Raw genomic sequence first — 115,343 nt, 5'->3', positions numbered from 1 at the left:
ATATGCGCGTGGACGATGTCGCAATCGTCGATCAGCGCGCGCGTGTTTGCGGCCATCGCCTCGTCCTCGGTCGGGAAGCCGGCGATCAGGTCGGCGCCGATCGCGATGTCCGGCCGCGCCGCCTTCAGCCGCGCGACGATCGCCACCGCCTGGGCGCGGCTGTGGCGGCGCTTCATCCGCTTGAGGATCAGGTCGTCGCCCGCCTGGAGCGAGAGATGGACATGGGGCAGCATGCGCGCCTCGCCGGTCAGCAGGTCGAACAGCCGGCCGTCGATCTCGATCGAATCGAGCGACGACAGCCGCAGCCGTTCGACCCGCGTGTGCGTCAGGACGCGCTCGACCAGCGCCCCCAGCGTCGGCCGGCCCGGCAGGTCCGCGCCATAGCTCGTCAGGTCGACGCCGGTCAGCACGACCTCGCGGCGCCCGCCCGCCACCAGGTCGGCGATGCGATCGACCACCGCCCCCGCCGGCACGGAACGGCTGTTGCCGCGCCCGAACGGGATCGCGCAGAAGGTGCAGCGATGGTCGCAGCCATTCTGCACCTCGACGAACGCCCGCACATGCTCGGAAAAGCTGGCGGCAAGGTGCGGCGCGGTGTCGCGCACGGCCATGATGTCGCTGACCATGACCGGTGTCGTGCTGGCCCAGGCGGCGGCGGTCAGCTTGTCGCGATTGCCGATCACGCGCGTGACTTCGGGCATCGCCGCGAAGCTCGCCGCGTCGATCTGCGCCGCGCAGCCGGTGACGATCAGCTCGGCATCGGGTCGTGCGCGGCGGGCGCGACGGATGGCCTGGCGCGTCTGTTTCACCGCTTCGTTGGTCACCGCGCAGCTGTTGACGACGATCGTGTCGCGCTCGCCCAGCAGCGCACGGATCGTCTCGCTCTCCGCAATGTTGAGGCGGCAGCCGAGGCTGATGATGTCGGGGCCGGCGGGCATGGCGGCCGATCTAGGCGCGGGGCGGTCGAAAGTCCACGCAGCCGATCGCTGACGCCGGCGCGATTCACCAAGGTTTCATTTGTTACGGTTAGCTATGGAAATGAACGACCAGGACTTTCGACGGCAATGTTCGATCAAACCCGTCAGGCATCTTTGTGGAAAGCGGTGAATCGATCGCAACTCGTCGCGGAGTTCACGCCGACGGGAACCCTGTCCTGGGCCAATGAAAAGTTCCTGTCGACCTTCGGCTATCGGATCGAGGAGATTGCGGGTCGCCATCACAGTCAGTTCTGCGACCCGGTCTACGCGGCATCGCCAGGCTATGCGGCGTTTTGGCAAATGCTTGCCACCGAAGCCGATCACTCGGGCGAGGTGCTTCGCGTCGCGCGCGGTGGACGGCATATCTGGCTTCAGGCGACCTATTCCAGCCTGATTTCGGACGATGGCCAGCCGAAGATTCTGAAGGTCGCAAGCGACGTGACCGCGGCCAAGCTGCGCATGGCGGAGGATGCCGCAAAGCTGGACGCGCTCGACCGCTGGTTGATGATCGCAGAGTTCGATGCTGGCGGCAGGATGGTTCGCGCCAACCGGCAAATGATCGAGACGCTCGGCCACGGCCGTGACGGCGAAACCATGCCGCACGTCCGCGAGCTCTGGGCCGCTGATATCCATCCGCACCGCGGCGAGGATATATGGCCGCAATTGAATGCGGGGACCACGGTTTCAGGCCGCTATGCGAAACTGGGCCGAGGCGGGGCGACGCACTGGCTGCAGGTTACCTACGCGCCGATTCTCGACGGGCGTGGGCAGCCGTCGCGCGTGATCCTGTTTGCGCACGACGTTTCGCGTGAAGTCGCCCTGAAGGCCGAGCTGGAAGCCAAGCTGACGGAAACGCAGTTTTTCCAGCGCGAGGCCGAACGGCGCGAGGCCGAGCTGGGGCAGATACTCGGCGCGCTCGGCACTGTCGTCGCACAGATCGAGCAGATCGCCGAGCAGACCAATTTGCTCGCGCTAAATGCCGCCATCGAAGCCGCGCGTTCGGGGGACGCCGGCCGCGGATTCGGCGTCGTCGCCAACGAGGTCAAACGGCTCGCAGGCGAGACACGCGCGGCCACCGGCGCAGCACAGCGGTTGATGCCCCACAGGTGATCGTCAGCCGCGCATCCGGATCAGCCCCTCCTGCGTCGTGCTGGCGACGAGGCGGCCGTGCCGGTCGAAGAACTTGCCGCGGTTGAATCCGCGCGCATGGCCGGCCCAGGGACTGTCGCAGGTGTAGAGCAGCCAGTCGTCGAAGCGGAACGGCTCGTGCAGCCACACGGCATGGTCGAGGCTTGCGGTCTGCACCGGATGGGTCAGCCAGTTGACCCCGTGCGGCAACAGGCAGGTGCCGAGCAGCGACATGTCGGACGCATAGCTCAGCATCGCGCGGTGCAGCGCGGGATCGTCGGGCAGCGGCGCGGCGACGCGGAACCAGCCATGCTGGACCGGCGGCAGCTTTTCGGGCGCGAACCAGTCGCGCACCGCAACCGGCCGGATCTCGATCGGGCGGGCGCGCAGGAAGAATTTGCGAAACTTCTCCGGAATACGATCGCCCATCTCCGCGCGCAGCACGGCTTCCGACTTCAGCGCCTCGGGCGGGGGCACGTCGGGCATCGCATCCTGATGCGCCATGCCAGGTTCGGGCAGCTGGAACGACGCGGTCATGTTGAGGATCGGCTGACCCTGCTGCATCGCGATGATGCGGCGATTGGCGAAGCTCTTGCCGTCGAAATCGCGCACGACGCGATAGATGATCGGAAAATCCTCGTTGCCCGCGCGCATGAAATAGGCGTGAAGCGAGTGCGCTTCCTTGCCCCCGTCGACCGATCGTTGCGCGGCCTGGAGCGCCTGCGCGATCACCTGGCCGCCAAAGACGCGTCCGACGCCGCCCGGCTGGCGCGCACCGCGATACAGGTCGGTGTCGAGGCGTTCGACATCGAGCAAGTCGATCAACTGGGCGACGAGTGCTTCAGGGGTTTCGGCGCGGGCTTGGTCGGTCATGGCAGGGTGCTCTTCAACGAGGTTTCCGTTCGTGTCGAGCCCTTCGACTGGCTGGCAAGCCAGCCGCTCAGGATAAGCTTCAGCACTGCGTGCTAAAGTCGAGACACGTTTCGCCGGGTGCGCGTTTCTCGACTTCGCTCGAAACGAACGGCCTTTGGGTCAATCGGTATCGCTCAATATCCCGCCTTCTCCGCCAGCGCGTTGGCGAAGAAATTGCTGTCGCCGAACATTTCGGCCAGCACGCGCGCGCGCTTCATGTAGAAGCCGATGTCATATTCGTCGGTCATGCCGATGCCGCCGTGCATCTGGATGCCTTCCTGAACGCTCAGCGTCGTGGCGATCCCCGTCATCGCCTTGGCGACCGCGACCGCTTCGTCGGCGCGGTCTTGGCCGGCGTCGAGCATCTGCTGGGCGCGCAGCACGGCGGCGCGGGCGACTTCCATCTCCGAATAGAGGTGCGCGGCGCGGTGCTGGAGCGCCTGGAAGCTGCCGATCGCGACGCCGAACTGCTTGCGCTGCTTGAGGTAATCGATCGTCATGTCCATCGCGCCCGCGCCGACGCCCAGCATTTCCGCGGCCGCCCCGGTGCGCCCGGCGGCAAGCAGGCGCGCGAGCGGTGCATCGTCATCGACTTCGCCGACCACCGCATCGGCATCGACCTGCACCCCGTCGAGGGTCAGGCGCGAGGCGAGGCTGGAATCGGCCAGCCGCTGGGGGTCGATCGTCAGCCCCGCCGCCTTGGGATCGACCGCGAACAGGGTCGGCGGCGCGCCGTCCGCCGTGGTCGCCGCGACCAGGATCACGTCGGCGACGTGGGCGTGGGTGACGAACTGCTTGGCGCCCGACAGCTTGAAGCCGTTGCCCGACCGCTCGGCCTTCATCGCGACCTTGCCGGTGAACTTTGCCGACTCGTCGATCGCCAGCGCCGCGACTGTCTCGCCCGCCACGATGCCGGGGAACCAGCGTTCGGCGTGCGGCGTCCCCCTGAGCGCCGCGACCGCCGCGACCGCGGTCGACAGGAAGGGGGAGGGCGAGAGGTTGCGCCCGATTTCCTCCAGCACCACGCCGGCCTCGACATGGCCCATGCCGACGCCGCCCTGATCCTCGTCGATCAGGATGCCGGTGAAGCCCATTTCTGCGAATTGCTTCCACAAGTCGCGGCTGAACCCGGTCGCATCGTTGCTGTCGCGCAGCTGGCGCAGGTGGCGGACGGGTGCCTGTTCGGCAACGAACTGGCGCGCGGTGTCGCGCAGGAGGGTCTGATCTTCGTTGAGGTAGAGCGGCATTACTTTCTCCCTAGCCCTCTCCCCTTTTGGGGAGAGGCGCGAGACTTGGCGGCTTGCCCGCCTAGTCGCAGCGGAGAGGGGTGCGCCCGGCTTGCCCCTCTCCCAACCCTCCCCCCAAAGGGGAGAGGGCTTTGGTGGCCTTAGGCCCCCGGCAATTCCAGGATGCGCTTGGCGATGATGTTGAGCTGGACCTCGCTCGTCCCGCCCTCGATCGAATTGGCCTTGGTGCGCAGCCAGGCGCGCGGGGCGGCGCCCTTGTTCGATCGCTCGCTTTCCCATTCGAGCGCGTCCGATCCGCCCGCCGCCATCGCCAGCTCGTGGCGGGCCTTGTTCAGCTCGGTGCCGTAATATTTCATCATGCTCGGCTGGGCGGGGTGGGCGCGTCCGGCCTTCAGCTCGTCGATGAAGCGTTCGGACATGGCGGAGAACGCCTTAGCGCGCACCTCGAACAGCGCGATCTGGCCGCGCAGGATCGGGTCGGCGAGCCGCCCGTCATGGTCGAGGCCGACGGTGGCAATCGCGCTTTCGATCATCGGGTTACCGCCGGTCTGGCCCAGTCCCATGCCCGAAATCATCTCGCGCTCATGGCCGAGCAGATATTTGGCGACGTCCCAGCCCTTGTTGAGCTGATGCACCAGATTCTTCTTCGGCACCTTCACATTGTCGAAAAAGGTCTCGCAGAAGGGCGAATAGCCGCTGATCAGCAGGATCGGCTTGGTCGAAACGCCCGGCGTCTCCATGTCGAACAGCACGAAGCTGATCCCGCCCTGCTTGGTCGATTTGTCGGTGCGGACCAGGCAGAAGATCCAGTCGGCCTCATCGGCATAGCTGGTCCACACCTTTTGCCCGTTGACGATGAAATGGTCGCCCGCATCCTCCGCCGACGTGGCGAGGCCAGCGAGGTCGGAGCCCGCGTTCGGCTCCGAATAGCCCTGGCACCAGCGGATTTCGCCGCGCGCGATCCTGGGCAGATGCTCGAGCTTCTGTTCCTCGGTGCCGTATTTCAGCAGCGCCGGGCCGAGCATGGAGATGCCGAAGCTGTTCAAGGGATTGCGTGCGCGGATCGCCGCCATCTCCTCGCGCAGAATTTTGGTCTCGGCCGGCGACAGCCCGCCGCCGCCATATTGCGTCGGCCAGTCGGGCACCGTCCAGCCGCGCGAAGCCATCGCGTCGAGCCATTCCTTCTGCCCCGGCTTGTAGGTCGCGCGGCGGCCGCCCCAGCACACGTCCTTGTCGGACCGGACCGGCTCGCGCATCTCCGGCGGGCAATTCGCCGCAAGCCAGGCGCGAGTTTCGGCGCGGAAGCTGTCGAGACTGTCGGTCATGTGCTCTCTCCTATTTCTTTAGCCCTCTCCCTTTGGGGAGAGGGTTGGGAGAGGGGGTGGCAGGGCTGGCCCCTCTCCAAAATCCTGTCCGCGTCATGCCAGCGAAGGCTGGCATCTCGAGCCGATCCGCGCACGCTCGCGGCACGAGGCCCCGGCCTTCGCCGGGGCGACGCCCTTACAAACTCAATTGAACCGTTCGCCCTTTTCGGCCTTGTCGCGCAGCAGCTTGGCGACCTCGAAGCCGTGGCGATCCAATCCCTCGACGATCTTCTTCAGCCCTTCGGTATCCGCCCAGAACATCGGGCCGCCGCGATAGACCGGCCAGCCATAGCCATAGATCCACACGACATCGATGTCGGACGCGCGTTGCGCCATCCCTTCCTCCAGGATCAGCGCGCCTTCATTGACCATCGTGTAGAGCGTGCGCTCGACGATCTCCTGGTCGGTCACCTCGTGCTGCGCGGTGCCGGTCTTGGTCCGCCACTCCTCGATGATCTCGGCAACGCGCGGCGACGGCGACGGATTGCGCTTCTCGTCATAGTCATAGAAGCCCGCGCCCTTTTTCTGGCCCCAGCGTTCCTCGGCGCAAAGCTGGTCACGGATATTCTCGATCCGGCTGGGATCGCGGTGCCAGCCGATGTCGACGCCGGCCAGGTCGGCCATCTGGAACGGCCCCATCGGCATCCCGAACTCGACATGGACGCGGTCGATCTGCTCGGGCGTTGCGCCTTCGAGCAGCAGCTTGTTGGCCTCGACCTGGCGCGGCATCAGCATGCGGTTGCCGATAAAGCCGTAGCAGACGCCGGCGACCACCGCGACCTTGCGGATCTTCTTGGCCACCGCCATCGCTGTCGCCAGCACGTCGGGCGCGGTCTTGGCCCCGCGCACGACCTCGAGCAGCTTCATGACATTGGCGGGCGAAAAGAAGTGCATGCCCAGCACGTCCTGCGGCCGCGAGGTGGCCGCCGCAATCTCGTCGATGTTCAGATAGCTGGTGTTGGACGCCAGGATCGCGCCGGGCTTGGCGATCGTGTCGAGCTTGCCGAAAATGTCCTTCTTGACGTCCATATTCTCATAGACCGCCTCGATGATCAGGTCGCAGTCGGCCAGCGCCTCGAGCCCGAGCGTCGGGGTGAGCAGCCCCATCGCCTTTTCGACCTGCTCCGGCGTCATCCGGCCCTTGGCGGCGGTCGCTTCGTAATTCTTGCGCATCACGCCGGTGCCGCGATCCAGCGCCTCCTGCTGCATCTCGACGATCGTCACCGGGACGCCCGCCGACAGGAAGTTCATGCTGATCCCGCCGCCCATCGTGCCCGCGCCGATCACGCCGACGCGCTTGATCTCGCGCAGCTGGATGTCGGCCGAAATGCCGTCGATCTTCGATGCCTTGCGCTCGGCGAAGAAGATGTGGCGCTGCGCGGCCGACTGGACGCCGAACATCAGCTTCATGAACTGTTCGCGCTCGAACTGGACGCCTTGCGGATAGGGCACCTGCGTCGCCTTTTCGACACAGGCGATGTTGGCGGCGGGCGCGTCGAAGCCGCGGAAGCGGCGCGCATTTGTTTTCCGGAACGTCTCGAATACCGCCGGGTCGGCGCTCAGCGGCTTTTCGCTGACGCGCGGGATCGGGCGGACGGCGGCGACCTCATTGGCGAACGCGAGCGCGTCGGCGAGCAGATTGCCCTCGCTCGCCAGCCGGTCGACCAGCCCCGCTTCCTTGGCCTGGCTGGCGGAGATCGGATCGCCCTTCGACGTCATTTCCAGCGCCAGCTCGACGCCGGCCGCGCGCGGCAGCCGCTGGGTGCCGCCCGCACCGGGCAGCAGGCCCAGCTTGACCTCGGGCACGCCGAACTTGGCCGACGGCACCGCGATCCGGTAATGCGCAGACAGCGCGACCTCGCACCCGCCGCCGAGCGCGGTGCCGTGGACTGCGGCGATCACCGGCTTGTCGAGCGCTTCGATCGCGTCGACCAGCTGCGGCAGCAGCGGCTCCGCCATCGCCTTGCCGAATTCGGTGATGTCGGCGCCGGCGAAGAAGGTCTGGCCTTCGCAGATGATGACCACCGCCTTGACCGCATCGTCGCCCGCCGCTTCCTTGATCCCGGCGTCGAGGCCCTGGCGCACCGCTCCGCCCAGCGCGTTCACGGGCGGGTTGTTGGAGGTGATGACGAGCACGTCGCCATGGCGCGCGGTGGAGATGGGGGAAGTCATGCGTTCAGGCTCCTGAAGGAAAGTGTCTCTTGTGATCTGCGGTTCTCGACTTCGCTCGAACCGAACGGGAAAGGGTTTGAGTTGCGCCCCGAACATGAGGTTGTCGCCCCGGCGCAGGGGCCCCCGCAAAGTAGTACTTTGCGGGGAACCCCGAAGGCCGGGGCCGCTATCAGATGCTGGCACATCATCGGCCAGCGGCCCCGGCCTCCGCCGGGGCGACGGGAGAGGCGCGAGCTCATGTCAGCGCCGCATAGATCATCGTCTTGAGCTCGCGACGGATCGGGTAGCTGCTCGACGGCGACAGCTGGGTCATGAAGACCATGTGGATGCGCTCCACCGGATCGATGAAGAAGGCAGTGGAGAACATGCCGCCCCAGTAATATTCGCCGACCGACCCCGGCATCATCGATTTGGCGACGTCCTGCGTCACCGCGAAGCCGAGACCGAAGCCGGTGCCGGCATTGGTCGTCTCGCTGAACAGCGATCGCGACATCCCCGCAAGATCGCCCCCGCCCGGCAAGTGGTTCATCGTCATCAGGTCGATCGTCTTGCGCGACACGATGCGCACGCCGTCCAGCTCGCCGCCATTGAGGCACATCGAACAGAAGCGGTGATAGTCGAGCGCGGTCGACACCAGCCCGCCGCCGCCCGACACCAGCTTCGGCATCCGCGACCACGCCGATTTCACGCCGGGGTCGTACAGCGCGCGGCCCTCGCCGGGCTTCAACGTGTAGCAATCGACCAGCCGGTCGATCTTGTCCGCCGGCACCATGAAGCCGGTATCGACCATGCCGAGCGGCGCAAAGATGTGGCGTTCGAAGAACCGATCGAGCGGCTCGCCCGCCACGCGCTGGACGACCGCGCCCAGCACATCGGTCGCGACCGAATAATTCCACGCCTCCCCCGGCGAAAACTCCAGCGGCAGCGCGCCGAGCGCGGCGACGAAGCCGTCGAGGTCGAGATTGCCGTGCCAGCTTTCGATTCGTTGCTCGCGATAGGCCGCGTCGATGTTGCTGCGGTTCTGAAAGCTGTAGGTCAGCCCGGCGGTGTGGCGGAGCAGGTCGACCATGCGCATCGGCGCGGCGGTCGGCTTGGTGGCAAAGGGCACCCCGGCACCCCCGCCATCATAGACGCCCAGCCCCTTGAATTCGGGCAGCACGTGGTGAACCGGCGTGTCGAGTGCGACCTTGCCCTGTTCGACCAGCATCATGAAGGCGATCGACGTAACGGGCTTGGTCATGCTGGCGATGCGGAAGATCGAGCGATCGTCGATCGGTGTCGGCGAATCACCGCGCGCGGCGCCCTGGTGCGAAAAATGCACCATCCGCCCCTCGCGCGCGACGAGCAGCTGGACGTGCGGAAAACGCCCGCTGGCGAGATATTTGTCCGCCAGGAACGCGTCGATCCGCGCCAGTCGATCGGCATCGAAGCCCAGCTGTCGCGGATCGTGCAAGCTCATGCGGCCTTCCATACCCTTGTTTCGAATCCGGGGCAAAGGCGCTCGCCGCGGACCTGCGTTCCCTATTGCCTTGAGCGGACGACGAATCAACACTAACGTCTCAGCAAAGCGCAAGAGCGCCAAACCCGATCTTCAACTGGAGAGTTTTGCCGTGGCCACCGAACCGTTCATCGCGCTCCCGGCCGGGTGGCCCAAATATTCGCTCGACGAGATCAGGGCGATGCTGACTGCCCCCGGCCAGCGTTTCGAGATGGACGAGGCGGATATCCGCGGCGTGCGCACGCGGGTGTGGAAGAACGCGCCGCCGTCGCTCGCCATGCTGATCGCCTTTTCCAAGTCGCACGGCGACCGCGAGTTCATCGTCTATGAAGGCGAGCGCGTGACCTATGACGCGCATTTCCGCGCGGTGATGCTATTGGCGCAGAAGCTCGCCGACATGGGCGTGGGCAAGGGCGACCGGGTCGCGTTCGCGATGCGCAACCTGCCCGAATGGACGCTGATCTTCTTTGCGGTCACCACATTGGGCGCGATCGCGGTGCCGCTCAATGCCTGGTGGACGGGCGTGGAGCTCGAATATGGCGTCAACGATTCGGGGTCGAAGCTGCTCATTCTCGATGGCGAACGGCATGAGCGGCTGAAGGCGCATTATGCCAACATGCCCGGGGTTGAGCATTTCCTGGTCACCCGCGCGGTTGCGCCGCTGGAAGCCCCCGCCGCGCCGTTCGAGCCGCTGGTCGGCCCGACGAGCGGCTGGGCCCAGCTGCCCGACGCGACGCTGCCGCCGGTGGCATTGTCGATCCAGCCCGACGACGAGGTCGCGATCTTCTATACCAGCGGCACCACCGGCAAGCCCAAGGGCGCGCTCGGCACGCATCGCAACATGATTTCCAACATCTTCTCGACCGGCTACGGCGCGGCGCGGATGCTGCTGCGCCGGGGCGAAATTCCGCCCGCCGCGCCTGAGCCCAAGGTCAACCTGATCGTCATTCCGTTCTTCCACGTGACCGCGTGCAGCGCCTTCCTGATGGGCAATGTCGTTGCCGGCGGCACCATCGTGCTGATGCGCAAATGGGACGCGACCGAGGCCCTGAAGCTGATCGAACGCGAGCGGATCAACGCGACCGGCGGCGTGCCGACGATTGCCTGGCAACTGCTCGAACATCCCGACCGCGCGAGTTACGATCTCTCCAGCCTGGAAACCATTTCCTATGGCGGCGCGCCGTCGGCACCCGAGCTGGTCAAGCGCATCTATGAGGAGTTCGGCGCGCTGCCCGGCAATGGCTGGGGCATGACCGAGACGATGGCGACGGTGACCAGCCATCAGGGCGAGGATTATCTCAACCGTCCCGACAGCTGTGGTCCCGCCGTGCCGGTCGCCGAGCTCAAGATCATGTCGCCCGACGGCACGACCGAGTTGCCGGTGGGCGAGATCGGCGAAATCTGGGCCAAGGGGCCGATGGTGGTGAAGGGCTATTGGAACAAGCCCGAGGCGACCGCGGAGACCTTCATCGACGGCTGGGTGCGCACCGGCGACCTGGGGCGCATCGACGAGGAAGGCTTTTGCTACATCGTCGACCGCGCCAAGGATATCATCATCCGCGGCGGCGAGAACATCTACTCGATCGAGGTCGAGAACGTCCTTTACGCGCATCCCGCCGTCACCGACGCGGCGCTGGTCGGCATCCCACACCGCACGCTGGGTGAGGAGCCCGCCGCGGTCGTCCACCTGTGCGCCGGCTGCACGGCGACCGAGCAGGAGCTGAAGGCCTGGGTCGGTCAGCACCTCGCCGCGTTCAAGGTGCCGGTGACGATCCGGTTCAGCGACACCGTGCTGCCGCGCAACGCCAATGGCAAGATTCTGAAAAAGGATCTCCGCGCGCTTTTCGTGCGCGAGGCAGTGGCCTGAAAGCGGCAGCTTTCTGCTTCGTGCCAGCCGCAGGGCCCAACGCGTTGGATCGGGCGGTTTTCTGATCCTGCGATAATGCGGACAATGCGCCGCGCGAGGCGCTTGAGGTCGCCGCTCCAATGCGCGACCGTGACGCGGGCTCGACACGCGATCGAGCGTTTGGCGCGCGCAGACGGCGGATCTACGCGCGGGAGGGCGGGATGGCCGAGCAGAGCATCGCAGCATATCAAGCGCACACCGGCTTCGATCCGATCGATGCGGTCCGTTATCTGCGCGAGCCGAAGATCGATCCCCATCGCCATTCGGAAACCGACATCCTGCTGTACCGCATGCACCGATATGGGCGCACGGGGGAGATGACCACTGCCGTGCGCGACGGCGACGCGCCCGACCTCATCTTCATGTCGCGCGGTGCCGGCGTACCGGCATTCGGACGCATGGCGGGGACCGCGTTCAAGCTCGAGCCCAATCGGTCGCTGCGGGTCACCTTCGTGCCCCAGGGTGCCGACAGCGAAGTGATTTTCGGCACCAGCGCCCGGTCCACCAACCTCATGTTTCCGCGCGGCTACCTCAATAAGCTGATCGAGGAGCAGCCGAACCATGGCTTTGGCCCGCTGCTGTTCCGTGACGATGCGCGGTTGATCGAACTGATCCGGATGCTTGACGTCGAAATTGCATCGCCGGGCATGGCGTCGCGAATGGTGGTCGAGGGATTGAGCCGGGCGATCGCGTCGCTGCTGGCGCGGATCGACCTTGCCGCGATTCGCGCCGACGCCGATCGCATCCACCTGCCCGCGTGGAAGGTGCGGCGCGTCACCGACTATATCGATGCCAATCTTGCCCGGCCAATCGGTGTGCACGACCTGGCCCGAGTGGCCGGCCTGTCGCCCTTTCACTTTTCACGCGTGTTCAAGCTGGCGACCGGTCAGACGCCCTATCATTTCGTCTGCGAACGGCGCCTGCGCCTGGCGTGCGAGTTGCTGGCAAAGGACGACCTTGAACTCGCCCAGCTGGCCCTGGCATGCGGCTTCGCAAACCAGTCCCATTTCACCACCGCCTTTACCCGCGCCATGGGCATGCCGCCCGGGAAGTATCGCAAGCGACCCGGCACGCATTGACCTTGCCGCGTCAGCCGCGCCGGCGCTGGTTCAGCACCTCGTACGCCATCACCGCGGTGGCGACCGCGGCGTTCAGGCTGTCGGCCTTGCCGAGCATCGGAATCTTCACCCGCAGGTCGCACTGCGCGGCATAGTCGGCGGGCATCCCCTGCGCCTCGTTGCCTGTCAGCAGAAAGGTCGGGGCGGCATAGCGCGGCTGCTGATAATCGACCGCGCCGTCCAGACTCAGCCCGACGAGCTCGCCCGGCCCAGCGCGGAGCCAGCGCAGAAATTCGTCCCACTCCGCGCGCGCGAGCCGCACGGTGAACAGCGCCCCCATGCTGGCGCGCACCGCCTCGACCGAAAACGGATCGACACAGTCGCCGACCAGGATCAGCCCGCCCGCACCGACCGCGTCGGCGGTGCGCAGGATGGTGCCGAGATTGCCGGGATCACGCAGCCGCTCCGCCACCAGCCAGATCGGCGCTGCGCTGCGGTCGATCCGCGCCAGATCGACCGGCAACTCGGCAAAGACGCCGATCACCGCGCCCGGATTGTCCTTGCCCGACAGCTTGGACAGGATGTCGGCGCTCGTCTCGATCGCCTCGCCACCGGCCGCCTCGACATCGGCGACCAGTGCCTCGACCAGCGGGTGTCGCGCGCTCGCGTTCGCGAAGAACAGCCATTGCGGGATATGCCCCGCCTCGCGCGCCTCGGTCAGGATGCGCAGCCCTTCGGCCAGGAACAGCCGCTCGTCGCGGCGGTGCTTCTTGTCGCGGAGCAGCCGCATCCGCTTGATCAGCGGGTTGGAAAAGGCGGTGATGGCGCGTGGCATGGAGACAAATGGCGGTGAGGGGGCTCACTCCTCGCCGAATCGGTCCTCGACCAGCGCGGCCATGGTGGCCACGACCGTGTCGGCATCGGGGCCTTCGGCGCTGATCGTGATCTCGTCACCCATTGCGGCGCCCAACATCATCAGCCCCATGATCGACGTGCCGGTGACGCTGGACCCGTCCTTTTCGACGATCACCTCGCCCGACTGGGTGGAGGCGAGCGTCACGAACTTGGCGCTGGCGCGCGCGTGCAGCCCGCGGCGGTTGCTGATCCGTACGGTGCGGCTGACGCGGTTCAAGCAGCCGCCTCGCCGAGCACCTCGGAGGCGACCGAGATATATTTGCGCCCGGCCTCGCGCGCGGCGGCGACAGCTTCGGCGACCTTCATCGTCTTGCGCGCGCCGCCCAGGCGGATCAGCATGGGCAGGTTGATCCCGGCGATCACCTCGATCCGTCCGGGTTCCATCAGCGAAATCGCAAGGTTGGACGGCGTGCCGCCGAACAGGTCGGTCAGCACGATGACGCCGCGCTGATCGTCGACCGCCTCGATCGCGCGCGCGATGTCCAGCCGGCGCTCCTCCATGTCGTCCTCGGGCCCGATCGAGATCGGGACGATCCGCTCCTGGCGCCCGACGACATGCTCCATCGCGACCACGAACTCTTCGGCAAGCCGACCGTGCGTCACCAATACCAAGCCGATCATGCGCGCAATTTCCCGTGTGGTTCCATTTGTCCCGGCGCGCCTTCCATCATGTCCTGCGGCGCGGTCCCAAGGTCGCGATGGGTCAAGGTGGGCGAAAAGCCCGCGTTGCGCAACCTTGCTGCGAGCCGTTCGGCGACATGAACCGACCGATGTCTCCCCCCGGTACATCCGATCGCGATGGTGACATAGGACTTGCCCTCCGCCGCATAGCGGGGAAGCAGCATGAGCAACAGCGATTCGATGGCGGCGACCGCCTCCGGATAGGCCGGGTCGCCCGCGACATATTCGGCAACCGCGGGATCGCGACCGGTGCCGGGGCGCAGATCGGCCACCCAGTGCGGATTGCGCAGGAAGCGCATGTCGAACACGAGGTCGGCATTGCGCGGCAGGCCGCGCGCGAAGCCGAACGACACGACCGACACGACCGGGCCGCCCTGGTCGGTCAACCCCAGCGTCTGGCGGATGTCCTGGGCCAGCTGATTCGAGGTCAGCTGGGTCGTGTCGATCAGCCGGTTGGCCCAGCGGCGCAGCGGCCCGAGCAACTCGCGCTCACGCTCGATGCCGTCGCTCGCCGGCCGGTCGGGCGCCAGCGGGTGGCGGCGGCGCGTTTCGGAATAGCGCCGTTCGAGTTCGGGGCCTTCGCAATCGAGGAACAGCGTCCCGATGTCGTGACCATGGTCCTCGCGCAGCCGCTTGATCCGCCGGACGATGCTTTCAGCGTCGAAGCCGCGGGTGCGCGCGCCGATGCCGATGGCGAGCGGGCGGTCATCGCCCCAGCTGTCGACCGGTTCGGCCTGGGCAAGCAGCCGGTCGAGCAGCCTGAGCGGCAGGTTGTCGACCACCTCCCAGCCCAGATCCTCCAGCGTCTTGAGCACGGTCGACTTGCCGGCGCCCGACATGCCGGTGACCAGAAGGATGTGCTTGCCCGCCATCGCGGATCAGGCCGCGTCCGGATCGATCAGGCGCAGCGCCATCTCGACCTTGATCGGCGAGGACGGTTCGAGCGCGGGCAGCGGCATGACGCGAATCGCGATGCCCGCCAGCCGCCGCTGCTCAATCTCGTCGGGCAGGCGATCGGGATGATCGTCGACGCGGACGATCATCGCGACGGGCACGTCGCGGACGAAGGGCAGGGGGACGATGCCGACACCGCGCACCTCGATCTTGCCGGCGATCGGTTCGGGCGGCGAGGCGACGAGCTGGCGTCCGCGCCGCTGCACCACGGTATAGTCGTCGCTGATCAGCTGCGCGCCGCGATCGATCAGGCGCAGCGCCAGGTCGGACTTGCCGACGCCGGACCGGCCCTCGATCAGTACCGCGCGGCCCTCGATCGCGACCGCGGAGGCGTGCACCGTTTCGGCGGACAGTTCGGTGGTCACGGCCGCGCCGCCAGCGGCAGCCGCACGACAAAGCGTGCGCCGGTGGTTCGATCCGCCCGTGATTCGACCGCGATCATGCCCTGATGTCCTTCGACAATCGTGCGCGCGATGGCAAGCCCCAGCCCCGAATGCTGGCCGAACGCCTCGCCCTGCGGGCGTACCGAATGAAAGCGGTGGAACACCGCCTCGCGCGCGTCCTCCGGCACGCCGGGGCCCTCGTCCTCCACGGCGACCTGGGCGATGTCGCCGACATGGGTGGCGATCACGCGGATGCTCCCGCGATCGGGCGAAAAGGACAGCGCATTGTCCAGCAGGTTGGCGAAGACGCGCTCCAGCCGCGATCCCTCGCCCATCACGATCAGCGGATCGTCGATCCGCGCGTCGAAGGCGAGCGTGATATCGCGGCTGATCCCCCGGTCGATGCGCGCGCGGACCAGCGCGTCGAGCATGGCGGTCAGCGACACCGGCTCGAACTGCGCGCGGCTCAGCTGCGCGTCGAGCCGCGAGGCATCGGAGATGTCGGTGATCAGCCGGTCGAGCCGCAGCACGTCGTCGCGCACGATCGCCAGCAGCCGCGCCTGCAGCTCCGGGTCGCGGACATTGCCCAGGCTCTCCACCGCCGAGCGCAGCGACGCCAGCGGATTCTTGAGCTCGTGCGTCACATCGGCGGCGAAGGCCTCGGTCGCGTCGATCCGCGCGGTGAGCGCCTGGCTCATGTCGGAGAGGGCGCGGGCCAGCATCCCGATCTCGTCACGGCGCGACGGGAGGCGCGGCACCACCACTTCGCGCGCACGCCCCAGCCGCACGCGCACGGCGGCGCGGGCCAGCCGGCGCAGCGGCCGCACGATCGTGCGCGCCAGGAACAGCGACAGCAGCACCGACACCAGCGTGACGATGCCCATGACCACGCTCAGCCGGTAGCGTTCGAGCCGGACCGTCTGGGTGATGTCGAGCGCGTTGACCACCGACATCGCGACTTCGCCGCTGGGCAGGGGTGAGGCGGCGGTGATCACCGTCGTGCGATCCGGCGCGCGCCATACCGACGCTGCGGCCGACCCGGTGGTGCGCGCCGCCTGGACATCGGGCCAGACATCGCCACGATCGTCGGCGGGCTCGCGATAGAGCGGCGCGCGCGCGGTGCGCACGACCGTGTCGATCACCGCGTCCAGGAACCGCGCGGCGTCCTGTTGCCACGGGTCGCGATCGGGATCGCGCAGCCGGAAATTGCGCAGCCCGAGCGCGCGCGTGTCGAGTTCGAGGCGACCGTCCGTATCGTACAGCCGCAGCCGCGATCCGGTCGATTCCGCGAGGCTGAGGAACAGTGCGCGGCGCTCCGGCCTGGGTGCCGCGGCCATCGCCGCCGCGATCAGCCGCGCCTCCAGCGTCGCGCGCGCGACGCGGCTGTCGATGATCCGCGCGCGATAGGTGTCGAGGTAGAAAAAGCCGCCGGCCAGCAGCGCCAGCGCGAAGATGTTGACGAACAGGATGCGCGGCGTGAGGCTGACGCGGCCCGACCAGCGCAGCGACAGCTCGCGCTCGTCACTCGTCGACGAAGCGATAGCCCGCGCCATACAATGTCTTGATTGCGTCGAAGGTGGCGTCGACCTGGCGGAACTTGCGGCGCACGCGCTTGATGTGGCTGTCGATGGTGCGGTCGTCGACATAGATGTCGTCGTGATAGGCCGCATCCATCAACTGGTTGCGCGTCTTCACAATACCGGGCCGCTGCGCCAGCGTTTCCAGGATCATGAATTCGGTGACGGTCAGCGTGACCGGCTGTCCGGCCCAGGTAACGCCGTGGCGCGACGGGTCCATCGTCAGCCGCCCGCGCACGATGCGCGGCGCGCTTTCATCCTCGGCATCGTCGGCGGCGGCCAGCACCTCTGCCCGGCGGAGCAGCGCGCGGATGCGGGCGATCAGCAGGCGCTGGGAAAAAGGCTTGGCGATGTAGTCGTCGGCGCCCATCGCGAGACCCAGCGCCTCGTCGAGCTCGTCATCCTTGCTGGTCAGGAAGATGACGGGAATGTTTGACCGCTCGCGCAGCCGGCGCAGCAGCTCCAGTCCGTCCATGCGCGGCATCTTGATGTCGAGCACCGCAAGGTCGGGCGGATTGTCGATCAGCGCCTTCAATGCCGCTTCGCCGTCCGAATAGACGCGCGTCGCGAATCCCTCCGCCTGCAGCGCGATCGACACCGAAGTCAGGATGTTGCGGTCGTCGTCGACCAGCGCAATCGAAGCGGTCATCCGGGCCCTGCAGGTTGCGACTGGGCATGGGCCTAGTCCAGTTCGGCGCCGCGCTCAACCGCCTGATCCCGCGACAGCAAGGATGCAGGTGCGGCGGTTTGACGCTGTGCGATTCGCTCATTATGCGCGCTGCATACGTATGCGACGGCACCAAGTGCCGCGATTGCCAAAAAGAACGCCGCGCGCAGTTCGACGCAGCGGCGGAAAAGGAGAGATGCCGGTGATTCAAACGCTGCTTCGGGTGGGCGACGATGTCGTGCCGTTGCCCGCCGACGCGCTGGTGCATGCCAATCTGGAAACCGCCCGGCTGGTCGAGCACGCCATCCTGCGCGGCGAGGGACAGCTGGCGCGCCACGGCCCGCTGGTCGTCGCGACGGGGCGGCATACCGGCCGCTCGGCGAATGACCGGTTCATCGTCCGCGACGCGCAGACCGACCAGACCGTGTGGTGGGGCAAGTCGAACCGCGACATGACGCCCGCTCATTTCGCCGCGCTGAAGACGGATTTTCTGGCGGCGCTGGGCCGGCTGAACCAGCTGTATGTCCAGGACCTGTTCGGCGGATCGCAGCCCGAACATCGCGTCCGCGTGCGCGTCATCACGCAGCTGGCCTGGCACAGCCTGTTCATCCGCACGATGCTCGTCCGCCCGCAGCCGCACGAGCTCGCCGGCTTCGCGGCGGATTACACGATCATCGACCTGCCCGATTTCCGCGCCGATCCCGCGCGCCATGGTTGCCGCAGCGAGACGGTGATCGCGGTCAACTTCACCGAGCGGCTGATCCTGATCGGCGGCACCGCCTATGCGGGCGAGATGAAGAAGAGCGTGTTCGGTCTGCTCAACTATCTGTTGCCCGAACAGGGCATCATGCCGATGCACTGTTCGGCGAACATCGGCCCGGACGGCGACACGGCGATCTTCTTCGGCCTGTCGGGCACCGGCAAGACGACGCTGAGCGCGGACGCGTCGCGCACGCTGATCGGTGACGACGAACATGGCTGGTCCGACACCGCGGTCTTCAACTTCGAAGGCGGCTGCTATGCCAAGATGATCCGCCTGTCCGCCGACGCCGAGCCCGAGATCTTCGCGACCACGCGGCGTTTCGGCACCGTGCTGGAGAATGTCGTGATGGACGAGGTCACGCGCGAGCTCGACCTCGACGACAATCGCCTCGCGGAAAATACCCGCGGTGCCTATCCGATCGACTTCATCCCCAATGCCAGCGCGCGGAATATGGGGCCGGTGCCGCGCAACATCGTGATGCTGACCGCGGACGCGTTCGGTGTGCTTCCGCCGATCGCGCGGCTGACGCCGGACCAGGCGATGTACCATTTCCTGTCGGGCTATACCGCCAAGGTGGCGGGCACCGAGATCGGCGTGACCGAGCCGGAGGCGACGTTTTCGACGTGCTTCGGCGCGCCGTTCATGCCGCGCCATCCGTCGGTCTATGGCAACCTGCTCAAGCAGCGCATCGCCAGCGGCAATGTCGACTGCTGGCTGGTCAATACCGGCTGGACCGGCGGGAAGTACGGCGTCGGCAACCGGATGCCGATCAAGGTCACGCGCGCGCTGCTCAACGCGGCGCTCGACGGCAGCCTGAACGATGCCGAGTTCCGCACCGATCCGAATTTCGGTTTCGCCGTGCCGGTCAGCGTGCCGGGGGTCGATCCTGCGATCCTCGATCCGCGCATGACCTGGACCGACCCGGCCGACTATGACGCGACCGCAGCCCGGCTGGTCGACCTGTTCAACGCCAATTTCGCGCCGTTTGCGGATCATGTCGATGCAGGCGTGCGGGCGGCGGCACCCCGGGTGCGACAACGCGAGGCCGAACCCGCCTGACCGGCCCGACCTGATCGGGCCACCCTTTCAATAAGGAACGTCCGATCATGTCCGAAGACAACGAAGCCCGCCTGTTTCCCGACGATGCCGCGATCGCGGCGGTCGGCAATGGCTTGCTCGACCGCGATCTGCCGCGTCCCGCGTGGACGCACGAGGCGCATCTCGCCGCCTGCGCGTGGCTGATCCGTATGCGCCCCGACATCGATCTGGAGCACGAGCTTCCCGCCATCATCCGCGGCTACAATGCCGCGGTCGGCGGGGTGAACGACGATCACCAGGGCTATCACGAGACGATCACCCAGTTCATGCTGGCGACCGTGCGCGCATTCCTGGCGCGGGCGGAGATGGCGATCCCCCTGGTCGACGCGGTCAACGCGCTGCTCGTCGCGCCGGAGGGGCACCGCGAATGGCCGTTGCGCTTCTATTCGCGCGAACGCCTGTTCTCGGTCGAGGCGCGACGCGGATGGGTTGACCCGGACCTGATCGGGACTGTTCCACGACAGCCGACGATCTGACATCCTGCATGTGTCACGTTTCTCGGCTATGGCCGCATCGATCGGCACAGGGGATGCGCCTGGCCGGGATGGACGGGAGGACCACATGAACATCGCTGCCATGCTTGCGCAACTCGGGGACCATGTCGAACTCGCCAACATGGCGACCAAGCTGGGCCTGCCCGCCGACCAGGTCGAAGCTGCCGTCGCGTCGCTGGCAAAGGCGCATGTCGCGCCGACCGACACGCTGCAGACCGCAGCCGCCGACACGGGGCTGGGCGTCGACCAGCTGCGCCAGATCGTCGAGCATATCGGCGGCGAGGGGTCGCTGACGCGCTTCGTCCAACTGCTCAACGACGAATCGGGCGGCGGCGGCGGGCTGCTGGGCCAGATCGGGTCGATCGCGGGCGGGTTCCTCAACAACAAGGGCTGATCCGCCGCACGTCCGGGAACCCTTGCCCCGGTCATGCGCTTGACGGCCATGCCGACCCTCGACCTGTTTGGCTGGGCCGTGCCGGTCCTGGTCGTCGACCTGAGCACCGTCGCCATCGCCGTCGTCGCGGCGCTGGCGCTTCACTGGCTCGTCTTTCGTATTGCCGGCCGGATCGCGGCGCGGACCCCCGACAGCGGCGACGACATTCTGGTCGCCCATGCCCGGCGCCCGTCGCGGTGGATTCTGGTCGCGATCGCGCTCGCGGCGGTACGCGGTGTCATCCACCTTCCCGATGGCGCCAACCGGCTGTGGACGCTGCTCGCGGGCCTGATCGTGCCGGCGCTGATCGGCTGGCTGGCGATCGCGCTGATCCGCGGCGTCAACGACGTGATCGCGGTCCATGCCGACATTTCCATCGAGGACAATCTGAACGCGCGTCGCAAACGCACGCGCAGCGCGATCCTGGGGCGGATCGCGGTGTTCGTCGTCGGGTTCGTGACCGTGTGCGTCATGCTGCTCAGCATTCCCAGCGTGCGCAATGTCGGCGTGACGCTGATGGCGTCGGCGGGGCTGGCGGGGCTGGCGGTCGGCGCGGCGGCGCAGCCCGCGCTCAAGAACCTGATCGCCGGCATCCAGATGGCGTTTACCGAGCCGATCCGCATCGACGATGTCGTCATCATCGAGGGCGAATGGGGGCGGATCGAGGAGATCCGGCTGACCTATGTGATCGTGCGCATCTGGGACGACCGGCGGCTGGTCGTGCCGGTCAGCAAGTTCCTGGAGGACAGTTTCCAGAACTGGACGCGCACGTCGAGCGCGCTGATGGGCACGGTATTCCTTCACCTCGACCCGCGCGCCGATGTCGCGCGGATCCGCGCGAAGGCGGAGGAACTGGTGGCCGCGCACCCCAAATGGGACCGCCGCGTCATCGGCACCCAAGTCACCGAACAGCGCCGCGACGCGATCGAGGTCCGCGTCCTCGTCAGCGCCGCCGATGCCGGCCGTGCGTTCGATCTGCGCTGCGACCTGCGCGAGGGGTTGATGCGCTACATCGCCGACGAGATGCCCGAGGCGTTGCCGCGCGAGCGCCTGGCGGTCGAGCCGATTACGGCCTGACCAAGCGTCGTCACCCCGGCCTCGTGCCGCTCGCCAAGCGGGCGGACTCTTGCGCGCAAGCGGTGCCGGTGGGGTGTCGCGCAACGTTCGAGACGAGTGCGGGTGGCGAAGTGGACCCCGGCACGAGGCCGGGGTGACGGTCGGCCGGGTATGGCGCCTGAGCCGTCACGCCTGCCGGCTTGCGATGAACGCATCGACGTCGCGCTCGACGACCAGCAGCGGGCGGCCGCCGCCGGCGACCACCAAATCGTTGAAGTCGCGGACGTCGAAGCGCGTGCCGAGCGCGGCTTGGGCCTTGCGGCGCTGGCGATTGATCTCGGTATGGCCGATCTTGTAGCCGCACGCCTGGCCCGGCCACACGCAATAGCGGTCGATCTCGCTGGTCACGCCGTCGATCGTGTCGCCGGTCGCCTCCGCGAACCAGGCGCGCGCCTTGTCGCGGTCCCAGCGCTTCGCGTGGATGCCGGTGTCGACCACCATGCGCGCGGCGCGGAACGCCATCGAGGCGAGATAGCCGAGCCGCCCGACCTGGTCGCCGTCATAGACGCCCAGCTCGCCGGCGATCTGTTCGGCATAGAGTGCCCAGCCTTCCGAATAGGCGCTGAAGCCCATCAGCGTGCGGAGCAGCGGCAGGCGGTTGGCATATTCGCCCTGCCAGACATGGCCGGGGATCGCTTCATGATAGGTCAGCGTCGGCAGGCTGAAGCGGGTATGCATGTCGGTCGAGCGCAGGTTGATCCAGAAGCGCCCGGGCACCGTGCCGTCAATCGACCCCGCGCCGCCATAGGCCCCCGGGGCGCCGATTTCTTCGGCCGGCGCGATCCGCTTAACCTCGACATTGCCCCGGACCAGCGTGCGGAATGCGCCCGGCAGGCGGGGACGCAGATCATCGATGCGCTGGCGGATGAACGCCATGATCTCCGCGCGCCCCGGATCGCCCTCGGCAAAGGTGAAACGCGGGTCCTTGGCGAGCGCGAGCATCCGCGCGCCGACCGAACCGTCGGCATAGCCCAGCCCCTTCAGGATCGCGTCCATCTCGCCATGCAGTTCGGTGAGCTGGCGATTGCCCTCGTCATGCACCTCGTCGGGCGTCATGCGGGTGGTGGAGGCGGCGCGCAACGCCCAGGCATAATAGGCGTCGCCCTGGGGCCGCGCCCACATGCCGGCGTCGGACTTGGCGATCGCGGCATGGCGCTCAAGCTCGGCGAGCTGGCGGTCGAGTGCGGGTTGGATGTCGGCAGTGACGATCCGCTCGGCGCGCGCGGCCCAGTCGCCGGACAGCGACCGGGTGCGATCGCGCAGCGAGGTGACGAGCAGCGACTGGCCGGCGGCTTCGCCCCGGGTCAATCGCATCGCGGTCAGCGTCTTGGCGAGGATGAAGTCGGGGGCGACCACGCCCATGCCGCGCGCGGCGCGCAGGCGTTCGGTTTCGCCGTCGAGCTGCGCGGGAATCGCGGACAGGCGCGCCAGATAGGCGTCGGCGTCGGCCGCATTTTCGATGACGTGGCTGGCGTCGAGGAATTTGGGTGCGTCGAGATAGGCACCCATATTCTGCGCGACAGGATAGGGGCCGTTGCGCCAACCGCCGATCGCGACATCGCCATAACCGAAGCCATAGCCTTCCAGCGCGGTGGCATAGGCGGTCTGCGCGATGTCGAGTGTCTTGGCCGTCTCGCCCCGCGCCTGCGGCAGCACGGCGTCGATGCGGCCGAGCGCATCCTTCAGCCAGGCGCGTTCGGCGGCGACGCCGGCAAACGACCTGTCCTCCATCCGCGACTTGAGCGCGGCACGCGCGCCCCGGTCGATGCCGAGCCCGGTCGCCGATCCGGGCGACAGGCGCAGATAGGATTCGGCGAGATCGTCGGCGAGGGCGGCCGCACGATCGGTGCGGGCCAGTGCCAGATCGGGAAAGGCCGCGACAAAGGCGGCGGAGCCGGCACCGGCGAGCAACTGGCGGCGGGAAAGGGCGGGCATCATCGTCTCCGGTAGGTGTGGTGGTGTGGGTTTAAGTTTGGCCGATTTCTTGACCGGCCGTCACCCCGGCCTCGTGCCGGGGTCCATCGTGCAAGACGCACGGACGTCTGACCTTGGCGTCGCGCCACGCCCTGCGGCACCGTCTGAGCCCACCACTACGCGCATTCCGCTGAGCGTCACGGTGGACCCCGGCACGGGGCCGGGGCGACGATCGGGGTGGAAGGGAAGCGAGCAGGGCAATTTCGGTCTGATTCTCAGGAAAGGGCCGGGGGTTCAGGCTCGACCCGGGCGACACCTTGTTCGATCGCGATCACCCGCATCCGTGTGCCGACCGGGGCGTCGGGGCCGCGCGCCGGCCATTCGCCGTCGCCGATCCGCACCCGGCCTTCGCCCGCGACGATCGCTTCGGCGACGATGGCGCTCGCGCCCGCCAGCCGGGCGGCGCGGTCATTGAGCAGCGGGTCCGTCGTGGCGACCGGATAGTCGCGATACCAGCGTCGGCCGATCAGCACCGTTACGGCTGTCCAGGCCCCGAAGCTGAGCAGCTGTCCGCCCAGCCCGAGCCCGGGCAGCACCCCGGCCAGGATCGCGGTGATCGCCGCAGCGAGCGCGGCAAAGGCGAGGAACACGCCGGGCAGCAGCAATTCGGTCGCGCCGAGCACGACCGCGACGATCGCCCAGACGATCCATGGTTCGCTCATTCAGGCGCGTCCTCCGCCCCCGGCATCGCAAAGGGACCGACACGCCGGGGCGGCCTGGGTGCGGGCGGCGGGGCGGGCGGGGTACCGAGCGCGTCGCGGGCGATCTCGCCGATGCCGCCAAGCGTGCCGATCAGCTGCGTCGCCTCGACCGGGAACAGGATCGTCTTGGCGTTGGGCGAGGTGGCGAACTTGCCGACCGCGTCGACATATTTCTGGGCGATGAAGTAATTGATCGCCTGGGCTGAGCCCTGCTCGATCGCCTCGGACACCAGCCGGGTCGCTTTCGCTTCGGCCTCGGCGGCGCGCTCGCGCGCTTCGGCGTCGCGGAAGGCCGACTCCTTGCGCCCTTCGGATTCGAGGATGCGCGCCTGCTTCTGCCCCTCGGCGCGCAGAATTTCCGACGCGCGCGTGCCTTCCGCCTCCAGGATGTTGGCGCGCTTTTCGCGCTCGGCCTTCATCTGGCGGCCCATCGCGTTGACGATGTCGGCGGGCGGCCGGATGTCCTTGATCTCGACGCGGGTGATCTTGACCCCCCAGGGCGTGGTCGCGTGATCGACGACGGAGAGCAGCCGCGCGTTGATCTCGTCGCGCTTCGACAGCGTTTCGTCGAGGTCCATCGAGCCCATGACGGTGCGCAGGTTGGTGGTGGTCAGCTGCATCAGCGCGACATAGAGGTCGGAGACTTCGTACGCTGCCTTGGGCGCATCCAGCACCTGGAAGAAGACGACGCCGTCGGTCGAGATCATCGCATTGTCGCGGGTGATGATCTCCTGCCCAGGAATGTCGATCACCTGCTCCATCATGTTCACCTTGCGCCCGACGCGGTAGAAAAAGGCGGGGTAGAAGTTGAACCCCGGCTGGGCGACGCCGGTGAAGCGGCCGAAATGTTCGATGGTATAGTGATAGCCCTGGCGGACGATCTTGATGCTGGCGAACAGATAGCCGAGCACCAGCAGCACCACCAAACCGAGCAAAGTTTCAAGCATCCCGCATTCCCCCGATCGTCGCACTTGGCATCCGGGTGCCGTGCTAGCATGGGGAAAGGATGAACGCACCCATACTCGCCCCGCGCACCGCGCTGTTTCTGCCCGCGTCCAATCCGCGCGCGATCGCCAAGGCGGCGACGCTGCGCCCCGACCTCATCATCCTCGATCTGGAGGATGCGGTGGCGGAGGCGGACAAGGACCGCGCGCGCGACGCCGCCGTGACGGCGGTGGCGGGAGAACTGGCCGGCAAGCGGGTGGCGATCCGGGTCAACGGCACCGGCCATCCGGCCTGGTCGGCGGATGTCGATGCGGTCATGGCCTCGCCCGCGGCGTTCATCGTCCTGCCCAAGGTCGAGGGCGACGTGGTCGTGCCGTTCGGCGACAAGCCGGTGCTGGCGATGATCGAGACGCCGCGCGGCGTGCTCGACGCGCCGGCGATCGCCGCGATGCCCGCCGTCGCCGGGCTGATCGCGGGGACCAACGACCTGATGGCGACGCTCGGGATGCCGCTCGGGGGGATGCCGCCGGGCAGCGGGCGCGCGGGGCTGACGCTGGCGCTCCAGGCGATCGTGCTGGCGGCGCGCGCGAGCGGCGTGTGGGCGCTGGACGGCGTGTTCAATGCGCTCGACGATCCCGAAGGGCTGGCCGCCGAATGCCGCGAGGGGCGCAGCTTCGGCTTTGACGGCAAGACGCTGATCCATCCCGGCCAGATCGACGTGGCGGCGGCGGCGTTCGGGCCGACCGAGGCCGAGCTGGCCGATGCGCGGGCACTCGTGGCGGCGGCAAGCGGCGGCGCGCAACGCTTTCGCGACCGGATGATCGAGGCGATGCATGTCGAACAAGCGCGCGCGCTGATCGCGCGGGCGGACGGTTGAAGCGTCCCGGCGCGGGGCGAAGTTGCGGAAGTTGCGGGCTGTGCGAGGTTTACGTCCTGGGGGTGCGGCGGCCCGATCGTTGAAGCGAGGGGCAGGGCGCGAAAGGGCCATGACCGGAGCGTGGCAGGCAGCGGGCTTGTAGGACAGCGTGGCGCTCCCCTTCCGTTTTGAGGGCGGGGAGCTTCCCAACGAGAAGCCGTTCGTCTCGAGCGAAGTCGAGAGACGTGTCGCACCCGCCACGCCGGCATCGCGTTTCTCGACTTCGCTCGAAACGAGCGGTGGTGGGGGGTGACTCGTTCGCCCCATCACCGACCGCGTTCGATCCTCCGCCCCACTGGCGCATCCGGGCGGGTGCGGTTACATGGGCCGCCAATCCTCGACTCAGGCGATACGGCACCTTCATGGACATTCCCCTCGGCCTCACTTTCGACGACGTGCTGCTGTACCCGGCGGAATCGGAGGTGCTGCCGAGCCAGGCGGACACGCGCACCTTCGTGACGCGCGACCTGGCGCTCAATATCCCGGTGCTGTCGTCGGCGATGGACACGGTGACCGAGGCCGACATGGCGATCGTGATGGCGCAACTGGGCGGCATCGGCGTGCTCCACCGCAATCTGTCGATCGAGGAACAGGTGGCCGCCGTCCGCCAGGTCAAGCGCTTCGAAAGCGGCATGGTGGTCAACCCGATCACGATCGAACCACAGGCGACGCTGGCGCAGGCGCAGGAGCTGATGCAGCGCCACCGGATCAGCGGCATCCCGGTGGTCGAGGCGGGCGGCAAGCTGGTCGGCATCCTGACGCACCGCGACGTGCGTTTTGCCGAAAACCCGGCCCAGCCGGTCAGCGAGCTGATGACGCACCATAACCTGGCGACTGTGTCGGCGGGCGTGACGCAGGACGAGGCGCGCCGGCTGCTCCATCAGCGCCGGATCGAAAAGCTGCTGGTCGTCGACGACGCCTATCGCTGCATCGGCCTGATCACCGTCAAGGACATCGAGAAGGCGGTGCTCTATCCCGAAGCGACCAAGGACGGCGCGGGGCGGCTGTGCGTCGCGGCCGCGACGACGGTGGGCGACAAGGGGTTCGAGCGCACCGAGGCGCTGGTCGACGCGCAGGTCGACCTGATCGTCATCGACACCGCGCACGGCCACAACCGCGACGTCGCGCGCGCGGTCGAGCGGGTGAAGACGCTGTCCAATTCGGTGCAGGTGATCGCGGGCAATGTCGCGACGGGTGCGGCGACCCGCGCGCTGATCGACGCGGGCGCGGACGGGATCAAGGTCGGCATCGGCCCCGGTTCGATCTGCACCACGCGCGTCGTCGCGGGCGTCGGCGTGCCACAGCTGACCGCGGTGATGGATGCGGCCAATGAAGCCGCCAAGTCGGGCGTGCCGGTGATCGCCGATGGCGGCATTCGCACATCGGGCGACGTCGCCAAGGCACTGGCGGCGGGTGCGGGATCGGTGATGATCGGATCGCTGCTGGCCGGGACCGAGGAAGCGCCGGGCGAGACGTTCCTGTACCAGGGCCGCGCCTACAAGAGCTATCGCGGCATGGGATCGGTCGGCGCGATGGCGCGCGGATCGGCCGACCGCTATTTCCAGCAGGACATCAAGGACCAGTTGAAGCTGGTGCCCGAAGGGATCGAGGGGCAGGTGCCGTACAAGGGCCCGGCGCGCGACGTCATCCATCAGCTGGTGGGCGGGGTGAAGGCGGCGATGGGCTATACCGGCGCGCGCACCCTGACCGAGCTGCGCGACAAGGCGCGCTTCGTGCGGATCACCGGCGCGGGCCTGCGCGAAAGCCACGTCCATGACGTGACGATCACGCGCGAGGCGCCCAATTATCCGACGCGTTAGGCCGATGGCTTGACCGATACCCAGAAAATCGGGCTGATCGTCGCGCTCGCCAGCCTCTATATCCTGTTCCGCATCCGCCTGTTTCGCGTGCGTTATCGCAACGCGCGGGCGAAGCTTGAGGAAGGACGCGCGCTGGAACGCGAGCGGGACGGCGAGCCATGACGCCACAGGCGCGCACCCAGGCCGCAATCGAGCTGCTCGACGCGATCATCGCCGCCGCGCGCGATCAGGGCGCGGCGGCCGACACGCTGATCGCGCGCTATTTCGCCGAGCGCCGCTATGCCGGGTCGAAGGACCGTCGCGCGGTACGCGAGCTGGTCTATCGTGCGATCCGGCTGCTGGGCGCGCGGCCGGCGAGCGGGCGCGCGGCGATGCTCGCGCTGGCGGCGGATGACGCGGAGTTGCGCAGGCATTTCGGCGCGGAGGGCCATGCCCCCGCAGCGATCGAAGCGGGCGAAGAGGCGGCAGTGGCGGGCGTCGCACCCGCCTGGCTGGTCAAACGGCTGGCCGCGTCGGGGCTGGACAAGGCCGCACAGACGGCGCTGCTCGACCGCGCCCCGCTCGACATTCGCGTCAATGCGCTGCGGGGCAAGGTGGCGGCGGTGCTGGCCGAGCTTCCGGGCGCGGTGCCGATCGAGGGGCTGGCGCACGGCCTGCGCCTGCCGCCCGACAGCCGGGTCGAGGATCATCCCGGCTGGGCGCAGGGCGCGTTCGAGGTGCAGGATGCGGGATCGCAGCACGTCGCGCTCGGCTGTGGCGCCGCGCCGGGAATGACGGTGGTCGACCTGTGCGCGGGCGCGGGCGGCAAGACGCTGGCGCTTGCGGCGGCGATGGCGAATGCGGGGCGGATCATCGCCAGCGACACCGATCGCGGGCGGTTGGGCCGGCTGGCCCCGCGTGCGGTGCGCGCGGGCGTGACGATCGCCGAGCCGCGGCTGCTCGATCCCGGGCGCGAGGCGGCGGCGCTGGACGACCTGACCGGCGGGGCCGACCTGGTGCTGGTCGACGCGCCATGTTCAGGCACCGGGACGTGGCGGCGCAACCCAGAGGCACGCTGGCGGCTGACACCCGACCGGCTGGCGCGGCTGGTCGAGGTGCAGGCGCGCTTGCTTGATCTTGCCGCGACGTTGGTGCGGCCGGGCGGGGCGGTGATCCACGTCGTCTGCTCGGTGCTCGATGCCGAAGGCGCGGATCAGGCCGATGCGTTCCTGGCGCGGCACGAGGGCTGGCGCGCCGAGCGCCCCGACATGGCGGTGGGTGACGCGAGGGGGACTGGACTTCGCCTGTCGCCGAACGCACATTCGACAGACGGCTTTTTTGTGGCCAGATTGATCGCGCCATGACTGCCGCACGCCCGAGTTCGTTGCTGGAGACGATAATGCGTTTGATTTCGGTTTCCGCCGCCGCTGCCCTGACCCTGTTGTGCGTATCGACGTCGCTGAGCGGCCAGCGCCCCGACGACCAGATCGACGCGCGGTCGGTGGCGCTGCTCGAACAGGGCAAGCAAGCGAAGGCGGCGGGGAATCTGGACGGGGCGACCGATTTCCTGGAGACCGCGCTGGTCGTCGACCCGCGCAACCGCCAGGCCTATGTCGCGCTGGCCGAGATCGCGCAGGCACGCGGTCTGCCGGGCAAGGCGATCCGCTTCTATCGCGAGGCGCTGCTGCTCGAGCCCAACGATATCGCCGCGCTGGCCGGGCAGGGCGAGGCGATGGTCGCCAAGGGCGCTCTGGCGCGGGCGCGCGAGAACCTGGCCAAGGTCAAGGCGCTCTGCGCGGCCGAATGCCCGCAGGCGACCGGCCTCGCCGCCGCGATCGCCAAGGGACCGGCCACGACCCAGACGGCGGATGCGGTGAAGCCGCCGGTGGTGCCGGCGCCGGCGAAGAACTGAGCAGACTAGGTCGTGAACCCCTAAACGACCGCTTTCGGCGTAAGTGCTAGGCGGCCGGAACTGGGTGGTTAGCTGACGCTTAGCTCACAGAATACGCAAGACTTTTAGTCGCCATCCTGCAAGAGCAATCGGGCCGTCTGCAAGCCTCTGGTCTGGCGATGGGGTTTCCGCGCGCATTATTTGTGCCTCGACACACCCGGAAGGCGATTTGATCGGACGATCTAACCAAATTACAGTTGGGCTACGTCCCATGTTTCCGACCATTACTGTTTGTCCGTCAATGGGATGACGACTGCAAATGGACACGACCTTGTTCTCGAAGGCCTGCGGGGACGCAAAAATCTCGGCGAGTAAGGCCTTATCCATCGCGTCAACTTGGTGAGCGCCAAGCGACGCGAGAGCAATGATCCAAACGCGCATTCCGCTTAACTCCACGCGGCTTGGGGAAGTGTAGGCGCGACTCTCCTGACCAATTATGAACGTCCGCCTTGGGGTCGGTAGCCGACAGACCGCATTATGAGCTTACGGCCTGGTCCCGGTCTGGCCAATGGCGAGGGTGGGAGAAAGGGTCCGTGTTAGACCTGCTTCGCGAGCGCTCGTGCGATTTTAACGAACTCCGTCACGCCGACCGTCTCCGCCCGTCGCGTCGGATCGATGCCGAGCGCGTCGAGTGCTGCGAGCGCGCCGGGAACCGGTTTCAGGCTCTGGCGGAGCATCTTGCGGCGCTGGCCGAAGGCGGCGGCGGTGAGGCGTTCCAGGTCGGCGAGCGCAACACCAGCCGGCGCGTCGGTGGGTGCGAGATGGACGACTGCCGACATCACCTTGGGCGGCGGGGTGAAGGCGGAGCGGTGGACGGGCATCGCGATACGCGCGGTGCTGCGCCACTGGGACAGGACCGCCAGCCGGCCATAGGCGTCGCCACCCACCGGCGCGACGATGCGGTCGGCGACCTCGCGCTGGAACATGAGCGTCAGCGTCTGCCACCACGGGCGCCACGGTGCCGACAACCAGCCGACCAGCAGGGCGGTGCCGATATTATAGGGCAGGTTGGCGACGATGTGCGGCGGGGCGTCGAACAGCCCGGCATGGTCGATCGCCAGGGCATCCCCCTCGATCACCCGCAACTGGCCGGGATAGGCGGCGGCGAGTTCGGCCAGCGCGGGAATGCAGCGCGAATCGCGCTCGATCGCAGTGACCTGTGCGCCGGCCGCCAGCAGCGCGCGGGTGAGGCCGCCGGGACCGGGGCCGACCTCCAGCACCGGCTGGCCGGCCAGATCGCCCGGGATGGCGGCGATGCGCGCGAGCAGCTGGGCATCGAACAGGAAATTCTGGCCGAGCGCGCGGCTGGCCTGAAGCCCGTGCGCGCGGATGACATCGCGCAAGGGTGGCAATGTCGGCGGCGACATGGTCAGGCGGCGGCTTCGGCGCGGTGCGCGGCCGCTTCGGCGGCCAGCCGGATTGCGGCGATCATCGCACCGGGTTCGGCACGGTCGGTGCCGGCCAGGTCGAACGCGGTGCCGTGATCGGGCGAGGTGCGGACGATCGGCAGCCCGAGGGTCATGTTGACGCCCTCGTCGAAATGCAGCGTCTTGAGCGGGATCAGCGCCTGATCGTGATAGCAGCAGATCGCGACGTCATACCCACCGCGCGCGCGGCCGTGGAACATGGTGTCGGCGGCGAACGGACCGACCGCATCGATCCCGTCGGCCTGGAGCGCGTGGATGGCGGGCATCAGGATCTCGATCTCCTCGCGCCCGAGCGCACCGGCTTCGCCCGCATGCGGATTGAAGCCGGCAAAGGCGAGGCGCGGCCGTTCGATCGCGAAATTGCGCGTCAGGCCGCGCGCGGCGGCGCGGGCCTTGTTGACGACCAGATCGATGGTCAGCAGATCGCGCACCGCGGCCAGCGGCACATGGGTGGTGACCGGCACGACGCGCAGCGTCGGACCGGCGAGCATCATCACCGCATTCTCCGCCGCGACGCCGCAGCGTTCGGCGACGAATTCGGTCTGGCCGGGATGGGTGAAGCCGATCGCGTAGAGCTGCGCCTTGGCGACCGGGCCGGTGACGACCGCGGCCGCCGCGCCCGAGCGGGTCAGCCCGACCGCCATTTCGAGCGACTGCAGCGCGCAGATCGCACCGGCGGGATCGGGATGGCCGGGGGTAATGTCGCCCGCGTCGGTCACCGCCATGACCGGCAGCGCGCCGTCGAAGATGGCGGCCGCTTCGCCCGGCGTGTCGATCCGCGCGATCGGGCCGCGCCACACGCGTTCGATCGCGCGCGGATCGCCCACCGCCACGAAGGGCGGGAGGCGTTCGGTTTCACGCCGAGCCCAGGCCTTGGCGATCACCTCCGGGCCGATGCCCGCCGGATCGCCCATCGAGATCGCCAGCGGCGGGGTCACCGTCGACGGCCCCCGGCCATCGTCAGCGATACTCGACGATCGCGTCGCGGCGCAGGTCGCGCAGCTTGCGCTGGGCGACCAGATTGACGCGTTCCTGCTCCATCGACGCCTGCATCTGCTCCATCGACGGCAGGCCGGCGCTGCGCGGATCGTCGCGGCCGCACAGCACGAGTACGCGCACGCCCTCGTCCGGGGTGCCGAAGGGCGGCGTTGCCTGGCCGACCTGAAGCTGGAGCATGATCTCCTGAAGCGCGGGCGGCAGATCGCGCACGCGCACCGAATCATTGTCGACAACCTCGGCACCGAGGTCCTGGGCCACCGCGCCGACATTGCCGCAACCGCGGATCTGCTGCGTCGCCTGGGCAAAGGCGGCCGCGCGATCGGTCGCCTGCGCCTGGGTGGTGCCGGCGGGGAAGCGGATGGTCATCTGGCGCAGGCTCAGCCGCGCGTCGCGCGGGTCCGCGGTCAGCACCTTGCGCTTGTCGACGAGGTAAAGCAGCGAGAAGCCGCCCGGCACCTCGATCGGGCCGGCGACCTGGCCGATCTGCATCCGCTGCGCCGCGTCGGACAGCTGCGACGGGAGCATGCCGGGGCGCACCCAGCCGAGATCGCCGTTCACCGCCTTGGTCGACGCCTCCGAATAGGTGCGCGCGAAATATTCAAAGGGCGCGCCGCCGCGCATCTGTTCGAGCATCTGCTGGACTGCGGCGTAGACCTCGTCCGCGCGCTCGGGCGTGGCGGAGAGATAGACTTCCTTGAGGTGGAACTCCTCAGAGCCCTTGGAGGCTTCGAGGCGTTCGAGCACCGACTTCACTTCCTCCTCGCCGACATTGACGAAGGGCTGGACCTGGCGGCCGAGCAGGCGGTTCCACGCCAGCTCGCCCTCGATCTGGCGGACCATCGAGCGTTCGGAGGAGCCGACGCTGCGCAGATATTCGCGCATCTGATCGGGCGAGCGGCCAAAGTTGCGCGAGATGCGGGCAAAGCCCTGCGCGATTTCCGTCGGCGTGATCGTGATCTCGTTGGCGGCGGCTTCCTGAATCTGCAGCGTCTCGTCGATCAGGCTGCGCAGCACCTGAAGGCGAAGCTGGTCGCGCTCCTGCGCCGACAGATTGATCTGGTTCAGCGCGACGATCATGTTGACGCGGTGGTCGACATCGGTCCCGGTGATGACCGCGCGATTGACGATCGCGGTCGGCTTGCGGATGTTGGGATCCTGCTTGCCGAAGATCTGGAGCCCCTCCGGGATGTTCAGCCCGGCGGCGCTGTCGCTGCCATCCTGGGTGGCGAGTGCGGCCGCGCCGGTCGTGGCGAGCGCTGCGGTCATGGCGAAGCGCACAAGGCCGCGCTTCCAAACGTCGATGTTCATCTTCACCCGATCAATCTTTCTCTCCGGCGTCACGGGCGCCGGCCACTGCGTGCCGCATATCTTTCACAATTGCGGCTGAACCGGGGCTTACCGCCCGAGATTCTTCAATTCCAGCGTCAGCAGATAGCTGTTGCCGCGCCGCGCGTCACCCAAATCCTGATAGTCGCGACGCCAGGTCAGGCCAAGTTTGAGGCAGTCATCCTCATAGGCGAAGCCGAGCCGGTGCCGCACCGGCTGGAATCCGTCCGACGACGACAGCGTGTCCTCGTTGCGGTCGGTCAGGTCGACCGTCGCCGATCCGAACAGCGACCAGAAGCCGGCAAAGGCGACGCGCGCGCCGACCCGGGCTTCCTCGCGATCCTGAAGATCCTCACCCGTCGTCGCGATGTCGCGGTTGAGCCGGAGATAGCCGAGCAGCACATAGGTCTTGCGCGAGCCGACGGTCGCGTCGACCTCGTTGCGGCGCACGGCCAGATTGTCTTTGTCGAGCCGATAGCGGTGGGTCAGCGACACGAAGTCGCGGAAGCGGACGTCGGTGCGCCCGACGATGTCCGACAATCGGTCGCTGAGCCCGGTGCCCTCGGGCAGGATCGCGGTGCGGTTGTTCAGCCGGTAGCTCTGTCCGACATTGGCGTCGATCGCCACGCCGGGCAGGCTGAGCGCATATTCGACGCCATAGGTGACGCGCGACGAATCCTCGAACCGGTCATAGCCGGGGAAGCGGTTGAGCGAGAACAGGTTGACGTCCTCAAGGTCGATGGCGCGTGAATCCTCGTTCGGGATCTGGAAATTGCGGATGCGCGGCGCGACGACCAGCTGGACGCGCGGCGTGATCCGCTGGGTCCCGCCCAGCGCCGCGCCGATGAACGGCCATTTGACGTCGAGCGCGGCGAGCGCGATCCCGCGTGCCTGGAAACCGTCGCGACCGCGATAGCTTTCGACCAACGTCGTCAGCACGTCGTCGCTGTTGTAGAGGTCGCCGCGCACCAGGCCGGTGAGCGTGATGTCGTGCCCCCAGTTGCTGACCCGGCGCAGGTCCCATTGCGCGGACGCGAAGGCGCGCTGGGTATCCTGCCCATCGGCGCGGGCAAGCGCGAGCGTGTTGGCGTTGATGCGGATGACGCCGCCCAGCAGCGGGTCGGCGATGCGGCGCCGATACTCGATTTCCGGCAGCGCGATCGGCTGGAGCGACTGGGTATCGCCGAGGCGCAGCGTCTGGACCGCCCAGCCGTTGATCGCGAAATAGCTGTCGCGATCGATCCGCTCGACATTGAAGAAGCTGCGCAGCCGGTCGTCGCGCGAAATGTCGTAACGGCGCAGGAAGGTGCGGTCGGTCGCGACGCGCAGCGTGCCGGCGATGCTCCAGCGCGGGTCGAGCTGAAACCGCCCATTGCCGTCGATATAGCCGCGGAACTGCTGATCGCTGTCGACCAGCCCGCCGCCGGGGCCACGATCGTCGCTCTGCCGGCTGTAGGTTGCGTAACCGCGCACGCGATAGGCGCCCCGGTCGGTCAGCGCGCGATATTCGCCCTCCAGCAGCGGCAGCGAGTCGGTGAACAGGTGGGGCGTGAGCGTCAGGTCGCGGTTGGGCGACAGGTTGAAATAGTAGGGCACCGCGATTTCGAGGCCGTTGACGCGATCGAGCCGGATCTGGGGCGCGAGCACGCCATTGTCGCTGAAATCGCCGACCGGATGCGAGAAGGCCGGCAGCGGTAGCGTGGCGAAGCCGAAGATCGACAGGCGCGCGCCATAATAGCGGATGCGGTGGCGCGCGGGATCATAGACGACGCGGACCGCCGTGATCTTCCACGACGGCTCCTTCGGGCAATTCTCGTTAGACGTTACCGCGCACGGGGTATAGGCCGCGCGCTCGACCGTCACGACGCCGCCGTCCGAGCGCGTGCCGCGTTCCGCCGCGATCCGCCCGCCCTGATCGAGCACGACAAGCATGTTTTCGACCATGCCGTCGCGCAGCGTGTCGGTCAGTTCGATGCGGTCGCCATAGGCCACGTCGCCTTCGGGATTGGTGACCGCGATGTTGCCGTCGGCGACGACCTGACCCGATTTGCGGTCCCAGCGCACCCGGTCGGCGCGCAGCCGGTTGCCGGCGCGGCTGAGCCGCACGTCGCCGCGCGCGACGACGATGTCGCCTTCGCTGTCATATTCGAGCTCGTCGGCGGAGAACAGGATCTCCTCCTCCGCATCCGACTGGGCGATGTCGGCGGCGGTCGGCGGCGCGATCGGGCGGTCGGACAGGTCCTGGGCGGCGGCACCGCCGGTGGCGAACAGCGAAAACGCGCCGAACAGGATCAGGGCGTTACGCTTCACCTCGACCAACCTCTTCCATGCGCTCGGGTGGAGGAGCGCGCCAGTGACGGTCGCGTCCTATCGCACCGGTCATCGCATTCCGCAATCGCAAGCGGTCGCGGCGTTGCGCCCCGGGCGGTCGGGGCCTAGATGCCGTGATCTGCCGGACGACGCCGCGCGGCACGCCGCGGTGCCGCCCATGGACCGAACGATAACAGAAAGATCGCGCATGAATATCGAACTGGCCACCGTCATCCCCGCCGCCGCGGTGGTGGTCGTCCCCGTCCTGAAGGCGCGCGCCGCCGAGCTCGCGCTCCGCGCAGTCGCCGCCGCCAATCACAAGCTGGTGAACGCCGCGCTGGAGGGCGCGCGCTTCGACGGCGATCCGGGCAGCCTGGTCGAGCTGGTGCTGCCGGACGGCGAGGCGGTACAGCGGCTGGTGATCCTGGGCATCGGCGAGGGGCAGGAGGGCGAACTGGAGCGCGCGGCCGGCGCGCTGGTCGGTCGCTATCTGGTGTCGGGCCATACCGCACTGGCGGTCGACTGGTCGGGCGTCGCGTCGATGCTCAGCGCGGCGGGCGTCGCGCGCTTCGCCGCTGCCGCAGTCCAGCGCGGCTGGCGCTACGATGTCTATCGCACCACGCTGAGCGAGCGTCAGCGCCCGACGCTGGCGACGGTGACGATGGTCGGCACGCCCGACGGGACGGCGGCCGAATGGGCGCATCGCGACGCGGTGACCCAGGGGCTGCTGTTCACCCGCGCGCTGGTGACGGAGCCCGCCAACATCCTGTATCCCGAAAGCTTCGTCGAACGGTGCAGCGGCCTGGCCGAGCTGGGCGTGACGCTGACCGCGCTCGACGATGCGGCGATGCGCGAGCTGGGCATGGGTGCGCTGCTGGGCGTGGCGCAGGGATCGGTGCGCGGCGCACGGCTGCTGGCGATGCACTGGGATGGACGCGGCGACGGCGGCAACCCCGACCTGGCGCTGGTCGGCAAGGGCGTGACCTTCGACACCGGCGGCATCTCGATCAAGCCGGCCGCGGGCATGGAGGACATGAAGTGGGACATGGGCGGCGCGGGCGCGGTGGCAGGCGCGATGCGCGCGCTGGCACTGCGCAAGGCACGCGCGAACGTGATCGGCGTCGTCGGCCTCGTTGAGAACATGCCCGACGGCAATGCGCAGCGCCCCGGCGATGTCGTGACGTCGATGTCGGGCCAGACGATCGAAGTCATCAACACCGATGCCGAAGGGCGCCTGGTGCTGTGCGATGTGCTGACCTGGGTTCAGCGCAATTACCGGCCCGGCACCATCGTCGATCTCGCCACCCTGACCGGCGCGATGATCGTGTCGCTGGGACATGAGCATGGCGGCCTGTTCGCCAATGATGATTCGCTGGCCGATCAGTTGCTGGCGGCGGGCAAGGCGACCGGTGACCTGTTGTGGCGATTCCCGCTGGGTGACGCGTACAACAAGCTGCTCGATTCGCCGATCGCCGACATGAAGAATGTGGGGCCGCGCGGTGCCGGCTCGATCACCGCGGCACAGTTCATCCAGCGCTTCGTCGACCCGGGCGTGCGCTGGGCGCATCTCGACATTGCCGGCATGGTGTGGGCGGACAAGCCGGGTGCGACGCATGACAAGGGTGCGACCGGATATGGCGTGCGCCTGCTCGACCGGTTCGTCGCCGATCATTTCGAGCGTTGAGCGTTTGCCCGGAATGCGCGCTTGATCGATGTGAGACCCGGATTACCCGTCTCCCCGGGCTTGACCCGGGGCCCCGCTGTTTCTTGCGGCGGATAAGATAGCGGGACCCCGGCTCAGGGCCGGGGTGACGGGGAAAAATGGGCTGTGTCTCGCGACAATTGCCATTATTCGTCACCGTCTAAGGTTCGGCGGGTGGTGTGGGACATGGCGGCGTGAAGGTCGATTTCTACCATCTGACCCGCCAACCGCTCGACGCGGTGCTGCCGCGCATCGCCGAGAAGGTGCTGGCCGATGGCGGCCGGCTGGAGATCGTGGCGGGCGACGCGGAGCAGCGCGCCGCGATCGACCGGTTCCTGTGGACCTGGTCGGCGGAAAGCTTCCTGCCCCATGCGATCGCCGGCGCGATGGACGACGCCCGCCAGCCGATCCTGATCCGCGCGGCGATTGCGGCGCCCGATCCGGCGGGGCATGTCGCGATCGCCGACGGGCACTGGCGCGACGAGGCGCTGGGGTTCGCGCGCGCGTTCCACTTCTTCGACGACGCGACCATCGCCGAATCGCGCGCGGCGTGGAAGGCGCTGGCGACGCGCGACGGCGTCGAGCGGCGTTACTGGAAGCAGAACGCGAACGGACGCTGGGAGCAGGCGGCTTGAGCGGGGACAGCAATTTCAGCCCCGAACTCAATCTCGCAAAGTCAACCTCGTCACCCCGGCCTTGAGCCGGGGTCCCGCTACCTGGTCCGGCGCGCGAAAAAGCGGGACCCCGGCTCAAGGCCGGGGTGACGATCGTTCGGTGTGGATTGCTCCACCGCTCATGCCGGCGGTGCTTGCATCTTTGCCGGCCCGCGACTAGGGAGCCGCGACTTTCCCATTCCCCATCAAGACAGGAGCCCGAACGGCCATGGCCGCCACCCGGACCTTTTCGATCATCAAGCCCGATGCCACCCGCCGCAACCTGACCGGTGCGATCACCAAGCTGCTGGAGGATGCGGGCCTGCGGGTCGTCGCGTCGCGCCGCATCCGCATGAGCCGCGCGCAGGCCGAGAAATTCTATGGCGTGCACAAGGAACGGCCGTTCTTTGCCGACCTGGTCGCGTTCATGACCTCGGGCCCGGTCGTCGTCCAGGTGCTGGAAGGCGAGAATGCGGTCGCGCGCAACCGCGAGGTGATGGGCGCGACCAACCCGGAGAACGCGGCCGAAGGCACGATCCGCAAGCTCTATGCCGAGTCGATCGAGGCCAACAGCGTCCATGGTTCGGATTCGGACGAGAACGCCGCGATGGAAATCGCGCAGTTCTTCAAGCCGGAAGACATTGTCGGCTGATTCCGCGTATCGCCGCGCCGGCTCGCTGCCGGCGCGGTCGTGTCGGGGACCCGGCATCGAAAGTCACCGATTTTCGGCATCGTGGCGGCTTGCCAGGATTGGCCGCCCGGGCCTAGCATCGCAGGACCATCAAGCGTTACGCGTTAGGTCCGGCGATGCCCTTCAACGATCCTTGGGAGCCCTATCGACCGGGCGACTTTATCTTCGGCATCAACGAGGCGATCGCCGCCTTTCAGAAGGCGAAGTCGGTGGCGAAAGCGACGACCGCGGACAGCGTCGTGACGGTCCGTCAACTTACGGACCAGCGATCCGGCCTGGCGACCTTTTCCGACGCCCGGCTGGCACAGAACACCGCATATCTCGACAGCCTGGAGCGGCATCCCAAATATCATGCCGTCTATTCCGGCGGGTCGGCGAGCCCGGGCACGCCCAAGTCGAACGCCCAGTTTCGCCTGAAATCGAAAAACGCGCTCAATCACTATGTCGAGGCCGGGATCGGTGTTCACTTCATCCTGGACGGGCTGAACCTCGACGAAGTCGTCAACAAGAACTTCAAGGTTCCGGGTAAGCCGCAAAGCCCGAACAACGAATTCAAGCATTCGGCGACCGACAAGATCCGGACGGTCACCGGAGCCGAGTTGCGCTGGATCTACCGAAATCGCGACCGCCCCGACGTGCAGAAATTCGTGCAGTTCTGGTTCAAGGGCAATCCGTGTCCGCCGCCATGGACGCTTCTGTTCAAGGCGCTCGATTCCACGGCCCCGGACTGGCAGATTTACGAGGACAGCCGCCACGGCGGCGTGGCCGCATCGTTGTCGGCGACGACGGTCTAGAATGCGTCGGCGACATCCATCAGCCGGGTGAGCCGTTTCGGCGCGGCCAGCCGCCAGCTGCGCGCCAGCCATTCGCCGACATGCGCCCAGTCGGTGTCGCCGGTGTCGAGCCGCACGCCGATCCAGCCCGACGGCCCCAGATAGGGCGGGCGATAATAGAGCGCGGGGTCGCGTTCGATCAGCATCGCCTGTTCCTCGACCCCGCTGGTGCGCACCAGCACCGCGGTGATGCCGTTGCCGTGATGGTCGGCGGAGAAATAGGCGAAGAATTTCCCGCCTTCGACGAAGAAGCCCGGCGCGCCGTGCGACAGCTTCTCGCGCGCCTCTGGCAGCGCCAGCGACAGCTCGCGTACACGGCTCAGCGGATCGTCGGCAGGCTGCCCGGCGCGCACCCAATCGGCGAGGATGCGCGGATATAGCTGATGCTCGGCGATTAGCACGCGCGCTGCCAGGGTTTCGGCAGTGTCACCCGGCAGGATCGCGACGGGCGTCTGGCCCAACACCGGGCCGTCATCCAGTTCGGCAGTGACGAGGTGAACCGAACAGCCGCCATGGCTGTCGCCCGCCGCCAGTGCGCGTTCGTGCGTGTGCAGCCCCTTGTAAGCAGGGAGCAAAGACGGGTGGATGTTGACCATCCGTCCGGCCCAGCGTTCGACAAATTCGGGCGACAGCAGCCGCATATAGCCGGCGAGCGCGACATGGGTGACGCCGGCTTCGCGCAGCGCCGCGTCGATCCGCGCGTCGAAATCGGCGCGCGCCATCCCCCTGTGGCTGAGCGCGAAGGTGGCGATGCCCTCTGCCGCCGCGAGCGTCAGGCCGGCTGCGTCGGGGTCGTTGCTGGCGACCAGCGCGAGGGCAAAGGGGCAATCGGCCGCGCGCGAGGCGTAGAGCAGCGCCGCCATGTTCGACCCGCGTCCCGAGATCAGGACGCCCAGACGCGCACGATCAGCCATGCACGTGCGTCGCGGTCCAGGGCGCGCGCGCGCTCCACGTCTCCGCGCTGCCCGTGACCGTACAGCCGCGCTCGCCGGCCGCCACCTCGCCGAGCGTGAACACCGTCTCGCCCGCAGCGGCGAGGTCGGCGGCGATCGCGTCGGCCGTGTCGACGGTGACGATCGCAACCATGCCGATCCCGCAGTTGAAGGTGCGCGCCATCTCCTCCGGCTCGATCCGCCCCTGCGCCTGCAGGAAAGCCATCAGGCGCGGCAGCGGCCAGCGATCGGCGTCGATGCGGGCGTGACAGCCGGCGGGGAGGACGCGCGGCACATTTTCGAGCAGCCCGCCGCCGGTGATGTGCGCGAGGCCGTTGATCCGCCCCGCGCGCACCAGCGGCAACAGGCTGCGCACGTAGATGCGCGTCGGCGCCATCAGCGCGTCGATCAGCAGCACGTCCTGATCGAACAGCGCGGGGCGATCGAGCTTCCAGCCGCGATCGGCGGCGAGGCGGCGGACGAGCGAGAAGCCGTTGGAATGGACCCCGGTCGAGGCGAGGCCCAGGATGACGTCGCCCGGCGCGATCCGTCGCCCGTCGAGCAGCCGGCCCCGCTCGACCGCGCCGACGCAGAAGCCGGCGAGGTCATAGTCGCCATCGGCATACATGCCGGGCATCTCGGCCGTCTCACCGCCGATCAGCGCGCATCCGGCCTGACGGCACCCCTCCGCGATGCCCGCGATCACGCGTTCGGCGACTGCATTGTCGAGTTTGCCGCTGGCGTAGTAGTCGAGAAAGAACAGCGGCTCCGCCCCCTGGACGATCAGGTCGTTGGCGCACATCGCGACGAGATCGATGCCGACGCCGTCGTGGCGGCCGCTGTCGATCGCGAGCTTGAGCTTGGTGCCGACCCCGTCATTGGCGGCGACCAGGAGCGGATCGGTGAACCCGCACGCCTTGAGATCGAAAATCCCGCCGAAACCGCCCAGATCGGCGTCCGCGCCGGCGCGGCGGGTCGCGCGGGCCAGCGGCGCGATGGCGCGGACCAGCGCGTTGCCGGCGGCGATCGAGACGCCAGCCTGGGCATAGGTATAGGGGGTGTCAGCGGGATCGGGATCGGTCATTGCGACCGAGTAGCCAGTTCGGGCTTGGATTTCCACGCCCGCTTCGCCAAAAGACCCCCGAAATGGTTCGCGTCGGTTCCCACCGCCTGTTGATCGCCGCGCTGGCGGCCTGTGCCATGGCCGGCGGCGGGATCGTCGCCGCGCAGCAGGGTGCGGCGCCGGCGGCCGCGCCGGTATCGGCATCGGGCAGTTTCGAGGTGGGCGGGGTGCGCGTCGACGTCGCCGGCCCGAATGCGGAGGCCGCGCGGCTGGCGGGGTGGAAGCTGGCGGAGCGCCGCGCCTGGACCCAATTGTCGCGCCGGCTGCGTGGCAGCGAGGTCGCGCTGCCCGAGGGCGCCATCGACGGCCTGGTCAGCGGCATCATCATCGAGAACGAACAGATCGGACCCAACCGCTATATCGCGCGGCTGGGCGTCCTGTTCGACCGCAACCGCGCCGCCGCGATCCTGGGTGTCGCGGCACGCTTTGCGCGGTCGGCCCCGCTGGTGCTGATGCCGGTCGAATGGTCGGGCGGCACCGGCACCGTGTTCGAGCGCGAAACCGAATGGACGCGCGCCTGGGCCCGGTTCCGCACGAGCAACAGCGCGATCGACTATGTGCGGCTGACCGGCACGGGCCCCGACCCGTTGCTGTTCGATGCGGGACAGATCGGCCGGCGCGGCCGGGGGTGGTGGCGCACGATCCTGGACCAATATGGCGCGGACGATGTGCTGATCCCGCAGGTCCACCTCTATCGCCAATGGCCCGGCGGGCCGGTGGTCGGCGAGTTCATCGCGGGTTTCGGTCCCGACAACCGCATCCTCACCCGCTTCACGCTGCGCGTCGACAATGCCGATGCGCTGCCCGCGCTGCTCGACGAGGGGGTGCGGCGCATCGATGCGGCCTATCAGGACGCGCTGCGCCGCGGCCGGCTGCGCCCCGACGCGCTGCTCGCGGTGCGGCCGCCATCGCCGGAGGACGAGGTCGATCCCGCCGCGATCGAGGTCGACGACCTGCCGGTGGTGTCGACCGTCACGACCGGCGGCGCGATCATCAACGTTCAGTTCGATTCGCCCAGCGCCGGCGCGGTCACCGGCACCGAATCCGCGCTGGCGGCAGTGCCGGGGGTCCGGTCCGCGTTGACGTCCAGCCTGGCGCTCGGCGGGATTTCGGTGATGCGCGTCACCTATGACGGGTCGATCGCCGCCCTGCGCACGGCGTTGGAAGCGCGCGGCTGGCAGGTGCAGGAAGGGCCGGGGACGCTGCGGATCCGGCGTGGCGCCGCGCCCGCACCCGCCGCACCGGCCGCAGGCGCGGGGGACGCCCCGCAAAACGCGACGAACGAATGAACCAGCTCAACCTGCCGCTCGGCCCCGTGGCTGGCGCGCAAGAGGGCCAGTTCATCGTCAGCGAAGCCAATGCGCGCGCGGTGCACCACATCGAACATTGGGGCGCGTGGCCGGTGGCGGCGGCGCTGCTGACCGGGCCGCGCAAGTCGGGCCGCAGCCTGCTGGGGCGCATCTTTGCCGCGCGATCGGGCGGGCGGGTGATCGACGATGCCGAGCGCCAGGACGAGGAAACGCTGTTCCACGCATGGAACCACGCCCAGGCCGAGCGCCGGCCGCTGCTGATCATCGCCGACGTGCCGCCGCCCGAATGGCCCATCGCGCTGCCCGACCTGCGTTCGCGCATCGCGGCGACCCCGGTCGAGCGGATCGCGCCACCCGATGATGCGTTGATCGTCCAGCTGATCCAGCGCGGGCTGGACGCGCGTGCGCTCTATTCGCGGCCCGACGTCGCGGCGTGGCTCGCCGGGCGCATCGAACGCAGCTATGTCGCCATAGAGCGAGTCGTCGACCTGCTCGAAACCGAGGCGCGCAGTCGTGACCGCCGTCGCCTGTCGGTTCAGCGGGCACGCGAATGGCTCGACGCCGCCGGGCTGCTGATCGACGAACCGACCATGGAGGAAACGGAGAAATTGTGACCGACCGCGCCGCCAAGTCCGCGACCCCGTCGGTGCTGTCGCCGATCGCCGCGCCCGACACGCGTTATTTCAACCGCGAGCTGTCGTGGCTGGCGTTCAACCGCCGCGTGCTGGAGGAGGCGTCCAACCTGGCGCATCCATTGCTCGAACGGCTGCGCTTCCTGTCGATTTCGGCATCCAATCTGGACGAGTTCTTCATGGTCCGTGTCGCGGGCCTGAAGGGCCAGCAGCTGCAGAATGTCGAACAGAAATCGGTCGACGGGCTGACGCCCACCCAGCAGCTCAACGCGATCGTCGAGGATGCCGGCGAGCTGGTCGACGCGCAGCAGGAATTGTGGCGCGACCTGCGCGTCCAGCTGGCGGCGAACGGCATTGCCGTGCTCGACCGCCACGAGATCGACGACGAGACCGCGGTATGGCTGCAAACCCATTTCCGCGAGCAGATCTTTCCGATCCTGACCCCGCAGGCGCTCGATCCGGCGCACCCGTTCCCGTTCATCCCCAACAAGGGGTCGAGCGTGATCTTCGACCTGGTGCGGCGAAGCGACCGTGAGCCGGTGCGCGAGCTGGTGCTGTTGCCGCCGACCATGCCGCGCTTCGTTCGCCTGCCCGGCGCGGCGGCGCGCTATGTCACCGTCGAGACGCTGATCAAGCATTTTTCCAGCCTGCTGTTCCCCGGTTACGACGTCCAGGGCGCGGCGACGTTCCGCGTGCTGCGCGACAGCGACATCGAGGTCGAGGAAGAGGCCGAAGACCTCGTCCTCTATTTCCGCACCGCGATCAAAAGGCGACGGCGCGGGCGCGTCATCCGGCTGGAGATGGAAACCGGGATCAGCGCGGAGCTCGAGGCGATCCTGCTCGAGGAATTGGGCGGGAGCGAGGCGCTGCTGACCGAAACGGGCGGGTTCCTGGGCATCGGAGACCTGAGCATGCTGGTCGACGAGGATCGCCCCGACCTGAAGTTCACGCCGTTCAGCCCGCGCTTTCCCGAGCGCATCCGCGAATATGGCGGCGACTGCTTCGCCGCGATCCGCGCCAAGGACATCATCGTCCACCACCCCTATGAGAGTTTCGACGTCGTCCTGGCGTTCCTGAAACAGGCCGCGAACGACCCCGACGTGGTCGCGATCAAGCAGACGCTGTATCGCGCGGGCAAGCAGTCTGCGGTCATCCAGGCGCTGATCGCCGCCGCCGAGAACGGCAAGTCGGTCACCGCGGTCGTCGAGTTGAAGGCGCGGTTCGACGAGGAGCAGAATCTGTTGTGGGCCGACGCGCTGGAGCGCGCGGGCGTCCAGGTCGTTTATGGCTTCATCGACTGGAAGACGCATGCCAAGGTGTCGATGGTCGTGCGGCGCGAAGAGAATTGCTATCGCACCTACTGTCATTTCGGGACGGGCAATTATCATCCCGTCACCGCGCGCATCTATACCGACCTCAGCTTCTTCACCGCCAATCCGTGCCTGGGGCGCGACGCAGCGCAACTGTTCAACTACATCACCGGCTATGTCGAACCGACGCGGCTGGAGCTGCTGTCGATCTCGCCCGGCGGCCTGCGCCAGCGGCTCGTCGAGCTGATCGACGCCGAAATCGCGCATGCCCGCGCCGGCCGCCCGGCGGAAATCTGGGCCAAGATGAACTCGCTGGTCGATCCCGCGATCATCGAGAAGCTGTACGAGGCAAGCAGCGCGGGGGTGGAGATCGACCTGATCGTGCGGGGCATCTGCTGCCTGCGCCCCGGGGTCGCCGGCCTGTCCGACCATATCCGCGTCAAGTCGGTGGTCGGCCGTTTCCTGGAACACAGCCGCATCTGGTGCTTCGCCGACGGCAAGGCGCTGCCCCACAATGCTGCGCGGGTCTACATTTCGTCCGCCGACTGGATGCAGCGCAATTTCGACCGGCGCGTCGAATATATGCTGCCCATCACGACGCCGACGGTCCACGACCAGGTGCTCGACCAGGTGATGGTCGCCAATCTGATCGACACCGAACAGAGCTGGGTGCTGCACCCGGACGGCGAGTATGAGCGGCTGGAAGCCGGCGCGCGGCCGTTCAACCTGCATCGCTATTTCATGACCAACCCGTCGTTGTCGGGACGCGGCGCGGCGCTGGCGAGCGCCGAATCGATGCCGAAAAAGCTGTCGCTGCGCCGGCGCGGCGGCGCGGGCGCGAGCGAAGCGGCGGAATGACCTCGCTATTGCTCAGCCGCGGTCGCCAGGCGGCGCGGCTCCGGGGTGGGGACCGCGCGAGCGAGCGCGTCGCGATCATCGACATCGGGTCGAACTCGATCCGCCTCGTCGTCTATCAGGGGCCGGCGCGGCTGCCCGCGATTCTCTTCAATGAAAAGGTGATGGCGGGGCTGGGCCGCAGCCTGAATGCCACCGGCGCGATCGATGCGGATGCGCTGGCGGCGGCGGAGGTCGCGCTTGCCCGGTTCGCGTGGGTCGCCCGCGAAATGGAGGTGTCGCGGCTGCGCACCGTCGCCACTGCCGCAGTGCGCGACGCGAGCAACGGCGCCGAACTCATTGCGGCGGCGGCGCGACTGGGGCTGAAGGTCGAATTGCTGTCGGGCGAGGCCGAGGCGATTGGCGCGGGGCTGGGGCTGTTGTCGGCGGTGCCCGACGCCGACGGGATCGTGGGCGACCTGGGCGGCGGCAGTTTGGAATTGGTGCGGGTCCGCGACGGCGAGTTGCACGAACGCGCGTCGTTTCCGCTCGGCGTGCTGCGGGTCAGCGGGATCCGCGCGACGGGCAAGGGCGCGCTCGACCGGCGGGTGCGCGAGCTGATCGGCGAAACCGGCTGGGCGGGCAAGGGCGCGGGCCTTCCGCTCTATCTGGTCGGGGGGTCGTGGCGGGCGCTGGCGCGGCTCGACATGCACCTGACCGGCTATCCGCTGCCCGTGATGCACCAGTATGAGATGCCGCCGGCGACGATCGCGCGGCTGATCCGCACGCTCGGCCATCTGTCCAAGGGCAAGTTGAAGGCGGTGCCCAACCTGTCGGGCGGGCGCATCCCGACGCTGAGCGACGCCGCGTCGCTGCTGGCGAAGCTGATCCGCCACCTCCAGTCGCAGACGACGATCGTCTCAGCCTTCGGGCTGCGCGAGGGGCTGCTTTATGAGCAACTGAGCGGGGTCGAGCGGGCGCAGGACCCGTTGATCGTCGCGGCGCGCGACGAGGGCGCGCGGCTGGGCCGCTTTGCCGAGCATGGCGACCTGCTCGACCAGTGGATTGCGCCGCTGTTTGCCGACGAGGCGCCCGAGCTGGCGCGGCTGCGCCATGCCGCGTGCCTGCTCGCCGATGTCGGCTGGCGCGCCAATCCCGAGTTCCGCGCCGAGCGCGGTGTCGAGATCGCGCTACATGGCAACTGGGTGGCGATCGACGGCTTCGGCCGCGCAATGATCGCGCAGGCGCTGTTCACCTGTCTGGGCGGCGGCATCGCGTCGCCCGATCCGCTGATGCGGCTTGCCGACTATGAATCGCTCGAGCTGGCGTGTCGCTGGGGGCTTGCGATGCGGCTGGGCCAGCGGCTGTCGGGCGGGGTGGCCGGGCCGCTCCAGCGCACGCGGCTGGCGGTGGAGGACAGCCGGCTGCTGCTGCGCACCGAGCCTGCCGACGCGATTCTCTATGGCGAAGCGGTCGAACGCCGCCATCGCGCACTGGCGGCGCTGTGCGGGCTGGAGGCGCGGCTGGGTTGAAGCTCCGGGCGCGGTGGTGCGCGTTCGTTGCGGCCGTCGTTGCGTGTGGATGCCCGATCAAGTTCGGCATGACGGGTTGGGGGGACGCGTAGCCCTTTTCCCGATCTTCACCCCGGCCTCGTGCCGGGGTGGCGGCGAAGATCGTAACGGTGGGGCTAGACGTGCCGTTCCTGCTCACCCGCAGGCGAGGCGGGTCACGACATTCTTTTCGTCGACGTCGATGTTGAGCCGATCCTGACGATAGTCCATCGTCACTGCCATTCCGGGCTGGATCCAGCGCAGCGTGCGCGCACCGCTGCGGTCGCGGGCGTCGAGCCCGAGCGCGGCGGTGGCGGGCCGCCCGATCAGGTCCTGCACCGGCGCCGCGTCGCACTCGCCCGCGTCGGCGACGGGCGGCGGGGGCGCGGTATCGCCGGGGGCGGCGCATCCGGCCATCATCAGGGCAAGCAGCAGGGGCGGCTTCGCGATCATGCCTTTTCCTCCGTTCGCGTCATCTTGAGCTTGCCATTGCGCACCGCGAAGGCGAGCTGACCCTCGACCAGCGCGAGCGCGTCGCGGCCGAACTGCTCGAAGCGCCAGCCCTCCAGGATCGACAGGCCCTGGCGCTGGCCCGCCGCCAGCGCCTCCAGATCGTCGGAGCGGGCGAGCAGCCGCGCGGCGACGTCCAGCTCGCGCGCGCGAATCTTGAGCAGCAGCTTGAGCAGGTCGGCGACCAGCGATCCTTCGCGCCCGAGCGAGGGCTTGCGGTCGTCGCGCGCGGGCAGTTCGTCGGCGCGCATCGGCGTCGCGGCGGCGAGCGCCGCCATCAGCCGCGCGCCGATGTCGTTCGACCCCCAGCTGGCCGACAACCCGCGCACCCGCGTCAGGTCGCTTTGGCTGCGCGGCGGATTGCCCGCCAGGTCGGCGATCGTCTCGTCCTTCACGATGCGGCCGCGCGGCAGGTTCTTGCCCCGCGCTTCGACCTCGCGCCAGCGGGCCAGCGCCTTCAGCCGCCCGAGCACGTCGGGCTTGCGGCTGTTGATGCGGATGCGCTGCCACGCGTCGTCGGGGTCGGTCACGTAATTGGCGGGATCGGCGGTGCGCTCCATCTCCTCGTCCAGCCAGTTGCCGCGCCCGGTCTTGCGCAGCCGTTCGAGCATCTTGGGGAAGATGGCGGACAGATGCGTGACGTCGGCGATCGCATAGTCGATCTGGCGCTTGTCGAGCGGACGTCGGCTCCAGTCGGTGAAGCGCGCGCCCTTGTCGATCGAAACGCCCAGCCAGGCATCGACCAGGTTGGAATAGCCGACCTGCTCGCCTTGCCCCAGCGCCATCGCCGCGATCTGGGTGTCGAACACCGGATGGGGCGTCTTGCCGGTCAGGTTCACGACGATTTCGATGTCCTGGCCGCCGGCGTGAAAGACCTTCAGCACGTCCTCATTGTCGGTCAGCAGCTCGAGCAGCGGGGTCAGATCGATGCCCGGTGCCATCGGGTCGATCGCCGCGGCCTCATTGGCGTCGGCGACCTGGATCAGGCACAGCTCGGGCCAATAGGTGTTTTCGCGCATGAACTCCGTATCGACCGTGATGAAGGGCGATTGGGCAAGCCGGGTGCAGAGATTGGCGAGGGTTGCGCTGTCCTCGATCAGGCCGTGAATATGCATCTTCCTTCCATAGCCATGTCGCGCCGCTTGACAAAGGGTGGCGCGGCGCGGATTCGCGCGGCTCGCATTTTCACCGGCGGCGCGGGGCCGCGCCGCGAAACTAGAGACCGCAACGTCATGCACGCCTATCGCACCCATCACTGCGCCCAGCTGACCGCCGCCCAGGTCGGCGAGACCGTCCGACTGTCGGGCTGGGTCCACCGCAAGCGCGACCATGGCGGCGTGCTGTTCATCGACCTGCGCGATCATTACGGCATTACCCAGATCGTCGCGGACAGCGATTCACCAGCATTGCCTATGCTGGAGTCGGTACGCACGGAGTCGGTCGTCACCATCGACGGCGTGGTCAAAAAGCGGTCGGACGCGACGATCAACGCCAATCTGCCGACCGGCGAGATCGAGGTGTTCGCGCGCGGCGTGACCGTCCAGTCGGCGGCGCAGGAGCTGCCGATGCCGGTGGCGGGCGAGGCGGAATATCCCGAGGATATCCGTTTGCGCTATCGCTATCTCGACCTGCGGCGCGAGAAGGTCCACGCCAACATCATGCTGCGCGCGCAGGTGATCGCTTCGCTGCGCCGGCGGATGATCGACCAGGGCTTTACCGAGTTCCAGACGCCGATCCTGACCGCGTCGTCGCCCGAGGGCGCGCGCGACTATCTGGTCCCCAGCCGCGTCCATCCCGGCAAGTTCTATGCGCTGCCCCAGGCGCCGCAGATGTTCAAGCAGCTGCTGATGGTCGCCGGCTTCGACCGCTATTTCCAGATCGCGCCGTGCTTCCGCGACGAGGATGCGCGCGCCGACCGGTCGCCCGGCGAGTTCTATCAGCTCGATTTCGAAATGAGCTTCGTTACGCAAGACGATGTTTTTGCAGCGATCGAGCCGGTGCTGCACGGCGTGTTCGAGGAATTTGCCGACTGGCAGGGCAAGGGCCGCACCGTGTCGTCGCTGCCGTTCCGCCGCATCCCGTACCGCGAATCGATGCTGAAATATGGCAACGACAAGCCTGACCTGCGCAATCCGATCGAGATCGTCGACGTGACCGATCATTTCCGGGGTTCGGGCTTCGGTATCTTCGCGTCGCTGGTCGACAGCGGCAGCGTGATCCGAGCGATCCCGGCGCCCGGTGCGGGCGCGGGCAGCCGGAAGTTCTTCGACGACATGAACAACTGGGCCAAGTCCGAGGGCTTTTCGGGGCTGGGCTATATTAACATCAAGGGCGGCGAGCCCGGCGGGCCGATCGCCAAGAACCACGGGGCGGACGCGACGGCGAAGCTTGTCGAGGCGCTGGGGCTCGGCCCCGATGACGGCGTGTTCTTCGCCGCCGGCAAGGAGGCACAGGCGGCGAAGCTGGCGGGTCTGGCGCGCACGCGCGTGGCCGAGGAGCTGAAGCTGATCGACGACAGCCGATTCGAATTCTGCTGGATCGTCGACTTCCCGATGTTCGAATATGACGAGGACGCGAAGAAGGTCGATTTCAGCCACAACCCGTTCTCGATGCCGCAGGGTGAGCTGGAGGCGCTGGAGACCAAGGATCCGCTCGAGGTGCTGGCGTATCAGTATGACATCGTCTGCAACGGCGTGGAGCTGTCGTCGGGCGCGATCCGGAACCATCGGCCGGAGATCATGTACAAGGCGTTCGAGATCGCCGGCTATACCCGCGAGGACGTCGACACGAATTTTGCGGGCATGATCAACGCGTTCAAGTTCGGCGCGCCGCCGCACGGCGGGTCCGCGCCGGGCGTCGACCGCATCGTCATGCTGCTGGCGGACGAGCCGAACATCCGCGAAGTCATCACCTTCCCGATGACCCAGAAGGCCGAGGATCTGATGATGGGCGCGCCGGGCCCGGTCAGCGCCAAGCAGCTGCGCGAGCTGAACATCCGGCTGGTGGAAGCGGCGAAGGGGTAAAGGGCGCTCGGACGCTAGTTCGGAGCCACCGCTCGCTCATTCGTCGTGCCGGCCTCGTGCCGGCATCCACGGTGCCGTGCTGAGCGAACGTTGGTGCAATGGGCGCGGTGGACCCCGGCACGAGGCCGGGGTAACGAAGGGCAGGGGCGGGGTCGCGCTCGTCCTGGCCCTCCAAACCTGCCCCGCTCCTCCACATTGTTACCACTCTCGGATCGTCACCCCGGCCTTGTGCCGGGGTCCACCGGGCCGCGCAGTGCCGAAGGTTGTGACATTTCGCCCGTGAACCTCGGCACAAGGCAGGGATGACTAGGACATCGCCAGAGCGCGCGTCACTCCAACGTTATCACGCTCTGATGGCGCGGTGGAGCCCGGCACAGGGACGGGGTGAAGGCTTTGAGAACGGCTGGCAGTCCGCCGCTTGCCCTGACCGGCCATGACGGCCACACTCGCGCCCATGACCATCAAGCTCTCCGACTATGAACGCGGCGCGTCGTTCGCGGGCGACTATTCCGATGCGCTGAAGGATGTGCAGGAACGCCTGGAGCGCATCCAGGTCGCGCATATCTGTCACAAGCGCGCCGCCATCATCGCGATCGAGGGGTGGGATGCGGCGGGCAAGGGCGGGATCATCAAGCGGCTGACGTCGCTGTGGGACCCGCGCTATTTCGAGGTCTATCCGATCGGTGCGCCGACGCCGGAGGAGAAGGGTCGGCATTTCCTCTACCGTTTCTGGACGAAGCTGCCCCAACCGGGCGATATCAACGTGTTCGACCGCACCTGGTACGGCCGCGTGCTGGTCGAGCGGGTCGAGGGTTTCGCGACCAAGGCGGAATGGAAGCGCGGCTATGACGAGATCAACGCGTTCGAGGCGCAGCAGGCCGAAGCCGGCGTGACCCTGGTCAAGCTGTTCATCCACATCACCCAGGAGACACAGGACCGCGAATTTGCCGAGCGGCTGGACGATCCATGGAAGCACTGGAAGACCGGGGCGGAGGATTATCGCAACCGCGCGCGGCGCGCCGACTATCTGGACGCGATGGCCGACATGTTTGCGCGCACCGACACCAAGGTCGCGCCCTGGACGGTGATCGACGGCAATGACCGCAAGGCGGCACGGATCGCGGCGCTGACCGCGATCGCCGATGCGCTGGAAGCAAAGGTTTCGATGACGCCGTCGGCGCTCGACCCCGATTTCGAGGCGATGGCGCGCGCCACGCTCGCCGCGAAGTGACGCGGCGAGCGTGGCCCCGCCATGGTGATGACCCTGGCGGCGGTCGTCTCAGGCGCGCTGATCGCGACCGCGCTCGGCCTGCTCGTCGCGTTGCTGCTGGGCGAGGCGGCCGGCGGCTGACGCAGATCAGGCTGCGGCGCGGAACTCGCCGTCGGGGCCCATCACGTGGAGCACGCCGTCGCTGATCGCGAAAAAGGCGCCGTGGAGCTTGAGCTTGCCCGCCGCCTCGCGCTCGGGAATGAAGGGGAAGGTGCGCAGATTGGCGATCGAGGTGCGCACGGTTTCCAGCTCCATCTCGCGCGCGGCCTCCGGGCTGTCGCCGAACTTGGCGCGCACCCGCGCACGCGCATCGTCGAGCAGGCTGACCCAGTCATGGACGAAGCCGCCCTCGCCCGGGGCGGAATCATGGAACATGCCGGTCAGCGCGGCATGAGCGCCGCCGCACTTGCCATGGCCCATGACGACGATTTCCTCGACCTCCAGCTTGGTCACCGCAAATTCGAGCGCGGCCGAGACGCCGTGATGGCCCGGCGAGGTCTCGAACGGCGGAACCAGATTGGCGACGTTGCGCACGACGAAAATCTCGCCGGGCAGCGTGTCGAAGATCTGCGCGGGCTCGACGCGGCTGTCGGAGCAGGCAATGACCATCAGCTTGGGCGCCTGGCCCTCGGCCAGCGTCTCCCAGCGTTCGCGCTGGCGACGATAATCCGCGGTCCGGAACCGCTGATAGCCATCGAGCAGGTCGGTGAAATCGGTCATGGGTACTCCGTTCGATCGGTCAAATCCGCTCGGTTGAAGTAGCGACCCTGCGGGCATATTGCATCCGCATGAGGCGGGCCAGCAATGATTTGTTACGTGACGCCGCGTCCGCCCGTGCCCGCGATGCGGGCGATGGTTGTGCGCGCCGGAGCGCATCGCTATCTCGCTGGCCATGAACGATCCCAGCCCCGTCCTTCGTCCCGCCACGCCGGCTGTGTCTGAACCGCGCCAGCGCAAGCCCGACTGGATCCGCGTCAAGGCACCGACCTCGACCGGCTTTGCCGAGACGCGCCAGCTGATGCGCCGGCTCAACCTGGCGACGGTGTGTGAGGAGGCGGCGTGCCCCAATATCGGCGAGTGCTGGACCAAGAAGCACGCGACGGTGATGATCCTGGGCGATGTGTGCACGCGCGCCTGCGCCTTCTGCAACGTCAAGACGGGGATGCCGCGCAAGGTCGACCCGCTGGAGCCCGAGCATGTCGCGGTCGCCGCCGCCGAGCTGGGGCTTGAGCATATCGTCATCACCTCGGTCGACCGCGACGATTTGCCGGATGGCGGCGCGAGCCAGTTCGTCAAGGTGATCGAGGCGCTGCGGCGGAACACGCCGCGCACGACGATCGAGATCCTGACCCCCGATTTCCGCAACAAGGCCGAGGCCGCGGTCGAGGCGATCGTGGCGGCGCGGCCCGACGTCTATAACCATAATCTCGAAACGGTGCCGCGGCTTTATCCGACGATCCGCCCGGGCGCGCGCTATTATGCGTCGCTGCGGCTGCTGGAGAGCGTGAAGCGCCACGACCCGTCGATCTTCACCAAGTCGGGCATCATGCTGGGCCTGGGCGAGCAGCGGCTGGAAGTGCATCAGGTGATGGACGACATGCGGTCGGCCGATGTCGATTTCCTGACGATGGGCCAGTATCTCCAGCCGACGCCGCGCCACGCCAAGGTGATGGATTTCGTGACGCCCCAGGCGTTCGATTCCTTTGCTGCGATCGCGCGGGCCAAGGGGTTCCTGCTGGTCGCATCGTCGCCGCTGACGCGGTCGAGCTATCATGCCGGCGACGATTTCGCACGGCTGCGCGCCGCGCGCGAGGCGAAGCTCGCCAGGGCCTGACGCGATGCCGAAGCACAGCGAGACGCGGGTCTTGCCCTACACCCCCGAGCAGATGTTCGACATGGTCGCCGATGTCGGCCGCTATGCCGAGTTCCTGCCCTGGGTCAGCGCGATCCGGGTGCGGTCGAACAACGACACCGAAATGGTCGCTGACATGATCGTCGGTTTCAAGGGATTGCGCGAGACCTTCACGTCGAAGGTCACCAAGTCGCGGCCCGAGCATCTGCATGTCGAATATGTCGACGGGCCGCTCAAATATCTGCGCAACGACTGGCGCTTCCGGCCCGACGGCGCGGGCGGCTGCGCGGTCGATTTCTGCGTCGACTTCGCGTTCAAGAACCGGATGTTCGAAATGCTGGCCGGCCAGGTGTTCGACCGCGCGCTGCGCAAGATGATCGGCGCGTTCGAGGCGCGCGCCGCGACGCTCTATGGCGCGACCGACGGCGGCATCAGCAAGTCGAGCGCACACAGCGCCGCCTGAAGCCGGATTCCGCCGCGACCGTTGTTCTCAAACAGCCGGCTGTCGGCGACCACGTCCTTCGGATCGCCGCCGCGTTCGGCGCGCGCGAAGACGACCGTGCCGACCGGCTTCTTCTCCGTGCCGCCGCCGGGACCCGCGACCCCGGTGATTGCGACCGCGACGTCGGCGCGCGTTGCCTTCAGCGCGCCCTGTGCCATGCTCCATGCGGTTGCGATCGACACCGCGCCGAACGTGTCGAGCACGTCCAGGCTGACCTTGAGCAAATCCATCTTGGCGACGTTGGAATAGGTGACGAAGCCGCCCTCCAGCACGTCGGACGAGCCCGAAATCTCGGTCAGCGCGGCGGCGACCAGGCCACCGGTGCAGCTTTCGGCGAGCGCGATGCGGCGACCGGCGGTGCGGTTCGCCTCGATCACCCGGCGGGCGGCGGCGACCAGTTCGGGCGGCAGCAGCGTGTCGATGGTCATCGCGGCAGCGGACAGATGTTGAGCGCGCGGGTGCGGCTGTTCTGCGCGCGCGCATCGATCTGGGCGAACAGGACGAGCAGCGCGGCGGTGTTGCGCGGCGGCAGCGGCTCGACCAGTGCCAGCGCGCGATCGATGACCGGGCAATCGGCGACATCGACCCGCGCGGCGATCAGCGGCCCGGCGAGCGCGCCGACCATCGGCCGGGCAAATTGCGAATCGAGGAATGCGAGGTTCTCGTCGCCGACCAGCGCGCCGAGCGCGCGGCGCGCCGCCGGCCAGGTGCGCGCGCCCTCATCGGCGTAGCGCGCGGTCAGCCGGCCGGTGCCGGTGCGCAGATAGGCGGAAGCGGGCAGGGCCGACGCGCAGCGATTGCCGACTTCGCGCACCAGATCGGGCAGGACATAGACGAACAGCGCCTCCGCATCGGCAGACGGGATGCAGGGCAGGGACGCCTGGCGCTGGGCGGCGAGCGCGCTCGCGCCGCTCGCTGCGAACAGCGCCGCGGCGGCGAGCCATCGAAGCACGGTCGATCTCATCATGGGTTCACGCCACTTTCTCCGCTGGAAGCCTGATGGTCGCGATCGCCTGCGCCGCGATGCCTTCGCCCCGTCCGGTAAAGCCGAGGCGCTCGGTCGTCGTCGCCTTGATGCTAACCTGCCCGGTGCCAAGCCGCAACAAGCCGGCGATGCGTTCGCGCATCGCGTCGCGATGGGGCCCGATCTTCGGCGCTTCGCAGATCAGGGTCAGGTCGATGAAATCGATGATGCCGCCCTGCGCCGCGACGAGCCCGGCGGCATGGGTCAGGAACTGCGCCGACTCCGCGCCGCGCCATTGCGGGTCGCTGGGGGGGAAGTGCGTGCCGATATCGCCGGCGGCGATTGTGCCGAGCAGCGCATCGGTGATCGCGTGGAGCGCGACATCGGCATCGCTGTGCCCGGCCAGCCCCTTGTGATGCGGGATGCGGACGCCGCCGAGCCACAGCTCCTCGCCCGCCGCAAGGCGATGAACGTCGAAGCCGCTGGCCGAGCGGCTGACCCAGCTGGGGGCGGGCGGGGACGTGGGGTTCATTCGGTCGAAATCCTCGGCAAAGGTGATCTTTTCCAGCTGCGGATCGCCGGCGACCAGCGCGACCCGATGCCCGATCGCGCGGACCATCTGGGCATCGTCGGTCGCCTCGCGGTCGGCGGGCCAGGTCGCGTGGGCGGCGGTGAGCAGGTCGAAGCGGAACGCCTGGGGCGTCTGGACGCGATACAGGCCGTCGCGTGGCACGATGTCGCCGAGCACGCCCGCCTGGCCGCGCGCCAACGTGTCGGCCACGGACAGCACCGGGATCGCACCCGCCGCGTCGTCGAGCGCCGCGACCAGCCGGTCGATCACCTGGGCGCTGAGGAAGGGGCGCGCGGCGTCGTGGACCAGCACGACATCGGCACCGCCCGACGCGGCGATCGCCGCCAGCCCGTTGGCGACCGATTGCCGGCGGTTGGCCCCGCCGAGAACGTGCGGGACATCGCCCAGCGCGTCGGTGAGCAACGCCTGCTGGCCCTCGCCGATGACGCACAGCACCCCTGCGATCGCCGGATGCCCGGCCAGTGCGGCGTGGCTGTACGCGATCATCGGCCGGCCCGCGAGATCGGCGAACTGCTTGGGCAGCGCGCGGCCGGTCCGCGTGCCGGTGCCGGCGGCGACGATGATGGCCTGAACGACGGGGGGGCGACGTTGAATCATCGCGTCGCCCTAGCCATTCGACGCCGCCTTGTCAGTAACCCCGCAAGGCCTTATGGCGCTGCCTGATTTTTAGGCAGATGATGAGCAGACTTTCCCCCATCCGCATCGGACCCGTGACGATCGACGCGCCGGTGATCCTGGCGCCGATGACGGGCGTCACCGACCTGCCGTTCCGCACGCTGGTGCGCCGTTACGGCTCGGGTCTGAACGTCACCGAGATGATCGCCAGCCAGGCGATGATCCGCGAGACGCGCCAGTCGCTGCAGAAGGCGGCGTGGGACCGGGTCGAGGAGCCGATCTCGATGCAGCTCGCGGGCTGCTCCCCGCACGAGATGGCCGAAGCGGCCAAGCTCAACGCCGATCGCGGCGCGGCCATCATCGACATCAACATGGGCTGCCCGGTCAAGAAGATCGTCAACGGCGATGCCGGCTCCGCGCTGATGCGCGACCTGCCGCTCGCCGCATCGCTGATCGAGGCGACGGTGAAGGCAGTCGACGTGCCGGTGACGGTCAAGATGCGGATGGGCTGGGACCATTCGAGCCTGAACGCACCCGAGCTTGCCCGGATCGCGCAGGACCTGGGCGCGCAGATGATCACGGTGCACGGCCGCACGCGCAACCAGATGTACAAGGGGAATGCCGACTGGGCGTTCGTCCGCAAGGTCAAGGATGCGGTGACGCTGCCGGTGATCGTCAATGGCGACATCTGCTCGATCGCGGATGCGGAAGCCGCGCTGGCGCAATCGGGCGCGGATGGGGTGATGATCGGGCGCGGTGCCTATGGCAAGCCGTGGCTGCTCGGCCAGGTGATGGCGTGGTTCGCCGAGGGGCGCGAGGTGCCCGATCCGACGATCGAGGAGCAATATCACCTGATCACCGAGCATTACGACGCGATGCTCAGCCATTATGGCGTCGAAACCGGTGTCAACATGGCGCGCAAGCATATCGGCTGGTACACCCGCGGGCTGCACGGATCGGCGGAGTTCCGCAACCGGGTGAACCAGGAGCCCGACCCCAAGCGCGTGCAGGCGATGCTGGCGGCGTTCTACGCGCCGTGGCGTTCGCGCGCGGCGGCCTGAGGGTCGCGGTGGCATCGGGACCGGCGTGCGTACCGCCGCCGGCACCCACGCTGCCCGGCTTTGCCGAGATTTTCGCCGCGCATCCGGTGGCGACGCTGGTGCTCGATGGCGAAGGCGCGATCGTCCACGCCAACATCGCCGCCGAACACCTGCTCAACCTGTCCGAGCGCGCGATGCGCCGACGGCCGCTAGATGCGGTGATCGTGCCGCCGGCCGGCTATGCCGCGCGGCGGCCGGGGCACGGCTTTGCCACTTTCGATGCCGAGGTCATGCTGGTCCGTGGCGGGCGTTTCCGGGCCGATTTCGCCGAAGCGGTGATCAGCGAGCCGAGCGGCTGGCGCATCGTCACGCTGAATGCCGTCTCGGTCGCGCGGCGTGGCGGGCAGGGGAGCGACCGGCCAGGCGGCACCCGCGCAGCAGTCGGGGCGGCGGCGATGCTGGCGCACGAGATCAAGAATCCATTGTCCGGCATCCGCGGCGCGGCGCAATTGCTGGCATCGGCCGATCCTGCGGCGCCGGGGCTCGACGCCGCGGGACCGGGCATGACGGCCGAGCTGACCGGCCTGATCACCAGCGAGGTTGATCGCATCGCCGCGTTGATCGACCGGATGCAGGATTTTACCGACACCCGGCCACCCAACCTGCAGCGAACCAACATCTATCCGCTGCTGAGCCATGCGCGCCAGGTCGCGATTGCCGGCTTCGCGCGCGACATGCCGATCGAGGAACGGTTCGACCCGTCGTTGCCCGACGTGATGCTGGATCGCGACGCGTTCCTGCAGGTGATGATCAACCTGCTCAAGAACGCTGCCGAGGCGGTCACCATGATTGCCGCGCCGCGCATCACGCTTGCCACCGCCTATCGGCACGGCGTGTCGTTCAGCCTGGCCCCCGGCAAGCCGCGCGTGCCGCTGCCGATCGAGATCATCGTCGCCGACAACGGCCCCGGCGCGCCCGCCGACCTGGCGGACCACCTGTTCGAGCCCTTCGTCTCGGGCAAGCGCGACGGGCGCGGGCTCGGCCTGCCGCTGGTCGAGAAGCTGCTGGGCGACATGGGCGGCATCGTCCAATATGCGCGCGAGGGGGATCCGGAGCACACCGTGTTCCGCGTCCTGCTGCCCCGCGCACCCGAGCCGCGCCCATGACCCGGCAGAGCCATGTGCTGGTGCTGGAGGACGATGCCGCGATCCGCACCGTCGTCGGCCAGGCGATGCGCCGCGCCGGACACCGGGTGACGAGCGCGCAGTCGCTGGCCGAGCTCGACGCGGCGCTGGCGGCGGGGCTGCCCGACGTGCTGATTACCGACGTCGTCCTGCCCGATGGCGACGGGCTGGAACGGGTCGGCGAGCTGAGCGCGCGCGCGCCGTCTTTGCCGGTCATCGTGCTGTCGGCCCAAAACACGCTGTCCACCGCGGTACGCGCGAACGAGGCGGGCGCGTTCGAGTATCTGCCCAAGCCGTTCGACCTCGACGTGCTGACCCGCGTCGTCGCCAGCGCGCTGGCGCGCAGCCGGGGGGATGCGCTCGAGCCGCTGGACGATGCGGACCGCGCGATGCCGCTGATCGGGCGGTCGCCCGCGATGCAGGATGTCTATCGCGTGATCGCGCGCGTGGTTTCCAACGACCTGACGGTATTGATCTCCGGCGAGTCGGGCACGGGCAAGGAGCTGGTCGCGCGCGCGATCCACGACCTTGGCCCGCGCCGCCGCGCGCCCTTCATCGCGATCAACATGGCGGCGATCCCGCGCGACCTGATCGAGGCGGAGCTGTTCGGGCACGAACGCGGCGCGTTCACGGGCGCGCAGGCGCGCGTTGCGGGCAAGTTCGAGCTGGCGGCGGGCGGCACGCTGTTCCTCGACGAGATCGGCGACATGCCGATGGATGCGCAGACCCGGCTGCTGCGCGTCCTGCAGCAGGGCGAGTTCACGACGGTCGGCGGATCGCGCATGATTCGCGCCGATGTGCGCATCGTCGCGGCGACCAACCGCGACCTGGCCGCGCTGGTCCAGCGGGGGCAGTTCCGCGAGGACCTGTTCTACCGGCTCAACGTCATCCCGGTGACCCTGCCCGCGCTGCGCGAGCGGCGTCAGGATATCGCGCTGCTCGCCCGCCATTTCCTTGAGCGCGCAGCCGAGGCCGGGCTACCGCTCAAGCGGCTGGCGGCGGACGCGATCGGGGTGCTGGAGCGCCACGGCTGGCCGGGCAATGTCCGCGAGCTCGAAAACCTGATGCGGCGCAGCGCGGCGCTTGGTCGCGACGAGGTGATCAGCGCGGCTGAACTGCGCGACCTGATCGGCGGCCACATCGCCCCGGCGGAACCTGTGGCGGATGGCGACATGGACGCGGCCGTAATGGCATGGCTCACGCGGCTGCTGGCGGCCGAGCCAGGCGCGCTGGAGGACGGCAGCCTGCACGAACGCCTGATCGCGGCGGTCGAGCGACCGCTGATCGCCGCCATCCTGGCGCGGACGGGCAACAACCAGCTGCGCGCCGCCCGCGTGCTGGGCATCAACCGCAACACGCTGCGCAAGCGCATCGACCTGCTCGAAATCCCCGCCGCGACGCCGGTGCGCCGCGAGGAGCCGTAGCCGCGACGCATGTGCGCAATCTTGTGTTTTCCCGGCAACGGCATTGTTGTATCGATGCCACGTGGCAGGCATGAATGGCGCCTTGAACCGGCAGATCGCGGGCTTGCGCAGCGGCAGCAGTCCGGTGCTCGAACTGCTGGCACTGGCCGCGGGGCTGGGTGTCGGGGTCGGCAGCTATGCGGTGCTGAGCGGCGACATGCAGTCGCAGCGACTGCTCACTCCCCCGCTCATCGCGTTGCTGCTCGTCGCCAATCTCCTGCCCTGGATGGCGCTGCTCGTACTGATCGGCCGGCGCGCGGCCCGGCGCCGTGCGGCCGGGTCGCCGCTGGCGGGCGGGGGGCGGCTCCACGTTCGGCTGGTCGCCATCTTCTCCGTGCTGGCGAGCGTCCCGATGCTGCTCGTCACCGTCTTTGCCTCGCTGCTTTTCCAATATGGCGTCGAATTCTGGTATTCGGACAAGGCGCGCGGGATGATCGAGAACGCCGCGACGCTGGCGCGCGAATCCTATGAGGAGATGACGCGCTACGTCGATTCGGAGAATGTCGCGCTCGCCAACGACGTGTCGCGGATGCTGACCGAGTTTTCGTGGGACTTCGACAACCCCAATTTCGTGGTCAATTATGCGCAGGGCGTGTTCCAGCACAGCCTGGCCGAATCGGTCGTCTTCAAGGTGACCGACAGCGGCGAAATCCTGACCTATGCGCTCGTCGACCCGTATGAGACGGGCGTCGTCAACGGTATCCGCATCCAGGACATCCGCGCGATCCAGGCGGGCCGGCCAAGCATCGTCACGGTGAACGGCGAGCGGGTCCAGTCGATCGCGCCGGTGCCCAAGACCGATTATTTCGTCGCGTCGGGCCGCGTCGTCGGCGCGCGCGAGTTGATGCAGCGCCGCCAGCGTGCCGAAGCGGTCGCGGCGGATTACCGGGCGCTGCGTGAGCGGTCGCGGCTGTTGCAATTGCGCTTCAACGCGGCGCTGCTCGGTATTTCGCTGCTGATCGTCGGGCTGGCGGTGTTCGTCGCCCTGAAGGTGGCGGACCGGCTGGTGCGCCCGGTCGGCGCGCTGGTCGACGCGGCGCAGCGCGTTGCCGGCGGCGAGCTGACCGCACGGGTCGCCGAACCCGACAGCCGCGACGAGATCGGAACATTGGCGCAGGCGTTCAACCAGATGACGTCACGGCTGGAGCAGCAGACGGGCGACCTGGTGGCGGCCAACGCGCAGCTCGAAAGCCGCCGTGCGCTGATTGAGGCGGTGATGTCGGGCGTCACCGCGGGCATCGTGTCGATCGACGACGTACGCGCGGTGCGACTCGTCAACGCGTCCGCGATGCAGCTGCTGAAGGCGAGCGAGGGCGCGACGGTCGGTCGTCCGCTCGCGGAAGTGGCACCCGAGCTCGACGCGCTGATCGACGACGGCGCGCGCGAGGCGATCGTCCAGCTCGTCGCCGGCGGCGAGGCGAAGACGCTGGCGGTGAAGGTGACGCGCGACGAGGGCGGGCACATCCTGACCTTTGACGACATCACCCAGCAGCTGCTCGACCAGCGCCGGGCCGCCTGGTCCGACGTCGCACGCCGCATCGCGCACGAGATCAAGAACCCGCTGACCCCGATCCAGCTGGCCGCCGAGCGGCTGCAGCGGCGCTATGGCAAGCAGATCGACGCGGATGACAGCGTCTTCGCCCGGTTGACCGACACGATCGTCCGCCAGGTCGGCGACCTGCGACGCATGGTCGACGAGTTTTCGTCCTTCGCGCGGATGCCCAAGCCCGTGTTCCGCGAGGAGCCGCTGGCCGACATCGCGCGCCAGTCGGTGTTCCTGCACGAGGTCGCGCATCCCGAAATCGCGTTCCGGCTCGACGATCGGCTGCACGGCGCGCCACTGGTCTGCGACCGCCGCCAGATCGGCCAGGCGGTGACCAACATCGTCAAGAACGCGATCGAGGCAATCGCGGCGCGCAGCGGCGAGGACTTGCCGCAGGGCGAGGTCCAGGTAACGGTCGCGGCCGGCGCCACGGCGGGCGAGGTCGTGCTGACCATCGCCGACAACGGCGTCGGGCTGCCGGTCGACCGCAACCGCATCGTCGAACCCTATATGACGACGCGCAGCCGCGGCACGGGGCTGGGCCTCGCCATCGTCAAGAAGATCGTCGAGGAGCATTTCGGCCGCATCGAGTTCGCCGATCGCGCCGGCGGCGGGACCTGCGTCACGCTGACCTTCGATTCGGGCCTGCTCCAGAATCTGGCGGGGAACGCCGACGAAACGCTCGCCGACGCCGCCGAACCCGCATTGCCCACGCCGATCAAACGCCAAGGATGAATGAATGAAGCTGGATATTCTGGTCGTCGATGACGAGCGCGACATCCGCGAGCTGGTGGCGGGGGTGCTGGAGGACGAGGGGTACGAGACCCGCGACGCCGCCGATTCCGACGCGGCGCTGGAGGCGGTGGCGGCGCGCCGGCCCTCGCTCGTCCTGCTCGACGTCTGGCTTCAGGGGTCGCGGCTCGACGGGCTGGAGCTGCTAGAAGAGATCAAGCGGCGCGATCCGTCGATCCCGGTGCTGGTGATTTCGGGCCACGGCAATCTGGACACTGCGGTCGCGGCGATCCGGCGCGGCGCGGTGGATTTCATCGAGAAGCCGTTCGAGGCCGAACGCCTGTTGTTCCTGGTCCAGCGCGCGACCGAAACCGAGCGGCTGCGGCGCGAGGTCGCGTCGCTGCGCGCATCGGCGGGCCGCGAGGACGACCTGACCGGCAATTCGTCCGCGATCAGTTCGGTGCGCGCGACGCTGAAGCGCGTGGCATCGACGGGCAGCCGGGTGCTGATCACCGGGGGGGCGGGCGTGGGCAAGGAAGTGGCGGCGCGGCTGCTGCACGGCTGGAGCCCGCGCGCCAATGCGCCCTTCGTCATCGTCAGCGCCGCGCGAATGACGCCCGAGCGCGTCGAGGAGGAGCTCTTCGGGGTCGAGGAAGCAGGCGACCTGGTCCGCCCCGGCCTGTTCGAACAGGCGCATGGCGGCACGCTGTTCCTGGACGAGATCGCCGACATGCCGGTGACGACACAGGCGCGCATCCTGCGCGCGCTGACCGACCAGAGCTTTACCCGCGTCGGCGGCCAGCGGATGGTCAAGGTCGACGTTCGCGTCGTTTCGGCCACCGCGCGCGACCTGATGGTCGAGATTGCCGAGGGGCGCTTCCGCGAGGACCTGTATTACCGGCTGAACGTCGTGCCCGTGGCGATCCCGCCGCTGGCCGAACGTCGCGAGGACATTCCGCCGCTGGTCGAGCATTTCGTCGCGCATTACGCCGCCGAGCGCCGGGTGACGACGCCGGAGATCGCCGCCGACGCGATGGTCGCGCTGCAATCCTATGAATGGCCGGGCAATGTCCGCCAGCTGCGCAACGTCGTCGAGCGGACCATCATCCTGGCCCCCGGCAACCGCATCCAGCGCATCGACATCGACCTGTTGCCGCCCGAAGTGCTGGGCGCGCCGGGGGGCAATGGCGGGATCGGGGGCAGCGCGATCATGGGCGCGCCGTTGCGCGAGGCGCGCGAATCGTTCGAGCGCGAATATCTGCGCGTCCAGATCCGGCGGTTTTCGGGCAATATCTCGCGCACCGCAACGTTCATCGGCATGGAGCGTTCGGCGCTGCACCGGAAACTCAAGCTGCTCGGCATCACTGAAGTTCGCGGCGACGAGTGACTCCGGTGGACGATTTGCTTGCCGGTACCTAGATTGACGCCGGGCGCATCGCCATGTCGCGCGCGTCGCGTCGACAGATCGGTGTAACCGCGGCGTTCGCCGCCAAGAATAAGGGCAAACCATGGCCGACAAGCAAAGCTCACTTCAGGACCTTTTCCTCAACGCCCTGCGTCGCAGCAAGACCCCGGTGACCATGTTCCTGGTCAAGGGCGTGAAGCTGCAGGGCATCGTCACCTGGTTCGACAATTTCTCCGTTCTGCTGCGCCGCGACGGCCAGTCGCAGCTGGTCTACAAACACGCAATCTCGACGATCATGCCGTCGCAGCCGGTCGACCTGACCGCCGTGATCGAGGGCGTGGGCGAGCATGGCGGATCGAAGAACCCGCTGCTGCAGGAAATCTTCCTGAGCGCGGTGCGCCGCCAGCAGGAGAATGTCACCATGTTCCTGGTCAACGGCGTGATGCTGCAGGGCCAGATCGCGGCGTTCGACCTGTTCTGCATGCTGCTCCAGCGCGATGGCATGTCGCAGCTGGTCTACAAGCACGCCGTGTCGACGATCCAGCCCGCGACGCCGCTCAATCTGGCGGACGAACAAGCCGCGATGGACGGCGATTGAGCAACGGCTTCGATCGCGACGCGCAGGAGTTCGCGCGCGGCGCACGCACCGTCGTCGTCCTGCCCGACCAGGGCGGGTCGGCGCGCGACAGCGATGCGCGACTGGAGGAGACTGCGGGACTGGCCGAGGCGATCGGGGTCGAGGTGGTGGCGCGCATCGCCTATCGCATCCGCGCGGCGCGCCCCGCGACGCTGCTCGGGTCCGGCCAGGTCGAGATGCTGGCCGAGGAGGTGCGCGACCGCGAGCTGGAGCTGGCGGTGTTCGACGCGGCGCTGACGCCGGTGCAGCAGCGCAACCTGGAAACCGCGCTCAAGTGCAAGGTGATCGACCGCACCGGCCTGATCCTGGAGATTTTCGGCGAGCGTGCGCGCACCGCCGAGGGTCGGTTGCAGGTCGAACTCGCGCACCTCGATTATCAGGCCGGGCGGCTGGTGCGCAGCTGGACCCACCTGGAGCGCCAGCGCGGCGGCGTCGGCTTTCTGGGCGGTCCGGGCGAAACCCAGATCGAGGCCGACCGTCGGATGATCCGCGATCGCATGACCAAGCTTCGCCGCGAGCTCGAGCAGGTGAGCCGCACCCGCACGCTCCACCGCGACCGGCGCCAGCGCGCGCCATGGCCCGTCATCGCGCTGGTCGGCTATACCAATGCGGGCAAGTCGACGCTGTTCAACCGGCTGACCGGGGCGGACGTGATGGCTGAAAATCTTCTGTTCGCGACACTCGATCCGACGCTGCGCCAGATCGCGCTGCCCGGTATCGACAAGGCGATCCTGTCGGACACGGTCGGGTTCGTGTCCGACCTGCCGACGCAGCTGGTCGCCGCGTTCAAGGCGACGCTGGAGGAAGTGGTGTCGGCCGATCTGCTGGTCCATGTCCGCGACATCGCGCACCCCGACAGCCTGGCGCAGCGCGATGATGTCGAGGGCGTACTGAAGGATCTGGGCGTCGCCGACACGACCCCGCGGATCGAGGCGTGGAACAAGACCGACCTGCTCGACGCTGACGATGCCGCCGAAGTGCTGGGCGAGGCGGCGCGGCGTGAGGATGTCGTGGCGGTGTCGGCGCTGACCGGCGACGGGGTGGAGGCCCTGACCGCGCGGGTCGCCGAGCTGCTGACCGCCAGCCACCGCCGCTATCGCATCACGCTCGACATGGGCGACGGCGCGGGCGCGGCATGGCTGCACCAGCATGGCGAGGTGCTGACGCACTGGACCGAGGACGAGCAGGCGCAGTTCGAGGTGCGAATGGCGCCGCGCGAATATGAGCGGTTTTTGCGGCGGTAGGGGGCTTGGCTGCTTCCGGATCTTGAATGATACTCAATCGCTCATCCTGAGAGGCTGACCGGGAATAGACATCCTGCAAAATCCAGCCCATTTCTTCCCGTCGCCCCTGCCTTGAGCCGGGGCCCCGCTGTCTGATCCGGCCCGAGAAGAAGCGGGACCCCGGCTCAAGGCCGGAGTGACGAGAAAAATGCGATCCGTTCCTCGATCAAATGCACATTCCGAGTCAGACTCTGAGTAGCTGCTTCGACAAGCTCAATGGCTACCCAGGATGAGCGGATGGGAAATTGATGGAAACGTAGGAGGCACCCCCTTCAGTTCATCAGCTCTACCGCCATTGCGGTCGCTTCGCCGCCGCCGATGCACAGCGAGGCGAGGCCGCGCTTCTGGCCGTTGGCCTGCAGCGCCGACAGGAGCGTCGCCAGGATGCGCGCGCCGCTGGCCCCGATCGGGTGGCCGAGTGCGCAGGCACCGCCATTCACGTTCAGCACGTCATGCGAAATCGACAGGTCGCGCATCGCGATCATCGCGACGACGGCGAACGCCTCATTGACCTCGAACAGGTCGACATCGCCGATGCTCCAACCGGCGCGGTCCAGCGCCTTCTTCATCGCGTCGACCGGCGCGGTGGTGAAGCGGGCGGGGGCGTGCGCATGCGCGCCGTGCGCCACGATACGCGCAACCGGATCGAGACCCAGCCGCTCGGCGACGCTCGCGCGCGTCATCACCAGCGCGGCCGCGCCGTCGGAGATAGAAGAGGCGTTGGCTGCGGTGATCGTCCCGTCTTTCGCAAACGCGGGCTTGAGCGTCGGAATCTTGGCGGGATCGCCCTTTAGCGGCTGTTCGTCCTTGTCGACGACGCTGATGCCCCTGCGGCCCTGAATCTCGACGGCGACGATCTCCCGGTCGAACCCGCCCGTATCCTGGGCACGCTTGGCACGTTCGAGCGAGGCGATGGCATAGGCATCCTGCTGATCGCGGGTGAATTGATATTCGCCGGCAGTCTCCTCGGCAAAGCTGCCCATCAGCCGGCCGGGCTCATAGGCGTCCTCGAGCCCGTCGAGATACATATGGTCGATCAGGCGATCATGGCCGATCCGCGCGCCGCCGCGATGGCGCGTCGACAGATAGGGCGCGTTGGTCATGCTCTCCATGCCGCCCGCAACGATCAGGTCGGCGGAGCCGGCCGCAAGCGCGTCGGTCGCCATGATCGCCGCCTGCATCCCCGATCCGCACATCTTGTTGACCGTCGTCGCTTCGACATGTTGCGGCAGGCCCGCACCCAGTGCCGCCTGGCGCGCAGGGGCCTGACCAAGCCCGGCGGGCAGCACGCAGCCCATGTAGATGCGCTCGATCGCCTCGCCCGACAGCCCGGCGCGCTCGACCGCCGCACCGACTGCGGTTGCGCCCAGATGAGTCGCCGACGCGTCGGTCAGCAACCCCTGGAAGCTGCCCATCGGTGTGCGGGCATAGGAAAGAATCACGATGGGATCGGCGGACATTTGCGGCGCTCCGGCGGTTGAACCGTCGCGGCGAGACGCGAACTGGCTCGGATGTTTTTTGCCGTTGGTGTCGAGCGCAGTCGAGACACGCTCTGCTGGACAGCGTGTCTCGACTTCGCTCGACACGAACGGAGCTTGGTTGACCGCCAGGCTTTTAATCGGGCCGTCGGGGATTTGCAAAACCATTGCCGGGCCGCGCAGCGCGGCATAGGCGCTGAAGGGATGAGATCGAATGGAAGACAGCCTGATCGTCGGCGTGCTGAAATGGTTCGCCACCGGCACGGGGATCACCGCGGCGCTGATGGTGTCGCTCGACAGCGGGCGGCGGGTGACGGGGTGGGGCTTCGTCATCTTCGTCGTCTCGTCGATCGCGTGGATCAGCGGTGCGGCGCTGACCGGCGACGGCGCGTTGATCACGCAGAACGCCGTCCTGTTCGCGATCAACGTATTCGGCGTCTATCGCTATCTGGTCCGCAAAAAGGGTGACGACTGACGCGATCTGGTGGGGCGCGGGGCTGGGCGGGCTCGGCCTGATCCTGGGCAGCTTCATCGCGACGGTCGTGCTGCGCGGCGTCGCGGGGGAGAGTGCGCTGAGGGGCCGCTCGCGCTGCGACGGGTGCGGGGCGACGCTGGGGCCGGTCGAGCTGGTGCCGGTGCTGAGCTTCGTGGTGCAGCGCGGGCGGTGTCGACGCTGCGACGGGGTGATCGACCCGAGCCATTTGTGGATCGAATTACTGGCGGGCGCGATCGGGCTGGTTGCCGGGCTGGCCGCACCGGGCTGGGCCGGAGTAGCGGGGGCGGTGTTTGGCTGGCTGCTGCTGCTGCTCGCGGCATTCGACCTTGCCGCCTTCTGGCTGCCCAATTGGGGGAATGTGCTGCTGGCGGTCGCCGGGCTGGCGAGCGGGGTGGCGGGGCTTGATCCGCGGCTCAGCGACCGCCTGATCGGCGGCGCGGCAGGATTTGCGCTGCTGTGGAGCGTGGCCGCCGTCTATCAGCGCCTGCGCGGCCGCGTCGGCCTGGGCGGCGGCGACCCCAAGCTGTTCGGCGCGATCGGGCTGTGGCTGGGGTGGCGGGCGTTGCCGATGGTCTTGCTGGCCGCATGCCTGATCGGGCTGGCGGTGGCGCTGGTCATGCGCCTGCGCGGGCGTGACGTGACGGCGACGACGCGGCTGCCGCTGGGGACGCTGCTGGCGGTGGCGGCGTTCGGGGTGTGGGTGATGGGGTAGCGGGATCAGTTCACCATACTGTGGGTGAATGCGATCCAGGCCGGCGAGTTGAGAAGATAGCCGGCCAGCAACTGCACCGCGAACGAGATGCCCGCCGCCGGGAGCAAGACCGGATGCGGCCGGCCCCGCGTCGCGATGTCATAGACGATCATCGACAGGATCAGCAGGTCGCCCGCCAGATAGACGCCGGGGATGATCGTGAACGGTGCCGGCCCGCCGGTCAGCAGGCGGACGATCCGGCCGAATCCCGCGCCGATGATCGTCAACGTGCCGACGAAGATCAGGCGCTTATGCGCCGCAGCATGTTTGCGCCAGATCACCGCAGCGGCGATGAACCCCGCAAAGGTGGCGATGTTCAGAAGCTGAATGGCCAAGAAATGGGGCGGTTGACGCGCTTCATGCGCGAAATGCATCGTGAGCGCCGCCGCCGGACCAGCCACCACGACCGCGACCGCAAGCGCGACGCCGATCACCCCCATGCGGCGGTGCCATCGCACCATGCCCGTGCGGATCAGTGTGACCTGTGACGCGAGGAAAACCAACCAGCCAAAGAACACCACCGCGTGGACGTGAATGATCCACGGATAGGGTCGCACATTGCCGTCCATGCGCTGGATGACTTCGGGGACGAACCCGAGCAGCAGGATCGCCCAGATGACGACGACCAGCGCCGGGAAAAAATAGGCATCGCCAGGATGATGCGATCGAAAACGGCGATCGCGATCGAGTCCGGGATCGCGTGACGCATCAACGATTGAAGCCATGGCCGACCGCCCCCCCGACCGCGCGCGCCCCACCTGCGCGCGCCGTACATACCATAGCAAGCAGGATCGGAGAAGGTTTGACCGGATGGCTGAGGGGTGCAGCGCCCCCGCGGCGATCGATCGACTAGATCGGCGTTCACTCCCTATTTCATGGCCCCGAACAACCGCCCCAGAAACACCGTCTCCACCTCGCGCCGCAGGTCATTGTTCGGCTTCTTCTGGAACCCATGGCCTTCGTCGGCGAACAGGACGTACCAGGTGTCGACGCCGTTGGCGCGGAGCTTGGCGACGACCTGGTCGGATTCGGATTGGGGCACGCGGGGGTCGTTGGCGCCTTGCATTACCAGCATCGGCTTGGTGATCTTCTGGACGTTGCCGAGCGGCGAGATGCGGGCGAAGACTTCGCGCATCCTGGGGTCGCGCTCGTCGCCATATTCGGCGCGGCGATTGTCGCGGCGATAGGCCTCCGTATTGGTCAGGAACGACACCCAGTCGCTGATGCCATAGCGTTCGACGCCGCCGACCAGCCGGTCGGAATAATGCGTCATCACCGCCAGCGACATGTAGCCGCCATAGGATTGGCCATAGACCGCGACGCGCTTCGGATCGAGGCCGGGCTGAGTGGCGATCCAGTCGAGCAGCGCGCCGATGTCCTTGACCGAATCCTCGCGCTTCTCCGCATTGTCGAGGTTGAGGTAGCGTTTCCCATAGCCGTCGGAGCCGCGGACATTGGGGAGGATCACCGTCGCCTTGAGCACGTCGGCGAAATATTGCGCGCCATAGTTCCAGTTGGGCCGCGTCTGTGCCTCCGGCCCGCCATGGATGTCGATGATGACCGGGGTGCGCTGGTCGGCGGGAATGTCGGTCGGGCGATAGACGAAGGCGGGGACCGACAGCCCGTCGAACGACTTGAAGCGGATCAGGCTCGGCTCGGCGAGCCTCGCGGGATCGAGTTCGCCCAGTTCGGACTGGGTCCAGCGGGTCAGCTGGCCGCCGGTCACGTCCCAGCTCCACACGTCGCCCGCGGACGCGGTGCCGCTCAGCCCGATCGCCAGCTTGCCGCCATCGGGCGAGAAGTCGAGCGCGGTCAGCACGCCGGTCGGCAGGTCGGGCTGGGGCAGCGCGCGGCGGGTGCGGAAATCCTGCACGACGACCTTCGACACGCCGTCCTGGTTGATCGAATAGGCGAGGATGCGGCCGTCGTCGCTCAGGTCATAGGCTTCGATGTCCCAGTCGAGCGGCGGGCTGACCGCGCGGGCGGCGCCGGTCTTGAGGTCGATCTCGACCAGCCGGCGGACGTCGCTGTCGCCGTCGCTGATCGTCAGGATGCGGGTACCGCCGGGCAGGAAGCGGGGATTCTCGTAGCGCGCGGGCGCGGCCTTGGGCGCGATTCGGCTCGCCTTGCCGCTGGCGAGATCGAGCAGGAACAGCTGGCTTTCGCGGTTGGACAGGTTGCGCGAGAAGATGAACTGGCCGTTGTCGGGCGACAGATCCTCCGGCTGGACCGCGCCGTCGGCCTGATAGACCGTGCGCGCCGCGCCGCCGGTCGTCGGGTCGGTGGCGAGCAGGGTATAGGCGGCGGTCCCCTTGGTCGCGCGGGTCCAGACGAGCAGGCGGCCGTCGCGGCTGAACACCGGCGATCCGTTCCGCGTCGTCCCGCCCTCGGTCAGCCGGGTGGCGGTACCGGCCAGGCCCCGTGCATAGAGCTGGAACCATTCGTCGCCGCCATTGTCGCGGGTCAGGATGAAGCGGTCGGTGCCGGGGATGACCCGCGCATCGGCGACCGGTTCGCTGCCATAGGTGATCTGGGTGCGCGCCGCACCGGGCGCGGCGACACGGTGCAGCTGCTGGGTCGCGCCGAAGCGGGTGGTGATCAGCATGGAGCCGTCGGGCAGCCAGTCCTCGAAACTTGCCGACCGGCTGTTCTGGTAACGCTGCACCGCCTCACGGACCTCGGCCGGGATTTCCGGCACGTTCTGAAGCGTCGCGCTGCCCTGCTGGCGGGTGGTGACTTGTGCCTGCTGCGCGAGCGCGGCGGGTGCGAGCGCGATCAACGCGGCGGACAGGAACAGATGACGCATCGAAACTCCCCGGATCATTTGATTATGCGCAACGTCTCGCAATCCCGGGGGTTTGGGTCAATGTCCGAAGCTTGCCGCGCCCTTGCAATGCGTTATTACGTGGCGAAACAAAACTGATCTGGAGAGCCGGGATGACGGAGATTCGCGAACTGCTCGAGCGCCAGCGTGCCGCATTCAATGCGGAGCTGCCCGTGACGATGGCCACGCGACGCGACCGGCTGAAACGATCGGTCGCGATGCTGACCGACAATTCGGCGCGCTTCTGCGATGCGCTGTCGGAGGATTTCGGCCATCGCAGCCGCGAACAGTCGATGATCACCGACATCGCGGCGTCGGTCGCGCCGCTGAAACACGCCCTGGCCAAGCTGGAGGCGTGGGCGCGGCCCGAAAAGGTGCCGGTGCGCTTTCCGCTCGGGCTGCTGGGCGCAAAGGCGTGGATCGAATATCAGCCCAAGGGCGTGGTCGGCGTGATCTCGCCGTGGAATTTCCCGGTCAATCTGGTGATGTCGCCGCTCGCCGGGGTGTTCGCCGCGGGTAACCGCGCGATGGTCAAGACCAGCGAGTTTACTCCGGCGACGGCTGCCTTGTTCGAGGAGCTGGCGGCGAAATACTTCGCGGCGGACGAGCTGGTGTTCGTGAGCGGCGGGCCGGACGTGGGGAAGGCGTTTGCCGAGCTGCCCTTCGATCACCTGATCTTCACCGGCGCGACCGGTATCGGCCGCCACATCTTGCACGCCGCTGCCGACAATCTGACTCCGGTGACGCTCGAGCTCGGCGGCAAGTCGCCGGTGATCGTCGGCCAGTCGGCGGATGCGACGCGCACCGCCGAACGGGTGACGATGGGCAAGATGATGAATGCGGGGCAAATCTGCCTCGCGCCCGATTACCTGCTGGTCCCGCAGGCGCGCGAGGCGGAGATGGTCGACGCGATCAAGGGGGCGGCTACGCGCTTCTACCCGACCATCCTCGACAATCCCGATTACACGTCGATCATCAACGATCGCCACCACCAGCGCCTGACCGGCTGGATCGAGGACGCGCGCGCCAAGGGCGCGACGGTCGAGGTGGTCAACCCCGCCAACGAGGATTTCGCCAGCTCGAACAGCCGCAAGATGCCACTGCACATCGTCCGCGACGCGACCGACGAGATGACGGTGATGCAGGAGGAAATCTTCGGACCGATATTGCCGGTGCGGACCTATGACGGCATCGATTCCGCGATCGGCGAGGTCAATCGCCGCGACCGGCCCCTCGGCCTATACTATTTCGGCGAGGATGCGACCGAGCGCCGCCATGTGCTCGACCGGACGATCTCGGGCGGGGTGACGCTGGAGGACGTGGTGTTCCATGTCAGCGTCGAGGAACTGCCGTTTGGCGGCATCGGTCCCTCGGGCATGGGCGCCTATCACGGGCTGCCGGGCTTCCGTACCTTCAGCCATGCGCGCAGCATCTATCAGCAGCCGAAGATCGACGTCGCCAAACTGGCCGGCCTCAAGCCGCCCTATGGCCCGGCGACGCGCAAGGCGGTGCAGCGGTTGATGGGGTGAGTTGGATTTCCGAATTAAACCTGTTTCCGAATTAAACCTGTTCGTGCCGAGCCTGTCGAAGCGCTGTTGAGCGGCAATCTTTCCACGTCACCCCGGCCTTGCGCCGGGGTCCCGCTGCCTGATCCAGCGCACGAGGGAGCGGGACCCCGGGTCAAGCCCGGGGTAACGGGCCATGGGTTGGCGGGGCGACGTAAACTCCGTCCTAATGCAGGGGCGACAGAGGTGCTGCGTGCGCCTCAGCCTTCGATGCGATAATGGATCGGCTTGAAGCTGCCGCCATTGGACGCCGGGGCCGAGCAGGCAGTCAGGCCGATCAGCAGATCCATCTGCGCGGTCAGCGCAATATGATCGCCGGCGCGGCTGACCGGCGGCAGGACGCTTAGCCGGCCGTCGGGTGCGACGGGCACGTTCATGAAGCAGTTGAAGGCGACCGGAATCTGATCTGGCCGGATACCATGCGGTTCGAGTGCCGCGGCGAGGTTGCCGAAACAGCCGCGATGGCGGGGCAGGTCGGGGTAAAAATGGTCGAACGTGTCGACCGAACATGGCGTCAGCAGAAAGTCATGGACGCCGACGGTATCGCGCACGATCTCCAGCATCACCCGCGAACGGTTGGAATAGAGCCGGTGCCCGGTGGTCAGCCGGATCGTCTCGGCATAATCGAGCGTGCGGCCTGACGAGAGGACTTCATCGGGATCCGCGGCGTTGAACGCGAGCAGGTCGGCGACCTGGCATCCGCGCGGATCGATGACGACAAGTGTCTGGCCAGCCCGCAGGTGAAAAGCGGTGCCGCTGCGTTCGGGGATCTCGACGACGGGTGCGTCCATTTCAGCGCGCGGGGCCGCTATATTCGAAGGGTGCCTGCCAATCCGTATCGACCATCCGGCCGCTATACTGCCGCGCCTCGCTCACCTCACCGTGGCGGGCAAGCATCGGGTTGCGGCTGCCTGCGATCGCCTCGTCACGGCTCAGGATCTTTTCGCGCATCCCCTCATATTTGCCGTCGGCGCGCAGGCGTTCGAACTGGTCGTGCAGATTGAAGACCATTGCCGGCCGATCAAACCGGCGCGCGGGGCGGCTGGCATGAGGGTGGAGGCCGACGATGAAGAACGCCTCGCCCCCGAAGCTCAGCGAGAAATGCGGGTTGGTCGGGTCGGGGCTGACCTTCGCATCATATTCCTGGCCGCGCCAGACATCCTTGTCCGACAGCGATTGGACCCGTCGCCACAATGCTCGCTCGAACCCGGCTTCGCTCAGGTCGCCCGGACCGTCGAAGACGACGGCGAAGCTGCGATACATCGCGCGGTCACGCTGATACGCGGCGGCGAAGCGCAGCAGGGCGTCGTGGATGCGCACATCGTCCCATGCGCTGTCGATGCGGTCGCATGCCAGCACCTCCAGCGTGCCGCGCGCCATTGCCGCCTTGGCACCGACGCACGGAAAGTCCGCTGCGGACACATGCGCGAACATCATCGCTTCCAGCTGCTGCTGTGCTTCGTGCTGCCAGTGGAACATGAAATTTCGGCCAATCGTCATCGGGTTACAGGACACCGCGACAACGGGCCGATGCAGCCAGGGTTCCGCTGTCCCGGCCTATTCGGGCAGATGCGCCTTGGGAAAGCCCGCCCACGCCGCGTCGTAATCGCTCTGGGCGATTTCGGCCGCGAACCGCGTCGGGCGGAACGGCCAGCGGCTTTCGACCATGAACGCCATGGTGCCGTCGATCTTGTGTGGCTTCAGCTCCGCCTCGCTCGCGCCTTTCCAGCTGGCGACGTCGGGCCCGTGCCCGGCCATCTGGTTGTGCAGCGACAGCGCGCCGGGAACGAAGCCGTCAGCCTTGGCATCATAGGCGCCGTGGATCAGCCCCATCGCCTCCGACATCACGTTGCGGTGGAACCAGGGCGGGCGGAACGTGTCCTCCGCCACCATCCAGCGCGGCGGGAAGATGACGAAATCCGCATTGGCGGTGCCCGGCACGTCGCTGGGCGAGGTCAGCACGGTGAAGATCGACGGATCGGGATGGTCGAAGCTGACCGTGCCGATCGTGTTGAAGCGCGCAAGGTCGTATCGGCACGGCGCGAGATTGCCGTGCCAGGCGACGACATCCAGCGGCGAGCGACCGAGATTGGTCGTCCACAGCCGGCCCATGAACTTCTGCACCAGCTCGAAATCGCCCTCGACATCCTCGAACCAGGCCATGGGGGTCTCGAAGTCGCGAGGGTTGGCGAGGCCATTGGCCCCGATCGGCCCCAGGTCGGGCAGACGGAACGGCACGCCGTGATTTTCGGCGACATAGCCGCGTGCCTGGCCGTCGGGCAGCGTGACGCGGAAGCGCACCCCGCGCGGGATCAACGCGATCTGGCCGGGCGACAGCGCGATGCGGCCAAGCTCGGTCAGCAATTCGATCCGCCCCTCCTGCGGCACGACGATGAGCTCGCCATCGGCGGAGACGAAGGCGCGCGTCACCATGTCGCGGGTGGCGCGATAGATGTGGACGGCCGCGCCCGACTGGGTCTCCGGGCCGTTCGAGGCGAGCATCGTCACCATGCCGTCGATGAAGTCGGTGTCGGCGTCATAGCCGAGCGGCGACCAGCGCAGCCGGTTGGGCGCGAGTGGGGCATCGCCGGTGTCGGGCGCGAACAGGTCCGCGTCGCCATAGGGGCGGAAGGGGGGATGCGTTGCCGACGGGCGCAGGCGGTAGAGCCAGGAGCGCCGGTTTTCATGGCGGGGCGCAGTGAACGCGGTGCCGGACAGCTGCTCCGCATAAAGGCCGAAGGCGGGTCGCTGCGGCGAGTTGCGCCCGACCGGCAGCGCGCCGGGCACCGCCTCGGTTGCGAAATGATTGCCGAAGCCGGTCATGTAGTCGGTCATGGTCGCCTCATCTGTCCCTCTCCCCTTGTGGGAGAGGGTTGCGAAGACTTGGTCCCGCATCTTTTGCGGGGCCTAGTCGGAGCTGGGTGAGGGGAACGCGACGCTGCGGGTCGCGCTTACCCCTCATCCAACCTTCGCTAGCCAGCGAGCTGGCAAGCTGCGGTATCCTTCTCCCACAAGGGGAGAAGGTCTTGCTCTACTCAGCCTTCGCCGGGATGACGCCGCGGCGAATCTGGTCGAGCTCGATGCTCTCGAACAGCGCCTTGAAATTGCCTTCGCCAAAGCCGTCATTGCCCTTGCGCTGGATGATCTCGAAAAAGATCGGGCCGACCATGTTCTCGGTAAAGATCTGGAGCAGCAGGCCGCCGCCCGTCTCCGGCGCGCCGTCGATCAGGATGTGGCGCTTGCGCATTTCCTCCACGTCATGGCCGTGGCCGGGCAGGCGCTTGTCGATCAGGTCGAAATAGGTTTCCGGAGTCGTCTGGAAACGGATGCCGTTGGCACGCAGCGTGTCGACGGTCTTGAAGATATCGTCTGTGGCGAGCGCGATGTGCTGGATGCCTTCGCCCTTATAGTCGCGGATGAACTCCTCGATCTGCGAATGCTCGTCCTGGCTTTCGTTGAGCGGAATGCGGATCTTGTCGTCCGGCGCGGTCATCGCGCGGCTGAAAAGCCCGGTCGCGGCTCCTTCGATGTCGAAATAGCGGATTTCGCGGAAGTTGAAGATGCGCTCGTAATAGCCCGCCCAATAATCCATCCGGCCGCGCTGAAGGTTGTGGGTCAGGTGATCGAGCGTATGCAGCCCGACGGAATGATCGTCGCGGTTCGCACCGGGGACAGGTTCGAAGTCGATATCGTAGATCGTCGCTGCCCCGCGCCGGTCGACGAGGTACAGGTTCGCGCCGCCAATGCCCTCGATCGCCGGGATGTTGAGCTCGGCCGGACCGACGCGGCCCTCAACCGGCGTCGCGCCGCGCTCGACCGCGAGCTTCAGCGCCTGCGCCGCGTCCTTGACCCGGAACGCCATCGCGTTGGCCGAGGGGCCGTGCTGCTCGCGGAATGCGGCGACCTGACCCGACGGCTCCATGTTGAGGATGAAATTGATGTCGCCCTGGGCATAATGGCGGACATTCTTCGACCGATGCGTGCCGACATGGGTGAAGCCCAGCTTGACGAACAGGTCGGCGAGCGCGTCGGGGTCGGGCCCGGTGAACTCGACAAACTCGAAGCCGTCCAGGCCCATCGGGTTGTCGCGCGGGGCGGTCGGGTCGGCGGGGCGGGTCGCGGTCATCTGGTCGGTCACGATGTTCTCCGATCGGGTTCGGGTGGGACGCGTAATCAAGCACGCCGCTTACAATCTTCTCGCACCCGCTCATCCTGAGTAGGGACTGAGCGAAGGCGAAGGCCCGTATCGAAGGACGCTCGCCCGGCCCTGGTCCTTCGATACGCCGCTTCGACAGGCTCAGCGGCTACTCAGGATGAGCGGTTGATATTCTTCACTTCAGCGGACAGTGGTTCAGCAGCAACCTATAGTAACAATTGATACCATTACTCGATCGGAGCCCAGATGCCAAGCCTCAGCCTCGACGATTTCCTGCCCTATCGCCTGTCGATCGCGTCCAACCTGGTGTCGGCGGCAATCGCGACTGCGTATCAGACCTTGTTCGGGCTGAAGATCGCCGAATGGCGGCTGATCGCGGTGCTCGCCGAGGGCGGGGCGATGAGCCAGCAGGCGCTGGGCGCGCGCACGCGGATGGACAAGGTGACGGTCAGCCGCGCGGCGATCGCGCTGGTCGATCGCGGGCTGCTGACCCGTGCGCGCGATGAACATGACAATCGCGCGCATGCCCTTTCGTTGAGCGCCGCGGGCCGCACGCTTTACGAACAGGTCGCGCCGCAGGCGATCGAGCTGGAGGCCGAGCTGTTCGCGGACTTCACCAAGGACGAGCGCGCGACGCTGCGCGCTTTTCTGGCGCGGATCGAGGCGGCTGCGGACGCGATGGCCGCGCAACGGGCTTGATCGAGCGGCGCCTTCGCGGCTAACGACGCCTCTGCCTCCCCAGGGCTGTTCGCGAACCGACGGAGGAATTGCCGCATGCCCATGTCCACCCCCCAGCCGGTCGACCGTGCGGGCCTGAAGGTCGCGGGCGTGCTTGCGCGCTTCATCGAGTCCGAAGTACTACCGCCGCTCGACCTCGCACCGCAGGCGTTCTGGCAGGGCGCGCGCGAAATCTTCGACCGCTTCGTTCCCGAAAACCGCGCGCTGCTGGCGCGCCGGGACGAGCTGCAGGCCGAGCTCGACCGCTGGCACGGCGATCACCCCGGTCCGATCCAGAGCCAGCCGGCCTATCAGCAATTCCTGCGCGATATCGGCTATCTGGTGCCCGAGCCCGACGGCTTCACGATCACCACCGCCAATGTCGATGCCGAGATCGCCACGATGGCGGGACCGCAGCTGGTCGTGCCGTCGCTGAATGCGCGCTTCGTCCTCAATGCGGCGAACGCGCGCTGGGGCAGCCTGTATGACGCGCTCTACGGCACCGATGCGTTGCCGGGCACGCCGACGCCGGGCGGCTATGACGCCGCGCGCGGCGCACAGGTGATCGCGGCGGCCAAGGCGTTTCTGGACCAGGCGGTGCCGCTGACCGGCCTGTCCTGGGCAGACTGGGCGGGCGGCGACGTGCCGCTGGCACGGCCAGAGCAGTTCATCGGGTCGCGCGGCGACAATCTGCTGTTCCGCAACCACGGCCTGCACGTCGAAGTGGTCATCGACCGCGCGCATCCGGTCGGCGCGACCGACCCGGCGGGCATCGCCGACGTGATCCTCGAATCCGCGCTGACCACCATCGTCGACCTCGAGGATTCGGTCGCCGCGGTTGATGCCGAGGATAAGGCCGCCGCTTATGCCAACTGGCTGGGCCTGATGCGCGGCGATTTGAGCGAGACATTCGACAAGGGCGGGCGGACCATGACGCGCACGCTCAACCCGGACCGCGACTATGCCGCGCCGGATGGCACGCGCTTCACGCTGCCCGGCCGGTCGCTGCTGTTCGTGCGCAATGTCGGCCATCTGATGACGACGCCTGCGCTGCACCTGAGCGACGGGTCGGAAGCGCCCGAGGGCATTCTCGACGCGATCGTCACCTCGACCATCGCGATGCACGACCTGAAGGGGCTGGGCCGCACGCGCAACAGCCGCGCCGGATCGGTCTATATCGTCAAGCCCAAGATGCACGGGCCGGAGGAAGCGGCCTTCACCAACCGGCTGTTCGACGCGGTCGAGGATCTGCTCGGCCTCACGCGTCACACGGTCAAGGTGGGCGTGATGGACGAGGAGCGGCGGACCTCGGTCAACCTTGCCGCGTGCATCCACGCGGTGCGCGAGCGGATCGTCTTTATCAACACCGGCTTCCTCGACCGCACCGGCGACGAAATCCACACCGCGATGCGTGCGGGCGCGATGATCCCCAAGGCGGAGATGAAGGCGACCGACTGGATCAAGGCCTATGAGGACCGCAATGTCCGCATCGGGCTGAAGCACGGCCTGTCGGGCCGCGCGCAGATCGGCAAGGGCATGTGGGCCGCACCCGACCGCATGGCCGACATGATCGAGCAGAAGATCGGCCATCCGATGAGCGGGGCCAACACCGCCTGGGTGCCATCGCCGACCGCCGCGACGCTGCACGCGATGCACTATCACCAGGTCGACGTGTTCGCCCGCCAGCGCGCGATTGCCGCGGAGGCGGTGCCGGCGCTCGACGCGCTGCTGACCGTGCCGGTCGCGGTCGACGGGCGCAACTGGAGCGCCGAAGAGGTCACACGCGAACTCGACAACAATGCGCAGGGCATATTGGGTTATGTCGTGCGCTGGATCGACCAGGGAGTCGGATGTTCAAAGGTGCCCGACATCAACGATATCGGGTTGATGGAGGATCGCGCGACGTTGCGGATCAGCTCGCAGCATCTGGCCAACTGGCTGCTGCACGGCATCGCGACCCCGGAGGAGGTCGACGCGGCGCTGCGCCGCATGGCCGCCAAGGTCGACGCACAGAATGACGGCGATCCCGCCTATCGCGCGATGGCCGGGCGCGAGACGCAGAGCCTGGCCTATCAGGCTGCGCGGGCACTGGTTTTTTCGGGCGTCGATCAACCCAATGGCTATACCGAGCCGTTGCTGCATCATTATCGCCGCGAGCAAAAAGCCGGCTGAAACCTGATCGCGATTGATGCGTTGGCATCTTTCGCGAAGTGCCTGTTCCAGCGGGGCGGGAAGAGCCGAAAGAAGGCGCGGTGCAGGCCAAGGGGTTGACGAGTTGCGCGATTGGGGTGCTGGCGGGCCTGAGCCTGGCGGCATCGCCATGCCATGCGCAGGACACGCCAGACCCGCAATCCGACAAGCCGATCGTTGCCGACAACGAGTTCGAGGATGCGCTGCCGCCGTTGTCGGGCGACCTGAACGCGCCGCTCGAACCGATGGTGCCGGCGTTGCCCGCCCCGCAAGCGCCGCCGGTTCAGCCCGACGCCCCGGAGATTGCAGTGCCCGAGGCGCTTCCCGCCGAGATCGCGCAGCCGCTGCCAGGTCTCGCGCAGTTCGACGCGGAGCCGCTTGTCGAGGTGGCCGCGCCCGACGACGAAAATGTCGAGATCCGCTACGACTATACGGTGCGCGGCCTTGATGTCGTCGGGCTGGAGAACGCGTTCGAGGAATTTTCGGCGCTGGAGAAGGGCGACGGCAAGGCGGCGAACGCAACGATGGTTGCCGCGCGTGCCCGCGAGGACGAATTGCTCGCCGTCCGGCTGATGCAGTCGCGCGGCTATTACGATGCCACCGCGACCGCCGTGCTCGAACAGGGCGCGGGACGCGACGGCCGGCTGCGCGCGGTGATCAACGCGGTGCCCGGCGAACGCTATCGATTGGGCGAGGTGAGGGTGGCCCACGATCCGGTGGTGCCGCCCGGACTGGTGCGCGACGCGTTGCCGCTGACCACGGGCGAGCCGATCGACGCCGATCGTGTGCAGGGCGCGGAGGCCAATGTCAGCCTGCAGCTAGTCCAGAACGGCTATCCGTTCGCCGAGGTCGGCCAGCGCGACATCCTGCTCGATGAGGTGACGCTGACCGGCGACTACACGCTGCCCGTCGACACGGGGCCGCGATCGACCTTTGGCGGCTTCGTTTCGCGTCGCGCGCTGTTGCCGGGCGAGCCGAGGTCGCGCGAACGTGTTGGTGCGGGTCTGGGTCTGGGACCGGGCGAGGAAGGCGCTGACGCAGCGACCCGCGAGCGTCGCGCGCGTCGCCGCGTCCCGGACGTGTTCGACGCCGAACATCTCGCGCTGCTCGCCCGCTTCGAGCCGGGCGAGCTTTACGACAGCCGGAAGGTCGACGACCTGCGCCAGGCGCTGGTCGCCACGGGGCTGTTTCGCACGGTGTCGGTCGAGCCGCAGCGGACCGGGCGGCCCGGCCCCGACGGCACCGAGCAGGTCGACCTGCTCGTCCGGCAGCGTGCCGGGCCGGCGCGGACGATCTCCGCCGAGGGTGGTTATGGCACTGGCCAGGGCCTGCGCATCGAAGGCGCGTGGACGCACCGAAACCTGTTCCCGCCCGAAGGGGCGCTGATCGCGCGCGCGGTCGCGGGCACGCAGGAACAGGGCGCGAGCGTGACGTTCCGGCGATCGAATGCGGGCCGCCGCGACCGGACTTTCCAGGCGACGGTCAGCGCGAACCGGAGCAATTACAACGCGTTCGAAGCGTTCACCGGCGGTATTGCCGCGCGCTGGTCCTATGATTCCACGCCGATCTGGCAAAAGCGTTTCACCTACGCCTATGGCTTCGAGCTGATCGGCACGAACGAGGATAATTTCGACCTGGCGCGCAGCGTGCCCGATCGCGGCACCTATTTCATCGCCGCGCTGCCGCTGTTCGCCGGTTTCGACACCTCCGACGACCTGCTCGACCCGACCCGGGGCTTTCGCCTCAATGCGACGGTGCGGCCGGAGACGTCGGTGCGCGGCGCGTTCCGCCCCTATGTCGCGACGATCCTGGAGGGCACCGCCTATTACCCGGTGCGCGACGACCTGGTGATCGCGGGACGCGTGCGGGTCGGGTCGATCCAGGGCGTCGAGCGCAATGACCTCGCCCCGTCGCGGCGGTTGTACAGCGGCGGCGGCGGTTCGGTGCGCGGTTTCGGCTTTCAGGAACTCGGACCGCGGGTCGAGATCATCGAGATTGACGAGGAAACCGGCGAACCCAGCTCCACCTTCCGCTACATCGGCGGGCGCAGCCTGAACGAGTTCGCGCTGGAGGCGCGCTATCGCTTCGGCAATTTCGGCATCGTGCCGTTCATCGATGCGGGACAGGCCTATACCGGCACGCTCCCCGAATTTTCGGACATCCGTTTCGGCGTCGGTGTTGGCGCGCGCTACTACACCAATTTCGGGCCGCTGCGGATCGACGTGGCGACACCGATCAACCGGCGACCGGGCGAGTCGACCCTGACGCTTTACCTCTCGATCGGGCAGGCGTTTTGATGGACGACGCCGCACCCGGATCCGCACCTGCCGAGGCGACGGCGCGTCGTCCGGTGGCCGGGCGCGTGCTGCGCGGGTTGGCAATCGCGATCGTCGCGTTGCTGGCGCTGCTCGTCCTCGCCGCAGTTGTGCTCAACACGTCGCCGGGTCGCCGCTTCGTCGCCGACCGGATCAACGGCTATACGCTCGCATCGGGGCTGAACCTTCAGGTCGGGCGGATCGACGGGTCGATCTATGGCGCGATGGTGCTTTACGATGTGCGGCTGCGCGATCAGCGCGGCGTCTTTGCGACGTCGCCCGAGCTGCGGCTGGACTGGCGCCCGCTGGCGTTCGCGCGCAACCATGTCGACATCCGCGCGCTGACCAGCCCGCTGATCCGCATCGCGCGGTTGCCGGAGCTGAAGGCGGTGCCGAGCGATCCCGACGCGCCGATCCTGCCCGACATCGACATCGACGTGGACCGGCTTGCCATCGACCGCATCGAACTCGCGCCGCCGGTCGCGGGCCGGCGCGCGACGTTGCGGCTGGCGGGGGCAGCGCACATCGCCGACCGCCGCGCCCAGATAAATGCGGAAGCGGTCGCGATCGCCGCGCCTGGACTGGCGGGTGGCGATCAGCTGATGCTGCGGCTCGACGCCGTGCCCGATGCCGACCGCCTCGACCTCGCGCTCGACCTGCGCGCACCCAGGGGCGGCGTGCTGGCCGGCATCACCGGTGCCGACCTGCCCCTGCAGCTGATGGTTGGCGGGCGCGGCAGCTGGGCGCGCTGGGACGGTCGCGTGCGCGGCGTGATGGGCGGGCAGCCGCTCGCCGATCTGGGCGTTGCGGCACGCGACGGGCGTTTCGCGGTGCGCGGCATCACTCGACCCGGATTGGTGCTGGAGGGGCCGGTCAAGCGGCTGACCCGCCCGGGCCTCAAGGTCGCGCTCGACGCGACGCTGGGCGACGCGCGCCGGGTCGATGCCGATCTGCGGTTGTCCTCCGACGCGCTGGCGATGACCGCGCGCGGGCTGCTGGATCTCGGTACCAGCCGCTTTGGCGACGTCCGCGTCGACGCGCTGTTGCGCACGCCGGGCGCGATCGCGGACAATCTGAACGGCGACGCGGTGCGCGCGACGCTGGCACTCGCCGGACCCTTTGCCACGCCGACGGTCGATTATCGGGTGACCGCCGCCGCGATCGGGTTCGGCACCACCGTTGTCGAGCGTTTGCAAGCCGAAGGCCGGGCGACGGTTGATGCCGACCGCATCCTCATCCCGGTGTCGGCGCGCGCGATGCGGGTGCGCGGGCTCAACGCCGCGGCGGGCGGCTTGCTGACCAATGTCCGGGTCGACGGCGACCTGGCGGTGAACGGCGCGACGATCCTGTCGGACAATCTGCGGCTGCGATCCGATCGTATCGACGCGACCGCGATCCTGGTCGCCGATATCGCCGCGGGACGCTACACCGGTGCGCTGAAGGGGCGGGTGAACGATTATCGCATCGACAGCGTCGGCATCGTCAATGTCCAGACCGACGCCGATCTCTATACCGCCCCCGGCGGCGGTTACGGCATTCGCGGGCGCGTCGCGTTGCGCACTGCGCGGATCTTCAACGACGGCGCGCGATCGTTCCTGGGCGGCAACGCCTATGCCAGCGCGCAGGTCGGCATCGCGCCCGACGGCCGGCTGACGCTGGCGCGGCTGCGGCTCAACGCACCCGATTTCCGCATCACCGACGGGTCGGGCAGCGTGGTCGCCGACGGGCCGATCCGCTTCGCCGCCACCGGCTATTCGACGCAGTACGGCCCGGTGGCCGCGCAGGTCGAGGGGACGGTGGCCCGGCCCGTCGTCCTTCTGCGCGCGGCGCGCCCGGGGGTCGGCGTCGGGCTGAACGACCTGGTCGCGCGCGTGCGCGGACAGGGGGACGGATACGCGATCGTCGCCAATGGCGAAACCGATTACGGGCCCGTGCGCGCCGACGTGCTGCTGCGTACCGCAGGCGCGTTGAGCGTCGACGTCCGCGCCGCGCGCTTTGCCGGCATGGACATTACGGGGCGGCTTCGCCAGGCCCCGGCCGGGCCGTTTGCAGGCGCGCTCGATTTCCGCGGATCGGGCGTCAATGGCGTCGCCCGCCTGTCGGCCGCGGGCGCGACGCAGCGGGTGGATGTGAATGCGCGCGCCAGCAACGCGGTCATCCCGGGCGATGCCGGCCTGACCATCGGACGGGCGACGATCACCGGCAGCGCGCTGCTCGCGGAAACCCCGACGATCACGGGTGACGCGCAGTTCGCCGACGTCAGCACCGGCAATTTCGTGCTCGCGCGCGGGCGCGGCCGGATCAACCTGCGCGGCGGCAGCGGCACCGCGCAGCTGTTCGGCGAAGGATCGTCGGGCGTGCCGTTCCGCATCGCCGCCAATGCGCGCATCGCCCCCGACCAATATGTCGTCGCGCTGGAGGGGGCGGGCAACGGCATCGACTTCCGGACCGCCACGCCGGCCCGCATCGTCCGCAGCGAAGGGGCGTGGCGGCTGGCACCGACGCGGATCGACCTGAAGGGCGGATCGATGACGCTTGCCGGCCGCTATGGCAATGGGCTGGCGCTGCAGTCGCGGATCACGTCGCTCGACCTGTCGCTGGTCAACGCGTTCCTGCCGGGGCTGGGCATCGCGGGCACCGCCAGCGGCAGCGTCGACTTCACCCAGGGGCAGGGTGCCCGCGTGCCCGAGGCGGACGCGCGCTTGACGATCAAGGGGTTCCGCCGGTCGAGCCTGAGCAGCGTGTCGGCGCCCGTCGACATCGTCTTCGCGGGCAATGTCGATGCCGGCGGTGGCCAGGGGCGGGCGCTGATCCGGCGCGGCGACACGACGATCGGGCGCATGGTCGCGACGCTCGCGCCGTTGCCGGCCGGGGCGGGGGGCTGGGTCCAGCAATTGCTGGCCGCGCCGCTCGACGGCGGCCTCCGCTACAATGGACCGGCGGGCGTGCTTTTCTCCTTTGCGGGCATTGCCGACCAGCAACTGTCGGGGCCGATTGCGGTGGGCGTGGATTTCGGCGGACGGCTGGGCGCGCCGCAGCTGAACGGCGTGGTCCGGGCGACCAACCTCACCTATGACAACGAAACCTACGGCACGCGGCTGACCGCGATGCGCCTGAACGGCCGCTTCACGCGCGACCGGTTCGACCTGACCGACCTGAGCGCGCGCGCGGGCGAGGGCACGGTGCAGGCCACGGGCACGATCGGGCTGGCCGCAGACCGGGGCTTTCCGATCGACATCCGTGCCAAGCTGGCCAATGCGCGGCTGGCGCGCGGCGATTCGCTCGGCGCGACCGCCACCGGGGATATCCGTATCGTCAACGGGCCGGATGGCGGCGACATCACGGGTCAGCTGATGATCCCCGAGGCGCGCTACCAGATCGTCTATCAGGGCGCGTCGGAAGTGCCCGCGCTGACCGGCGTCCGCCGCAAGCGCGAGATTGCGCGCGCGGCCGATGCCCGCGCCCGCCCGCGCCCAACACCGCCGCCGACGCCGGGCAATTTCCGCCTCAACCTGAGGATCAACGCCGACAACCGCGTGTATGTCAGCGGGATGGGGCTCGAATCCGAATGGAGCATCAACCTGCGCGTCCGCGGCACCGCCACCGACCCGCGCGTCGTCGGGCGTGCGGAGGTGATCCGCGGCACCTACAGCTTTGCGGGGAAGCGGTTCGACCTGACGCGCGGCATCGTCAATTTCGAAGGCGGTCCGGTCAGCAACCCGCAGCTCGACATCGCGGCCAGCACGCGCGCGGATGACGTAACGGCGACGCTCAGCATCAGCGGTTCGGGTCAGTCGCCGCGGGTCGTGTTCAGCTCGACGCCCGCGCTCGCCCAGGACGAGGTGCTGTCGCGACTGCTGTTCGGGCGGTCGGTCACCGACCTGTCGGCGACCGAGGCGATCCAGCTTGCCGCGGCGCTCAATTCGCTGCGCGGCGGTGGCGGCGGCCTCAATCCGCTGGGCAGCCTGCGCTCCGCGGTCGGTATCGACCGGCTGCGCATCCTGGGCGCGGATGAGGCGAGCAATCGCGACATCGCGCTGGCGGCGGGGCAGTACATCACCGACGACATCTATGTGGAGATAATCACCGACGCGCGGGGCTTTACCGCCACGCAGCTGGAAATCGCGCTGACCCGCGCGCTCAGCGTCCTGTCGCAGACCAGCTCGTTCGGTGGCTCCAACGTCAATGTCCGCTACTCGCGCGACTATTGACACCGATGTAAATTCTTCCCTTCCGCGCCGCGATCCCTTACGCTTCCGGGTGAAGAGGATGCGCATGACCGAGCATGTCGACGTGATCGTGGTGGGTGCGGGCCTGTCCGGCATCGGTGCGGGCTATCATCTCCGGGCGCGTTGCCCCGACCGCAGCTTTGTTATCCTGGAGGGGCGTGACCGGATCGGCGGGACGTGGGACTTGTTCCGCTATCCGGGCATCCGTTCGGATTCGGACATGTACACGCTGGGCTTTTCGTTCCGGCCATGGACCGAGGCCAAGGCAATCGCCGACGGCCCGGCGATCCTCAACTATCTCCACGAAACGGTGCGCGAGCACGACCTCGACCGGCATATCCGGCTGCAGCACCGCATGGTGCGCGCAGAATGGTCGAGCGAGGCGGCGCGCTGGACGATCGAGCTGGAAATCGGGCCCGGTGGCGAGAAGCGGCAGATGACCTGCGCCTTCCTGTTCATGTGCTCGGGCTATTACAACTACCAGCGCGGCTATACCCCCGACTTTGCGGGGATCGACGGCTTTGCGGGGCGCGTGGTGCACCCGCAATTCTGGCCCGACGATCTCGACTATGCCGGCAAGCGCGTGATTGTCATCGGCAGCGGCGCGACCGCAGTGACGCTGGTGCCCGAGATGGCGAAACAGGCAGCGCAGGTGACGATGCTGCAGCGGTCGCCGACCTATATCGTGTCGCGTCCGTCGGAAGACGGGATCGCCAACGCGATGCGCCGGGTGCTGCCCGCGCGCCTCGCCTATGCCCTGACCCGCTGGAAGAATGTGGCGATGCAGCAATTCTTCTATCGGATCGCCCGCAAGCGTCCGGCGGAGACCAAGCAGCGGCTGGTCGGCATGGTTCGCGACGAACTCGGCAGCGGCTACGATGTGGAAACGCATTTCACGCCAAGCTATAACCCGTGGGACCAGCGTATCTGCCTGGTGCCCGATGCTGATCTGTTTGCTGCGATCCGTTCGGGCGCGGCTGCGGTGGTGACGGGACAGATCGACCGGTTCGTTGCCGACGGCATCCGGCTGACCACGGGCGAGCTCCTGCCCGCCGACATCGTCGTTACCGCCACCGGGCTGGAGCTGCAGCTGATGAGCGACGTGCCGCTGTGGATCGACGGCAAGCGCGTCGACCCGGCGGAGACGCTGAATTACAAGGGGATGATGTTCAGCGGCATCCCCAATCTTGCCTACACTTTCGGCTATACCAACGCGTCGTGGACGCTGAAGGCGGACCTGACGTCCGAATATGTCTGCCGCTTGCTCAACACGATGCGCAAGCGCGGGCTGCGCCAGTGCACGCCGCAGCCTTCGGGCGCGATCGAGCCTGCGCCCTTCCTCGATTTCACGTCGGGCTATGTCCAGCGCGCGCTGGCGCGCTTTCCCAAACAGGGATCGCGCAAGCCGTGGCGGCTTAACCAGAATTATATGCGCGACGTAATGACGTTGCGCTTCGGGTCGGTGGACGACGAGATGGTCTTTTCCAACCCCGAACCCCGCCCGGACCGTCAACGCGCGGCGTGATCGCCGACGGCCGACCCGCCGCCAAGCTTTGGTGTTGCAGTGCGAAACAAATTCGCGCCGGATGCGTTCGTCATCGCGGGAGGCAGAATTCATGATCGAAGCCGATCGGAGAGGCGAGCCGATGGTCGACCTCGCGCGCCCGCCATCGGCGCTGGGCGACGGAGCCGCGATGTTTCTCGATTTCGATGGCACGTTGGTGGCGATCGCCGCGCGTCCCGATGCCGTATGCGTCTCGCCAGATTTGCCCGCGCTGATCCAGCGCCTGCGCGATCGGCTGGGTGGGCGGCTGGCGATCATCAGCGGCCGCGCGCTCGACGATCTGGATGCGCTGCTGGGGCTGCGGGACACCGCGGCAAGCGGCAGCCATGGCGCCGAGCTGCGCTGGCCGGACGGCACGCGACGGCCGGTGGATCGTCCGGCCGCGCTCGATCGCATAACCTCCGAACTCCATGGTTTCGCCGCCAGTAACCCCGGCACGCTCGTCGAAGCGAAGCCGCTGGGGGTGGCGCTGCATCATCGCGGCGCGCCGGATGCTGCGGATGCGTGCGCAGCAATCATGCAGCATTTCGCGGAGTCGGAGGGGTTTGCGCTGCAGACAGGAAAGATGGTGCACGAGCTTCGCCTGCCCGGATCGACCAAGGGCGATGCCGTGCGCGCGTTCATGGCCGACCCGCAGTTCGCCGGCAGCGTTCCGGTGTTCGTCGGCGACGATGTGACGGATGAGGAGGGATTTTTGGCGGTGGCGGGTTTTGGTGGACTGGGTGTGCTGGTCGGCGAACTGCGCGAGACTGCCGCAAGCGCGCGGCTGGACGATGTCGCGGCGGTGCATGACTGGCTGTCCGGTCTGGCGGGAGCCGGGCATTGAGCGCGGCGACGCTCGACCTCTGGCCGATCGGCAATTGCCAGGTCAGCGCGCTGATCGACCGTGATGCGCGGATGGTATGGGCATGCGTGCCCCGCGTCGACGGCGATCCGATGTTTTCCGCGCTCATCGCCGGGCACGACCCGGGATCGGCTGACGCGACGGGACTATGGGCGATCGATCTGGAGGGATGCGTGTCGGTCGCGCAGCATTACCTCCCCAATACGCCGATCCTGGTCAGCACGCTGACCGATGCGGAGGGGAGCGCGATCGAGATCGTCGATTTCTGTCCGCGCTTCGAGCGGCTGGGGCGCACCTATCGTCCGGTCGCCTTTGCCCGTCGCGTCCGCCCGCTGTCGGGACGGCCACGGATCCGCGTTCGCCTGCGTCCCACGCGCGGCTGGGGCGACGCGGCGATTGAGCGGACCAGCGGGTCCAACCATCTGCGCTATCGCCTCGATGGCATGATTGTCCGCCTGTCGACGACCGCGCCGGTCGGCCTGATCGAGGCTGAGCGCGCATTCCGGGTCGAGGGGCCGCTGCATTTCTTCCTGGGTCCGGACGAGAGCTTTTCGGGCGATATCGCGACCACGTTCGAGGAGATGCTGAGCTATACCACCCGCCATTGGCAGCATTGGGCGCGGGGGCTGGCGACGCCGTTCGAGTGGCAGGACGTCGTCATCCGCTGCGCGATCACGCTGAAGCTTTGCCAGCACGAGGAAACCGGCGCGATCGTCGCCGCGCTGACCACGTCGATTCCGGAACATGCCGGGTCGCAGCGCAACTGGGACTATCGCTATTGCTGGATCCGCGATGCCTATTACACGGTGCAGGCGCTCAACCGCGTTGGCGCGCTCGACGTGCTGGAGGGCTATCTCGGCTATCTGCGCAACATCGTCGATCAGGCGCAGGGCGGCGACATCCAGCCGCTCTACGGCGTCCTCGGCGAGCAGGAGCTGACCGAACGCACCGCGCCGGGCCTGGCCGGCTATCGCGGCATGGGACCGGTTCGCGTCGGCAACCAGGCGTATGAGCAGCGCCAGCACGACGCCTATGGCCAGATCGTGCTGTCCAACGTTCAGGCGTTTTTCGACGCGCGGCTGTTCCGCGTCGCCAATGCCGAGGATTTCGAGGCACTGGAACGCGTCGGCGAGCGCGCCTGGCAATTGTATGATCAGCCCGACGCGGGTTTGTGGGAGCTGCGCACCCGTCAGGCGGCGCACACCTATTCCGCCGCGATGTGCTGGGCAGCGTGCGACCGACTGGGCAATGCGGCGACGCGGCTCGGTCTCGATGCGCGCGCCGACTTCTGGAACGCGCGCGCCGACGTCATGCGCGCGCGGATCGAGGATGCAGCCTGGCGCCCGGGCACCAACCGGATTTCGGCGACCTTTACGGGCGATGATCTCGACGCCAGCCTGTTGCAGCTGCTCGACCTGCGGTTCCTGTCACCCGACGATCCGCGCTTCCGGGGCACGCTGGACGCTGTCGAGACCGGGCTGCGGCGCGGATCGCACATGCTGCGCTATGATACCGAGGACGATTTCGGCCTGCCCGAAACCGCATTCAACGTGTGCACCTTCTGGTTGATCGAGGCGCTGCATTTCACCGGCCGCGATGCCGACGCGCGTGCCCTGTTCGAGGAAATGCTGGCGCGTCGCACCGCCGCCGGCCTATTGTCGGAGGATATCGACCCGGCCAGCGGCGAACTCTGGGGGAACTATCCCCAGACCTATTCGCTGGTCGGCATGATCAATTGCGCCGTCCTGTTGAGCAAACCGTGGAGCGCGATCCGATGAACCGGCTGATCATCATTTCCAATCGCGTGTCCGCGCCGACCGATTCGAAGTCGGGGGCGCAGGGCGGGCTGGCAGTCGCGCTCGCGGCGGCGCTGCGCGAATATCGCGGACTGTGGTTCGGATGGTCGGGCGAGACGACGGACGTGTTCAGCGGCCATATCAACTTCCAGCGCGCGCATGGCGTCACCACGGCGACGGTCGACCTGGAGGAACAGGACGTCGACGAATATTATAACGGTTTCGCCAATCGTACGCTGTGGCCGCTGTTCCACTACCGCATCGACCTGGCCGAATATGCCCGCGACTTCGCAGGCGGCTACAAGCGTGTGAACGAGCGGTTCGCCGATACCGTCCGCCCGCTGATCGAGCCGGACGACGTGATCTGGATCCAGGATTATCACATGTTCCCGCTCGGGGGCGAGCTGCGCGACCGGGGCTGCAAGAACCGGATCGGCTTTTTCCTCCACATTCCGTGGCCGCCGCGCCGGCTGCTCAATACATTGCCCGAGGCGGGCGAGCTCGTCGCGACGCTGTTCGCCTATGACGTCATCGGCTTTCATATCGAGGAGTGGCTGGAAAGCTTCTGCGATTTCGCGGTCAAGGATCTGGGTGCCGAGCGCGTTGCGCCGGACGTGCTGAAACTGGGGGCGCGCACGGTGCGCGTCGTCGCCAACCCGATCGGCATCGACACGCAGGAATTCGTCGCCGCCGCCAATTCGCCGCCCGCACGGCTCAGCTATCGGCGGATGCGCGACAGCGCGGTCGGGCGCGACATGATCGTCGGAGTCGACCGGCTGGACTATTCCAAGGGGCTGGAGGAACGCTTCCTCGGCTACGAGCAGTTCCTCAAGGATCACCCCGAGGAGCGCAAGGAGGTGTTCCTGCTCCAGATTGCGCCGCCGTCGCGCGGCGCGGTCGAGAGCTATCAGAAGATCCGCGCCACGCTGGAGGGGCTGTCGGGCCGGATCAACGGCGGCTATGCCGATGTCGACTGGGTGCCGATCCGCTACGTCAACCAGGGCTATCCCCGCGACGTGCTGGCCGGCATCTATCGCGCGGCGCGGATCGGTCTGGTGACGCCGTTGCGCGACGGGATGAACCTGGTCGCCAAGGAATATGTCGCGGCGCAGGATCCGGAGGACCCCGGCGTGCTGATCCTGTCACGCTTTGCGGGCGCGGCCGCGCAGCTGGGCGAAGGCGCGTTGCTCGTCAATCCGTACAGCGCGGAGGAGATGTCCGACGCGATCCTGCGCGCGCTGCGCATGCCGCGCGACGAGCGCCAGGCGCGGTGGCGGCGGATGATGGACAATGTCGAGCAGCAGGACGTGATCTGGTGGCGCAAGCGCTTCACCGACCTGCTGATGGGCGATGTCGAGGTCTCGGCAGAGGCCTGACCGCGCCGACCCGGTTCAGCTTCTGGAAAGCCGGCTTCGTCGAGGATGCGCGGTCACCTTTGACGATCGATGCGGAGTAACGCGATGCTCTTTGCGGTTTTGGCGTTGCTCGCCGCCCCGGCGGGACAGGATGCGGAGCCGGCTGCGGGCGGTACGCCGCCGCAACGGATTATCAACCTGATCGTTTATGGCGACGATCCCTGCCCAAGCGGCGGCCCCGACGACATCGTCGTATGCTCGCGCGAGGATCGCGACGAGCAGTACCGCATTCCCAAGCAGTTCCGTGAACGCCCCGTCGAGCCTCCCAGCGCAAGCTGGACGCGGCGCGCCGAACTGATCGAGGAAGTCAATCGCGTCGGCCGTCCCGGCAGTTGCTCCCCGGTCGGAACCGGCGGTCAGACCGGGTGCAACAGCGCGTTGCTTCGGCTGTGGCGCGACGATCGCGACGCGAAGCGGGTCGAGGCGGGGCGGCTGGAGTCCACCCTGCGCCGCGAAGATGCCGAGGACGACGACAAGGACGACGAAAAGGACGATTGAGCGCGGTCTATTGCCCGAAGCCGGGCGCCGCCGCGCGCGCCAGCGCGTCGCGGGCGGCGGCGAGAAGCGCGCCGGCCTTGGCTTCGCACTCGCGCTGTTCATAGGCGGGGTCGCTGTCGGCGACGATCCCAGCGCCCGCCTGAACATGCATCACCCCGTCCTTGACCACCGCAGTACGCAGCACGATGCAGCTGTCCATCGATCCGTCGGGTGAGAAATAGCCGACGCCGCCGGCATAGGCACCGCGCGTTTCGGGTTCGAGCTCCGCGATGATCTCGCACGCGCGCACCTTTGGCGCGCCGCTGACGGTTCCGGCGGGGAAGCCAGCGAACAACGCGTCGATCGCGTCACGCGCCGGCGCGATACGCCCGACCACATTCGATACGATGTGCATGACGTGGCTGTAGAATTCGACCATGTAGCTGTCGGTCACCCGCACGCTGCCCGCTTGTGCTACCCGGCCGACATCGTTGCGGCCCAGATCGAGGAGCATCAGATGCTCGGCGCGCTCCTTGGCATCGGCGAGCAGGCTGGCGCGGTTCGCCTCGTCCTCCGCCGCGTTCGCGCCGCGCGGGCGCGTGCCGGCGATCGGACGGATCGTCACCTCGCCGTCGCGCACCCGGACCAGGATTTCGGGGCTCGAGCCGGTCAGCGCGAACCCGGGCAGGTCGAGATGGTAGAGAAAGGGCGACGGATTGATCCGGCGCAGCGCGCGATAAAGCTCGAACGGCGGCAGCGGGAAGGGGGCGCGGAAACGCTGCGCCAGCACGACCTGAAAGATGTCGCCCGCGGTGATGTAATCCTTTGCGGCGGCGACCATTGCCCGATAGCGCCCGGCGGGCAGCACGGGTTCGAGCGCGATGTCGCAGGCCGCATCGATCCGCGCGGGCGCGGGCAGCGGGCTGGCGGTGAGCGCGGCGGCGGTCGCCTCGATCCGGTCGGCCGCGCGATCGAGCGTCGCGTCGATGCCGTCGCCGGGCCAGACCGGCGCGACGATGAACAGCGCGTCCGCCAGCCGGTCGAAGATCAGGATGACGGTCGGGCGCACGAACATCATGTCGGGCACGTCGATCGGATTTGCCGGCGGGCGCGGCAGTCGTTCGACGAGGCCGACGGTCTCATAGCCGAAATAGCCGACCAAACAGGCTAGCGCGCGTGGGAGCTCGCCCGGCACGTCCATGCGGCAATCGGCGACCAGCGCGCGCAGCGCGTCGAGACTCGGCGCCTCGCACGGGATGAAGGCGTCGCGGTTGGTCAGCCAGTCGCGGTTGATCGACGCATTATTGCCTTCGGCCCTGAATACGAGATCGGGGGCCAGCCCGATCAGGCTGTGGCGCCCGCGCACCGACCCGCCCTCGACCGATTCGAGCAGGAAATCGCCGCGCCCCGGCTGCATCAGCTTGAGCGCGGCGGCGACCGGGGTTTCGGTATCCGCGACCTGGCGTTGCCACACCAGCGCGGGCACCCCGCGCGCCAGCGCGTCGCGGGCGCGATCGAGCCCCTGGATCATCGGGTCACGGCGTCGGCGCGGACTGGCCGGCAAGGTCGCTGCGGACCTTGTTCAAGGCGCCCAGGTTGCGCGTGACGCCGGCCTCTGCCTCGGCCGCCTTCACGAACTGTTCGGCATATTCGCGACCGATCACCCCGCCCAGCGCGGAGCGGCTTGCGCCGATCAGCTGGGCGTTGCCCTTGGCATCGCCGGGGATGATGTCCTCCAGATACACGACGAACCAGCCGCTCGTATTGTCGCCGCGCGCAATCTTGGCGCGCTTCTCGGTCATCGCGAACATCAGCTCGATCGCCGGCGGCACTTGGGCCTCGCGGTTGCGCTGCTGCGCGGCGAGCTGCGCGCGCGAGAGCTTTGCCGGCGTCGGGGCGGGCAGCTTGAGCCCAGTCTGGCGCATCGCGTCGGGCAGCGCGGTGCCGGCATTGACCTTGGCCGCGACCCCCTCGGCAATCGTGCGCGCGCGATCGAAGGCGCGCTCGGCGACGAAATCGCGCAGCACCGCGTCGCGCACCCGCGCCAGCGGCGGCGGGGCGGCTTCCTGGATCGCGCCGAGCGCGACGAGCGCGAAGGTGCCGTCTTCACCGACCTGGACCACTTCGGGATCGTCGCCCTGGTTGGCGGCGAAGCCCGCCTGGATGATCCGGGCCAGCGCCGGATCGGGTTGGGCCGGCGCATCCGGGTTGAGCCCGTTGGCCAGCACCGACCCGGTCGACTGCGCCTTCAGCTTGGCGTCGGTGACCAACTCGTCGAAGGTCGACCCTTCGGAAATGCCGTCGTCCAGCTTGCTCTGCATCGCGTTCAGCGCAGCCACGGTCTTGGCCTGACGCAGTTCGGAAGCCAGCGCCTCGCGCGCCTGGGCGAGCGTCCGCGCAGGGACGACGCGGACCGCCTCGACCCGCACCACGTGCCAGCCGAGCGGCGAGCGCACGGGCCCCGCGACCGCGCCCTGCGCGGCGGCAAAGGCGGCGTCGGCCACGGCTGGCGCGGTCTGGCGGCCGAGATCGGCCTTGCTGACTTCGGTGAACAGCGTCGGTTCAAAGCCGGCGGTGCGCGCCGCCGCCTCGAGACTCGTGCCGCCGCGCACCTGCGCTGCCAGCCGGTTGGCGGCGGCCTGATCGGCGATCACCACCTGACGCACGGTGCGCTGCTCGCTCGCGGCGAACCGCGCGGCATCACGCTGATAGGCCTGGGCGATTTCCGCGTCGCTGGGCGTGGTCTGGCCGGCGACCGATTGCGGGGTCACCAGCGCATAACGCACGGTGCGGCGTTCCGGGATCGTGTAGCGGGGCCGGTTGCGGCCATAATAGGCCTGCAGCGCCTTGTCGTCGGGCGGGCCGCCGGCGTCCACCGCCTCGCTGGGGATGAAGCCGATCAGCGCCTCGCGCCGCTCGAGCAGGAGCGAGGCATAGGGTGCGGCCATCGCCGCCGAAATCTGCCGCGCCCCGATCGTCGGGTTGATCAGCCATCCCGCCAGCGTCTCGCGCCGGATATCGTCGCGAAGCTGTTCGGAGGTGATGCCGCGTTCGCGCAGCCGCTGTTCATAGGTCTGCTGGTTGAACTTGCCGTCAAAGCCCTGGAAGGCGGGGATGCTCGCGATCTGGCCATCGACGAACTTCTGGCTCACGACCATCCCCGCGTCCGTCGCGAACTGGCGCAGCACCTGACCGGAAATCAGCTGGTCGAGCACGCTTTCGAGACCTCCCGCGGCGATGAACTGGCTCATGTCGGCCAGCGGGTTGCGCTGGCGTGCGGCCTCGACCTCAAGACGGGCACGCTGGATCAGTTCGGTCGAGGTAATGTCCTCGTCGCCGACGCGCGCGACGCTGGTCGCCGCCGGGGCACCCGAGCGCAGGCCGGTGATGTCGCCCGCAGCAAACGCCAGCGCGATCACGACCAGGAAGACGAGCGTGACGATTCCACCGATGCGCGAGAAGATCAGGCGACGAAAGACTGAGAGCATTGACGGGAGGCCGATCGGTTGAGGTTCCGGGAAACCGGGTCCTAGGCGGGCGCGCCGGGGCTTTCAAGCTTGTGCGCGTGCCGGACTGCGCTAATCGCGGACGCAACGAGCGGGAGGGACAGGCATGACGCGACGCAAGCTGGTGGCGGGCAACTGGAAGATGAACGGGATGGCGCGCGACCTGGACGCGGTGGCGGCGATCGCGGCCGCTGCGCGCGCGCACCCCGATGTCGACGTCGCGCTGTGCGTGCCGGCGACGCTGATCGCGGCCGCAGCGAGCCGGGGCGAAGGCGTCTGGATCGGTGCGCAGGACGTCCATGCCAATGATGCGGGCGCGCATACCGGCTGCCTGTCCGCGCCGATGCTGGTCGAAGCGGGCGCGCGCGTCGTGATCGTCGGGCACAGCGAACGCCGCGCCGACCAGAACGAAACGAGCCACGACGCCTGGGCCAAGGCGGCGGCCGCGCACCGCCATGCGATGCAGGTCATCCTGTGCGTGGGCGAGACCGAGGCCGAGCGCGAGGCCGGCCGCGCCGAGCGCGTCGTCCAGGCGCAGATCGAGAAGTCGGTGCCCGAGGACGCGACCGGCGACTGGTTCACGCTGGCCTATGAACCGCGCTGGGCGATCGGCACCGGCCGGACCCCGACGCTGGAGGAAATCGCCTGCATCCATGCGATTGCGCGCGCCAAGCTGCGCCAGATGATCGGCGATACTGCGGCGGGCATCCGCATCCTTTATGGCGGCTCGGTGACGGGCGCGAATGCGGGCGCGATCCTGTTTACCGAGAATGTCGACGGCGCCTTGGTCGGCGGCGCCAGCCTGACCGCGGCGAAATTCGTGCCGATCATCGCGGCGGCGGCAGCGGGAAACTGAGCCCGCCGAATATCGCGATGGTAGCGGAGGAGGGACTTGAACCCCCGACACGCGGATTATGATTCCGCTGCTCTAACCAACTGAGCTACTCCGCCCCAGAATACCGGCATCGCGGTCGGCGAGCGCGCGACATAGGGGCGTCGCGCGCGACGGTCAAGCGAACATGTGGCGCGACAGCGGGGCCCAGGGCCCGCCGCGATATTCCCATGCGGCAAGGCCGGAAATGACGAGCGGGCGTGGCGTGAAGCCGGCGGCGAGTTCGTCGAGCAGCGCGCGGGCGGCGCGCGCCGGCACCTTGTTCTGGATCGTCACATGTGGTCGCCATCCGGCGCGGTCCTGCGGCACCAGAAGCGGGGCGAACGCCTCCGCCAGTTCGTCGCGGATCGTCGCGAGCCCGGGCGACTCGACGCGAAAGGCAACGCCACCGCCCAGGTTCATCAGCCCGGCGATGCGGGCGTCGGGGCGGGGCTGCCCCCGCGTCGCCGCGTTCAGGCGCTGCTTCAGTTCGCGGAGCAGGTCGGGGGGCAGATGGTGGAACAAGGTAAGGTGCGCGTCGAGCTGGTTGCGCTCGGGCGGGAAGTGACGCTGACGCAGACCATTGAGCCACGCGAAGTCGGCTGGACCGAACAGCGCGCTGACGATCACGGGTCCGCGCGCGGCGTCGCGGGCGTCGGTCAAATCTCGACCTGGCTGCCCAGCTCGACGACACGGTTGGTCGGCAGGCGGAAAAACTCCATCGCGCTTTCGGCGTTGCGGAGCATCCAAGCGAACAGCTTTTCGCGCCACAGCATCATGCCCGGCTTGTCCGACGGCAGCAGGGTCTGGCGAGCGAGGAAGAAGCTGGTTTCGATCATTCGGAACTCGGATCCGCAATCGCGCACCTGCTTCAGCGCTGCGGGCACATCGGCCTCCTGCATGAAGCCGTAGCGCAGGATCATGCGATGAAAGCCCTGGCCGAGATCCTCCAGCTCGACCCGGCAATCGTCGGCGACATAGGGTTCGTCCTTGATCTTGACGGTCAACAGGATGACCCGGTCGTGCAGAACCTTGTTGTGCTTCAGATTGTGGAGCAGCGCGTGGGGCACGCCATCGGGGGTGCTGGTCATGAACACGGCGGTTCCAGGCACGCGCGTCGCCGAATTGGCGGCCGACGAGATGAACACCTGGATCGGCATGGCGGAACGGCGCAGTTGCTCGATCATCAGCATCCGACCCTTCGACCAGGTGGTGAGGAAGGTGAAGATGACGAGGCCGACGAGCAGCGGGAACCAGCCGCCGTCGGGGACCTTGGTCAGGTTGGCGAGGAAATAGGCACCGTCGACCACGAACAGCAGCGCGAGCAGCGGCACGGAGAAATACCACCGCCACTTCCACAGCGAGAACAGCAGCACGGTCAGCAGGCACGTGTCGATGAACATCGCGCCGGTCACCGCGATGCCATAGGCCGAGGTGAGATTGGACGAGCTCTGGAAGATGAGCACGAGCAGGATGACCATCGTCATCAGCAGCCAGTTGATTAGCGGGATATAGATTTGTCCCGCCGTCGATGCGCTGGTGTGATCGATGCGCAGGCGCGGCATGAAGCCGAGCTGGATCGCCTGTTGCGTAACCGAAAACGCACCCGAGATGACTGCCTGACTGGCGATGATCGCCGCCATCGTCGCCAGGATGACGAGCGGGAGGCGCAGGCTTTCGGGCGCGAGCAGGTAGAAGGGGCTTTCGAGCGCGAGCACGCCGTCGCGCAGCAGCAGTCCGCCCTGGCCCATATAGTTGAGCATCAGCGCGGGCAGCACGAACCACAGCCACGACAGGCGGATGGGATTCCGGCCGAAGTGACCCATGTCGGCATAGAGCGCCTCCGCCCCGGTCACCGCCAGCACCACCGAGCCCAGCGCCAGGAACGCGGCGAGCGGCTCGTCCGCGAAGAACAGCACGGCATGATGCGGGGACAGTGCGCCGAGCACTGCCGGGCTTTGCGAAATGCTGATCGCGCCGAGCGTCGCGATGGTGATGAAATACGCCATCATGATCGGGCCGAAGAACGCGCCGATCCGCGCCGTCCCGTTGCGCTGGATCGAAAAGAGGAAGATCAGGATGAACACCGACGCGGGCAGCACGAGGCCGCCAAAGCCGGGCGCGGCGACCGCGAGCCCCTCGACCGCGCCAAGCACCGTCACCGCCGGCGTGATCATGCTGTCGCCATAGAAAAGCGCGGTGGCGAACACGCCCAGCAGGATGATCCCGGCGGTCCAGCGCCGGTTTCGCGTCTTGCCGGAAATCAGCGCGAGCAGCGCCAGGCTGCCGCCTTCGCCCTTGTTGTCGGCGCGCAGGATGATGAGGACGTATTTCAGCGTCACCACCACCATCATCGACCAGAACATCAGGCTGATGACACCCATCACATGCTGGGTATCGAGCGCGAGCGGATGGTGGCCCGCAAAGGTTTCGCGGAACGCGTAAAGCGGGCTGGTGCCAATGTCGCCGAACACGACGCCAATCGCCGACACGGCGAGTTTCCACACGGCCTGTTCGCGATGGTGCGGCGCAGCGGCTTCGTCTGCGTCGGGTGTGGCCTGCACTGAGGCGGAGCCGGCGCTGGTCAAGGCCGGAAGTCAGTCGGAAATGAGGTCAAAATCATCGAAACGATACCGTGCTTCCGAAACAATCCGCCCGAAAAGCCTGGCCGCGCCGGTATCACCATGCGTTCGCGCTTGCAACAGGCCGACTCAGGGGCACCGTTCGCCGAACAGTGCATCGGCCTCCGACCGGGTCGGTACCGCGCGGAGCACGAAGCTGGAGCTGATCGTGTGGACGCCGGGCAGGCGGCCGAGATGTTCGCGATGCAGCCGCTCATAATCGTCGAGGTCGCGACACAGTACCTTCAGCCGGTAATCCTGCGATCCGGAAACCAGCGCGCATTCGACGATCCCGTCGATCGCGCCGATCGCGCGTTCAAACTGCGCCAGATCCTCCTCGACCTGTGTGCCGAGCTTGATGTCGACCAGCGCGATGACCTTGAACCCCAGGGCGCGATGATCGATCCGCGCACCATAGCCGCGAAGCAACCCGGCTGCCTCCAGCGCCTGGATCCGCCGCGTGCACGCCGATTGCGACAGCCCGACTCGCGCGGCGAGCTCGCTGACCGAAGTCCGTGCATGCGCGGACAGATGGTTGAGGATGGCGAGGTCGATTCGATCGGTCTGCATGACTTGTGCATCCTAGCGCGGATTGGCGCAGGGTTCATGCAAAAGCGTGGTGCTGCCACCGCTGCCTTTGCAAAGACATCCGCCGCACGCTCGCGCTATGACACGCGCGACCGGCGACGAGGCCAGCGACGAGGAGAGTGACCATGCGCATCGGCGTGCCCAAGGAAATCAAGAACCACGAATATCGCGTCGGCCTGACCCCGCCTTCGGTGGCCGAACTGGTTTCGCGCGGACATCAGGTCGTCGTCGAGACAAAGGCGGGAATGGGGATCGATTTCGAGGATGCCGATTACGTCGCCGCCGGCGCGACCATCCTGCCGGATGCGGCGTCGGTGTTCGCGGGCGCGGACATGATCGTGAAGGTCAAGGAGCCGCAGCCGTCCGAAATCGCGCTGCTCGAATCGCGGCACACGCTGTTCACCTATCTCCACCTGGCCGCCGACAAGCCGCAGGCCGAGGGGCTGATGGCCGCCGGGGCGACCTGCATCGCATATGAAACGGTGACGTCCGACAGCCGGTCGCTGCCCCTGCTCAAGCCGATGAGCGAGGTGGCGGGGCGGATGTCGATTCAGGTCGGTGCGCATTATCTGGAAAAGGAACAGGGCGGGCGCGGGGTGCTGCTGGGCGGCGTGCCCGGCGTCGCGCCGGCCAAGGTCGCGATCCTGGGTGGCGGCGTGTCGGGCATCAACGCGGCGCAGATGGCGACCGGACAGCGCGCCGACGTGACCATCTACGACATCAACAACGACCGCCTCGCCGAACTCGACATGCATTTCGGCAGCACGATCAAGACCGCCTATGCGAGCAAGGCGGCGATCGCGGCGGCGGTGCGCAGCGCGCATCTGGTGATCGGCGCGGTGCTGGTCCCCGGCGCCGCCGCGCCCAAGCTGGTCACGCGCGAGATGCTCAAGACCATGAAGCGCGGTTCGGTGCTCGTCGATATCGCGATCGATCAGGGGGGCTGTTTCGAAACCTCGCGCGCGACGACCCACGACGACCCGGTTTATGTCGAGGAGGGCGTCATTCATTATTGCGTGGCCAACATGCCGGGTGCGGTGGCGCGTACCAGCGCGTTTGCGCTCAACAACGCGACGCTGCCCTTTGTCATCCGGCTCGCCGACCATGGTGCCGAGGCGGCGATGCAGGCGGACCGCCACCTGGCCAACGGGCTCAACGTGTCGGGGGGCAAGATCCGCCACCCGGCGGTCGCCGAGGCGCTTGACCTGCCGTTCGAGGCCTGGCCGGGCGCGCGCTGAGCGGCCCGCGTCAGAGCATTTCGAGCAGGATGACGTCCGCGCTCTTCGTCAATGCCACGCGGTCGCCGCGCACGGTCGACTCCTCGCCGCTATAGGCGTCGCGGACCCTTGTGCCCGGAGCGAACACGTCGTCGACCACGATGCTGTTCGCGCCGGGTGTGACGCCCGCCGCGACGACGATGCGGTCGCTGCCGCGCGAACCCTCCAGCACGCGCGCGAAGGTATAGGGCGCGCGCGACAGTTCACGGTGCTTGCCCGCACCGAGCGCCGGATGCGCCTTGCGAAAGCGCCCGAGCCGCCGCCAGTGATCGAGAAGCGCGGCGTTGCGCTCCACCGCCGACCAGTCGAAGTTCGAGCGCAGCGTCGCGTCGCCGCGCGTGCCCGGCACGACCAGCGAGCGCCCGATCTCGTCGCCATAGTAGATCTGCGCGCCGCCCGGGCTCAGCATCAGCCGCGTCGCGTCGTCGCGCGCAGTCGCCCGTGTCGGATCGAACGGGTTCATGTCGTCGTGCGACGCGAGATAGTTGAGCACGCCGCGCCCCGCGAAATTGCCGCCGTTCAGGTCGGCGTCGAAAATGCGGTGCTGTTCGGGCATCGGCAGCGCGGCATGCGTCGGGAAGCCCATGTTGATCAGCGCGTCGAAGCCGTGCTGATAGAAATCGACCTGGCGGTCGCCATAGTCATAGCGGCGTTCGCGCGCCTGGCCGAAGCCGTCGAGGCCGAAATTGAACACCTCGCCGACCATATAGAAGGGCTTGTCGCCGGCGATCCGGTCGGGGTTGCGCGCGCGCCATTCGGCGAGCGCGATCTCCGCCTCACGCTTCAGGACACCCCAGATTTCGGGGTCGGTGTGCTTGGCGGTATCGACGCGAAAGCCGTCGACGCCATAATCGCGAACCCAGTCGGTCAGCCATTTGACGATGTAGTATTTGGGCGCGCGCGGATAGCCGGTGCGCGCGAAGAAGCGATCGAGCTCGGCCATCTCGCGCTCGTACCGGCCCTCCGCCCGCCAGCGTTCGACCATGAAGTCGGGCAACGCGACCGGCGTTTCGGATTCGGTACGGATGTCCTGGAGCGTGAACGACAATTCGCACGGCACGTTGCCCGCGAAGTTCTTGTAATCGCAGGCCGGGCCGCGGCGGACCCAGTCTTCCGGCCAGCGCGGGTCGCCGCGGTCGGTCACCGCGCCGGCATGATTGATGATGACGTCGGCGATGATGCGGATGCCGTGGCGATGCGCGGCGTCGATCATGCGGGCGAGGTCCGCCTCGCTGCCCAGCCGCGGATCGACCTTGCTCCAGTCGCGCGGCCAATAGCCGTGAAAGGGATAGCTGTAGCCCCATTCGCCCTCGATCACCGCGCCATGGACGTTTTCGATCAGCGGAGTGGTCCAGATCGCGTCGACGCCCAGCGCGTCGAAATAGCCTGCCTCAATCCGCTGCGTGACCCCGGCAATGTCGCCGCCTTCAAACCCGCGCAGCAGGTCGGGCTTGCCGACCGCGGGAATGGCGGCGTCGTTGCCGCGATCGCCGTTCATGAAACGATCGGTCATCAGGAAATAGACGGTCGCATTGCGCCAGAAGGGGTCGACCGGCGCGGTCGCATCGGCTGCCGTCGCCGGCCGGGTCGGCGGCAGCGCCGCGCAGGATGCGAGCAACGTTGCAACCATCGGCGCCAGCGCAACGCCAAATCGTCCAAATCCGCGTGCCGTCATCGTCCTCTCCTGCTGGCGCACCGGTATCTTCCGGGCTGTGCGTCCAGCGTAGCGGCGCAACGGCGCACGACGCGATGTATTCGTATGTGATCGCCGGCGGTGGTTCAGGGGCGGGCGGGGGCGAGCGCCTGCATTGCGGCGAAATCGTCGAGCATCGCGAGCCGTTCGGCAATCGCGGCGCGCGCGTTGCTGCCGGGCGCGGTCCGTTCCAGCGCGGCGCGCCACAAGCTGCGGGCACGGTCGAAATCACCCGTCCGCGCCCGGCCGACGCCATAGAAATAATAGCCGCCCGGTGCCGATGGGTCGACGCGGATCGCCTGTTCGAACGCGAATTGCGCGGGCGGCGACAGGATGTCGCGGTCATGGTCGAGATAGGCGAGACCAAGGCCGCTCCACAGCGCCACGTTGCGCGGATCGCCCTGCAGCGCGCCGATCAGCAGCCGGACCGCCGAACCGGGCGACCCGACCCGGGTCAGCGCATCAGCGGCGACGAAAAACTGCGCGGTGCTGCCGAAGCGTCCGAACAGCTTCAGGCGCATCGACACGGTATCGGGATCGACCTGGCCGCGCGCTGCGCGCGCGCCGGTGGGGCTGCCGGGCAGGGCGGGCCGCCCCTGCAGCGCATAGCCCGCAGCCGCCAGCATCATCGCCGCGCCGGCGAGCGACGCCAGCGTCCGGCTGAACCCCAGTGCCCACAGAGCCGCGCCCGCCGCTGCTGCCAGTCCCGCCAGGATCAGCCAGCCGACGAGCATCGCCGCGCGGTCAGCCCCGCCCGATCAGGCGGCGCGCGATCGCGTCGGCAACATCGGCTTCGGGCTGGCCGGTCCGTGCGCTCTCGTCCCACACCTGGACCAACCGTTCCGGGATGCGCGCGACGCGGGCCTCGACCTCGGCCCGGTCGCCCTGGCCCAGATATTCGAGCGCGACGTTGATGATGCCGCCAGCGTTGATGACGTAATCGGGTGCATACAGGATTCCGCGCGCGTGCAGCCGCGCCCCGTCCTGGGGCGTCGCAAGCTGGTTGTTCGCGCCGCCCGCCACCGCCTTGCACCGCAGCGCGGCGATCGTCGCCTCGGTCAGGATCGCGCCCAAGGCGTTCGGGCTTACGATGTCGGTGTCCAGGGTCAGCACCGCATCGGGATCGGCGATCGCCGCCCCCAGCTCATCCGCAAGCGCCTGCGCGCGCGACCGGTTGACGTCGGCGAGGGTCAGGACGGCGCCGTCGGCCGCGAGCAGCCGCGCGAGCCCGCCGCCGACGCTGCCCACCCCCTGGATCGCGACGCGAACGCCGCGCATGTCATCGGTGCCGAGTGCGCGTGCGGCGGCGGCGCGGACCCCCAGATACACGCCGCGCGACGTGTAGGGGCCCGGATCGCCGCCCGCGCTGCCGGCGCTGGCGGGAAGGCCGGAGACATGACGCGTCGTGGTTGCGATCGCGATCATGTCGGCTTCGGACATGCCGACATCCTCGGCCGTCACATAGCGCCCGCCCAGCGAGTCGATCGCGCGCCCGAACGCTGCGAGCAGTCCGTCGGCCTTCGCCGCGCCCGGCGACGGAGCCAGGATGACGCCTTTGCCCCCGCCCATCGGCAGGCCCGCCATCGCATTCTTGAAGCTCATGCCGCGCGACAGGCGCAGCGCGTCGGTGATCGCAGCGTCGCTGTGCGCATAATGCCAGTAGCGCACGCCGCCCGCTGCCGGACCCAGCGCCGTCGAATGAATGGCGATCACCGCGCGCAGCCCGGTGTCACGGTCGGTGAACAGGTGGACGCCCTCATGGTCGTCGAAGTCGTCGAAACCCCAGTCGGTCGGCACGGCTGATTTCCCGGTATTGGGGAAGGAGGAATGGGGCGACCGACGGGGATTGAACCCGCAACCTCTGGTACCACAAACCAGCGCTCTAACCAATTGAGCTACGGTCGCCGCGAAGCCGCGCGCTTAGCGGGCAGGGCCGGGCGGCGTCAAGCATATCAGTCGCGCGCCCAACCCCCAAGTCGCGGCTAGGCGGCGATTGGCGTCCCGCGCGACAGCCGCACCGCTTCCTCCGCACTCGTCGCGCCCTCGCGGACCAGTGCACGCGCCGCCGAGCCGAGGTTCGGCGTCTTCAAGAAGGCGTGGCGGGCCAGAATGGATTCGTCGCCGCCATCGGCGATCAGGCGGCGGATCGCATGATCGACCTCGACCAGCTCGAACGCGGCGATGAAGCCCTGGAACCCGGTTCCTCCACAAGCGTCACAGCCCGCGCCCTGATATACGATCGCGCCGGGATCGAAGCCGAGCAGTGCCGAAACCGACGGTGCCGCCTGGACCGGGAAGCGGCATTCCGGGCAAAGCCGGCGGACCAGCCGCTGCGCCATCACCGCACGCAACGATCCGGCGATCAGAAACGGATCGATCCGGAGCGCGCGAAGCTGCAGGATCGCGCCGATCGCGTCGGCCGCATCGGTGCGCGCGATCATCATCGGTTGGGGCTGGGCGCTCTGGAGCGCAAGTTCCATCAGTGCGCGATCGGCGATGCCGTCGAAAGCGATCGCGTCTGGCTGATGCCGCGCGGCTGCACGAAGCATCTCGGCAATGCCCGAAGCACCGGGTTCGGTGACGGGGACATGGCCCAGGCCCGCGACCGGCGCGGACGGCCGGTCGCCGAGCGCCAGGACACTGCGCCCGCGCGACGCCATATGCTGCAGCATCGCCGTTATCGTCGAATGCCGGCCCGAACCGGGCAGACCCCCAACCAGGATGACGCCCTCAGCCCGGTCGAGCAGTCGCGACAGGCGCTGGCGCGTCCCGTGCGACGCCCCGCCCAGTGCGATCATGCGCGGCGCGGTGGCGGCGGCCTTGAACTCGATGTGGATCCGGCGTCCCTCGGCACAATCGAGCGCGCTGACCGACATGAACTCGCGCGCATCCCCGATCGTGCGGGCGACCGTCCGCTCGCCCAGATCGGCCGAGGGCGCGAGGATCGCGCGAACCGCGGCGCTGATGGGTGCGCTCAGAATGCTGAGCGTCTGCTGCCGCCCATCGATGCGCGCACGTACGGTATATGCGCCGCAATAGGGCTCTAGATCGAGCCCGGGCGCGCCCTGACTGCGTGCATCATCGACCATCGCGTCGAACAGCCAGCCCGCGACATCGTCGGCCGATGCACCTTCGGCCAAGGTGAAACGAATGGGCTGCTGGCGCGCACGGCGGTCCTGAAGCGCCCCGGTCACCTGTTCGATCGAGGCAACCGGCAGGGCCCATCCTTCCGACGATGCTGCCAATCGATGCGGTTCGGCCGCCACGTCTTCCGGTCGCCGCTCCATATCGCCCACCGTTCAAAGCCCCCGGCGCTGCCGTCCCGCCCGCTGTTGCGGGTCCGCGGACGCAAAGTGCCGGCGGATGCGCCGACGCTTCCAACCCGCAATTACGAACAAGATGTGACATTATTCTTTCAAAGGATCGGTGCGGGACGGCGCCGCGGATCGGCCGCCACGACTGGTGCGGCGATGCCGGTTTGGGCATGATAAACGGCATGGCGACGCGCGACCTTTCAATCACCCGGCTGGGTTCAGGCCACCCCGGCAAACCGATCATCGCACAGATCATGACGCAGCCGCGCGTGCAGCGCGTGCCGAGCCCCAAAGTCACGCTGTTCATCTGTCGCGATTTCCTCGATGCGGCGCTTTGCGACGCGTTGGTCGGCCGGATCGATCGCGATCGACGGCCGTCGACGATCGCCGATCCCAACGGCGATGCCTATTTCCGGACCAGCGAAACCTGTGATTTCGACGCTGCAGATCCGCTGGCCCAGGAGGTGGAGGCACGTATCAACCGCTTTTGCGGCATCGATCCCGCCCATGGCGAACCGCTGCAGGGGCAGCGTTATGCGGTCGGCCAGGAGTTCAAGCCGCACACCGATTATTTCTCGCCCCAGGGTGTCGATTTCGAGCGGTTCTGCGGCCGGTCGGGCAACCGCACCTGGACGGTCATGCTGTATCTCAACGTGCCCGAAGCGGGCGGCGCGACGCGGTTCAAGGCGATCGACAAGACGATTCAGCCCGAACGCGGCAAGCTGCTTGCGTGGAACAACAACCGTCCCGATGGCACGCCCAATCCGGCGACGATCCACCACGGCATGAAGGTGCGTGCAGGGACGAAATATGTCCTGACGAAGTGGTTCCGGGAACGCGCCTGGATCGGGTGACCGGTTAAGAAATGGCGACTCTAAAGATTGCGAAGACGGATTATCTGAGTGATCATCCCCCAAATAATCTGGGGTAGGGAATGTCGATTCCTGTTCATTGTAGGACCTGCGGCTATAGAGGCATCGCACGGTCAATACGAATTATGAATTCGGTAAACACTACCATTCGAGGCGGTAGCGAGGACTGTCCGCGATGCGGTCGCCGGGCAGAGTTCCAATCGGGCGTCTACGACTTCGTAGGGACTATGATGACTGCATTCCGTGAGATGTCACGGGATGACATTGCCACATTCCGCGACATCGCGGAGTCGGTTGCCGCCGGTCATGCCACCGATGCGGAGGCTGAGGCCCAAATCGCCGAATTGGGCAACGCGCTAGCCGCTGTTTGGAAATGGACAAACAACAATGGAACTGCGCTCTCGTTGATATTGACAATCCTGACGATTTATCTTCAAATTACAGCTGGTTGGGAAGCGGATAGAACGGCGGAAAAGCTTCGAGCAAGCGTAGAGGTGCAAACACAAGTCGAGCGGATGATTTTAAATGAACTTCAGAAGTCAAGTGCAGCATTTCAAGCGCAGCATACACTACCTCCGCCCAAGAAGCAGTTGCTACCGCCAGTCCAGCAGAAAAAACCGGGACAATTGAGGCAAAACCGGCACGAGCGCCGGAAGGCGAAGGCGATTGCAAGGCGTCGGCCAAGCCGTTAATCCTTCTCTAGCTCCGGCTTCTGTTGAGCTATCTTCCTCTGTCACTGATCCAAGCTGATATCGTCGTGTCGACGCCAACGTCGACCTCCAAGGCGAGTACCTTGTCGAAAAAAGACGGGCCCGAACCGAAGTTCGGGCCCAGCGGGGGGAAACCAATCGGCCCTTTAGCCGGCGATCACAGCTTGGCGGTCAGGCCCACCGTGAAGATGCGGCCCAGATCATAGGTGTTGTTGTCGATCCGGACGCCGTTTCCGAAGTCCTGGAACTCCTGATAGCGCGTGCCGGTCAGGTTGCGGCCCTCGAACTTGAGCTCGAATTCGCGCTCGCCGAAGCGGATGCCCTGGCGCGCGACAACGTCGAGGCGGATGCCCGGCCGCTCGGTCAGGTCGGGCAGGCGGACGCCGCCCGAAGCCGAGGTCGGCCCGCGGTTGGTGACGCGCTCGCTCGCATAGTTGAACAGCACGGTCAGCTGCGACAGGCTCTTGGTGTCCTCGATGCCGAGCTGAAGGTTGACCAGATGGTCCGACTGACCGGTCAGTGGCGCGCCGTCCTGGAACAGCAGGTTGGCGGGTCGCAGCAGATTGTTCAGCGGGTCGGGAACACCCTGGTTTCCGATGATCAGTTCCGACTGGGTGTAGGTATAGTTGGCCAGCAGCAGCAGGCGGCGGCTGGCGAAAAAGTCACCCAGCGTGTCGAGCGGCACGTATTTCACAGCTTCGATTTCGCCGCCGTAAAGCTGCGCCGCCGGCGCGTTCGAGAAACCGGTCTGGATCGCGTCGGTACCCGCCGGGAAGAACGAGACCTGTTCGATCGGGTTCTGGATGCGCTTGTAGAAACCGGCGACGGTCAGCCGCTGTTCGCGCGCGAAGAACCACTCGAACCGCGCCTCCGAATTCCACAGCTGCGAATCGATCAGGAACGGGTTGCCGAGAAACTGGCGATCCGATTCATAATCCTGGTAGATCTGGCGCGCCAGTTCGCGGAACTGCGGACGCGCGACGGTCACCGACGTGTGCAGCCGCAGCTGCATGTCGGATGCGAAATTCCACGTCAGCGTCGCCGACGGCAGCCAATAGTCGTTCGCGATCAGCGTTGCGGGGACATTGCCGCCGGACGGCAGCACTTCCTCGATCGCGTCCTCGTAACGCACGCCGGCGGTGATGCGCATGCCATCGACGATCTCGCCCTCGAGCTGGGCGTAGACGCCATGGATGCGCAGCGACGCGTCATAGGCCGCGGCACCGAGCTGGGTCGACTGGTTCTCCAGGAAGATGCAGCTTTCGTCGGCGGCGAGGTTGAGCGCGGCGCGGTCGCAGCCGTTCAGAATGTTGAAGTCCGAGAGCAGAAAGTCCGGGCGCAGCTGCGAGAAGGCGAGGCCCAGGGCACCGCCGCGTGCGCGATAACGGAATTCGTAACGGCTCGAGCTGCGGTCGGAGTCCTGATAGGCATAACCCGCCGACACGGTGATCGGCCGGTCGAAATTGAGCTCGTAGCTGAAATCGACCGCACCCGACCACAGGTCCTCGTTCAGGTCGTTGAACGAGACCGTCGCGCTCTGGTTGCTGCTGCCGCCCAGATTGTTGACGTAATCGCCGACGACCGGGCTGTATTCATAGCGGAAGGCGCGCTCATAGGGTGACTCGCGCTTGGTGTTCGCATAGGCGCCGCGCACGTCGATGTTGAGCTGGCCGATCTCGAACTCGCCGACAAACTGTGTCGTGAACAGCTGGCGCTCGAACCAGTTGGTATTCTGTTCGATGAACGGCGCGTTGCCGTCGATGAAGCCGCCGATGTTCGAGCCGGTGCCCGCACCGAGCCGGCCCTGCTTGAGTGTGTCGTGGACGTAGAGGTTGGTGAGACGCACGCGCTGTTCGCCGAACTCGGCGCCAATCCCGATCAGGCCGTTTACGATGATGCGGTTGTCGGTCAGGACCGTACGGAAATCGCGGTTGATGCCCGCGCCGGTGCCGTCGTCGGTGGTCTGCTGGATTGCGTCACGCGTCCGCCAGCCGTTGGAGATGCCGCCCGCCGCGATCAGGCCGATCCGCGTCGCGCCGACGTCGAACGACGTGCCCGCGCTGACCTCGCCCGACCAGTTGGCCGGAAGCTGTGCCTGTTCCTGCAACAGCGTGGTCGGCGCGTTCGACAGCGTGGCCAGCTGCGAGAACGAGTTGATCGAGGTGATGTTGCGACCGGCTTCGTTGATGAAGCCCGGCACGCTGCGCTCGCCGTCGTCATAGCCGAAGACATCGGCCGAACCGCCGTCATAGACATAGCCGAGTTCGCTCGACGTGACGGTGTCGAACCCGACGCTGCCGCCGAAGTCGAGGAAACTTTCCTTGGGCACCGCACGGGTGGTCAGATTGATCACGCCGCCGCCGAATTCGCCGGGATAATTGGCCGACGCGCTTTTCTGGACCAGCGCCGAGGCGACGAGATTGGTCGGGAAGATGTCGAGCGGCACGACGCGGCGCAGCGGTTCGGGGCTGGGAAGCGGGGAACCGTTGAGCAGCGAGGAGGAATAGCGATCGCCCAAGCCGCGGACATAGACGAAACCGTTGCCGACGACGCTGAGGCCGGTGACGCGCTGGAGCGCGCCGGCGATGTCGCCTTCACCCGTGCGTTCGATGTCGGCGGTCGACAGGACCGAGATCACCTGCGGCGTCGCGCGGATCACATTGGGGATGTTGCGGCCGACGACGACGATGTCCTCGCTCGAGTCCGACGCGCCGGGCGCGGAAATCTCGACCTCTTCCTCGACCTGATCCGGCTCGGCGGTCTGGCCCGGGTCAACGGTCTGGCCCGCGGGCGGCGTCGACTGGGCGTCACCGGCGGCCGCGTCCTGCGCCAGCGCGGTGGGCGCCACCAGGTGCGAGGACAGGAGCAGCAGCGTTCCGAATGCGAGTTGCTTTTTCATCTTTGATATCCGGATCAGGGGTCTGGAAAGCACGAGGGAGCGAGGCAGCGTCGCGCTGCCCCGCTCCCGTGACGTCCGTGGCTCAGGTGCTGGGAACGGTGGTGCAGTTCCCGCTCGTCGCGCCGAAGTTGGCGCGGTTCGAGTTGCACGTCCAACCCTGGTACCAGGTGTCCGCCGGCCCGCTGATCGCGCCGACATAGGTCGTGTTCACCAGGAACGACGATCCCGCCGGATTGAGCGACGCTGCCGCGAACGGTGTCACCGCCAGCGCCGCCGTGCCGGGCAGGTAGACGTTGGCGACCGCGCCCGCCGCGGTGCCGTTGGTCACGTTGTTGGTGCCGGCATTGACGACCGCCAGCTGCTGGGCATTGGTCACCGTCACGCCGCCCTGGGTCGTTTCCGCCGAGAAGGCGGCACCGCAGGCGAAATAGACCGAGTTGAAGGTCGGCGGACCGACATCCTGCAGCGCCGAATTGGCGGCGCGGATGGTGGTGGCTTCGCCGTTCACGACCGCACCGGCGACGATGTTCAGGCAGGGCTGGGGGCTCGCCAGAATGCCGTTGACGAAGGTGAAGTCGGCGCCGCCACGCAGGCGCAGGCCGGCGTTCGTGCCCGTGCTGGTGTGGACGAAGGTGAAGTTCGCGATCCGACCGAACTGACGCGGCAGCGCGTCTTCATTGTTGTTCGAGTCGATTTCCATCACGTAGTTGTCGGACTGCGTGTTGTTCGGCCGCTGGATGACCAGCATGAACTGCAGGAAGCCGCGCCAGCCCACATCGGTATCCAGGCCGTCGTCGTCGGCGCCGGTGATCACCCAGTTGCGGCCGTTGTGCGTGCCGCCGAAGATCTCGACGCCGTCGTCCGAGCTGTTGTGGACCTGGAGGAACTCGATGGTCGTGCCGCTGCCGACGCCGCCGGTGGTCAGGCCCTGAAGCTCGTTGTTCGGGCTGATGACGGTGCCCGAATAGCGGATCTGGACATAGCGCAGCACGCCCGAATTGTCGCCCGGGGTTGCGCCGCCGTAGAGCGCGTTGCCGGTGCCTTCGACCACGTTCTCGCAATCGACCGCGCCGCCGGTGACGGTCGAGAGGTTGCAGTTGGAAACCGGCGCGCGACCGGCGATGATGACGCCGCCCCACAGGCCCTGGTCGCTGTCGGTGACCGCGCCGGTCAGGTTCTGCTGCGCGGTGAAGATGATCGGGCGCGCCGCGGTGCCGTCGGCGATGATCGTCGAGCCGCGGTTGACGATCAGGAAGTCGTTCGCCGCATTGGTGGTGTTCGCGTAGATCACCACGCCCGGCTCGATGGTCAGCGAGCCCGCCTGGCCCGCCGTGCCCGCGCCGCCACGATCCACGCCGACGTCGACGCGGCCGTTGATTTCATAGGCCGTGCCCGCGCGGCGCGGCAGGGTGAGGGTGGTGATGAGCGACGGCAGGCGGCACGAGCGGAAATTGCCGATCACGCCCACGTCGGTGGTGCCGCTGGGGCAGTCGGCCGCAGGCCCCGCGGTCGGGGTCGGGGTGGGCGAGGGGGTCGGCGACGGCGTGGGCGCGGGTGCCGGCGCCGGGACGACGATCGTGCCTTCGCCGGGCGAGGCGACGCTGGTCGCGCCGTCGCAGGCGGAAAGCGCGGCGCCAGCCACGCCGGTGAGCAGGATGAGGCTGAGACGCTTGTAGTCGGCCATGAAAATCTCCGTTCCGATCGTTTCGAATTCCTGAGGGTAGGCGTTGTTCGCCGTGATCGACTCGGAGTTCCCCCTGTCGCCCTCTGGCCCCGCGCTAGGCGCGCCCTGTGACCGGGAGATGGGATTTTGTGGTCAGAACGAAGACTTAAACGTTTCAAAACGGTGACAAGTGTTTCGCCCGCATGACGGTTCGGCGAAATCGTGCGGGGTTCTCAGGCTGGATGTCGCGTTTTGGGTCGATCGGGACCGCGCACGCCCTGTGGTGTCGGGACGACCGTGCCTGGAAATGAAAAAGCCCGCCGCTCATGCGAGCCGGCGGGCCTTTCGGGTGGTGGGCGCGGCTGGGATTGAACCAGCGACCCCTGCGGTGTGAACACAGTGCTCTACCACTGAGCTACGCGCCCGATCGCGCGGCCAAGGCCTCCCGACGGAGCCGCGCGTGTAATCAAGCGCCGCCCAGCTGTCCAGCCCCGCCGCAGCGAGAATTAGTTGACCGAATCCTTCAGTCCCTTGCCCGCCTTGAACTTCGGCTGGTTGGACGCCTTGATCGTCATTTCCTCGCCGGTGCGGGGGTTGCGCCCGGTCGATGCCTTGCGCTTGCTGACCGAAAAGGTGCCGAACCCGACCAGTCGCACGTCGTCGCCCTTTTTGAGCGCGCCGGTGATCGCATCGAACACGGCTTCGACGGCCTTGCTTGCATCCCCCTTGGCCAGACCCGAATGATCGGCGACCTGCCCAATCAGCTCCTGCTTGTTCATCGCTGTAGAACCCCTGTTTACCCGGTTGTCGTTGTAAAGACTCACGCGGCGGCTCGCGCCGGAGTCTCAGTAAGACGGTGGAAAATCGCGCTGTCAAAGCAAAAGCGTCGATTTTCCGGCCAAACGACCGGATCTCATGGGCTTTTAGTGATGAATGGGCTCGTTCTGACCGGTTACCGGCAAGATCGGCTGCGCCGCCAGATCGTCCGCATCGCTCCAGTCGATCGGGGCGAGCGGTTCGACCAGCGCCAGGCGCAGCACCTCGTCGACATGCGCGACCGGAACGATCTCGAGTCCCTCGCGGATATTCGCGGGAATCTCGGCCAGGTCCTTCTCGTTTTCCTGCGGGATCAGCACGGTGGTGATCCCGCCGCGCAGCGCCGCGAGCAGCTTCTCCTTCAGCCCCCCGATCGGCAGCACGCGGCCGCGCAGCGTCACCTCGCCGGTCATCGCCACGTCGCGCCGCACCGCCACGCCGGTCAGCGTCGACACGATCGACGTGACCAGGCCGATGCCCGCTGACGGCCCGTCCTTGGGCACTGCGCCCTCGGGCAGGTGGACGTGGATGTCCTTGCGCGCGAACACGCTCGGCTTGATCCCATATGAAGGCGAACGGGCGCGCACGAAGCTGAACGCCGCCTCGACGCTTTCCTTCATAACGTCGCCCAGCTTGCCGGTCGTCTTGATCGCGCCCTTGCCGGGGACGGTCACGCTTTCGATGGTCAGCAGCTCGCCGCCGACCTCGGTCCAGGCAAGCCCCGTCACCGCGCCGATCTGATGCTCTTCCTCGCCGATGCCGAAGCGGTATTTGCGCACGCCGGCGAATTCGTGGAGATTTTCGGGCGTGATCGTCACGTGCGCCGCCTTGCCCTCCAGGATGCGGCGCAGCGCTTTGCGCGCCAGCTTCGCGATCTCGCGTTCCAGCGTGCGGACCCCGGCTTCGCGGGTATAGTAGCGGATCAGGTCGCGCAGCCCTTCATTGGTCAGCGTGAACTCGCCGTCCTTCAGGCCATGCGCCTCGATCTGCTTGGCGATCAGGTGGCGCTCGGCGATCTCGACCTTCTCGTCCTCGGTATAGCCTTCCAGCCGGATGATCTCCATCCGGTCGAGCAGCGGCTGGGGCAGGTTCAACGTGTTCGCCGTCGTCACGAACATGATGTCGGAGAGGTCGACGTCGATCTCGAGATAATGGTCGTTGAACTTGTTGTTCTGTTCGGGATCGAGCACCTCGAGCAGCGCAGACGCGGGGTCGCCGCGGAAATCCTGGCCGAGCTTGTCGATCTCGTCGAGCAGGAACAGGGGGTTGCTCGTCCCCGCCTTGCGCAGGTTGGTGACGATCTTGCCCGGCAGCGAGCCAATATAAGTACGGCGGTGGCCGCGGATCTCGGCCTCGTCGCGCACGCCGCCCAGCGACTGGCGGATGAACTCGCGCCCGGTCGCCTTGGCGATCGACTTGCCGAGCGAGGTCTTGCCGACGCCCGGCGGGCCGACCAGGCACAGGATCGGGCCCTTCAGCTTGTTGGTGCGCGCCTGAACGGCGAGATATTCGACGATCCGGTCCTTGACCTTTTCCAGCGCGTAATGGTCCTCGTCCAGGATCGCCTGGGCGGCGGCGATGTCGCGCTTGAGCTTCGACTTCTTGCCCCAGGGCAGGCCAAGCAGCACGTCGAGATAGTTGCGCACCACGGTCGCCTCCGCGCTCATCGGTGCCATCGTCTTCAGCTTCTTCAGCTCGGCCTGCGCCTTGGTCCGCGCTTCCTTGCTCAGCTTGAGCGTCGCGATCTTCTGCGTCAGCTCGGCGATCTCGTCGCCGTCACCCTCGTCGCCCTCGTTGCCGAGCTCGCGCTGGATCGCCTT

The 115,343-nt window shown here is 67.7% G+C and carries 95 protein-coding genes and 3 tRNA genes (2 of these 98 only partly in view); 47 read left to right on the top strand and 51 right to left on the bottom strand.

Annotation, left to right across the window (positions count from 1 at the left end; all coding sequences use genetic code 11):
* A protein-coding gene (gene mtaB / locus GO308_RS07370; protein WP_240884903.1) for a tRNA (N(6)-L-threonylcarbamoyladenosine(37)-C(2))-methylthiotransferase MtaB crosses the window boundary here: on the bottom strand, positions 1-938 show its 5' portion. 298 nt of this gene lie to the left of the window's left edge; only the first 938 of its 1,236 coding nucleotides appear in the window; it begins with the start codon at positions 936-938; its stop codon lies beyond the left edge, outside the window.
* Between the two features lie 126 nt (positions 939-1,064).
* Between mtaB and GO308_RS07365 the strand changes: the two genes are divergently transcribed.
* Positions 1,065-2,087 (top strand): PAS domain-containing methyl-accepting chemotaxis protein, encoded by a 1,023-nt coding sequence (locus GO308_RS07365; protein WP_066479929.1) that lies wholly within the window; start codon positions 1,065-1,067, stop codon positions 2,085-2,087.
* A 3-nt stretch (positions 2,088-2,090) separates the two neighbouring features.
* On the opposite strand, the gene GO308_RS07355 is transcribed toward GO308_RS07365, so the two are convergent.
* The 5 genes from GO308_RS07355 to GO308_RS07335 form a co-directional block, all read right to left on the bottom strand.
* A complete protein-coding gene (locus GO308_RS07355) occupies positions 2,091-2,978 on the bottom strand; it encodes an acyl-CoA thioesterase II (RefSeq protein WP_066479926.1) in 888 nt (295 codons plus the stop codon).
* A 173-nt stretch (positions 2,979-3,151) separates the two neighbouring features.
* Positions 3,152-4,264, bottom strand: coding sequence for an acyl-CoA dehydrogenase family protein (locus GO308_RS07350; RefSeq protein WP_240884901.1), 1,113 nt, complete (start codon positions 4,262-4,264; stop codon positions 3,152-3,154).
* Between the two features lie 140 nt (positions 4,265-4,404).
* A complete protein-coding gene (locus GO308_RS07345; protein WP_240884898.1) occupies positions 4,405-5,589 on the bottom strand; it encodes an acyl-CoA dehydrogenase family protein in 1,185 nt (394 codons plus the stop codon).
* Between the two features lie 183 nt (positions 5,590-5,772).
* Complete coding sequence (locus tag GO308_RS07340) at positions 5,773-7,800, bottom strand: 3-hydroxyacyl-CoA dehydrogenase NAD-binding domain-containing protein (RefSeq protein WP_240884897.1); 2,028 nt, start codon at positions 7,798-7,800, stop codon at positions 5,773-5,775.
* A gap of 235 nt (positions 7,801-8,035) precedes the next feature.
* The gene (locus GO308_RS07335) at positions 8,036-9,259 is read right to left on the bottom strand and encodes a beta-lactamase family protein (protein ID WP_240884895.1); all 1,224 of its coding nucleotides are present in this window, start codon (positions 9,257-9,259) and stop codon (positions 8,036-8,038) included.
* Between the two features lie 151 nt (positions 9,260-9,410).
* On the opposite strand from GO308_RS07335, the gene GO308_RS07330 reads away from it, so the two are divergent.
* Both GO308_RS07330 and GO308_RS07325 read left to right on the top strand, forming a co-directional pair.
* A complete protein-coding gene (locus GO308_RS07330; protein ID WP_240884893.1) occupies positions 9,411-11,165 on the top strand; it encodes a class I adenylate-forming enzyme family protein in 1,755 nt (584 codons plus the stop codon).
* Positions 11,166-11,365: 200 nt separating this feature from the next.
* Positions 11,366-12,283 (top strand): AraC family transcriptional regulator, encoded by a 918-nt coding sequence (locus tag GO308_RS07325; protein WP_240884891.1) that lies wholly within the window; start codon positions 11,366-11,368, stop codon positions 12,281-12,283.
* 10 nt (positions 12,284-12,293) lie between these two features.
* Here the strand turns inward: GO308_RS07325 and GO308_RS07320 are convergent, their stop codons facing one another.
* Genes GO308_RS07320 through GO308_RS07290 form a run of 7 tightly spaced genes read right to left on the bottom strand, consistent with a single transcriptional unit; the run spans position 12,294 to position 17,421 of the window.
* Positions 12,294-13,097, bottom strand: a complete 804-nt coding sequence (locus tag GO308_RS07320; protein ID WP_066546260.1) for an RNA methyltransferase — start codon at positions 13,095-13,097, stop codon at positions 12,294-12,296.
* A gap of 24 nt (positions 13,098-13,121) precedes the next feature.
* Positions 13,122-13,394 carry an HPr family phosphocarrier protein gene (locus tag GO308_RS07315; RefSeq protein WP_066546262.1) on the bottom strand — a complete coding sequence of 91 codons (273 nt, stop codon included), beginning with the start codon at positions 13,392-13,394 and terminating at the stop codon, positions 13,122-13,124.
* The gene (locus tag GO308_RS07310; protein ID WP_066479908.1) at positions 13,391-13,798 is read right to left on the bottom strand and encodes a PTS sugar transporter subunit IIA; all 408 of its coding nucleotides are present in this window, start codon (positions 13,796-13,798) and stop codon (positions 13,391-13,393) included. The genes GO308_RS07315 and GO308_RS07310 overlap by 4 nt, the downstream gene beginning before the upstream one ends.
* Entirely contained in the window at positions 13,795-14,730 is a 936-nt protein-coding gene (rapZ, locus tag GO308_RS07305; protein WP_240884889.1) for an RNase adapter RapZ, read from the bottom strand. Before rapZ ends, GO308_RS07310 begins: the two co-directional genes overlap by 4 nt.
* 6 nt (positions 14,731-14,736) lie before the next feature.
* The gene (locus GO308_RS07300) at positions 14,737-15,177 is read right to left on the bottom strand and encodes an HPr kinase/phosphatase C-terminal domain-containing protein (RefSeq protein ID WP_066546264.1); all 441 of its coding nucleotides are present in this window, start codon (positions 15,175-15,177) and stop codon (positions 14,737-14,739) included.
* Entirely contained in the window at positions 15,174-16,748 is a 1,575-nt protein-coding gene (locus tag GO308_RS07295) for a stimulus-sensing domain-containing protein (RefSeq protein WP_240884888.1), read from the bottom strand. The genes GO308_RS07300 and GO308_RS07295 overlap by 4 nt, the downstream gene beginning before the upstream one ends.
* Entirely contained in the window at positions 16,717-17,421 is a 705-nt protein-coding gene (locus GO308_RS07290; protein ID WP_066479896.1) for a response regulator transcription factor, read from the bottom strand. Before GO308_RS07290 ends, GO308_RS07295 begins: the two co-directional genes overlap by 32 nt.
* Before the next feature lie 223 nt (positions 17,422-17,644).
* On the opposite strand from GO308_RS07290, the gene GO308_RS07285 reads away from it, so the two are divergent.
* The 4 genes from GO308_RS07285 (at position 17,645) to GO308_RS07270 (ending at position 21,304) form a co-directional block, all read left to right on the top strand.
* Positions 17,645-19,261: a phosphoenolpyruvate carboxykinase gene (locus tag GO308_RS07285; protein ID WP_240885214.1), complete on the top strand. Its 1,617-nt coding sequence runs from the start codon at positions 17,645-17,647 to the stop codon at positions 19,259-19,261.
* 47 nt (positions 19,262-19,308) lie between these two features.
* Complete coding sequence (locus tag GO308_RS07280; RefSeq protein WP_240884887.1) at positions 19,309-19,776, top strand: hypothetical protein; 468 nt, start codon at positions 19,309-19,311, stop codon at positions 19,774-19,776.
* Positions 19,777-19,861: 85 nt separating this feature from the next.
* Positions 19,862-20,188 carry a hypothetical protein gene (locus tag GO308_RS07275; RefSeq protein WP_066674725.1) on the top strand — a complete coding sequence of 109 codons (327 nt, stop codon included), beginning with the start codon at positions 19,862-19,864 and terminating at the stop codon, positions 20,186-20,188.
* Positions 20,189-20,221: 33 nt separating this feature from the next.
* Entirely contained in the window at positions 20,222-21,304 is a 1,083-nt protein-coding gene (locus GO308_RS07270; protein WP_082731180.1) for a mechanosensitive ion channel family protein, read from the top strand.
* A gap of 165 nt (positions 21,305-21,469) precedes the next feature.
* Here GO308_RS07270 and GO308_RS07265 read toward each other — a convergent pair whose 3' ends face one another.
* The 3 genes from GO308_RS07265 to GO308_RS07255 form a co-directional block, all read right to left on the bottom strand.
* Positions 21,470-23,278, bottom strand: a complete 1,809-nt coding sequence (locus tag GO308_RS07265) for a DUF885 family protein (RefSeq protein WP_240884885.1) — start codon at positions 23,276-23,278, stop codon at positions 21,470-21,472.
* A gap of 254 nt (positions 23,279-23,532) precedes the next feature.
* Entirely contained in the window at positions 23,533-23,979 is a 447-nt protein-coding gene (locus tag GO308_RS07260; protein WP_066546280.1) for an NfeD family protein, read from the bottom strand.
* Positions 23,976-24,965: an SPFH domain-containing protein gene (locus GO308_RS07255; RefSeq protein ID WP_066546282.1), complete on the bottom strand. Its 990-nt coding sequence runs from the start codon at positions 24,963-24,965 to the stop codon at positions 23,976-23,978. Before GO308_RS07255 ends, GO308_RS07260 begins: the two co-directional genes overlap by 4 nt.
* Before the next feature lie 59 nt (positions 24,966-25,024).
* On the opposite strand from GO308_RS07255, the gene GO308_RS07250 reads away from it, so the two are divergent.
* From GO308_RS07250 to GO308_RS07230, 5 genes are all read left to right on the top strand, one after another.
* Complete coding sequence (locus tag GO308_RS07250; protein ID WP_066546283.1) at positions 25,025-25,840, top strand: CoA ester lyase; 816 nt, start codon at positions 25,025-25,027, stop codon at positions 25,838-25,840.
* Positions 25,841-26,241: 401 nt separating this feature from the next.
* The gene (guaB, locus tag GO308_RS07245) at positions 26,242-27,699 is read left to right on the top strand and encodes an IMP dehydrogenase (RefSeq protein ID WP_240884883.1); all 1,458 of its coding nucleotides are present in this window, start codon (positions 26,242-26,244) and stop codon (positions 27,697-27,699) included.
* Positions 27,700-27,708: 9 nt separating this feature from the next.
* Complete coding sequence (locus tag GO308_RS07240; RefSeq protein WP_156437734.1) at positions 27,709-27,861, top strand: hypothetical protein; 153 nt, start codon at positions 27,709-27,711, stop codon at positions 27,859-27,861.
* A complete protein-coding gene (locus tag GO308_RS07235; protein WP_240884881.1) occupies positions 27,858-29,042 on the top strand; it encodes an RsmB/NOP family class I SAM-dependent RNA methyltransferase in 1,185 nt (394 codons plus the stop codon). The genes GO308_RS07240 and GO308_RS07235 overlap by 4 nt, the downstream gene beginning before the upstream one ends.
* A 35-nt stretch (positions 29,043-29,077) precedes the next feature.
* Positions 29,078-29,590 (top strand): hypothetical protein, encoded by a 513-nt coding sequence (locus tag GO308_RS07230; protein WP_066479878.1) that lies wholly within the window; start codon positions 29,078-29,080, stop codon positions 29,588-29,590.
* Positions 29,591-30,165: 575 nt separating this feature from the next.
* On the opposite strand, the gene rsmA is transcribed toward GO308_RS07230, so the two are convergent.
* The 4 genes from rsmA to lptD form a co-directional block, all read right to left on the bottom strand.
* Positions 30,166-30,996: a 16S rRNA (adenine(1518)-N(6)/adenine(1519)-N(6))-dimethyltransferase RsmA gene (gene rsmA / locus GO308_RS07225; RefSeq protein WP_240884879.1), complete on the bottom strand. Its 831-nt coding sequence runs from the start codon at positions 30,994-30,996 to the stop codon at positions 30,166-30,168.
* Between the two features lie 2 nt (positions 30,997-30,998).
* Complete coding sequence (gene pdxA / locus GO308_RS07220) at positions 30,999-31,994, bottom strand: 4-hydroxythreonine-4-phosphate dehydrogenase PdxA (protein WP_346769029.1); 996 nt, start codon at positions 31,992-31,994, stop codon at positions 30,999-31,001.
* Positions 31,995-32,016: 22 nt separating this feature from the next.
* The gene (locus GO308_RS07215) at positions 32,017-33,363 is read right to left on the bottom strand and encodes a peptidylprolyl isomerase (RefSeq protein ID WP_240884873.1); all 1,347 of its coding nucleotides are present in this window, start codon (positions 33,361-33,363) and stop codon (positions 32,017-32,019) included.
* Positions 33,364-33,450: 87 nt separating this feature from the next.
* Positions 33,451-35,691, bottom strand: a complete 2,241-nt coding sequence (lptD, locus tag GO308_RS07210; protein WP_240884871.1) for an LPS assembly protein LptD — start codon at positions 35,689-35,691, stop codon at positions 33,451-33,453.
* Positions 35,692-35,899: 208 nt separating this feature from the next.
* Between lptD and GO308_RS07205 the strand changes: the two genes are divergently transcribed.
* From GO308_RS07205 to GO308_RS07190, 4 genes are all read left to right on the top strand, one after another.
* Positions 35,900-37,375, top strand: coding sequence for a leucyl aminopeptidase (locus GO308_RS07205; RefSeq protein ID WP_240884863.1), 1,476 nt, complete (start codon positions 35,900-35,902; stop codon positions 37,373-37,375).
* A 212-nt stretch (positions 37,376-37,587) separates the two neighbouring features.
* Entirely contained in the window at positions 37,588-38,028 is a 441-nt protein-coding gene (locus tag GO308_RS07200; RefSeq protein WP_240884862.1) for a DNA polymerase III subunit chi, read from the top strand.
* Between the two features lie 247 nt (positions 38,029-38,275).
* Positions 38,276-38,698, top strand: coding sequence for a nucleoside-diphosphate kinase (ndk, locus tag GO308_RS07195; RefSeq protein WP_066479869.1), 423 nt, complete (start codon positions 38,276-38,278; stop codon positions 38,696-38,698).
* A 155-nt stretch (positions 38,699-38,853) separates the two neighbouring features.
* Positions 38,854-39,531 (top strand): hypothetical protein, encoded by a 678-nt coding sequence (locus GO308_RS07190; protein ID WP_240884860.1) that lies wholly within the window; start codon positions 38,854-38,856, stop codon positions 39,529-39,531.
* On the opposite strand, the gene purN is transcribed toward GO308_RS07190, so the two are convergent.
* Both purN and purM read right to left on the bottom strand, forming a co-directional pair.
* Positions 39,528-40,484, bottom strand: coding sequence for a phosphoribosylglycinamide formyltransferase (gene purN, locus GO308_RS07185; RefSeq protein ID WP_240884853.1), 957 nt, complete (start codon positions 40,482-40,484; stop codon positions 39,528-39,530). The two genes, GO308_RS07190 and purN, sit on opposite strands and share 4 nt — an antisense overlap.
* Positions 40,477-41,586: a phosphoribosylformylglycinamidine cyclo-ligase gene (gene purM, locus GO308_RS07180; protein WP_240884851.1), complete on the bottom strand. Its 1,110-nt coding sequence runs from the start codon at positions 41,584-41,586 to the stop codon at positions 40,477-40,479. Before purM ends, purN begins: the two co-directional genes overlap by 8 nt.
* A 62-nt stretch (positions 41,587-41,648) precedes the next feature.
* On the opposite strand from purM, the gene GO308_RS07175 reads away from it, so the two are divergent.
* From GO308_RS07175 to GO308_RS07160, 4 genes are read left to right on the top strand one after another with little or no spacing between them, the layout of a single operon-like run.
* The gene (locus tag GO308_RS07175) at positions 41,649-42,914 is read left to right on the top strand and encodes a heavy-metal-associated domain-containing protein (RefSeq protein WP_240884848.1); all 1,266 of its coding nucleotides are present in this window, start codon (positions 41,649-41,651) and stop codon (positions 42,912-42,914) included.
* The gene (locus GO308_RS07170) at positions 42,911-43,549 is read left to right on the top strand and encodes a DnaA/Hda family protein (RefSeq protein ID WP_066479858.1); all 639 of its coding nucleotides are present in this window, start codon (positions 42,911-42,913) and stop codon (positions 43,547-43,549) included. The genes GO308_RS07175 and GO308_RS07170 overlap by 4 nt, the downstream gene beginning before the upstream one ends.
* A 32-nt stretch (positions 43,550-43,581) precedes the next feature.
* Entirely contained in the window at positions 43,582-45,735 is a 2,154-nt protein-coding gene (locus GO308_RS07165) for an RNA degradosome polyphosphate kinase (protein WP_066480200.1), read from the top strand.
* Positions 45,732-47,243, top strand: coding sequence for a Ppx/GppA family phosphatase (locus tag GO308_RS07160; RefSeq protein ID WP_066479857.1), 1,512 nt, complete (start codon positions 45,732-45,734; stop codon positions 47,241-47,243). Before GO308_RS07165 ends, GO308_RS07160 begins: the two co-directional genes overlap by 4 nt.
* A gap of 174 nt (positions 47,244-47,417) precedes the next feature.
* Here GO308_RS07160 and GO308_RS07155 read toward each other — a convergent pair whose 3' ends face one another.
* Complete coding sequence (locus GO308_RS07155) at positions 47,418-47,714, bottom strand: I78 family peptidase inhibitor (RefSeq protein ID WP_240884847.1); 297 nt, start codon at positions 47,712-47,714, stop codon at positions 47,418-47,420.
* A complete protein-coding gene (gene rnd / locus GO308_RS07150) occupies positions 47,711-48,886 on the bottom strand; it encodes a ribonuclease D (RefSeq protein ID WP_066479855.1) in 1,176 nt (391 codons plus the stop codon). Before rnd ends, GO308_RS07155 begins: the two co-directional genes overlap by 4 nt.
* Before the next feature lie 117 nt (positions 48,887-49,003).
* Between rnd and aspS the strand changes: the two genes are divergently transcribed.
* Together aspS and GO308_RS07140 are read left to right on the top strand one after the other, a co-directional pair.
* On the top strand, positions 49,004-50,794 hold the full coding sequence (gene aspS, locus GO308_RS07145) for an aspartate--tRNA ligase (protein ID WP_240885212.1): 1,791 nt from the start codon (positions 49,004-49,006) through the stop codon (positions 50,792-50,794).
* Positions 50,795-51,248: 454 nt separating this feature from the next.
* On the top strand, positions 51,249-52,025 hold the full coding sequence (locus tag GO308_RS07140) for a polyphosphate kinase (protein WP_066546317.1): 777 nt from the start codon (positions 51,249-51,251) through the stop codon (positions 52,023-52,025).
* A 126-nt stretch (positions 52,026-52,151) separates the two neighbouring features.
* Here the strand turns inward: GO308_RS07140 and GO308_RS07135 are convergent, their stop codons facing one another.
* Complete coding sequence (locus GO308_RS07135) at positions 52,152-52,784, bottom strand: carbonic anhydrase (protein ID WP_066479851.1); 633 nt, start codon at positions 52,782-52,784, stop codon at positions 52,152-52,154.
* Between the two features lie 172 nt (positions 52,785-52,956).
* Here GO308_RS07135 and lipA point away from each other — a divergent pair, with 172 nt between their 5' ends.
* Positions 52,957-53,898, top strand: coding sequence for a lipoyl synthase (lipA, locus tag GO308_RS07130; RefSeq protein ID WP_240884845.1), 942 nt, complete (start codon positions 52,957-52,959; stop codon positions 53,896-53,898).
* A gap of 4 nt (positions 53,899-53,902) precedes the next feature.
* Positions 53,903-54,379, top strand: a complete 477-nt coding sequence (locus GO308_RS07125) for a type II toxin-antitoxin system RatA family toxin (RefSeq protein WP_066479843.1) — start codon at positions 53,903-53,905, stop codon at positions 54,377-54,379.
* Here the strand turns inward: GO308_RS07125 and GO308_RS07120 are convergent.
* Genes GO308_RS07120 through GO308_RS07110 form a run of 3 tightly spaced genes read right to left on the bottom strand, consistent with a single transcriptional unit; the run spans position 54,325 to position 56,571 of the window.
* Positions 54,325-54,846, bottom strand: a complete 522-nt coding sequence (locus GO308_RS07120) for a CinA family protein (protein ID WP_066546320.1) — start codon at positions 54,844-54,846, stop codon at positions 54,325-54,327. The two genes, GO308_RS07125 and GO308_RS07120, sit on opposite strands and share 55 nt — an antisense overlap.
* Positions 54,843-55,385 (bottom strand): hypothetical protein, encoded by a 543-nt coding sequence (locus tag GO308_RS07115; RefSeq protein ID WP_066479837.1) that lies wholly within the window; start codon positions 55,383-55,385, stop codon positions 54,843-54,845. Before GO308_RS07115 ends, GO308_RS07120 begins: the two co-directional genes overlap by 4 nt.
* Positions 55,386-55,389: 4 nt before the next feature.
* Positions 55,390-56,571 carry a bifunctional 2-C-methyl-D-erythritol 4-phosphate cytidylyltransferase/2-C-methyl-D-erythritol 2,4-cyclodiphosphate synthase gene (locus GO308_RS07110; RefSeq protein ID WP_240884843.1) on the bottom strand — a complete coding sequence of 394 codons (1,182 nt, stop codon included), beginning with the start codon at positions 56,569-56,571 and terminating at the stop codon, positions 55,390-55,392.
* 80 nt (positions 56,572-56,651) lie between these two features.
* On the opposite strand from GO308_RS07110, the gene dusB reads away from it, so the two are divergent.
* The 7 genes from dusB to hflX all read left to right on the top strand — a co-directional run bounded on the left by dusB (position 56,652) and on the right by hflX (position 65,837).
* Positions 56,652-57,650 carry a tRNA dihydrouridine synthase DusB gene (dusB, locus tag GO308_RS07105; protein WP_066480194.1) on the top strand — a complete coding sequence of 333 codons (999 nt, stop codon included), beginning with the start codon at positions 56,652-56,654 and terminating at the stop codon, positions 57,648-57,650.
* Positions 57,651-57,700: 50 nt separating this feature from the next.
* The gene (locus GO308_RS07100; protein WP_231729690.1) at positions 57,701-58,795 is read left to right on the top strand and encodes an ATP-binding protein; all 1,095 of its coding nucleotides are present in this window, start codon (positions 57,701-57,703) and stop codon (positions 58,793-58,795) included.
* Positions 58,792-60,237 carry a nitrogen regulation protein NR(I) gene (gene ntrC / locus GO308_RS07095; RefSeq protein ID WP_240884841.1) on the top strand — a complete coding sequence of 482 codons (1,446 nt, stop codon included), beginning with the start codon at positions 58,792-58,794 and terminating at the stop codon, positions 60,235-60,237. Before GO308_RS07100 ends, ntrC begins: the two co-directional genes overlap by 4 nt.
* Before the next feature lie 82 nt (positions 60,238-60,319).
* The gene (locus GO308_RS07090; protein WP_240884839.1) at positions 60,320-62,554 is read left to right on the top strand and encodes an ATP-binding protein; all 2,235 of its coding nucleotides are present in this window, start codon (positions 60,320-60,322) and stop codon (positions 62,552-62,554) included.
* Positions 62,555-62,558: 4 nt separating this feature from the next.
* Positions 62,559-63,938 (top strand): sigma-54 dependent transcriptional regulator, encoded by a 1,380-nt coding sequence (locus GO308_RS07085; protein WP_066479817.1) that lies wholly within the window; start codon positions 62,559-62,561, stop codon positions 63,936-63,938.
* 121 nt (positions 63,939-64,059) lie between these two features.
* Positions 64,060-64,554, top strand: a complete 495-nt coding sequence (gene hfq, locus GO308_RS07080) for an RNA chaperone Hfq (protein WP_066545926.1) — start codon at positions 64,060-64,062, stop codon at positions 64,552-64,554.
* Positions 64,551-65,837, top strand: a complete 1,287-nt coding sequence (gene hflX, locus GO308_RS07075) for a GTPase HflX (protein ID WP_240884837.1) — start codon at positions 64,551-64,553, stop codon at positions 65,835-65,837. Before hfq ends, hflX begins: the two co-directional genes overlap by 4 nt.
* 311 nt (positions 65,838-66,148) lie before the next feature.
* On the opposite strand, the gene GO308_RS07070 is transcribed toward hflX, so the two are convergent.
* Complete coding sequence (locus GO308_RS07070; protein ID WP_240884835.1) at positions 66,149-67,336, bottom strand: acetyl-CoA C-acyltransferase; 1,188 nt, start codon at positions 67,334-67,336, stop codon at positions 66,149-66,151.
* A gap of 232 nt (positions 67,337-67,568) precedes the next feature.
* Between GO308_RS07070 and GO308_RS07065 the strand changes: the two genes are divergently transcribed.
* Together GO308_RS07065 and GO308_RS07060 are read left to right on the top strand one after the other, a co-directional pair.
* Positions 67,569-67,829, top strand: a complete 261-nt coding sequence (locus GO308_RS07065) for a hypothetical protein (RefSeq protein WP_156437732.1) — start codon at positions 67,569-67,571, stop codon at positions 67,827-67,829.
* Positions 67,819-68,562, top strand: coding sequence for an A24 family peptidase (locus tag GO308_RS07060; RefSeq protein ID WP_240884834.1), 744 nt, complete (start codon positions 67,819-67,821; stop codon positions 68,560-68,562). Before GO308_RS07065 ends, GO308_RS07060 begins: the two co-directional genes overlap by 11 nt.
* A 5-nt stretch (positions 68,563-68,567) precedes the next feature.
* On the opposite strand, the gene GO308_RS07055 is transcribed toward GO308_RS07060, so the two are convergent.
* Positions 68,568-69,326 carry a hypothetical protein gene (locus tag GO308_RS07055; protein ID WP_240884832.1) on the bottom strand — a complete coding sequence of 253 codons (759 nt, stop codon included), beginning with the start codon at positions 69,324-69,326 and terminating at the stop codon, positions 68,568-68,570.
* Positions 69,327-69,469: 143 nt separating this feature from the next.
* A complete protein-coding gene (locus GO308_RS07050) occupies positions 69,470-71,407 on the bottom strand; it encodes a prolyl oligopeptidase family serine peptidase (RefSeq protein WP_240884829.1) in 1,938 nt (645 codons plus the stop codon).
* A 131-nt stretch (positions 71,408-71,538) separates the two neighbouring features.
* Between GO308_RS07050 and GO308_RS07045 the strand changes: the two genes are divergently transcribed.
* Positions 71,539-72,954, top strand: a complete 1,416-nt coding sequence (locus GO308_RS07045) for a coniferyl aldehyde dehydrogenase (RefSeq protein ID WP_240884827.1) — start codon at positions 71,539-71,541, stop codon at positions 72,952-72,954.
* Positions 72,955-73,190: 236 nt separating this feature from the next.
* Here the strand turns inward: GO308_RS07045 and GO308_RS07040 are convergent, their stop codons facing one another.
* The 4 genes from GO308_RS07040 to hppD form a co-directional block, all read right to left on the bottom strand.
* On the bottom strand, positions 73,191-73,781 hold the full coding sequence (locus tag GO308_RS07040; RefSeq protein ID WP_240884825.1) for an urea carboxylase-associated family protein: 591 nt from the start codon (positions 73,779-73,781) through the stop codon (positions 73,191-73,193).
* Between the two features lies 1 nt (position 73,782).
* On the bottom strand, positions 73,783-74,469 hold the full coding sequence (gene gntA, locus GO308_RS07035) for a guanitoxin biosynthesis heme-dependent pre-guanitoxin N-hydroxylase GntA (RefSeq protein WP_156437742.1): 687 nt from the start codon (positions 74,467-74,469) through the stop codon (positions 73,783-73,785).
* Positions 74,470-74,547: 78 nt separating this feature from the next.
* Positions 74,548-75,825, bottom strand: coding sequence for a homogentisate 1,2-dioxygenase (hmgA, locus tag GO308_RS07030; RefSeq protein WP_240884823.1), 1,278 nt, complete (start codon positions 75,823-75,825; stop codon positions 74,548-74,550).
* Between the two features lie 196 nt (positions 75,826-76,021).
* Positions 76,022-77,068: a 4-hydroxyphenylpyruvate dioxygenase gene (gene hppD, locus GO308_RS07025; RefSeq protein WP_240885211.1), complete on the bottom strand. Its 1,047-nt coding sequence runs from the start codon at positions 77,066-77,068 to the stop codon at positions 76,022-76,024.
* 324 nt (positions 77,069-77,392) lie between these two features.
* Between hppD and GO308_RS07020 the strand changes: the two genes are divergently transcribed.
* The 9 genes from GO308_RS07020 (at position 77,393) to GO308_RS06980 (ending at position 92,714) form a co-directional block, all read left to right on the top strand.
* Positions 77,393-77,845: a MarR family winged helix-turn-helix transcriptional regulator gene (locus tag GO308_RS07020; RefSeq protein WP_066479791.1), complete on the top strand. Its 453-nt coding sequence runs from the start codon at positions 77,393-77,395 to the stop codon at positions 77,843-77,845.
* Positions 77,846-77,926: 81 nt separating this feature from the next.
* Entirely contained in the window at positions 77,927-80,035 is a 2,109-nt protein-coding gene (locus tag GO308_RS07015; RefSeq protein ID WP_240885210.1) for a malate synthase G, read from the top strand.
* Between the two features lie 38 nt (positions 80,036-80,073).
* On the top strand, positions 80,074-82,350 hold the full coding sequence (locus tag GO308_RS07010) for a BamA/TamA family outer membrane protein (RefSeq protein WP_240884821.1): 2,277 nt from the start codon (positions 80,074-80,076) through the stop codon (positions 82,348-82,350).
* The gene (locus GO308_RS07005) at positions 82,350-86,579 is read left to right on the top strand and encodes a translocation/assembly module TamB domain-containing protein (RefSeq protein ID WP_240884819.1); all 4,230 of its coding nucleotides are present in this window, start codon (positions 82,350-82,352) and stop codon (positions 86,577-86,579) included. Before GO308_RS07010 ends, GO308_RS07005 begins: the two co-directional genes overlap by 1 nt.
* Positions 86,580-86,643: 64 nt before the next feature.
* Positions 86,644-88,122 (top strand): NAD(P)/FAD-dependent oxidoreductase, encoded by a 1,479-nt coding sequence (locus GO308_RS07000; RefSeq protein ID WP_240884817.1) that lies wholly within the window; start codon positions 86,644-86,646, stop codon positions 88,120-88,122.
* A gap of 91 nt (positions 88,123-88,213) precedes the next feature.
* Positions 88,214-88,987 (top strand): trehalose-phosphatase, encoded by a 774-nt coding sequence (gene otsB, locus GO308_RS06995; protein WP_240884815.1) that lies wholly within the window; start codon positions 88,214-88,216, stop codon positions 88,985-88,987.
* A complete protein-coding gene (locus tag GO308_RS06990; RefSeq protein WP_240884813.1) occupies positions 88,984-90,783 on the top strand; it encodes a glycoside hydrolase family 15 protein in 1,800 nt (599 codons plus the stop codon). The genes otsB and GO308_RS06990 overlap by 4 nt, the downstream gene beginning before the upstream one ends.
* Positions 90,780-92,177 (top strand): trehalose-6-phosphate synthase, encoded by a 1,398-nt coding sequence (locus GO308_RS06985; protein ID WP_240884811.1) that lies wholly within the window; start codon positions 90,780-90,782, stop codon positions 92,175-92,177. Before GO308_RS06990 ends, GO308_RS06985 begins: the two co-directional genes overlap by 4 nt.
* An 84-nt stretch (positions 92,178-92,261) precedes the next feature.
* On the top strand, positions 92,262-92,714 hold the full coding sequence (locus GO308_RS06980; protein WP_197417195.1) for a hypothetical protein: 453 nt from the start codon (positions 92,262-92,264) through the stop codon (positions 92,712-92,714).
* 7 nt (positions 92,715-92,721) lie between these two features.
* Here GO308_RS06980 and GO308_RS06975 read toward each other — a convergent pair whose 3' ends face one another.
* Both GO308_RS06975 and GO308_RS06970 read right to left on the bottom strand, forming a co-directional pair.
* The gene (locus tag GO308_RS06975; protein ID WP_240884808.1) at positions 92,722-94,224 is read right to left on the bottom strand and encodes a chorismate-binding protein; all 1,503 of its coding nucleotides are present in this window, start codon (positions 94,222-94,224) and stop codon (positions 92,722-92,724) included.
* A 4-nt stretch (positions 94,225-94,228) separates the two neighbouring features.
* Complete coding sequence (locus GO308_RS06970; protein ID WP_240884806.1) at positions 94,229-96,181, bottom strand: peptidylprolyl isomerase; 1,953 nt, start codon at positions 96,179-96,181, stop codon at positions 94,229-94,231.
* A 124-nt stretch (positions 96,182-96,305) separates the two neighbouring features.
* Between GO308_RS06970 and tpiA the strand changes: the two genes are divergently transcribed.
* Positions 96,306-97,055 carry a triose-phosphate isomerase gene (gene tpiA, locus GO308_RS06965; protein ID WP_240884804.1) on the top strand — a complete coding sequence of 250 codons (750 nt, stop codon included), beginning with the start codon at positions 96,306-96,308 and terminating at the stop codon, positions 97,053-97,055.
* A gap of 18 nt (positions 97,056-97,073) precedes the next feature.
* Here tpiA and GO308_RS06960 read toward each other — a convergent pair.
* The 4 genes from GO308_RS06960 to GO308_RS06945 all read right to left on the bottom strand — a co-directional run bounded on the left by GO308_RS06960 (position 97,074) and on the right by GO308_RS06945 (position 100,261).
* Positions 97,074-97,150, bottom strand: a tRNA-Met gene (locus tag GO308_RS06960).
* 58 nt (positions 97,151-97,208) lie between these two features.
* Entirely contained in the window at positions 97,209-97,733 is a 525-nt protein-coding gene (locus GO308_RS06955) for a 2'-5' RNA ligase family protein (RefSeq protein WP_240884802.1), read from the bottom strand.
* Complete coding sequence (locus GO308_RS06950) at positions 97,730-99,634, bottom strand: potassium transporter Kup (protein WP_240884800.1); 1,905 nt, start codon at positions 99,632-99,634, stop codon at positions 97,730-97,732. Before GO308_RS06950 ends, GO308_RS06955 begins: the two co-directional genes overlap by 4 nt.
* 147 nt (positions 99,635-99,781) lie before the next feature.
* Entirely contained in the window at positions 99,782-100,261 is a 480-nt protein-coding gene (locus tag GO308_RS06945; RefSeq protein WP_240884798.1) for an Lrp/AsnC family transcriptional regulator, read from the bottom strand.
* A gap of 143 nt (positions 100,262-100,404) precedes the next feature.
* Here GO308_RS06945 and ald point away from each other — a divergent pair, with 143 nt between their 5' ends.
* Positions 100,405-101,517, top strand: a complete 1,113-nt coding sequence (gene ald / locus GO308_RS06940; RefSeq protein ID WP_066479774.1) for an alanine dehydrogenase — start codon at positions 100,405-100,407, stop codon at positions 101,515-101,517.
* A gap of 10 nt (positions 101,518-101,527) precedes the next feature.
* On the opposite strand, the gene GO308_RS06935 is transcribed toward ald, so the two are convergent.
* The 5 genes from GO308_RS06935 to GO308_RS06915 form a co-directional block, all read right to left on the bottom strand.
* Positions 101,528-103,231 carry an alpha-amylase family glycosyl hydrolase gene (locus tag GO308_RS06935; RefSeq protein ID WP_240884796.1) on the bottom strand — a complete coding sequence of 568 codons (1,704 nt, stop codon included), beginning with the start codon at positions 103,229-103,231 and terminating at the stop codon, positions 101,528-101,530.
* Between the two features lie 104 nt (positions 103,232-103,335).
* A complete protein-coding gene (locus GO308_RS06930; protein WP_240884790.1) occupies positions 103,336-103,983 on the bottom strand; it encodes a hypothetical protein in 648 nt (215 codons plus the stop codon).
* A 10-nt stretch (positions 103,984-103,993) separates the two neighbouring features.
* Positions 103,994-105,046, bottom strand: a complete 1,053-nt coding sequence (locus GO308_RS06925; RefSeq protein ID WP_240884788.1) for a Glu/Leu/Phe/Val dehydrogenase dimerization domain-containing protein — start codon at positions 105,044-105,046, stop codon at positions 103,994-103,996.
* 31 nt (positions 105,047-105,077) lie between these two features.
* Positions 105,078-105,154 (bottom strand) — tRNA-His (locus GO308_RS06920).
* A 77-nt stretch (positions 105,155-105,231) separates the two neighbouring features.
* Positions 105,232-106,536 (bottom strand): ATPase, T2SS/T4P/T4SS family, encoded by a 1,305-nt coding sequence (locus GO308_RS06915; protein WP_240884786.1) that lies wholly within the window; start codon positions 106,534-106,536, stop codon positions 105,232-105,234.
* 281 nt (positions 106,537-106,817) lie between these two features.
* On the opposite strand from GO308_RS06915, the gene GO308_RS06910 reads away from it, so the two are divergent.
* Both GO308_RS06910 and GO308_RS06905 read left to right on the top strand, forming a co-directional pair.
* Positions 106,818-107,417, top strand: a complete 600-nt coding sequence (locus tag GO308_RS06910) for a 2OG-Fe(II) oxygenase (protein WP_240885209.1) — start codon at positions 106,818-106,820, stop codon at positions 107,415-107,417.
* Between the two features lie 248 nt (positions 107,418-107,665).
* Positions 107,666-108,127 (top strand): hypothetical protein, encoded by a 462-nt coding sequence (locus GO308_RS06905; protein ID WP_240884778.1) that lies wholly within the window; start codon positions 107,666-107,668, stop codon positions 108,125-108,127.
* 175 nt (positions 108,128-108,302) lie between these two features.
* Here GO308_RS06905 and GO308_RS06900 read toward each other — a convergent pair whose 3' ends face one another.
* The 5 genes from GO308_RS06900 to lon all read right to left on the bottom strand — a co-directional run.
* Positions 108,303-111,044 carry a TonB-dependent receptor gene (locus GO308_RS06900; protein ID WP_240884776.1) on the bottom strand — a complete coding sequence of 914 codons (2,742 nt, stop codon included), beginning with the start codon at positions 111,042-111,044 and terminating at the stop codon, positions 108,303-108,305.
* Between the two features lie 82 nt (positions 111,045-111,126).
* Positions 111,127-112,728 (bottom strand): hypothetical protein, encoded by a 1,602-nt coding sequence (locus GO308_RS06895; protein ID WP_240884774.1) that lies wholly within the window; start codon positions 112,726-112,728, stop codon positions 111,127-111,129.
* 329 nt (positions 112,729-113,057) lie between these two features.
* Positions 113,058-113,132 (bottom strand) — tRNA-Val (locus GO308_RS06890).
* 81 nt (positions 113,133-113,213) lie between these two features.
* Positions 113,214-113,486, bottom strand: coding sequence for an HU family DNA-binding protein (locus tag GO308_RS06885; protein ID WP_066479755.1), 273 nt, complete (start codon positions 113,484-113,486; stop codon positions 113,214-113,216).
* Between the two features lie 144 nt (positions 113,487-113,630).
* Positions 113,631-115,343 carry the 3' portion of an endopeptidase La gene (gene lon / locus GO308_RS06880; RefSeq protein ID WP_240884772.1) on the bottom strand. Its footprint extends 684 nt past the window's final position, so 1,713 of the gene's 2,397 nt are visible here — the last part of the coding sequence; its start codon lies beyond the right edge, outside the window; its stop codon occupies positions 113,631-113,633.

It is taken from the genome of Sphingomonas sp. SFZ2018-12 (assembly GCF_022496715.1).
Taxonomy (GTDB): Bacteria; Pseudomonadota; Alphaproteobacteria; order Sphingomonadales; family Sphingomonadaceae; genus Sphingomonas.
This window is presented reverse-complemented; position numbering and strand designations above follow the sequence as displayed.

Coding starts and splice junctions, on each gene's coding strand:
- GO308_RS06905 (WP_240884778.1), top strand. CDS start 107,666: ATGACTGCATTCCGTGAGATGTCACGGGATGACATTGCCACATTCCGC.
- GO308_RS07230 (WP_066479878.1), top strand. CDS start 29,078: ATGCGTTTGATTTCGGTTTCCGCCGCCGCTGCCCTGACCCTGTTGTGC.
- GO308_RS07055 (WP_240884832.1), bottom strand. CDS start 69,326: ATGGCTTCAATCGTTGATGCGTCACGCGATCCCGGACTCGATCGCGAT.
- GO308_RS07340 (WP_240884897.1), bottom strand. CDS start 7,800: ATGACTTCCCCCATCTCCACCGCGCGCCATGGCGACGTGCTCGTCATC.
- GO308_RS07070 (WP_240884835.1), bottom strand. CDS start 67,336: ATGTCCGCCGATCCCATCGTGATTCTTTCCTATGCCCGCACACCGATG.
- GO308_RS07280 (WP_240884887.1), top strand. CDS start 19,309: ATGTCCGAAGACAACGAAGCCCGCCTGTTTCCCGACGATGCCGCGATC.
- GO308_RS07290 (WP_066479896.1), bottom strand. CDS start 17,421: ATGACCGCTTCGATTGCGCTGGTCGACGACGACCGCAACATCCTGACT.
- GO308_RS07335 (WP_240884895.1), bottom strand. CDS start 9,259: ATGAGCTTGCACGATCCGCGACAGCTGGGCTTCGATGCCGATCGACTG.
- GO308_RS06885 (WP_066479755.1), bottom strand. CDS start 113,486: ATGAACAAGCAGGAGCTGATTGGGCAGGTCGCCGATCATTCGGGTCTG.
- tpiA (WP_240884804.1), top strand. CDS start 96,306: ATGACGCGACGCAAGCTGGTGGCGGGCAACTGGAAGATGAACGGGATG.
- GO308_RS06915 (WP_240884786.1), bottom strand. CDS start 106,536: ATGGAGCGGCGACCGGAAGACGTGGCGGCCGAACCGCATCGATTGGCA.
- ntrC (WP_240884841.1), top strand. CDS start 58,792: ATGACCCGGCAGAGCCATGTGCTGGTGCTGGAGGACGATGCCGCGATC.
- GO308_RS06900 (WP_240884776.1), bottom strand. CDS start 111,044: ATGAAAAAGCAACTCGCATTCGGAACGCTGCTGCTCCTGTCCTCGCAC.
- GO308_RS07110 (WP_240884843.1), bottom strand. CDS start 56,571: ATGATTCAACGTCGCCCCCCCGTCGTTCAGGCCATCATCGTCGCCGCC.
- gntA (WP_156437742.1), bottom strand. CDS start 74,469: ATGTTCCACTGGCAGCACGAAGCACAGCAGCAGCTGGAAGCGATGATG.
- GO308_RS07235 (WP_240884881.1), top strand. CDS start 27,858: ATGACGCCACAGGCGCGCACCCAGGCCGCAATCGAGCTGCTCGACGCG.
- lipA (WP_240884845.1), top strand. CDS start 52,957: ATGAACGATCCCAGCCCCGTCCTTCGTCCCGCCACGCCGGCTGTGTCT.
- GO308_RS07275 (WP_066674725.1), top strand. CDS start 19,862: ATGAACATCGCTGCCATGCTTGCGCAACTCGGGGACCATGTCGAACTC.
- dusB (WP_066480194.1), top strand. CDS start 56,652: ATGAGCAGACTTTCCCCCATCCGCATCGGACCCGTGACGATCGACGCG.
- ndk (WP_066479869.1), top strand. CDS start 38,276: ATGGCCGCCACCCGGACCTTTTCGATCATCAAGCCCGATGCCACCCGC.
- GO308_RS07250 (WP_066546283.1), top strand. CDS start 25,025: ATGAACGCACCCATACTCGCCCCGCGCACCGCGCTGTTTCTGCCCGCG.
- aspS (WP_240885212.1), top strand. CDS start 49,004: ATGCACGCCTATCGCACCCATCACTGCGCCCAGCTGACCGCCGCCCAG.
- GO308_RS07040 (WP_240884825.1), bottom strand. CDS start 73,781: ATGGACGCACCCGTCGTCGAGATCCCCGAACGCAGCGGCACCGCTTTT.
- GO308_RS06975 (WP_240884808.1), bottom strand. CDS start 94,224: ATGATCCAGGGGCTCGATCGCGCCCGCGACGCGCTGGCGCGCGGGGTG.
- GO308_RS07215 (WP_240884873.1), bottom strand. CDS start 33,363: ATGAACATCGACGTTTGGAAGCGCGGCCTTGTGCGCTTCGCCATGACC.
- GO308_RS07085 (WP_066479817.1), top strand. CDS start 62,559: ATGAAGCTGGATATTCTGGTCGTCGATGACGAGCGCGACATCCGCGAG.
- GO308_RS07170 (WP_066479858.1), top strand. CDS start 42,911: ATGAACCAGCTCAACCTGCCGCTCGGCCCCGTGGCTGGCGCGCAAGAG.
- GO308_RS07260 (WP_066546280.1), bottom strand. CDS start 23,979: ATGAGCGAACCATGGATCGTCTGGGCGATCGTCGCGGTCGTGCTCGGC.
- GO308_RS07355 (WP_066479926.1), bottom strand. CDS start 2,978: ATGACCGACCAAGCCCGCGCCGAAACCCCTGAAGCACTCGTCGCCCAG.
- GO308_RS07365 (WP_066479929.1), top strand. CDS start 1,065: ATGTTCGATCAAACCCGTCAGGCATCTTTGTGGAAAGCGGTGAATCGA.
- GO308_RS07045 (WP_240884827.1), top strand. CDS start 71,539: ATGACGGAGATTCGCGAACTGCTCGAGCGCCAGCGTGCCGCATTCAAT.
- GO308_RS07320 (WP_066546260.1), bottom strand. CDS start 13,097: ATGCCACGCGCCATCACCGCCTTTTCCAACCCGCTGATCAAGCGGATG.
- rnd (WP_066479855.1), bottom strand. CDS start 48,886: ATGCATATTCACGGCCTGATCGAGGACAGCGCAACCCTCGCCAATCTC.
- GO308_RS07120 (WP_066546320.1), bottom strand. CDS start 54,846: ATGACCATCGACACGCTGCTGCCGCCCGAACTGGTCGCCGCCGCCCGC.
- GO308_RS07310 (WP_066479908.1), bottom strand. CDS start 13,798: ATGATCGGCTTGGTATTGGTGACGCACGGTCGGCTTGCCGAAGAGTTC.
- GO308_RS06895 (WP_240884774.1), bottom strand. CDS start 112,728: ATGGCCGACTACAAGCGTCTCAGCCTCATCCTGCTCACCGGCGTGGCT.
- GO308_RS07015 (WP_240885210.1), top strand. CDS start 77,927: ATGTCCACCCCCCAGCCGGTCGACCGTGCGGGCCTGAAGGTCGCGGGC.
- hmgA (WP_240884823.1), bottom strand. CDS start 75,825: ATGACCGACTACATGACCGGCTTCGGCAATCATTTCGCAACCGAGGCG.
- GO308_RS07295 (WP_240884888.1), bottom strand. CDS start 16,748: ATGGCGCGGGCTATCGCTTCGTCGACGAGTGACGAGCGCGAGCTGTCG.
- purM (WP_240884851.1), bottom strand. CDS start 41,586: ATGACCGATCCCGATCCCGCTGACACCCCCTATACCTATGCCCAGGCT.
- ald (WP_066479774.1), top strand. CDS start 100,405: ATGCGCATCGGCGTGCCCAAGGAAATCAAGAACCACGAATATCGCGTC.
- rapZ (WP_240884889.1), bottom strand. CDS start 14,730: ATGGCGGGCAAGCACATCCTTCTGGTCACCGGCATGTCGGGCGCCGGC.
- GO308_RS07020 (WP_066479791.1), top strand. CDS start 77,393: ATGCCAAGCCTCAGCCTCGACGATTTCCTGCCCTATCGCCTGTCGATC.
- GO308_RS07270 (WP_082731180.1), top strand. CDS start 20,222: ATGCGCTTGACGGCCATGCCGACCCTCGACCTGTTTGGCTGGGCCGTG.
- GO308_RS07125 (WP_066479843.1), top strand. CDS start 53,903: ATGCCGAAGCACAGCGAGACGCGGGTCTTGCCCTACACCCCCGAGCAG.
- GO308_RS07140 (WP_066546317.1), top strand. CDS start 51,249: ATGACCATCAAGCTCTCCGACTATGAACGCGGCGCGTCGTTCGCGGGC.
- GO308_RS07065 (WP_156437732.1), top strand. CDS start 67,569: ATGGAAGACAGCCTGATCGTCGGCGTGCTGAAATGGTTCGCCACCGGC.
- GO308_RS07345 (WP_240884898.1), bottom strand. CDS start 5,589: ATGACCGACAGTCTCGACAGCTTCCGCGCCGAAACTCGCGCCTGGCTT.
- GO308_RS06935 (WP_240884796.1), bottom strand. CDS start 103,231: ATGACGGCACGCGGATTTGGACGATTTGGCGTTGCGCTGGCGCCGATG.
- GO308_RS07160 (WP_066479857.1), top strand. CDS start 45,732: ATGACCTCGCTATTGCTCAGCCGCGGTCGCCAGGCGGCGCGGCTCCGG.
- GO308_RS07135 (WP_066479851.1), bottom strand. CDS start 52,784: ATGACCGATTTCACCGACCTGCTCGATGGCTATCAGCGGTTCCGGACC.
- GO308_RS07000 (WP_240884817.1), top strand. CDS start 86,644: ATGACCGAGCATGTCGACGTGATCGTGGTGGGTGCGGGCCTGTCCGGC.
- purN (WP_240884853.1), bottom strand. CDS start 40,484: ATGGCTGATCGTGCGCGTCTGGGCGTCCTGATCTCGGGACGCGGGTCG.
- GO308_RS07255 (WP_066546282.1), bottom strand. CDS start 24,965: ATGCTTGAAACTTTGCTCGGTTTGGTGGTGCTGCTGGTGCTCGGCTAT.
- GO308_RS07115 (WP_066479837.1), bottom strand. CDS start 55,385: ATGATGAGATCGACCGTGCTTCGATGGCTCGCCGCCGCGGCGCTGTTC.
- GO308_RS06970 (WP_240884806.1), bottom strand. CDS start 96,181: ATGCTCTCAGTCTTTCGTCGCCTGATCTTCTCGCGCATCGGTGGAATC.
- GO308_RS07265 (WP_240884885.1), bottom strand. CDS start 23,278: ATGCCCGCCCTTTCCCGCCGCCAGTTGCTCGCCGGTGCCGGCTCCGCC.
- otsB (WP_240884815.1), top strand. CDS start 88,214: ATGATCGAAGCCGATCGGAGAGGCGAGCCGATGGTCGACCTCGCGCGC.
- GO308_RS07155 (WP_240884847.1), bottom strand. CDS start 47,714: ATGATCGCGAAGCCGCCCCTGCTGCTTGCCCTGATGATGGCCGGATGC.
- GO308_RS07205 (WP_240884863.1), top strand. CDS start 35,900: ATGAATATCGAACTGGCCACCGTCATCCCCGCCGCCGCGGTGGTGGTC.
- GO308_RS06985 (WP_240884811.1), top strand. CDS start 90,780: ATGAACCGGCTGATCATCATTTCCAATCGCGTGTCCGCGCCGACCGAT.
- GO308_RS07005 (WP_240884819.1), top strand. CDS start 82,350: ATGGACGACGCCGCACCCGGATCCGCACCTGCCGAGGCGACGGCGCGT.
- GO308_RS06980 (WP_197417195.1), top strand. CDS start 92,262: ATGCTCTTTGCGGTTTTGGCGTTGCTCGCCGCCCCGGCGGGACAGGAT.
- GO308_RS07175 (WP_240884848.1), top strand. CDS start 41,649: ATGGTTCGCGTCGGTTCCCACCGCCTGTTGATCGCCGCGCTGGCGGCC.
- GO308_RS07190 (WP_240884860.1), top strand. CDS start 38,854: ATGCCCTTCAACGATCCTTGGGAGCCCTATCGACCGGGCGACTTTATC.
- GO308_RS06945 (WP_240884798.1), bottom strand. CDS start 100,261: ATGCAGACCGATCGAATCGACCTCGCCATCCTCAACCATCTGTCCGCG.
- hppD (WP_240885211.1), bottom strand. CDS start 77,068: ATGGGCCTGGACGGCTTCGAGTTTGTCGAGTTCACCGGGCCCGACCCC.
- GO308_RS07050 (WP_240884829.1), bottom strand. CDS start 71,407: ATGCGTCATCTGTTCCTGTCCGCCGCGTTGATCGCGCTCGCACCCGCC.
- hfq (WP_066545926.1), top strand. CDS start 64,060: ATGGCCGACAAGCAAAGCTCACTTCAGGACCTTTTCCTCAACGCCCTG.
- rsmA (WP_240884879.1), bottom strand. CDS start 30,996: ATGTCGCCGCCGACATTGCCACCCTTGCGCGATGTCATCCGCGCGCAC.
- GO308_RS07350 (WP_240884901.1), bottom strand. CDS start 4,264: ATGCCGCTCTACCTCAACGAAGATCAGACCCTCCTGCGCGACACCGCG.
- guaB (WP_240884883.1), top strand. CDS start 26,242: ATGGACATTCCCCTCGGCCTCACTTTCGACGACGTGCTGCTGTACCCG.
- GO308_RS07325 (WP_240884891.1), top strand. CDS start 11,366: ATGGCCGAGCAGAGCATCGCAGCATATCAAGCGCACACCGGCTTCGAT.
- GO308_RS06910 (WP_240885209.1), top strand. CDS start 106,818: ATGACGCAGCCGCGCGTGCAGCGCGTGCCGAGCCCCAAAGTCACGCTG.
- GO308_RS06930 (WP_240884790.1), bottom strand. CDS start 103,983: ATGCTCGTCGGCTGGCTGATCCTGGCGGGACTGGCAGCAGCGGCGGGC.